Annotated in this window: 100 protein-coding genes, 6 pseudogenes and 1 CRISPR repeat array (2 of these 107 cut by a window edge); of the genes and pseudogenes, 71 read left to right on the forward strand and 35 right to left on the reverse strand. The window is 49.1% G+C overall.

Annotation, left to right across the window (positions count from 1 at the left end):
• Positions 1 to 947: the 5' portion of a tetratricopeptide repeat protein gene (locus tag ACTHTQ_RS02275; protein WP_440362955.1), read on the reverse strand. It extends 916 nt beyond the left edge of the window; only the first 947 of its 1,863 coding nucleotides appear in the window; the start codon lies at positions 945 to 947; its stop codon lies off the left edge, out of view.
• A gap of 175 nt (positions 948 to 1,122) precedes the next feature.
• Between ACTHTQ_RS02275 and ACTHTQ_RS02280 the strand changes: the two genes are divergently transcribed.
• Positions 1,123 to 1,728 carry a CoA pyrophosphatase gene (locus ACTHTQ_RS02280; protein WP_440362956.1) on the forward strand — a complete coding sequence of 202 codons (606 nt, stop codon included), beginning with the start codon at positions 1,123 to 1,125 and terminating at the stop codon, positions 1,726 to 1,728.
• 53 nt (positions 1,729 to 1,781) lie between these two features.
• Here the strand turns inward: ACTHTQ_RS02280 and cysG are convergent, their stop codons facing one another.
• Complete coding sequence (cysG, locus tag ACTHTQ_RS02285) at positions 1,782 to 3,179, reverse strand: siroheme synthase CysG (protein ID WP_440362957.1); 1,398 nt, start codon at positions 3,177 to 3,179, stop codon at positions 1,782 to 1,784.
• A 300-nt stretch (positions 3,180 to 3,479) separates the two neighbouring features.
• Here cysG and aroA point away from each other — a divergent pair, with 300 nt between their 5' ends.
• Positions 3,480 to 4,772 carry a 3-phosphoshikimate 1-carboxyvinyltransferase gene (gene aroA, locus ACTHTQ_RS02290; RefSeq protein ID WP_440362958.1) on the forward strand — a complete coding sequence of 431 codons (1,293 nt, stop codon included), beginning with the start codon at positions 3,480 to 3,482 and terminating at the stop codon, positions 4,770 to 4,772.
• A gap of 147 nt (positions 4,773 to 4,919) precedes the next feature.
• On the forward strand, positions 4,920 to 5,966 hold the full coding sequence (gene recA, locus ACTHTQ_RS02295) for a recombinase RecA (protein WP_154953340.1): 1,047 nt from the start codon (positions 4,920 to 4,922) through the stop codon (positions 5,964 to 5,966).
• 95 nt (positions 5,967 to 6,061) lie between these two features.
• Here recA and fghA (ACTHTQ_RS02300) read toward each other — a convergent pair whose 3' ends face one another.
• Positions 6,062 to 6,910 carry an S-formylglutathione hydrolase gene (fghA, locus tag ACTHTQ_RS02300; protein WP_440362959.1) on the reverse strand — a complete coding sequence of 283 codons (849 nt, stop codon included), beginning with the start codon at positions 6,908 to 6,910 and terminating at the stop codon, positions 6,062 to 6,064.
• A 496-nt stretch (positions 6,911 to 7,406) separates the two neighbouring features.
• Between fghA (ACTHTQ_RS02300) and ACTHTQ_RS02305 the strand changes: the two genes are divergently transcribed.
• A complete protein-coding gene (locus ACTHTQ_RS02305) occupies positions 7,407 to 9,119 on the forward strand; it encodes a proline--tRNA ligase (protein WP_440362960.1) in 1,713 nt (570 codons plus the stop codon).
• A 66-nt stretch (positions 9,120 to 9,185) separates the two neighbouring features.
• On the opposite strand, the gene pflA is transcribed toward ACTHTQ_RS02305, so the two are convergent.
• From pflA to ACTHTQ_RS02330, 5 genes are all read right to left on the reverse strand, one after another.
• Positions 9,186 to 9,992, reverse strand: coding sequence for a pyruvate formate lyase 1-activating protein (gene pflA / locus ACTHTQ_RS02310; RefSeq protein WP_440362961.1), 807 nt, complete (start codon positions 9,990 to 9,992; stop codon positions 9,186 to 9,188).
• A 138-nt stretch (positions 9,993 to 10,130) separates the two neighbouring features.
• Complete coding sequence (pflB, locus tag ACTHTQ_RS02315) at positions 10,131 to 12,416, reverse strand: formate C-acetyltransferase (RefSeq protein WP_440362962.1); 2,286 nt, start codon at positions 12,414 to 12,416, stop codon at positions 10,131 to 10,133.
• Positions 12,417 to 12,718: 302 nt separating this feature from the next.
• The gene (locus tag ACTHTQ_RS02320) at positions 12,719 to 14,017 is read right to left on the reverse strand and encodes an adenylosuccinate synthase (RefSeq protein WP_308111715.1); all 1,299 of its coding nucleotides are present in this window, start codon (positions 14,015 to 14,017) and stop codon (positions 12,719 to 12,721) included.
• Positions 14,018 to 14,060: 43 nt separating this feature from the next.
• Positions 14,061 to 15,218 carry an ATP phosphoribosyltransferase regulatory subunit gene (locus ACTHTQ_RS02325; protein ID WP_440362963.1) on the reverse strand — a complete coding sequence of 386 codons (1,158 nt, stop codon included), beginning with the start codon at positions 15,216 to 15,218 and terminating at the stop codon, positions 14,061 to 14,063.
• A gap of 321 nt (positions 15,219 to 15,539) precedes the next feature.
• Positions 15,540 to 16,343: an outer membrane protein assembly factor BamD gene (locus tag ACTHTQ_RS02330; RefSeq protein ID WP_004519923.1), complete on the reverse strand. Its 804-nt coding sequence runs from the start codon at positions 16,341 to 16,343 to the stop codon at positions 15,540 to 15,542.
• On the opposite strand from ACTHTQ_RS02330, the gene rluD reads away from it, so the two are divergent.
• The 6 genes from rluD (at position 16,342) to ACTHTQ_RS02360 (ending at position 21,101) form a co-directional block, all read left to right on the forward strand.
• Positions 16,342 to 17,466, forward strand: a complete 1,125-nt coding sequence (rluD, locus tag ACTHTQ_RS02335; protein WP_440362964.1) for a 23S rRNA pseudouridine(1911/1915/1917) synthase RluD — start codon at positions 16,342 to 16,344, stop codon at positions 17,464 to 17,466. The two genes, ACTHTQ_RS02330 and rluD, sit on opposite strands and share 2 nt — an antisense overlap.
• 81 nt (positions 17,467 to 17,547) lie before the next feature.
• Positions 17,548 to 18,318: a peptidoglycan editing factor PgeF gene (gene pgeF, locus ACTHTQ_RS02340; RefSeq protein ID WP_440362965.1), complete on the forward strand. Its 771-nt coding sequence runs from the start codon at positions 17,548 to 17,550 to the stop codon at positions 18,316 to 18,318.
• Between the two features lie 120 nt (positions 18,319 to 18,438).
• Positions 18,439 to 18,918 carry an LPS-assembly lipoprotein LptE gene (locus ACTHTQ_RS02345; RefSeq protein WP_003680809.1) on the forward strand — a complete coding sequence of 160 codons (480 nt, stop codon included), beginning with the start codon at positions 18,439 to 18,441 and terminating at the stop codon, positions 18,916 to 18,918.
• Positions 18,918 to 19,919, forward strand: a complete 1,002-nt coding sequence (gene holA, locus ACTHTQ_RS02350; protein WP_440362966.1) for a DNA polymerase III subunit delta — start codon at positions 18,918 to 18,920, stop codon at positions 19,917 to 19,919. Before ACTHTQ_RS02345 ends, holA begins: the two co-directional genes overlap by 1 nt.
• Before the next feature lie 146 nt (positions 19,920 to 20,065).
• Positions 20,066 to 20,485, forward strand: coding sequence for a hypothetical protein (locus tag ACTHTQ_RS02355; RefSeq protein ID WP_003746427.1), 420 nt, complete (start codon positions 20,066 to 20,068; stop codon positions 20,483 to 20,485).
• 91 nt (positions 20,486 to 20,576) lie between these two features.
• Complete coding sequence (locus tag ACTHTQ_RS02360; RefSeq protein WP_004519927.1) at positions 20,577 to 21,101, forward strand: RDD family protein; 525 nt, start codon at positions 20,577 to 20,579, stop codon at positions 21,099 to 21,101.
• A 94-nt stretch (positions 21,102 to 21,195) separates the two neighbouring features.
• Here the strand turns inward: ACTHTQ_RS02360 and ACTHTQ_RS02365 are convergent, their stop codons facing one another.
• The 3 genes from ACTHTQ_RS02365 to ACTHTQ_RS02375 form a co-directional block, all read right to left on the reverse strand.
• On the reverse strand, positions 21,196 to 22,431 hold the full coding sequence (locus ACTHTQ_RS02365; protein WP_440362967.1) for a beta-ketoacyl-ACP synthase: 1,236 nt from the start codon (positions 22,429 to 22,431) through the stop codon (positions 21,196 to 21,198).
• Positions 22,425 to 23,153, reverse strand: coding sequence for a 3-oxoacyl-ACP reductase FabG (fabG, locus tag ACTHTQ_RS02370; protein ID WP_440362968.1), 729 nt, complete (start codon positions 23,151 to 23,153; stop codon positions 22,425 to 22,427). The genes ACTHTQ_RS02365 and fabG overlap by 7 nt, the downstream gene beginning before the upstream one ends.
• Positions 23,154 to 23,218: 65 nt before the next feature.
• Positions 23,219 to 23,707: an ApeP family dehydratase gene (locus ACTHTQ_RS02375; RefSeq protein ID WP_440362969.1), complete on the reverse strand. Its 489-nt coding sequence runs from the start codon at positions 23,705 to 23,707 to the stop codon at positions 23,219 to 23,221.
• Between the two features lie 110 nt (positions 23,708 to 23,817).
• Here ACTHTQ_RS02375 and ACTHTQ_RS02380 point away from each other — a divergent pair, with 110 nt between their 5' ends.
• From ACTHTQ_RS02380 to ACTHTQ_RS02420, 9 genes are all read left to right on the forward strand, one after another.
• On the forward strand, positions 23,818 to 24,579 hold the full coding sequence (locus ACTHTQ_RS02380) for a beta-ketoacyl synthase chain length factor (RefSeq protein WP_049328478.1): 762 nt from the start codon (positions 23,818 to 23,820) through the stop codon (positions 24,577 to 24,579).
• Positions 24,576 to 25,334, forward strand: coding sequence for a lysophospholipid acyltransferase family protein (locus ACTHTQ_RS02385; RefSeq protein WP_440345878.1), 759 nt, complete (start codon positions 24,576 to 24,578; stop codon positions 25,332 to 25,334). The genes ACTHTQ_RS02380 and ACTHTQ_RS02385 overlap by 4 nt, the downstream gene beginning before the upstream one ends.
• Entirely contained in the window at positions 25,331 to 25,591 is a 261-nt protein-coding gene (locus tag ACTHTQ_RS02390; RefSeq protein ID WP_003757545.1) for a phosphopantetheine-binding protein, read from the forward strand. Before ACTHTQ_RS02385 ends, ACTHTQ_RS02390 begins: the two co-directional genes overlap by 4 nt.
• Positions 25,592 to 25,603: 12 nt before the next feature.
• A complete protein-coding gene (locus tag ACTHTQ_RS02395) occupies positions 25,604 to 25,855 on the forward strand; it encodes an acyl carrier protein (protein WP_003685738.1) in 252 nt (83 codons plus the stop codon).
• Positions 25,856 to 25,927: 72 nt separating this feature from the next.
• Positions 25,928 to 26,467: a hypothetical protein gene (locus ACTHTQ_RS02400; RefSeq protein WP_440362970.1), complete on the forward strand. Its 540-nt coding sequence runs from the start codon at positions 25,928 to 25,930 to the stop codon at positions 26,465 to 26,467.
• A 96-nt stretch (positions 26,468 to 26,563) separates the two neighbouring features.
• Entirely contained in the window at positions 26,564 to 27,370 is an 807-nt protein-coding gene (locus ACTHTQ_RS02405) for a hypothetical protein (RefSeq protein WP_003764612.1), read from the forward strand.
• The gene (locus tag ACTHTQ_RS02410) at positions 27,367 to 27,861 is read left to right on the forward strand and encodes a hypothetical protein (RefSeq protein WP_440362971.1); all 495 of its coding nucleotides are present in this window, start codon (positions 27,367 to 27,369) and stop codon (positions 27,859 to 27,861) included. Before ACTHTQ_RS02405 ends, ACTHTQ_RS02410 begins: the two co-directional genes overlap by 4 nt.
• Before the next feature lie 20 nt (positions 27,862 to 27,881).
• A complete protein-coding gene (locus ACTHTQ_RS02415) occupies positions 27,882 to 29,636 on the forward strand; it encodes an AMP-binding protein (RefSeq protein WP_440362972.1) in 1,755 nt (584 codons plus the stop codon).
• 36 nt (positions 29,637 to 29,672) lie between these two features.
• Positions 29,673 to 30,761 (forward strand): methyltransferase, encoded by a 1,089-nt coding sequence (locus ACTHTQ_RS02420; protein WP_440362973.1) that lies wholly within the window; start codon positions 29,673 to 29,675, stop codon positions 30,759 to 30,761.
• Positions 30,762 to 30,852: 91 nt separating this feature from the next.
• On the opposite strand, the gene ACTHTQ_RS02425 is transcribed toward ACTHTQ_RS02420, so the two are convergent.
• Entirely contained in the window at positions 30,853 to 31,509 is a 657-nt protein-coding gene (locus ACTHTQ_RS02425; protein ID WP_440362974.1) for a cytochrome b/b6 domain-containing protein, read from the reverse strand.
• A gap of 53 nt (positions 31,510 to 31,562) precedes the next feature.
• Here ACTHTQ_RS02425 and ACTHTQ_RS02430 point away from each other — a divergent pair, with 53 nt between their 5' ends.
• Together ACTHTQ_RS02430 and ACTHTQ_RS02435 are read left to right on the forward strand one after the other, a co-directional pair.
• Positions 31,563 to 32,444, forward strand: coding sequence for an NAD(P)H-hydrate dehydratase (locus ACTHTQ_RS02430; RefSeq protein WP_440362975.1), 882 nt, complete (start codon positions 31,563 to 31,565; stop codon positions 32,442 to 32,444).
• 149 nt (positions 32,445 to 32,593) lie between these two features.
• Positions 32,594 to 33,541, forward strand: coding sequence for a bile acid:sodium symporter family protein (locus ACTHTQ_RS02435; protein ID WP_440362976.1), 948 nt, complete (start codon positions 32,594 to 32,596; stop codon positions 33,539 to 33,541).
• A gap of 97 nt (positions 33,542 to 33,638) precedes the next feature.
• Here the strand turns inward: ACTHTQ_RS02435 and ACTHTQ_RS02440 are convergent, their stop codons facing one another.
• Complete coding sequence (locus tag ACTHTQ_RS02440) at positions 33,639 to 34,202, reverse strand: YceI family protein (RefSeq protein ID WP_440363038.1); 564 nt, start codon at positions 34,200 to 34,202, stop codon at positions 33,639 to 33,641.
• A gap of 278 nt (positions 34,203 to 34,480) precedes the next feature.
• Between ACTHTQ_RS02440 and ilvD the strand changes: the two genes are divergently transcribed.
• The 7 genes from ilvD (at position 34,481) to ubiE (ending at position 39,793) form a co-directional block, all read left to right on the forward strand.
• Positions 34,481 to 36,340: a dihydroxy-acid dehydratase gene (ilvD, locus tag ACTHTQ_RS02445; RefSeq protein WP_049351254.1), complete on the forward strand. Its 1,860-nt coding sequence runs from the start codon at positions 34,481 to 34,483 to the stop codon at positions 36,338 to 36,340.
• A 68-nt stretch (positions 36,341 to 36,408) separates the two neighbouring features.
• On the forward strand, positions 36,409 to 36,540 hold the full coding sequence (locus tag ACTHTQ_RS02450) for a hypothetical protein (RefSeq protein WP_256388404.1): 132 nt from the start codon (positions 36,409 to 36,411) through the stop codon (positions 36,538 to 36,540).
• A 68-nt stretch (positions 36,541 to 36,608) separates the two neighbouring features.
• Positions 36,609 to 37,898 (forward strand): CAP domain-containing protein, encoded by a 1,290-nt coding sequence (locus ACTHTQ_RS02455; RefSeq protein WP_107810354.1) that lies wholly within the window; start codon positions 36,609 to 36,611, stop codon positions 37,896 to 37,898.
• A gap of 76 nt (positions 37,899 to 37,974) precedes the next feature.
• The gene (locus ACTHTQ_RS02460; RefSeq protein ID WP_107810353.1) at positions 37,975 to 38,208 is read left to right on the forward strand and encodes a cytochrome b6; all 234 of its coding nucleotides are present in this window, start codon (positions 37,975 to 37,977) and stop codon (positions 38,206 to 38,208) included.
• A 1-nt stretch (position 38,209) separates the two neighbouring features.
• Entirely contained in the window at positions 38,210 to 38,641 is a 432-nt protein-coding gene (locus ACTHTQ_RS02465; protein ID WP_440362977.1) for a gamma-butyrobetaine hydroxylase-like domain-containing protein, read from the forward strand.
• 19 nt (positions 38,642 to 38,660) lie between these two features.
• Positions 38,661 to 39,026 carry an MBL fold metallo-hydrolase gene (locus ACTHTQ_RS02470; protein WP_440362978.1) on the forward strand — a complete coding sequence of 122 codons (366 nt, stop codon included), beginning with the start codon at positions 38,661 to 38,663 and terminating at the stop codon, positions 39,024 to 39,026.
• A gap of 29 nt (positions 39,027 to 39,055) precedes the next feature.
• Positions 39,056 to 39,793, forward strand: coding sequence for a bifunctional demethylmenaquinone methyltransferase/2-methoxy-6-polyprenyl-1,4-benzoquinol methylase UbiE (ubiE, locus tag ACTHTQ_RS02475; RefSeq protein ID WP_003746386.1), 738 nt, complete (start codon positions 39,056 to 39,058; stop codon positions 39,791 to 39,793).
• Between the two features lie 164 nt (positions 39,794 to 39,957).
• Here the strand turns inward: ubiE and ACTHTQ_RS02480 are convergent, their stop codons facing one another.
• Entirely contained in the window at positions 39,958 to 41,088 is a 1,131-nt protein-coding gene (locus ACTHTQ_RS02480; RefSeq protein ID WP_440362979.1) for a polyamine ABC transporter substrate-binding protein, read from the reverse strand.
• 251 nt (positions 41,089 to 41,339) lie between these two features.
• Between ACTHTQ_RS02480 and alaS the strand changes: the two genes are divergently transcribed.
• Together alaS and ACTHTQ_RS02490 are read left to right on the forward strand one after the other, a co-directional pair.
• Entirely contained in the window at positions 41,340 to 44,231 is a 2,892-nt protein-coding gene (gene alaS / locus ACTHTQ_RS02485) for an alanine--tRNA ligase (protein ID WP_440362980.1), read from the forward strand.
• Positions 44,232 to 44,364: 133 nt separating this feature from the next.
• The gene (locus ACTHTQ_RS02490; RefSeq protein WP_440362981.1) at positions 44,365 to 46,101 is read left to right on the forward strand and encodes a DUF262 domain-containing protein; all 1,737 of its coding nucleotides are present in this window, start codon (positions 44,365 to 44,367) and stop codon (positions 46,099 to 46,101) included.
• A gap of 315 nt (positions 46,102 to 46,416) precedes the next feature.
• Here the strand turns inward: ACTHTQ_RS02490 and ygfZ are convergent, their stop codons facing one another.
• The 3 genes from ygfZ to ACTHTQ_RS02505 all read right to left on the reverse strand — a co-directional run bounded on the left by ygfZ (position 46,417) and on the right by ACTHTQ_RS02505 (position 50,382).
• A complete protein-coding gene (ygfZ, locus tag ACTHTQ_RS02495) occupies positions 46,417 to 47,274 on the reverse strand; it encodes a CAF17-like 4Fe-4S cluster assembly/insertion protein YgfZ (RefSeq protein WP_440362982.1) in 858 nt (285 codons plus the stop codon).
• 122 nt (positions 47,275 to 47,396) lie between these two features.
• Positions 47,397 to 47,960 carry a peptidylprolyl isomerase gene (locus tag ACTHTQ_RS02500; protein WP_440362983.1) on the reverse strand — a complete coding sequence of 188 codons (564 nt, stop codon included), beginning with the start codon at positions 47,958 to 47,960 and terminating at the stop codon, positions 47,397 to 47,399.
• 199 nt (positions 47,961 to 48,159) lie between these two features.
• Positions 48,160 to 50,382 (reverse strand): TonB-dependent receptor, encoded by a 2,223-nt coding sequence (locus tag ACTHTQ_RS02505; protein WP_440362984.1) that lies wholly within the window; start codon positions 50,380 to 50,382, stop codon positions 48,160 to 48,162.
• A 250-nt stretch (positions 50,383 to 50,632) separates the two neighbouring features.
• On the opposite strand from ACTHTQ_RS02505, the gene ACTHTQ_RS02510 reads away from it, so the two are divergent.
• From ACTHTQ_RS02510 to ACTHTQ_RS02565, 12 genes are all read left to right on the forward strand, one after another.
• Complete coding sequence (locus ACTHTQ_RS02510; RefSeq protein WP_440362985.1) at positions 50,633 to 52,399, forward strand: ABC transporter ATP-binding protein/permease; 1,767 nt, start codon at positions 50,633 to 50,635, stop codon at positions 52,397 to 52,399.
• Between the two features lie 145 nt (positions 52,400 to 52,544).
• Positions 52,545 to 53,270, forward strand: a complete 726-nt coding sequence (locus ACTHTQ_RS02515) for a glycosyltransferase family 2 protein (RefSeq protein WP_440362986.1) — start codon at positions 52,545 to 52,547, stop codon at positions 53,268 to 53,270.
• 4 nt (positions 53,271 to 53,274) lie between these two features.
• Positions 53,275 to 54,204 (forward strand): LpxL/LpxP family acyltransferase, encoded by a 930-nt coding sequence (locus ACTHTQ_RS02520; protein WP_440362987.1) that lies wholly within the window; start codon positions 53,275 to 53,277, stop codon positions 54,202 to 54,204.
• Between the two features lie 26 nt (positions 54,205 to 54,230).
• Positions 54,231 to 54,668: an acyl-CoA thioesterase gene (locus ACTHTQ_RS02525; protein WP_440362988.1), complete on the forward strand. Its 438-nt coding sequence runs from the start codon at positions 54,231 to 54,233 to the stop codon at positions 54,666 to 54,668.
• A 103-nt stretch (positions 54,669 to 54,771) separates the two neighbouring features.
• Positions 54,772 to 56,151, forward strand: coding sequence for an MATE family efflux transporter (locus ACTHTQ_RS02530; protein ID WP_440362989.1), 1,380 nt, complete (start codon positions 54,772 to 54,774; stop codon positions 56,149 to 56,151).
• Between the two features lie 70 nt (positions 56,152 to 56,221).
• Positions 56,222 to 57,262 carry a UDP-N-acetylmuramate dehydrogenase gene (gene murB, locus ACTHTQ_RS02535; RefSeq protein WP_440362990.1) on the forward strand — a complete coding sequence of 347 codons (1,041 nt, stop codon included), beginning with the start codon at positions 56,222 to 56,224 and terminating at the stop codon, positions 57,260 to 57,262.
• Between the two features lie 18 nt (positions 57,263 to 57,280).
• Complete coding sequence (locus ACTHTQ_RS02540; RefSeq protein WP_004519965.1) at positions 57,281 to 57,922, forward strand: TetR/AcrR family transcriptional regulator; 642 nt, start codon at positions 57,281 to 57,283, stop codon at positions 57,920 to 57,922.
• 89 nt (positions 57,923 to 58,011) lie between these two features.
• Positions 58,012 to 58,785, forward strand: coding sequence for an SDR family NAD(P)-dependent oxidoreductase (locus ACTHTQ_RS02545; RefSeq protein ID WP_440362991.1), 774 nt, complete (start codon positions 58,012 to 58,014; stop codon positions 58,783 to 58,785).
• Between the two features lie 50 nt (positions 58,786 to 58,835).
• Positions 58,836 to 59,408 carry a ubiquinone biosynthesis accessory factor UbiJ gene (locus ACTHTQ_RS02550; protein WP_440362992.1) on the forward strand — a complete coding sequence of 191 codons (573 nt, stop codon included), beginning with the start codon at positions 58,836 to 58,838 and terminating at the stop codon, positions 59,406 to 59,408.
• A gap of 27 nt (positions 59,409 to 59,435) precedes the next feature.
• Positions 59,436 to 60,326: an NAD(+) kinase gene (locus ACTHTQ_RS02555; RefSeq protein ID WP_440362993.1), complete on the forward strand. Its 891-nt coding sequence runs from the start codon at positions 59,436 to 59,438 to the stop codon at positions 60,324 to 60,326.
• 24 nt (positions 60,327 to 60,350) lie between these two features.
• The gene (locus tag ACTHTQ_RS02560; RefSeq protein ID WP_003685482.1) at positions 60,351 to 60,656 is read left to right on the forward strand and encodes a hypothetical protein; all 306 of its coding nucleotides are present in this window, start codon (positions 60,351 to 60,353) and stop codon (positions 60,654 to 60,656) included.
• A gap of 285 nt (positions 60,657 to 60,941) precedes the next feature.
• Complete coding sequence (locus ACTHTQ_RS02565) at positions 60,942 to 63,386, forward strand: TonB-dependent receptor (protein ID WP_440362994.1); 2,445 nt, start codon at positions 60,942 to 60,944, stop codon at positions 63,384 to 63,386.
• A gap of 172 nt (positions 63,387 to 63,558) precedes the next feature.
• Here ACTHTQ_RS02565 and ACTHTQ_RS02570 read toward each other — a convergent pair whose 3' ends face one another.
• Together ACTHTQ_RS02570 and ACTHTQ_RS02575 are read right to left on the reverse strand one after the other, a co-directional pair.
• Positions 63,559 to 64,860, reverse strand: a complete 1,302-nt coding sequence (locus ACTHTQ_RS02570) for a hemolysin family protein (protein WP_440362995.1) — start codon at positions 64,858 to 64,860, stop codon at positions 63,559 to 63,561.
• Positions 64,861 to 64,961: 101 nt separating this feature from the next.
• Positions 64,962 to 66,269 (reverse strand): replication-associated recombination protein A, encoded by a 1,308-nt coding sequence (locus tag ACTHTQ_RS02575; protein ID WP_440362996.1) that lies wholly within the window; start codon positions 66,267 to 66,269, stop codon positions 64,962 to 64,964.
• A gap of 151 nt (positions 66,270 to 66,420) precedes the next feature.
• Here ACTHTQ_RS02575 and ACTHTQ_RS02580 point away from each other — a divergent pair, with 151 nt between their 5' ends.
• From ACTHTQ_RS02580 to ACTHTQ_RS02635, 12 genes and pseudogenes are all read left to right on the forward strand, one after another.
• Positions 66,421 to 66,795: a hypothetical protein gene (locus ACTHTQ_RS02580; RefSeq protein ID WP_003685778.1), complete on the forward strand. Its 375-nt coding sequence runs from the start codon at positions 66,421 to 66,423 to the stop codon at positions 66,793 to 66,795.
• A gap of 86 nt (positions 66,796 to 66,881) precedes the next feature.
• The gene (gene thrC, locus ACTHTQ_RS02585) at positions 66,882 to 68,291 is read left to right on the forward strand and encodes a threonine synthase (protein ID WP_440362997.1); all 1,410 of its coding nucleotides are present in this window, start codon (positions 66,882 to 66,884) and stop codon (positions 68,289 to 68,291) included.
• Positions 68,292 to 68,519: 228 nt separating this feature from the next.
• On the forward strand, positions 68,520 to 70,286 hold the full coding sequence (gene msbA, locus ACTHTQ_RS02590) for a lipid A export permease/ATP-binding protein MsbA (RefSeq protein ID WP_049328974.1): 1,767 nt from the start codon (positions 68,520 to 68,522) through the stop codon (positions 70,284 to 70,286).
• A gap of 85 nt (positions 70,287 to 70,371) precedes the next feature.
• Positions 70,372 to 71,148, forward strand: a complete 777-nt coding sequence (locus tag ACTHTQ_RS02595) for a ferredoxin--NADP reductase (RefSeq protein ID WP_440362998.1) — start codon at positions 70,372 to 70,374, stop codon at positions 71,146 to 71,148.
• Between the two features lie 71 nt (positions 71,149 to 71,219).
• Positions 71,220 to 71,855, forward strand: a pseudogene (locus ACTHTQ_RS02600) (uroporphyrinogen-III synthase); the annotation flags it as partial.
• A gap of 216 nt (positions 71,856 to 72,071) precedes the next feature.
• Entirely contained in the window at positions 72,072 to 73,343 is a 1,272-nt protein-coding gene (locus ACTHTQ_RS02605; protein ID WP_440363039.1) for a uroporphyrinogen-III C-methyltransferase, read from the forward strand.
• Positions 73,340 to 74,563: a heme biosynthesis protein HemY gene (locus ACTHTQ_RS02610; protein WP_440362999.1), complete on the forward strand. Its 1,224-nt coding sequence runs from the start codon at positions 73,340 to 73,342 to the stop codon at positions 74,561 to 74,563. Before ACTHTQ_RS02605 ends, ACTHTQ_RS02610 begins: the two co-directional genes overlap by 4 nt.
• Positions 74,564 to 74,698: 135 nt before the next feature.
• On the forward strand, positions 74,699 to 75,760 hold the full coding sequence (hemE, locus tag ACTHTQ_RS02615) for a uroporphyrinogen decarboxylase (protein ID WP_440363000.1): 1,062 nt from the start codon (positions 74,699 to 74,701) through the stop codon (positions 75,758 to 75,760).
• Positions 75,761 to 75,905: 145 nt separating this feature from the next.
• The gene (gene cls / locus ACTHTQ_RS02620) at positions 75,906 to 77,399 is read left to right on the forward strand and encodes a cardiolipin synthase (RefSeq protein ID WP_440363001.1); all 1,494 of its coding nucleotides are present in this window, start codon (positions 75,906 to 75,908) and stop codon (positions 77,397 to 77,399) included.
• A gap of 263 nt (positions 77,400 to 77,662) precedes the next feature.
• Positions 77,663 to 77,857, forward strand: a complete 195-nt coding sequence (locus ACTHTQ_RS02625) for a YgaP family membrane protein (RefSeq protein ID WP_003685761.1) — start codon at positions 77,663 to 77,665, stop codon at positions 77,855 to 77,857.
• A 12-nt stretch (positions 77,858 to 77,869) separates the two neighbouring features.
• Complete coding sequence (locus ACTHTQ_RS02630) at positions 77,870 to 78,391, forward strand: rhodanese-like domain-containing protein (protein ID WP_440363002.1); 522 nt, start codon at positions 77,870 to 77,872, stop codon at positions 78,389 to 78,391.
• 79 nt (positions 78,392 to 78,470) lie between these two features.
• Entirely contained in the window at positions 78,471 to 78,773 is a 303-nt protein-coding gene (locus ACTHTQ_RS02635) for an ArsR/SmtB family transcription factor (RefSeq protein ID WP_440363003.1), read from the forward strand.
• Between the two features lie 91 nt (positions 78,774 to 78,864).
• Here the strand turns inward: ACTHTQ_RS02635 and ACTHTQ_RS02640 are convergent, their stop codons facing one another.
• Entirely contained in the window at positions 78,865 to 79,191 is a 327-nt protein-coding gene (locus tag ACTHTQ_RS02640; protein WP_283118985.1) for a hypothetical protein, read from the reverse strand.
• A gap of 165 nt (positions 79,192 to 79,356) precedes the next feature.
• Here ACTHTQ_RS02640 and ACTHTQ_RS02645 point away from each other — a divergent pair.
• Positions 79,357 to 79,545, forward strand: a pseudogene (locus ACTHTQ_RS02645) (contact-dependent growth inhibition system immunity protein); the annotation flags it as partial.
• A 132-nt stretch (positions 79,546 to 79,677) separates the two neighbouring features.
• Here the strand turns inward: ACTHTQ_RS02645 and ACTHTQ_RS02650 are convergent.
• The 3 genes from ACTHTQ_RS02650 to ACTHTQ_RS02660 all read right to left on the reverse strand — a co-directional run bounded on the left by ACTHTQ_RS02650 (position 79,678) and on the right by ACTHTQ_RS02660 (position 85,183).
• Positions 79,678 to 80,607, reverse strand: coding sequence for a hypothetical protein (locus ACTHTQ_RS02650; RefSeq protein ID WP_295861993.1), 930 nt, complete (start codon positions 80,605 to 80,607; stop codon positions 79,678 to 79,680).
• 84 nt (positions 80,608 to 80,691) lie between these two features.
• Entirely contained in the window at positions 80,692 to 84,360 is a 3,669-nt protein-coding gene (gene mfd / locus ACTHTQ_RS02655) for a transcription-repair coupling factor (protein WP_440363004.1), read from the reverse strand.
• A 130-nt stretch (positions 84,361 to 84,490) separates the two neighbouring features.
• A complete protein-coding gene (locus ACTHTQ_RS02660; protein ID WP_440363005.1) occupies positions 84,491 to 85,183 on the reverse strand; it encodes a VIT1/CCC1 transporter family protein in 693 nt (230 codons plus the stop codon).
• 298 nt (positions 85,184 to 85,481) lie between these two features.
• On the opposite strand from ACTHTQ_RS02660, the gene ACTHTQ_RS02665 reads away from it, so the two are divergent.
• The 4 genes from ACTHTQ_RS02665 to ACTHTQ_RS02680 all read left to right on the forward strand — a co-directional run bounded on the left by ACTHTQ_RS02665 (position 85,482) and on the right by ACTHTQ_RS02680 (position 88,424).
• Entirely contained in the window at positions 85,482 to 85,628 is a 147-nt protein-coding gene (locus ACTHTQ_RS02665) for a hypothetical protein (RefSeq protein WP_003685706.1), read from the forward strand.
• A 191-nt stretch (positions 85,629 to 85,819) separates the two neighbouring features.
• Positions 85,820 to 86,020, forward strand: a complete 201-nt coding sequence (locus ACTHTQ_RS02670) for a hypothetical protein (RefSeq protein ID WP_003685538.1) — start codon at positions 85,820 to 85,822, stop codon at positions 86,018 to 86,020.
• Positions 86,021 to 86,109: 89 nt separating this feature from the next.
• A complete protein-coding gene (gene aspA, locus ACTHTQ_RS02675) occupies positions 86,110 to 87,507 on the forward strand; it encodes an aspartate ammonia-lyase (protein ID WP_440363006.1) in 1,398 nt (465 codons plus the stop codon).
• A gap of 254 nt (positions 87,508 to 87,761) precedes the next feature.
• Positions 87,762 to 88,424, forward strand: a complete 663-nt coding sequence (locus ACTHTQ_RS02680) for an NAD(P)H-dependent oxidoreductase (protein ID WP_440363007.1) — start codon at positions 87,762 to 87,764, stop codon at positions 88,422 to 88,424.
• A gap of 181 nt (positions 88,425 to 88,605) precedes the next feature.
• Here ACTHTQ_RS02680 and ACTHTQ_RS02685 read toward each other — a convergent pair whose 3' ends face one another.
• Positions 88,606 to 90,807, reverse strand: a complete 2,202-nt coding sequence (locus ACTHTQ_RS02685; RefSeq protein WP_440363008.1) for a FepA family TonB-dependent siderophore receptor — start codon at positions 90,805 to 90,807, stop codon at positions 88,606 to 88,608.
• Positions 90,808 to 91,038: 231 nt separating this feature from the next.
• Positions 91,039 to 91,257 (reverse strand): YdcH family protein, encoded by a 219-nt coding sequence (locus ACTHTQ_RS02690; RefSeq protein WP_049328987.1) that lies wholly within the window; start codon positions 91,255 to 91,257, stop codon positions 91,039 to 91,041.
• Between the two features lie 221 nt (positions 91,258 to 91,478).
• Between ACTHTQ_RS02690 and ACTHTQ_RS02695 the strand changes: the two genes are divergently transcribed.
• Both ACTHTQ_RS02695 and glyA read left to right on the forward strand, forming a co-directional pair.
• Entirely contained in the window at positions 91,479 to 91,850 is a 372-nt protein-coding gene (locus tag ACTHTQ_RS02695; protein WP_440363009.1) for a hypothetical protein, read from the forward strand.
• Between the two features lie 133 nt (positions 91,851 to 91,983).
• On the forward strand, positions 91,984 to 93,234 hold the full coding sequence (glyA, locus tag ACTHTQ_RS02700; protein WP_070585599.1) for a serine hydroxymethyltransferase: 1,251 nt from the start codon (positions 91,984 to 91,986) through the stop codon (positions 93,232 to 93,234).
• 72 nt (positions 93,235 to 93,306) lie between these two features.
• On the opposite strand, the pseudogene ACTHTQ_RS02705 reads toward glyA, so the two are convergent.
• Positions 93,307 to 93,525: pseudogene (locus ACTHTQ_RS02705) on the reverse strand (elongation factor 1-alpha C-terminal domain-related protein); the annotation flags it as partial.
• A 112-nt stretch (positions 93,526 to 93,637) separates the two neighbouring features.
• Positions 93,638 to 94,552 (reverse strand): aromatic amino acid DMT transporter YddG, encoded by a 915-nt coding sequence (gene yddG, locus ACTHTQ_RS02710; protein WP_440363010.1) that lies wholly within the window; start codon positions 94,550 to 94,552, stop codon positions 93,638 to 93,640.
• Positions 94,553 to 94,734: 182 nt separating this feature from the next.
• On the opposite strand from yddG, the gene ACTHTQ_RS02715 reads away from it, so the two are divergent.
• From ACTHTQ_RS02715 to ACTHTQ_RS02735, 5 genes are all read left to right on the forward strand, one after another.
• Positions 94,735 to 95,160: a MarR family winged helix-turn-helix transcriptional regulator gene (locus ACTHTQ_RS02715; protein ID WP_070826889.1), complete on the forward strand. Its 426-nt coding sequence runs from the start codon at positions 94,735 to 94,737 to the stop codon at positions 95,158 to 95,160.
• Between the two features lie 11 nt (positions 95,161 to 95,171).
• Positions 95,172 to 96,041 carry an ABC transporter six-transmembrane domain-containing protein gene (locus ACTHTQ_RS02720; RefSeq protein ID WP_440363011.1) on the forward strand — a complete coding sequence of 290 codons (870 nt, stop codon included), beginning with the start codon at positions 95,172 to 95,174 and terminating at the stop codon, positions 96,039 to 96,041.
• A 27-nt stretch (positions 96,042 to 96,068) separates the two neighbouring features.
• Entirely contained in the window at positions 96,069 to 96,392 is a 324-nt protein-coding gene (locus ACTHTQ_RS02725) for a DMT family transporter (RefSeq protein WP_440363012.1), read from the forward strand.
• Between the two features lie 525 nt (positions 96,393 to 96,917).
• Positions 96,918 to 97,424, forward strand: a complete 507-nt coding sequence (locus ACTHTQ_RS02730) for a hypothetical protein (RefSeq protein ID WP_003685697.1) — start codon at positions 96,918 to 96,920, stop codon at positions 97,422 to 97,424.
• 90 nt (positions 97,425 to 97,514) lie between these two features.
• Positions 97,515 to 98,102: a hypothetical protein gene (locus ACTHTQ_RS02735; protein ID WP_440363013.1), complete on the forward strand. Its 588-nt coding sequence runs from the start codon at positions 97,515 to 97,517 to the stop codon at positions 98,100 to 98,102.
• 127 nt (positions 98,103 to 98,229) lie between these two features.
• Here the strand turns inward: ACTHTQ_RS02735 and ACTHTQ_RS02740 are convergent.
• The 4 genes and pseudogenes from ACTHTQ_RS02740 to ACTHTQ_RS02755 all read right to left on the reverse strand — a co-directional run.
• Positions 98,230 to 98,529 (reverse strand): annotated as a pseudogene (locus ACTHTQ_RS02740) (sulfite reductase subunit beta); the annotation flags it as partial.
• A 94-nt stretch (positions 98,530 to 98,623) separates the two neighbouring features.
• Positions 98,624 to 99,157, reverse strand: a complete 534-nt coding sequence (locus ACTHTQ_RS02745) for an inorganic diphosphatase (RefSeq protein ID WP_003678634.1) — start codon at positions 99,155 to 99,157, stop codon at positions 98,624 to 98,626.
• Positions 99,158 to 99,241: 84 nt separating this feature from the next.
• Positions 99,242 to 99,706, reverse strand: a complete 465-nt coding sequence (nudB, locus tag ACTHTQ_RS02750) for a dihydroneopterin triphosphate diphosphatase (RefSeq protein WP_440363014.1) — start codon at positions 99,704 to 99,706, stop codon at positions 99,242 to 99,244.
• Positions 99,707 to 99,843: 137 nt separating this feature from the next.
• On the reverse strand, positions 99,844 to 100,497 hold the full coding sequence (locus ACTHTQ_RS02755) for a phosphoesterase (RefSeq protein WP_440363015.1): 654 nt from the start codon (positions 100,495 to 100,497) through the stop codon (positions 99,844 to 99,846).
• 86 nt (positions 100,498 to 100,583) lie between these two features.
• Between ACTHTQ_RS02755 and ACTHTQ_RS02760 the strand changes: the two genes are divergently transcribed.
• Positions 100,584 to 101,027: an RpiB/LacA/LacB family sugar-phosphate isomerase gene (locus tag ACTHTQ_RS02760; RefSeq protein ID WP_440363016.1), complete on the forward strand. Its 444-nt coding sequence runs from the start codon at positions 100,584 to 100,586 to the stop codon at positions 101,025 to 101,027.
• A gap of 207 nt (positions 101,028 to 101,234) precedes the next feature.
• On the forward strand, positions 101,235 to 102,869 hold the full coding sequence (locus ACTHTQ_RS02765) for an exonuclease domain-containing protein (RefSeq protein ID WP_440363017.1): 1,635 nt from the start codon (positions 101,235 to 101,237) through the stop codon (positions 102,867 to 102,869).
• Between the two features lie 170 nt (positions 102,870 to 103,039).
• Here the strand turns inward: ACTHTQ_RS02765 and ACTHTQ_RS02770 are convergent.
• A pseudogene (locus tag ACTHTQ_RS02770) lies at positions 103,040 to 103,603 on the reverse strand (RNA ligase); the annotation flags it as partial.
• Here ACTHTQ_RS02770 and ACTHTQ_RS02775 point away from each other — a divergent pair.
• From ACTHTQ_RS02775 to ACTHTQ_RS02785, 3 genes and pseudogenes are all read left to right on the forward strand, one after another.
• On the forward strand, positions 103,547 to 104,341 hold the full coding sequence (locus ACTHTQ_RS02775) for a UvrD-helicase domain-containing protein (RefSeq protein ID WP_440363040.1): 795 nt from the start codon (positions 103,547 to 103,549) through the stop codon (positions 104,339 to 104,341). The pseudogene ACTHTQ_RS02770 and the gene ACTHTQ_RS02775 sit on opposite strands and share 57 nt — an antisense overlap.
• Positions 104,342 to 104,580: 239 nt before the next feature.
• The gene (locus ACTHTQ_RS02780; protein WP_440363018.1) at positions 104,581 to 105,186 is read left to right on the forward strand and encodes a hypothetical protein; all 606 of its coding nucleotides are present in this window, start codon (positions 104,581 to 104,583) and stop codon (positions 105,184 to 105,186) included.
• Positions 105,187 to 105,265: 79 nt separating this feature from the next.
• Positions 105,266 to 105,940, forward strand: a pseudogene (locus ACTHTQ_RS02785) (RNA repair transcriptional activator RtcR family protein); the annotation flags it as partial.
• Between the two features lie 149 nt (positions 105,941 to 106,089).
• On the opposite strand, the gene ACTHTQ_RS02790 reads toward ACTHTQ_RS02785, so the two are convergent.
• From ACTHTQ_RS02790 to ACTHTQ_RS02800, 3 genes are all read right to left on the reverse strand, one after another.
• Entirely contained in the window at positions 106,090 to 107,097 is a 1,008-nt protein-coding gene (locus ACTHTQ_RS02790; RefSeq protein WP_440363019.1) for an IS5 family transposase, read from the reverse strand.
• Positions 107,098 to 107,306: 209 nt separating this feature from the next.
• Positions 107,307 to 108,134 carry an S-formylglutathione hydrolase gene (gene fghA / locus ACTHTQ_RS02795; RefSeq protein WP_440363020.1) on the reverse strand — a complete coding sequence of 276 codons (828 nt, stop codon included), beginning with the start codon at positions 108,132 to 108,134 and terminating at the stop codon, positions 107,307 to 107,309.
• A gap of 8 nt (positions 108,135 to 108,142) precedes the next feature.
• The gene (locus ACTHTQ_RS02800) at positions 108,143 to 109,279 is read right to left on the reverse strand and encodes an S-(hydroxymethyl)glutathione dehydrogenase/class III alcohol dehydrogenase (RefSeq protein WP_440363021.1); all 1,137 of its coding nucleotides are present in this window, start codon (positions 109,277 to 109,279) and stop codon (positions 108,143 to 108,145) included.
• Between the two features lie 245 nt (positions 109,280 to 109,524).
• A CRISPR array of direct repeats spans positions 109,525 to 115,343; the repeat unit is 32 nt; unit sequence GTTTCAACACACAGCCGCCCGAAGGCGGCTGG; it runs 381 nt beyond the window's last position.

The following is a 115,343-nucleotide window of genomic DNA, read 5'->3' on the forward strand; positions in this document are numbered from 1 at the left end:
AAGGCGGCCTGAATATACAAATCAGGGTTTGGATTTTCTTCCAACAAAGTCTGCAAACGCTTAAAGGCCTGATCATTTTGACCATGGGCGATCAAATTGGCGATGTCCAACTCCTGCCAAATCGGAGATAAGGTTTTGGTGTCTGTATCTTTGAAGAAGCCGTCCAGAATATCAGGATGCCGTTGCGCCATCAGTCGCAACGTAACAAAAGTCGGCGGCAGAATTTCGTTATCCAACTTGGCCAATCGCTGCAATGCCGCAATGGCGTGTTTCTTTTGACCGTCTTTTGCACTAAAAATTGCATCCGCAATCGCCGCTTCTGGAAAGTCTTTATAATTCAGTGCCGTTTTATGCACTTGTTTGACCGCATCGCTGGTCAGATTCGGCTGTTGTGCTGCGGTTTGTGCCAAAAGCAGGAACACGCGCTTTTGCTCGTCTTCACTACCGCCGACAATCACCTTGTCCAATCCGCTCAAATTCTTATCGGCTTTGCCCAGCAGCAAATTGCGCAACCAAGTCATACGCTTTTGTGTTTCACCAGGCTCCGGCTCGATTTCGCGCCATTTTTGGTAAATGGCTTCAGCCTGTTCAAAGGCATTTAAAGAAACTGCCATCTCCAAAGCGCGTTCGGCCACTTCGGGAGATTTGGTGCGATGCAACGTCAAAATATAAGTAAACAGAGCAGAAGCCGCATCACCCTTTTGCAGAGCCAGTTCTGAATTTAACAAAGTGAAAACCTGCGAGGTACGGTTTTGTATACCCAACAGACGTATCCGCTCCTGCTCGCGCTCTTCGGGAGAAAAACGGTCGGCACGGCTTTTCTTTTTAATAATCTTAGCCGATTCAAAAACTGCATTTGAATCGCCGGGCGCGGCAAAAGTTTGTGTAGCAAACAACATCATTACAGCCGCAGCTGCTACTCGAATACGGGATGGGAAAAACAACATAACTATCCTTTTTGAGAACCTGCCGACATTTTCAGACGGCCTAAGCACTTGCAAAACAGATGCAAAGCTTTATTTATCATTCAGGCATAACTGTAACACACGCACCCTATTTTGTTGACACGGTAACCGTAAACCTTGTGTAATCCTCATCTGCATAAAACGATCAGCGCCAAAAATGAATACCGACCACCTTATCCATTTCCTAACTCAAGCTTCACGCTTCAGCAGCCGTATGCAAGCAGAGCGCAATCAATTAGTTACCGCCCAAACGGTCAAAGATGCAGCCGTTTTGGTCGGCATTATCTTGCATGAAGGAGCGTGGCAAATTTTACTGACCAAAAGGGCCGAGACCTTAAGGCAGCACACCGGACAAATCGCCTTTGCCGGCGGCCGCAAAGATGCCCAAGACGACAGCCTAACGGCAACGGCGTTAAGAGAAGCTTATGAAGAAACCGCCATTCCGATTGCCGCATGGCAGACTTTTGCGCCGCTACCCTTTTATGACACGCCCTCCGGCTACCGTGTTACGCCTGTTCCGGCAATTTGCGTCCAGCCCGTCAACCCCAAAGCCAACCCCGACGAAGTAGCAGAAATTTTTTATCTGCCTTTGAGCTTCGCCTTAAACCTGAGAAACTACACATTCCGCCAGCTTCATCACAATAATCAAACCCTCGCCCTCCCCACCCTACCTTTTCGGCACTACGACATTTGGGGACTGACAGCAATCATCCTATATGGACTGGCTGAACGTTATCAGCAATATTGCCAAGCTTTTAAATAAGGCAAGGCCGTCTGAAAACCAATATTCAGACGGCCTTATTTAATCAATCCTCTTTACGCAGCTTCTTCATAGCATTCGACAAATTCTCCAAACCATTTCATCTCATTGCGCAGGGAAACCACTTCGCCAATCACCATTAAAGCTGGACGCTCTGCTTCGGCAGCCAACACGCCCAAATCTTTCAGACGGCCTGTCCGCACGGTCTGATTCGGTAAAGTCCCATTTGAAATCACGGCAACAGGTGTAGAAGGCTGCCTGCCATAAGCCATCAGCTTTTCCGCAATTTCAGCCGCTTTAAGCGTCCCCATATAGATTACCAGCGTTTGACGGCTTAAAGCCAAAGTCTGCCAATCAGGCTGATTGCCATCGTGTTTGCTGTGGCCGGTTACAAATAAAGTACTTTGGGCGCAATTGCGATGGGTTAACGGAATACCGGCATAAGCAGTAGCACCCAAGGCGGCAGTAATTCCCGGCACAATACGGTAGGCAATCCCGGCCTGATGCAGGGTTTGCACTTCCTCCCCGCCGCGCCCGAATACAAAAGGATCGCCGCCTTTCAACCTCACTACGCGCTCACCTTTTTGAGCGTGTTCAACCAATAGACGGTTGGTTTCTTCCTGCTGGACATGATGCGCACCGGCGCGTTTGCTTACGCTAATTTTCACCGCATCTTTGCGCACCATCGCCAAAATCTCATCCGACACTAAAGCATCGTAAAACACCGTATCCGCAGCATGTATGGCCTGCAAAGCATGTATGGTCAGCAAGCACGGATCGCCCGGCCCTGCGCCTACCAAAACCACTTCGCCGCCAAACGGCGTTTCCCGATTCAACTGCGTTATCAATTCACGCTCTGCCGCTTCGATATTGTTTTGAGCCGCATAAATACTGAAACGGCTGTCGAACAATTTTTCCCAAAAATAACGGCGGCGTTCAACATGATGAATAGTCTGTTTAACCTTTTCTCGCCATTTTCCGGCAATACGCGCCATTATGCCCGTATGCAGCGGAATCAATGTCTCAATAATCTGCCGCCATTTCCGCGCTAATACAGGCGCAGTACCGCCGCTGGATATGGCTATCTTCAACGGCCCCCTATCCACCACGGCAGGCACGATAAACGAACACAAATCCGCCGTATCCACCGTATTGCACAATTTCGCCCGTCGCTCTGCCGCTTCAAAAATACGCCGGTTAAACCCATCATCATCCGTCGCCGCAATAACGAAATACACCTCGTCCAGCATGGCTTCTTCAAACAAGCCGCCCAGCCAAACTATTTTTTCTTCAGCCGCCCATTGCTGAAACTGCGGATTCAAAGTTTCCGCAACAACGCGCACACGCGCTCCGGCAGACAACAGACTTTCTGCCTTGCGTTCGGCAACCTTGCCCGCACCAGCCAGTAAAACAGGACGGTCTCTCAAATCGGCAAACAAAGGATAATGGCTCATGGTCGTGCTCTTACTTTATCAATGATTGTCCGCCGATATTAAAGGCCGTCTGAAAAAATAGGAAAGAATGGTTTCTGATTTTCTTATGGTGTTTGGTTATATACCTGCCACAACAAAATAAGTTATAGCGGCAAACACAAAACAGAAGCAGAAAATTTCAAAATAAACGATTGGAAAATGGTGTAACGATATAAAAATTTATTTTTTCACAAATAAATTGCGCCCTCTTCATTTTTCAGACGGCCTTTGCCTGCGTATAATATCGGTCTAATTTACAATTCAAACGAGCTTAGTCCAGCCATGACCGAATCCATCCGCCTGCCCGCTTCTACACTCAAGTCTTCCACCGTTGCCCTGCCCGGTTCCAAAAGCATCAGCAACCGCACGCTGCTCTTGGCCGCACTCTCCGACAACGTTTGCGAAATCCATTCTTTGCTCAAATCCGACGATACCGACCGAATGCTTGAAGCACTCGACAAACTCGGCGTACAAATTGAATCTTTACCTGAAGGCCGTCTGAAAGTTCATGGCACCGGTGGCCGCTTTCCCAACCCAACCGCCGATTTGTTTTTAGGCAACGCCGGTACGGCATTCCGCCCCTTGACTGCCGCGCTTGCCGTTTTGGGCGGCGACTATCATCTGCATGGCGTGCCGCGTATGCACGAACGCCCCATCGGCGATTTAGTGGATGCGCTGCGCATTGTAGGTGCGGACGTACAATATCTGGGCAATGAAAACTACCCTCCGCTTCAGATCGGTAAACGCCAAGACAACGGCGAGCGCGTTATTCCGATTAAAGGCAATGTTTCCAGCCAATTCCTGACCGCCCTGCTGATGGCTTTGCCCTTGACCGGACAAGCATTTGAAATCCACATGGTAGGCGAGTTGATTTCCAAACCTTATATCGACATCACGCTCAAGCTGATGGCGCAGTTCGGTGTGAACATCATTAATGAAGACTACCGTGTATTTAAAATCCCGGCCGGTGCCAAATATCATGCGCCCGAACATTTATATGTGGAAGGCGATGCCTCCAGCGCGTCTTATTTCTTAGGTGCAGGCCTGATTGCAGGTACACCCATCCGCGTAACCGGTATCGGCGCACACAGCATTCAAGGCGACGTCGCCTTTGCGCGTGAATTGGAGAAAATCGGTGCAGATGTCATTTGGGGCGAAAATTTTGTTGAAATTTCCCGCCCTGCCGAGCGCAAGATTCAGGCTTTTGATTTGGATGCCAACCATATCCCAGACGCGGCCATGACTCTGGCTATCGTCGCACTGGCCACCAAACAGCCCTGCACCCTGCGTAATATCGGCTCATGGCGCGTCAAAGAAACCGACCGTATCACCGCTATGGCAACCGAACTGCGCAAACTGGGTGCAGAAGTCGTTGAAGAAGCCGAAGCTATTCATATTACGCCTCCCGAAACACTTACCCCTGATGCCGTCATCGATACTTACGACGACCACCGCATGGCCATGTGTTTCTCGCTGGCTTCGCTTTTGGGCATCCCCGTCATCATCCACGACCCGAAATGTACGCATAAAACTTTCCCCGACTATTTCCAAGTTTTTACATCATTGACCAACTGATTGATTATTCAAATTTTCAGACGGCTTGTTGCATACAAAAAACACAGGCCGTCTGAAAAATAAAAATAAAACTATACTTTTTCTTAATTTATGCGATAATAGCTAAATAAATTCTTAGCGATTCATATTTCCTTTCGGAGAGAAAACATGTCAGACGAAAAAAGCAAAGCCTTAGCCGCCGCCCTTGCCCAAATCGAAAAAAACTTCGGCAAAGGCTCCATCATGAAAATGGACGGCAGCCAACAGGAAGAAAACCTTGATGTTATTTCCACCGGCTCCCTCGGCGTAGACTTGGCACTCGGCGTTGGCGGTCTGCCCCGCGGCCGCGTGGTTGAAATTTTCGGCCCGGAATCCTCCGGTAAAACCACACTCTGTCTCGAAGCCATTGCCCAATGCCAAAAAAATGGCGGTATCTGCGCATTCATCGATGCCGAGCATGCTTTTGACCCGATTTACGCCCGTAAACTCGGTGTAAAAGTCGAAGAACTCTATCTCTCCCAACCGGATACCGGCGAGCAGGCATTGGAAATCTGCGATACATTGGTGCGCTCAGGCGGTATCGATATGGTCGTTGTCGACTCCGTAGCCGCACTTGTGCCTAAAGCCGAGATCGAAGGCGAAATGGGCGACAGCCACGTCGGCCTGCAAGCCCGCCTGATGAGCCAAGCCCTGCGCAAACTGACCGGCCACATCAAACGCACCAATACATTGGTTGTTTTCATTAACCAAATCCGTATGAAAATCGGCGTGATGTTCGGTAGCCCTGAAACTACAACCGGCGGTAACGCACTCAAATTCTATGCCTCCGTCCGCCTCGACATCCGCCGTACCGGTCAGATTAAAAAAGGCGATGACGTTATTGGTAACGAAACCAAAGTCAAAGTCATCAAAAACAAAGTTGCGCCTCCATTCCGTCAAGCCGAATTCGATATTCTTTACGGCGAAGGCATCAGCTGGGAAGGCGAATTGATCGACTTGGGTGTCAAACATGACATCGTTGAGAAATCCGGTGCATGGTACAGCTACAACGGCGCAAAAATCGGCCAAGGTAAAGACAATGCACGTGTTTGGTTGAAAGAAAACCCTGATATCGCCAACGAAATCGATGCCAAAATCCGTGCAGCAGTCGGTATCAATGTCGATATTACCGAAGGCAAATTGGACGATACCGACGGCGAACGTCCTGAGGAATAAGCCTGTTTGAAGTAAAAGGTTAAAAAAGACCAAATAAAGGCCGTCTGAAATCCGACTGTTAATCGGATTTCAGACGGCCTTTTATTCAATACTGCTCAAAGCCCCAATGCTTGGGCGTGAAACTCAATATGCGAATCGATAAAGCTGGCAATAAAGAAATAGTCATGCCCATAGCCCGGACGCACTTTATATTGGATATTGAAACCTTTTTCGCGTGCTGAGCGGACAAACGCTTCCGGTTGCAGGACTTCAGGATACAAAGCATCTTCACTGCCGACATCAATCAAAACAGGCAATTTATGCGAGGCCGTCTGAAGCAGCTCTGTACTGTCATAGCGTTTCCATGTTTCCACGTTTTGACCCAAATAAGCTGAAAACGCCTGCCTGCCGCCTTCCGTATCGATAGGATGACATAAAGGTGCAAAAGCGGAAACCGCGGCATATCGGCCGGGATAGTTCAAAGCCAAATGCAGCGCACCATGCCCGCCCATGCTGAAACCTGCAATGCTGCGCTCTTTTGTTACTGGGAAATTATGCTCGATCAAATCAGGCAATTCTTGGCTGATATAGCTTTCCATTTGGTAATGCTGCGCCCAAGGTGCTTCAGTTGCGTTAACATAAAATCCGGCACCCTGTCCAAGATAATATTCCTCGCTGTCGGCAACATGCTGACCGCGTGGCGAGGTATCCGGAAAAACCACGATAATATTCCATTGCGCCGCAAAACGCTGGATTCCGCTTTGCCGAACCAATTCAGAACCATCACTATTTAAGCCGGAAAGAAAATATAAAACAGGCGCAGGATAACCTTTTAAGACTTGTGGCGGCAGATAGACATCAAATACCATATCCGTCCGGCAGGTTTGAGAAAAGTGGCGGTAGCGTTCCTGATGCCCGTTAAACATCTTTCTGCGTTCCAGCAAATGCAATTCTGAATTTTTCATTTTATTCCTTGTAAGGAAACAACAATAAGCAGAATGTTAGCGCAAAACCTGCCCATCGTGTTGTTGCCCCTTCTTTTTAAAGCAACCAAATCTGCTTTAAACAAGGCTTGCCAATCATGCGAAATCATTACGCTGACAGCATTTAAAATCTATACACAATCTCTGTGGATAAATCTGTTGATAAGCTTTGGGTAATCGTAAAATTTTCTTTAGGAACAAACCAAGTCTTAAATTGACTAAAATTTAATCAAATAAAATATAATAAAATCAAGTAGTTATATTTATAGAATTTTACTATAATCATACAGTGAAAATTTATAGGTAAAACAAGGTTATGCGGCTTTGTGCATAAATTAGGGTTGACATCCCTAAAAATCGCCCCGAATCAAAAGCTCTGTGAAACAACGGCCAATTTCATCAGATGCCATTCAAAAGACGCGCGGCCACACATTTTGCGTTACAATACGCACTTATTTTTAAGAAAGAAAAATACGCCATGAAAGCCTCCCAGTTCTTCATTTCTACCCTTAAAGAAGCCCCTGCCGAAGCTGCACTTGCCAGCCACAAGCTGATGATTCGTGCCGGTTTGATCAAAGCAAACGCATCCGGTCTTTATACTTGGATGCCGATGGGCCTGCGCGTATTGCGCAAAGTTGAAAATATCGTGCGTGAAGAAATGGCCCGTGCAGGTAGCGTGGAGCTGCTGATGCCGGTGGTACAACCTGCCGAACTGTGGCAGGAATCCGGCCGCTGGGAGTTTTACGGTAAAGAACTGCTGCGCCTGAAAGACCGTCATGACCGCGATTTCTGCATGGGTCCGACTTGTGAAGAAGTGATTGCCGACATCGTGCGCAAAGAAGTCAACAGCTACAAACAACTGCCAAAAAACTTTTACCACATCCAAACCAAATTCCGCGATGAAGTGCGTCCGCGCTTTGGTGTGATGCGCGCGCGCGAGTTTGTCATGAAAGACGCTTATTCCTTCCATGCCGACTATGCCTCGCTTCAGACGACCTATCAAGATATGTATGACGCTTACTGCCGTATCTTCACCCGTTTGGGTTTGGAATTCCGTCCTGTTGCCGCGGATACCGGCAGCATCGGCGGTACCGGCTCTCACGAATTCCAAGTATTGGCTGAAAGCGGCGAAGATGTGATTGCATATAGCGACACTTCCGATTACGCCGCCAATATCGAGTTGGCACCGACTTTGCCGCTTAAAGGCGAACGCGCCGCTGCTCAGACCGAGTTGACCAAAGTACATACACCAAATGTCAAAACCATTGAGTCTTTGGTTGAATTCCTCAATATTCCGGTTGAACAAACCCTCAAATCCATCGTGGTTGAAGGTGAAAACGAAGGCGAACTCGTCCTGCTTCTGTTACGCGGCGACCATGAATTTAACGATATCAAGGCAGAAAAACTGGCCGGCGTGAAATCGCCACTGACAATGGCAAGCCCTGCCGCGATTGTTGAACAGTTCGGTGCAAACGGCGGCTCTCTCGGCCCTGTCAACTTCAAAGGTAAAGTCTATGCCGATTTCGCCACCGAAAAAGGCGCAGACTGGGTGATTGGCGCGAACGAAGACGACTACCACTATACCGGCTTCAACTTCGGCCGAGATGCTGCCGAGCCTGAATTTGTCGATTTGCGCAATGTCATCGAAGGCGACATCAGCCCCGACGAACAAGGCCGTCTGAAACTGGCGCGCGGTATTGAAGTCGGTCACGTTTTCCAATTGCGCGACAAATATACCCAAGCCATGAATGTCAGCTTCTTGGACAATAACGGCAAATCCCAAATCATGGAAATGGGCTGCTACGGTATCGGTATTACCCGCGTTGTGGCCGCCGCCATCGAGCAGAACAACGACGAAAAAGGCATTGTTTGGACCAAAGCAATGGCGCCGTTTGAAGTCGTTATCGTGCCGATGAACTACAAAAAATCTGAAGCTGTACGCGAAGCCGCCGACAAAATCTATGCCGAGCTTTTGGCTGCCGGTGCGGATGTTTTGTTGGATGACCGCGACGAACGTGCGGGCGTATTGCTGAATGACTCCGAGCTGTTGGGTATTCCTCACCGCATCGTAATCGGCGATCGCGCCTTAAAAGAAGGCAATGTTGAATATGCCGAACGCCGTGACAATCAGGCTCAAGCCGTTGCAGTATCAGAAGTTGTCGCTAAGGTTTTGGCCGCATTGAACGCTTAAGTCTTTTTCAATCATGAAAAGGCTGTCTGAAACTGATTATTTCGTTTCAGACGGCCTTTTTCTGTTTTAATAAATGATGTTTTTTCCGTAGCTCTCTAATATTTCTTTGATTTTCAAAATGGTTTCTTTAGGCGGCGGATGTACGCCTTTTAATTTGTATTCATCGCCGCACAAAGCCCATTTATGTGCGCCCAATTCGTGATACGGCAAAAGCTCGACCATTTCGACATTCTCCATATCACCGATAAACTCGCCCAATAAATGCGCTGAACGCTCATCATCGGTATAACCGGGAACAACCACATAACGTACCCGCGTCGGCTGGTTGCGTTCGGCAAGATAGCGCGCGAATTTCAGCGTTTTGGTATTTGGGATACCGACAAGCACTTTATGGATTTCAGGATCGATTTGTTTTAAGTCGAGCATAACCAAATTGGTATGATCGAGCAAATCATCTAAAATAGAGTCATAGTGCAAAGTATAGCCATTGCTGTCGAGACAGGTATGGATATCGTGTTCCCGACAGGCCGTAAACCAATCGCGTACAAACTCATATTGCAATAACGGCTCGCCACCGGTTGCCGTTACGCCTCCGCCTGTTGCACGCAGATAATGACGATAGGTCATGACCTGCTTCATCACAGTTGCCACATCCAATTCCTGCGCCTGCTCGGTATGAAAATCCCAAGTATCGCGATTATGGCAATACAGGCAGCGCATCAGGCAACCTTGCAAAAAGAGCACGTAGCGCAAACCCGGACCATCGACAGCACCGCAAGATTCAATCGAATGAATAATGCCTTTGCCGTTATAGTGACGGTGGCCAAGGTCTTTCAGTTCCGGCTCGGGGGTAATAGCAAAAGTCGTGGACATAGTGTTCGGCTCAAAAATATTTTTGCTTATATGGATTGTACGATAATAAAGGCCGTCTGAACATTTCAGACGGCCTTGGAGCTTTGTTTCAAAACAAACCAAATGCAAATTTAGCTTCCGGTTTGTTTTTCCCCCGAATTACATGGTTTCTGTGAACGTACGGGTAATCACGTCAAGCTGTTGTTCACGGGTCAACGAGTTGAAGCGAACCGCATAACCGGACACACGAATGGTCAACTGCGGATATTTCTCCGGATTGTGCATTGCATCTTCCAAAGTCTCGCGATTCAATACGTTGACGTTCAAATGTTGACCGCCTTCCAAAATACCGTCTTCATGGTGGAAATAACCATCCATCAAACCGGCAAGGTTGCGCTCGCGAGAATGCTCGTCTTTACCCAACGCGCCAGGAATAATGGAGAAGGTATAGGAAATACCGTCTTTGGCAAACTCAAATGGCAGTTTGGCTACGGAAGTCAATGAAGCGACTGCACCGTTGACGTCACGGCCGTGCATTGGGTTTGCACCCGGACCAAACGGAGCACCTGCACGGCGGCCGTCTGGAGTATTACCGGTTTTCTTACCGTAAACAACGTTGGAAGTAATGGTCAGTACGGACTGAGTCGGAGTGGCGTTGCGGTAAGTTTTGTGGGTTGCCACTTTTTTCATGAAGCGTTCAACCAAATCACAGGCGATATCGTCAACGCGGTCGTCGTTGTTACCAAATTGTGGGTATTCGCCTTCGATTGCAAAGTCAACGGCAATGCCGTTTTCGTCGCGAATCGGTTTCACTTTGGCGTATTTAATGGCAGACAGAGAGTCGGCAGCCACAGACAGACCGGCAATACCGCAAGCCATCGTACGGATCACATCACGGTCATGCAGCGCCATCAACGCGGCTTCGTAGCTGTATTTGTCATGCATGTAGTGAATGATGTTCAACGCGGTAACGTATTGGGTTGCCAACCAATCCATGAATTTGTCCATGCGCTCAAAGACAGTGTCGTAGTCCAAAACTTCGTCCATAATCGGCTCGGTTTTCGGACCAACTTGCTCTTTAGATTTTTCATCCACGCCGCCGTTGATTGCGTACAACAGGGTTTTTGCCAAGTTGGCGCGTGCGCCGAAGAATTGCATTTGTTTGCCGACCACCATCGGGCTGACGCAGCAGGCAATGGCGTAGTCGTCGCTGTTGAAGTCAGGGCGCATCAAATCGTCGTTTTCGTATTGGATGGACGAAGTATCGATGGATACTTTGGCACAGAATTCTTTAAAGCCTTGCGGCAGTTGTTCTGACCACAATACAGTGATGTTTGGCTCAGGAGACGGACCCATGTTGTACAGGGTGTGCAGCACGCGGAAGTTGGTGCGGGTTACCAAGGTACGGCCGTCCAAACCCATACCGCCGATGGACTCGGTTGCCCAAATCGGGTCGCCGGAGAAGAGTTGGTCGTATTCGGGCGTACGCAGGAAACGAACCATACGCAGTTTCATCACCAAGTGGTCAATAAATTCTTGCGCTTGGGTTTCGGTAATCACACCGTTTTTCAGGTCGCGTTCGATGTAGATATCCAAGAATGAAGATACACGGCCGAAAGACATTGCCGCACCGTTTTGAGATTTAACGGCAGCGAGGTAGGCGAAGTAAGTCCATTGGATCGCTTCTTGTGCATTTTTTGCAGGGCCGGAAATATCGTAGCCGTAAGAAGCCGCCATTTCTTTCATTTGGTTCAATGCTTTATATTGCTCATTGATTTCTTCGCGGCGGCGGATCACTTCTTCCAAGTCCACACCGTTTTCCAAATCGGCTTGCAGTGAGTTGAACTGGTTGAGTTTGTCTTTCATCAAGAAGTCGATACCGTACAATGCAACACGACGGTAGTCACCGATAATACGGCCACGGCCATAAGCATCCGGCAGACCGGTAATCACGCCTGATTTACGGCAGCGGCGGATGTCGGGCGTATAAACGTCAAATACGCCTTGGTTGTGGGTTTTGCGGTATTTGGTGAAAATTTCGCTGACTTCGGGATTCAATTCAACGTTGTACACTTTGCACGCGTCTTGCACCATTTTTAAACCGCCAAACGGCATGATAGAGCGTTTCAAAGGCTCGTCTGTTTGCAGGCCGACGATGGTTTCCAAATCTTTGTCGATATAGCCTGGAGCATGGCTGGTAATGCCGGAGACGATTTGCGCGTCGATTTTATACGGCTCGTGCGTACGGTTTTCAACCTTAATGCCTTCCATCACTTCCGCCCACAGCTTGGTTGTAGCTTCGGTTGCTGGTGCCAAGAAAGAGGCATCGCCTTCATAAGGCGTGTAGTTTTTTTGAATAAAATCGCGGACATCTACGTTGGTTTCCCAGTTGCCACCGACAAAACCTTCCCAAGCGGCTGGACGTTGCTGAACATCATTTGACATATCAAGCTCCTAATTTTATTGAAAATATAGACTGTAAATTTTCTGAAAGGATAGCACTAATACCCTACCATTTACAGGGGTTTCCTTGAAATAAAATTACAGACTAGCCTTTTTTTGACTTACATCAATGAGAATAATTGTTACTTGGCACTACATCTCGGTTTCTAAACACTCGCGTCAAAAAACAGCGTAAAATACAAAATTCAGCCCTAAAGACAGACATCCTTCAGGGCTGAATTTTTATTGCATTTCACATAAAAGGCCGTCTGAAAATTCAGACGGCCTTTTATCCACTTAATCAATTAAGCAAACGGATGATGTAAAACAATGGTTTCTTCGCGGTCAGGACCGGTTGAAACAATAGCCACAGGCGCACCGCAAACTTCTTCAATACGTTTCAGATAAGCTTTAGCGTTTTCAGGCAGCTTGTCATATTCTTTCACGCCGAAAGTCGACTCGCTCCAACCCGGCATGGTTTCGTAAATCGGTTTGCAGGTTTCTACCGCATCAGAGCCGCAAGGCAGAATGTCGGTTTTGCTGCCATCAGGCAATTCATAACCTACACAGATATTGATGTTCTCAATACCGTCCATCACGTCCAGCTTGGTAATGCACATGCCGGAAATGCCGTTAACTTGAATAGAGCGTTTCAGAGCAGCCGCGTCAAACCAGCCACAACGACGCGCACGACCGGTTACGGAGCCGAACTCATGGCCGCGTTCAGCCAAGCCTGCGCCCACTTCGTCAAACAATTCAGTCGGGAATGGACCGGAACCCACGCGGGTGGTATAGGCTTTAACGATACCCAAAACGTAATCCAGCATTTGCGGACCTACACCTGCACCGGCAGAAGCGGCACCAGCCAAGCAGTTGGAGGAAGTCACAAACGGATAAGTACCGTAGTCGATGTCCAGCAACGTACCTTGTGCACCTTCAAACAACAGGCTTTCGCCTTTTCGGTTTTTCTCGTTCAAAACACGGGAAACATCGGTAATCATCGGCGTAATGCGCGGTGCAACTTTTTCAATGACCGCCATCACATCTTCAATTTTGACCGGCTCTGCATTGTGCAGGTGTTGCAACTGAACATTGTAATAAGCCAAAACGGCTTCCAGTTTCTCAACCAGTTTTTCAGGGTGCAACAAGTCCACCGCGCGAATCGCGCGACGGGCAACTTTATCTTCATAGGCTGGGCCGATGCCGCGACCGGTTGTACCAATTTTGCCTTTACCCCGGGAAGCTTCGCGAGCTTGATCAAGCGCGATGTGGTAAGGCAGAATCAATGGGCAGGTTGGCGCAATTTTCAGACGGCCTTCGACGTTTTTCACACCGGCAGCGTTCAATTCATCGATTTCGCCCAACAATGCTTCAGGAGAAACGACAACACCTGAGCCGATGAAGCAGTCCAAAGTCTCATGCAAAATGCCGCTTGGAATCAGGCGCAAAATGGTTTTTTTGCCACCGACGACCAAAGTATGGCCGGCATTGTGGCCGCCTTGGAAACGTACTACACCGCTGGTTTCTTCCGCCAGCCAGTCAACAATCTTACCTTTGCCTTCATCACCCCATTGGGCACCGATTACGACAACATTTTTAGCCATAGCCATCTAACCTTATTTCAGATACAAAATTTCAAAATAAAACTCAATCGTTCAAAGAGATTACTTTCCAAACGCCGTCTACCTGTTTCAGACGGCCTGTAACCTCTTCCGAACCGTTATAGCCGATACCGTAATCGATAACGACACATTGTCCTTGTTCGCGCAAAGCATCTACCGCTTCTTGAGCCGCAGGCATGTCTTTTACATCGACAGCCACTACGGATTCCCGTCCGATAGCAGGAAGGCGGCCGATAAAGCTGCGCAAATCAAAACTGAATCCGGCTGCAGGACGCGCGCGTCCGAAGTATCCGCCCAATCCGTCATAACGGCCGCCGCGTGCCACGGCATCATGACGGTTTGAGCCATAAGCCGCGTAAAGCAAACCGGTATGGTAATTGTCAACGCGCAGTTCCGACAAATCGATATGCACTTTTTTATTTGGGAACGCATCGCATACTGCCTGCAATTCATCCAAGGCCGCACTGACTGCAGACAATTCCGGTAATTTCTCTCTAGCCAAAGTCAGCACTTCACGACCGCCGTACAGTCGGGGCAACAATGAAAACGCTTTTGCCCACATACCGTCGAGTTTCCACTCTTTGACCAACTGGCTGACGACCTCGGCATCTTTGTCCTGCATTGATGAAAGCAGGGTTGCCGATTGCTGCTCATTCAAATGCGCGGCATTTGCCAAAGCACGGAATACGCCGATATGGCCCAATGAAAGCAAGACCTCGCCCATGTCGGCGATTTTCATGCTTTTCAGCATCAAATCGATCAATTCAATATCCGCTTCAATGCCTTCCAAGCCGTACATTTCCGCACCCGCCTGCAAAGGCTCGCGCATATTGAGCAATCCGTCAGGCCGCGCATGAAGCACCGAACCGGCATAGCATAAACGGTTGATACCTTGGTTGGCAGAAAGCAAGTGGGCATCAATACGTGCCACCTGCGGCGTAATATCCGCGCGGATACCGAGTTGACGGCCGCTGAGCTGATCGACGACCAAAATGGTTTTCAACGACAAACCGGCATCGATATGTGTCAATAAGGAATGGCTGTATTCCATCAATGGCGGTTGCACCAATTCATAACCATGCACGCGGAACAAAGCCAACAGCCGCTCACGGGCGCTTTCCAGTTGTCGGGCATTGGTCGGTAACACGTCGGCAACGTGTTCAGGAAGCTGCCAAGACTTCATGAGAATCTACCTCTGTTTTTTTGTAAACATAAAGGGCTGCTTAAATTTAAAACCAAACCAGCCTGACGACTGAAATTTTCCTGAATGCATCAACGACAAATCCGATGCGGCTTCAACAAAACTGATTTTAAATTTAAACAGCCCCTGAGTAACGGCTTCAAACCGTCGAGTTATTAAAATCAGACTTTACCATATTAAAACGAATTTTGCACCCTGTTTACAGAGAGCGTAAAAAACATTAAAAACAAAGGCCGTCTGAAAACCAAATGCATAGCTGCATCGTTTTCAGACGGCCTTATTCATGCCTGAACAACCCGACGATTAACGCCAGTAACGCCACCAAGGCATATCGTCAGATCGCCATTCGTGTTGCAAGAACGGGCTTTGCGGGAAGTTGGTTTCCAAAACACGGCGTGTATCGGCAGCCAGTTGCGGCTTATCCAGTTTTTTGTACGCCAATTCCATCATCGCCAAAGCTTCTTCAACGTAACGGGTATTTTGGTAACGGCTGACGATTTTTTGCGCACGGTTGGCCGCTGCAACATAAGCACCGCGTTTCATGTAATAACGCGCCACAGACATCTCGTTACCGCCCAAAGCGTCCACCAGCTTGGCCATACGCTCGGTTGCATCGGCAGCGTATTTGCTGTTTGGATAACGTTGCACCAACTCGGCAAACGCCTGATAAGCATCGCGGTTGGCTTTCGGATCGCGGTCGGACCAGTCTTGGGAAGCCAGCTTGTTCAAGAAAGACTGGTCTTCGTTAAACAGAACCAAACCTTTCAAGTACAGCGCGTAATCCATATTCGGATGTTGCGGATGATGGCGTTGGAAGCGCGCAATGGCAGCCAAGGCTTTTTCCGGTTCATCGTCTTTGTAATAGGCATACGCCGTATCCAACTGGGACTGCTGGGCATAGCGGCCGTTTGGAAAACGGGATTCTAAAATTTCGTATAACTTGACAGCTCGCGTATAATTGTTGCTGTTCAATTCGTCTTGCGCTTCGGCATAAAGCTTTTCCACACTCCAATCTTGAGTAATTTGGGCGTCTTTATCGATTGTGCCTTTATTTGCGCAGGCACTCAGTGCCAAACCTAAAGAAACTACTAAAAGAATTTTTTTCATGCAGAATACTTCCTTTGATAACGAAGCCGATTATAGCGATGATTTAGACTTTCCGTCATCCCCTGAAACAGAAAGTTGTGTTAATTTGACCGTTCCGCTCGAAATGGCGGGCGGAAGGCTGGATGCCGTATTGGCCAAACTCATGCCCGACTACTCGCGCAGCCGCCTGAGTTCGTGGATTAAAGAGGGTGCAGTCATTGTAAACGATAAGCCCGCGCAACCCAAAGATAAAATGATAGGCGGTGAATTGATTGCCGTTACGGTACGTCCGAGCGAAGAAAACCTCGCGTTCACGCCCGAACCGATGGATTTGGACATCATTTATGAAGACGATACCGTCATCGTCATCAACAAACCGGCCGGATTGGTCGTCCATCCTGCCGCAGGCAACTGGAGCGGAACCCTGCTCAACGGCCTGTTGGCGTACTGTCCTGAATTAAGCCAAGTGCCGCGTGCGGGCATCGTACACCGTTTGGACAAAGAAACCAGCGGTCTGATGGTGGTCGCCAAAACCTTGCCGGCGCAAAACTCACTGGTTCAACAGCTTCAAGAGCGCACAGTCAAACGCATTTACCGTGCAGTCGCCAACGGCATTGTTCCTTTCGACGGCAAAATCGAAACCCAAATCGGCCGCGATCCGCACAACCGCCTGAAAATGGCAGTCGTCAAATTCGGCGGCAAACCTGCCATTACCCATGTCAAAGTGTTGGAACGTTATCTGGCGCACAGCTACATCGAATGCTCGCTCGAAACCGGCCGCACACACCAAATCCGCGTTCATATGCGCGAAGCCAACCATCCGCTGGCCGCCGACCCTGTTTACGGCAACCTGCGCCATCCATGCAGCGACGCGGTTAAAGAAGCCATCAAAACCCTCGGCGCACGCCAAGCCCTGCATGCCTACCGTTTGAGCTTTGTGCACCCGAAAACCGGCGAAACCGTTTCCTTTGAAGCGCCTATGCCTGACGATATGTACCACCTGCTTTCCGTCCTGCGTCTGGAAGCCGGTTTAGATTCGTCCCTAAGCAACGAGGAAGAATGGCAAGAGAAATTCGGCATGGACGATGACGACGATTGGAATGAAGACGACTACGATATCGAAGTCGTTTATGTAAGGGATTAAACCCATTTTTCAGACGGCCTAAAATATTATCTGAGGCCGTCTGAAATCAATCCGTTCCAATATCTCAGCGATTCAAAGATTATGAAAACCATCACAGATACCCTAAACCTCGCTCCCCAAGGCAAGAATTTTTTGACTGCCGACTGGCCTGCCCCTGCCAATGTCAAAACGCTTATTACCACACGCAACGGCGGTGTCAGCGAAGGTGTGTACTGCAGCCTAAATGTCGGTTCGCACGTCGGCGACAATCTGGAAGCCGTGCTCCGCAACCGCGAAATCGTACAGGAACAAGTCGGCCTGCCCGTTGCCTACCTTAATCAAATCCACAGCACCATTGTTGTAAATGCCGCCAAAGCGTTAGGCAATACGCCCGACGCCGATGCCTCGGTTGATACGACGGGTACGGTTGCCTGCGCTTCAATGACTGCCGATTGCCTGCCTGTCTTGTTTTGCGACAAAGCAGGGACGGTGGTTGCAGCAGCCCATGCAGGTTGGCGCGGTTTGGCCGGTGGCGTTTTGCAAAACACCATTGCAACAATGAATGTCGAGCCGCTGGAAATCATGGCCTATCTCGCCCCTGCCATCGGCCCTGATGCGTTTGAGGTGGGGCAAGATGTATTTGATGCGTTTTGCACACCCATGCCGGAAGCTGCCGATGCGTTTGAAGACATCGGCGGCGGCAAATACCTTGCCGACATTTACGCTTTGGCGCGCATGGTTCTGCACCGCGAGGGCGTGAACATGATTTATGGCGGCACCCATTGCACTGTTTTGGAACGCGATACTTTCTTCTCCTACCGCCGCGACGGACAAACCGGCCGCATGGTCAGCCTGATTTGGTTGGAAAAATAAGATTTGCGCCATCAAAGACAAGGCCGTCTGAAATACTTTCCGTTTACGGTTTCAGACGGCCTAAACATTATTCGTTATAATCCGACGATACCGTAACCGGTTTCAACGAAGGAATATCCAATGAAAAAAATCCTATTGCCTGCACTTGCCCTATTGCTTGCCTCTTGCGGTTTCCACCTGAAAGGCACAGGCGTGACTTCGCAGCCGCTGCCTTATCAAAACTGGCATGTAGAAGGCGGAGCCGTCATGCAAAAAGCGCTGGAAAATGCCTTACGCCGTGCCGACGGTCATCCGGTTAGCGAAGCCGAATCACAAATCACCCTGCGCGTTGTCGACTTTCAAAAACGCCGCGATATCTACACCATCACCCGCGCCGCTGCAATCAACGAATACCTGCTGGCCATGACCGTCAAAGCCCAAGCCTTCCGTAACGGTGAGCCGGTTGGCGAACCGATGGAAGTTAAGGTTCACCGCACCATGGACTACGCCGACAGCGAAGTTTTGGGCAAACAGGAAGAGGAAGAAACCATTTGGTCTGAAATGCGCATCGACGCGGCAGATCAAATTGTCCGCCGCCTGACTTTCCTGAAGGCGCAATAATGGCTGCCGCGCCCATTGAGAGCCTGCGCCCCGATACGTCGCTCAAACCGTTGTACATTATTCACGGCGAAGAGGATTTATTGCGCATCGAGGCGTTGGATACCCTGCGCGCAGCCGCAAAAAAACAAGGTTATCTCAACCGCGAAGTCTATACCGCCGAAAACAATTTTGACTGGAACGAGCTGTTGCAAAGTGCCGGCAGCGCAGGTTTGTTTGCCGATTTAAAACTGCTGGAAATCCACATCCCCAACGGCAAGCCCGGCAAAAACGGAGGCGATGCCCTGCAAACCTTCGCCGAACGCCTGCCCGAAGATACGGTTACGCTCATCCTCCTGCCTAAGCTTGAAAAAGCGCAAATCCAGTCCAAATGGTTTTCCGCATTGGCAGACAAAGGCATCGTCTTAGAAGCCAAAGCCGTTGCACCACATGCTTTGCCGCAATGGATACAGGGCCGCCTGAAACAGCAGGGTTTGGATATCGAACCTGAAGCACTCGCCCTTTTTGCCGAGCGCGTCGAAGGCAATCTTTTGGCCGCCCGTCAGGAAATCGAAAAACTCGCCCTGCTCCATCCCCAAGGCCATTTAATCAATATTGCCGACGCAGAAGCCGCAGTTGCCACTGTCGCCCGCTTCGACGTATTCCAACTGGCAGGCGCATGGATGAAAGGCGATGCCCTGCGCGTTTCCCGTTTGCTGGACGGTTTGGAAGAAGAAGGCGAAGAGCCGGTTTTGCTGTTGTGGGCGGTTGCCGAAGACATCCGCACCCTAATCCGCCTCACTGCCGCACTCAAGCAAGGCCAAAACATCCAAAGCCTGCGCAACAGCCTGCGCTTATGGGGTGACAAGCAGACCCTTGCACCGATGGCTGCCAAACGCATTTCCATCAACCGCCTGCTCGACGCGCTCAAAACCTGCGCCAAAATCGACCGCATCATCAAAGGCGCGGAAGATGGCGATGCATGGACCGAGTTCAAACAGCTCGTTACCTCGCTGGCCGCCTGAAACCGTTGCCACGCGTCAAGAAACTTGCACGCAATACGCCCCAAAAACAGAAAATACTGTAAAATAGCGTAAACTTAAATTCAGGCCGTCTGAACCTCGCATTTCAGACGGCCTCTTCCAGCAAAAAACAAGGAAACACCAACCATATGGATAATAAAACCAAACTTCGCATCGGCGGTCTGGCCCTGCTGACCACTGCCGTATTAAGCCTCATCATCGTTCTGATCGTCGACTCATGGCCGCTGGCTATTCTGTTGGCCGTCATCATTGTGGCCGCTGCCGCAGGCGGTTTCGTTTGGACTTCACGCCGTCAGCAACGCCAATTCCTCGAGCGCCTGAAAAAATTCGACATCGATCCGGAAAAAGGCCGTATCAACGAAGCCAACCTGCGCCGCATGTACCACAGCGGCGGTCAACATCAAAAAGACGCGATTACCTTGGTTTGCCTGTCACAAAAATGTTCCGTTGACGAAGCGCACGCCATCTTCAAAAAACGTCCAACCCGTCAGGAAATGAACCAAATGGCTGCCCAACAGGCACGCGGTCAAAAACGTCCACATCGCTAATCCCGACAGTAACAGGCCGTCTGAACATCCTATCCCGTTTCAGACGGCCTGTTTTTATTTCCATCAAACCCATTTCCGTTTCCATCGCATTATGACCCGTCTTCCCACCGCTCCACTCAAACGCCGCCTCGCCGCACTGGTTTACGAGCTTCTACTGACCGGCGCAGTTACCAGCATTGCCGCCCTTGCAGCCGGTATTGTCGCCATCTTTCTCAATCCCATTTCCACGCGCCTGTCCATGCTGACAACCTGTCTGATTCTGTTCTACGCATGGTGGCTCTACTTCCGCGCTAACTGGCACAAAAAAGGCCAAACCCTCGCCATGCAGACATGGAAAATCGGCTTAGCCGATAAAAACGATACCCAGCCGCCCCTTCCGCAGCTGCGCCTGCGCTTTATTTGGGCCAGCATTTTTATTGTTTTCATTCCCCTGTTTGCCTACGCCGGATTGCGCCATCTGCTCAATATCCCGCCCAAAGGCGCATTCGGCGCCGCGCTCATTTGGCTCATCCTGCCATGGGGCTTTGCCCTGTTCCATCCCGACCGCCAGTTCCTCTATGACTTCTTGGCCGGAACAAGGCTGGTGGATTTGAATCAGAAGAAAACAAACGAATAAAATCCAAAAGCGGCTCAAGCTCTAAATAAAATAAAGGCCGTCTGAAACTCAAGATAAGTTTCAGACGGCCTTTAATCATAACATCAAGCAATGATTATTCTTGCCAACGTTTGAACACCAGCGAAGTATTGACGCCGCCAAAAGCAAAGTTATTGCTGACCACATAATCGGTTTGAATCTCGCGTCCGCCTGTTTGGATGTAATCCACCTTGCCGCAACGAGGATCAATGTTTTCCAAATTGATGGTCGGCGCAAACCAGCCGTTATTCATCATTTCGATGGTAAACCAGGCTTCCAATGCACCGCATGCGCCGAGCGTATGGCCGAGATAGCTCTTTTGCGAACTCATGGGAACGAATCCGAACACGGCTTCAGTCGCTAATGTTTCGGCAATATCGCCTTTTTCGGTCGCCGTACCGTGACCGCTGACATAGCCGACTTTGTCGGGCGTAATGCCCGCGTCTTGCAGCGCGAGTTCCATACATTTCTGCATGGTTTCTTTTTGCGGCTGGGTAACGTGGCTGCCGTCGCTGTTGGCGCCGTAGCCGACGAGTTCGGCATAGATTTTCGCACCACGCCGTTTGGCGTGTTCCAATTCTTCCAACACGAAAATCCCTGCGCCTTCGCCGATGACCAGGCCGTCTCGAGCGTTGTCGTAAGGGCGCGGTGTCAGCTCAGGTTCGCCGTTACGGCGGCTAGCGGCATAAAGCGAGTCGAATACATACACTTCAGACGGACAAAACTCTTCGCCGCCGCCAGCCAGCATCATATCAATCAGGCCGTATTTAATCGCTTCATAGGCATAACCAATGCCTTGGCTGCCCGAAGAACACGCGCTTGAAGTCGGAATAATGCGGCCTTTCAAGCCGAAGAAAATACCGATATTGGCGGCAGTCGTATGCGGCATCATGCGCACATAAGTATTGGCGTTGAAATTGCGCGATGTGCCCGTAGTCAGAAGTTCGCCCATGTCGCCGATGTCTTTGGTACTGCCGACAGACGAGCCGCACGCCACACCCATGCGTCCGTCGGTAATGCTTTCGTCTCCAAGCAAACCAGCGTCCGTCAGGGCCTGCTCCGCCGCATCGACACACAGATGCGACACGCGTCCCATGCTTCTGAGCTGCTTGCGCGTCCAATGTTGGGGCGGAGTGTAGCCTTCAATCGGCGCACCCAGTTGCGCTTCCAATTCGGGGAAACGTTCGCGCCAATCCATGTATTTGACGGCATTTTTTTCAGCTTTAAACGCCGCCTGTATGCTTTGCCAATCGCGGCCGAAGGCGGTAATGCCGCCTATGCCCGTTACTACGACTCTTCTGGTATTCAACACAAACCTCCGTTCACCGCAATCACTTGGCGCGTGATGTACGCCGCTTTTTCATCCATCAGGAAGCGCACCGCATGCGCCACTTCTTCCGGCAGCCCCATACGCGCGGCGGGGACGGCTTTCAAAATTTCTTCGACGGGTACATTTTCATCGACAATCTCCGTATCGATTAAACCCGGCGCCACGCAGTTGACAGTGATTTTGCGTTTCGCCAGTTCGACCGCCAAGGCTTTCGCCGCGCCGATCAAGCCCGCCTTGGACGCGCTGTAATTGACCTGCCCGCGGTTGCCCGTCAAGCCGGACACCGACGCCATGCACACAATCCGTCCGGCTTTGCGGCGGCGTATCATCGGCATGGTCAACGGGTGCAATACATTATAAAAACCGTCCAAATTAGTACGCAGCACCAAATCCCAATCGTCGTCTGAAAACGCGGGGAAGGCATTGTCGCGCGTCAGTCCGGCGTTCAATACCACGCCGTAATACGCGCCGTTTGCTTCGATGTCGGCAGTCAAAATATCGCGGCAGGCTGCACGGTCGGACACATCAAACTGCAACACCCTCGCCTGTCTGCCCAAAGCGCGGATTTCTTCCGCTACGGCTTCGGCTTCATCGCGGCGGCTGCGGCAATGAAGGACGATATCAAAGCCGTCCTCAGCCAAACCGAGTGCGACGGCTTTGCCTATGCCACGGTTGGAGCCTGTGATTAAAATAGTTTCACTCATACGTTTTCTCACTATATCGACAGGCCGTCTGAATCTTTGTCTTTTCAGACGGCCTTGTAAACGGTTTAAATGATTTGACCGTCTTTCGGACTGTACACATTCAAAGAAGCTTTTGCCAGTAAACCGTCCGGCGGCAACAGATGCTTCACATCCTCCGGCGCATCCGTCCAGCGCAACTCGCAATCAAATACACCCATGCCGCCCAAATCCTGAATGGACACATGCGCCTTGACTTCCAACTCAGTACCGACAGGCACGGAATCGGCAAACAAATCCAGCTTGCGCGTTCCCAATAAAAAACCCAAGCGGACAGGTTCTCCGGCCTTTAAAGCCTCAATGCCTGCAAACGCGCCTATGCCCTGCGCCATCAATTCCATATAAGCCATAGACGGCAACACGCCGTCCTGCAGCAAAATATGCTTGTCGCCAACCGGCGCACGGCAAACCGTGTAGTCATCGCCAAATTCTTTCACACAATCGATTAGCACCATATGTCCGCTGTGCGGAAGCAGCGAAGCTACATCATAAATCGGGGCACTCGGTATTGAAGGCATAAAATGTCATCCGGGAATAAATTACGTTACAATATGCATTATAACAGAGCCTAGCTTTTACTAACCCATTTCATTACAATGTATGAAAATGTAAAACATTGAAAGACATCATGCCTCAAAACGTTTGCCGTTTCAGCTTCAATATCGCCGCATGGCAGGCCTCCTCCAGCAAAATCAGTACGCCGGAGCAATGGCAGGACTGGGCGCAGGGAAAACTCGATACCGCCTCCCTGCCGGAGTACAAACCTGCGCTCTCCTTTTTGCCGCCTATGCAACGCCGCCGCTTGGGGAAAGCGGCGCGCTTGGTTTGTGATGCAGCATGGAATCTGGCCGACCAATATCCTGAAAGCGTACCGGTGTACGTTTCGCACGACGGCGAAAGCAACCGCAGCTTTGAATTGTGGCAAGAGCTTTTGAACACGCATACCGTGTCGCCGACCTCATTCGGCCTATCCGTTCACAACGCGACGATTGGGCAATGGTCGATGTTGCGCAAAGACATGAGCGAGCATACCGCATTGGCCGTTGCCGCCGATTCCTTTGAAACCGCGCTGACCGAGGCATTTGCGCTTTTGCAAGACGGCGCGCCATCCGTTTTAATAATTGTCGCCGATGATCCTTTGTCTGAAGACTATCCCGTCTTGGCTACACGTGCGCCGTTTGCCTATGCATTGGCACTGGTCATCACCAAAGGCGAAGACTATACCTTAAGCTTGGAAACCACATCCGAGAGACCGTCTGAAAACCCTAACGATACAACAGTCGAGCCCTATTGGAGCAGCTTGGAGTGGGTACGCTTCCTGCTTTCAGACGGCCGACAACACACGCAACACTATGCCGGTAGAAACTGGCACTGGCAGAAAAACGCATGAAGACTTTAGACTATTTCCGTCGCTTTTTTGCCACACTCTTCGGCTTCATCCTCTTCGGCGTTGCGGGCGTATTGTTCAAAATCGCACTTTTGCCCTACACACTTAAATCCACCAAAGGCGACATCCCGCGCCAGCTTGCCGCCCGCCGCATGATAGGCCGCGTGTGGCGGTTTTTCGTCGGCTATCTGCAATGGTCGGGCGTATTGAGCGTCCGTTTCAACGGCTTGGAAAAACTCGGCCGGCCGGGGCAGCTCGTCCTCGCCAACCATCCCTCGTTGCTGGATGTCGTCTTGATGGTCAGCCACTTCCCCGACCCGAACGTACTGGTCAAAAAAGACTTGTTGAACAACCCCAGCATGAAAAGCCAGATTATCGCTTCCGGCTACATCCCCAACGACGAAAGCATGGAAATGTTGGAAGAAATCGACGCCGTGTTCAAAAGCGGGCAAAGTATGCTGATTTTCCCCGAAGGCACGCGCACAGGCTGGGACGGACAGGTTAAAATGCACCGTGGCGCGGTATCGCTCGGTTTGCGCAGCGCATCGGTCATCACCCCCGTGTGCATCAAAATGACGCCGCCCAATTTCAAAAAAGGCCAGCCTTGGTACAAAATACCGCCGCACAAAATCCATTATGAAATCACCGTCGGCGACGACATCCTGCCCGAAGAATGGCTGGCGGAAAAACCCCTACCCATCGCCGCAAGGCGTTTAAACGAATACCTTCAAGACTATTTCACAAGGAAAACCACATGAATAACTTAGAAAACCAAATCAAAGAATTAATCATCGACAGCTTGGGACTGGAAGACATCACCCCTGCCGACATCGGCAGCGAAGACCCGCTCTTCGGCGATGAAGGCTTGGGTCTGGATTCCGTCGACGCGCTGGAACTCGGTTTAGCGGTGCAAAAAACCTTCGGCTTCCAGCTCGACGGCGAAAACGACAACCTGCGCGAAAACTTCGCCAACGTCAAAACACTGGCAGAATTCGTCAAAAGCCGTCAGGCATAAAGGAGAAGCGATATGACCGAACAAGAAGTACGCACCCTTCTGACCGATGCACTGGTCAACCTGTTTGAAATCGAACCCGAGCGCATCAAACCCGAAACCAACCTCTACGAAGATTTGGAAATCGACAGCATCGACGCCATCGACCTCATCGACCACATCAAACGCGAAACCGGCCGCAAACTGCAAGCCGAAGACTTCCGCAACGTGCGCACCGTAGAAGACGTGGTTCAGGCGGTTTTGAAAGTACAGGCGCAAGATTCCTGATTCTGATTTAAACCGGCATATTTTCAGACGGCCTTGTCAATCCGCAAGGCCGTCTGAAAATCAATCATAACCATGAAAATATTAGGAAAACTCCTACTGACCCTCGCCAGCCTCGCCTATCCGCTCCTATGGTATTACGGCAGGGAAAACGGCGCGTTCGTCTGGCTTGCCGCCGCCATGTGCATCCTGTGGCTGATACGCGCCGCCATGCCGCAAACCACAGCCCAACGCATTACGGCGATTATCCTTGCCGCCTTTTTCGCCGCCGTACTGATTTTCAGACGACCCGACTCGATGTATTGGTATCCCGTCGCCGTCAACGCGCTGATGCTTGCCGTTTTCGGCGGTAGCCTGTTTGCCAAACAAACCGTCATCGAACGCCTCGCCCGACTGCAACACCCCGACCTGCCGCCCGAAGGCGTGCGCCACACCCGCCGCGTTACGCAAATCTGGTGCGGCTTCTTCATCCTCAACGGCGCAACCGCCGCCATTCTGGCAGGCTTGCAATATTACGACTGGTGGACGGCCTATACCGGCATCGTGTCGTATGTGTTGATGGGGCTTTTGTTTGCCGGAGAGTGGGTGTATCGGAAAGCCGTATTGAAGGTGTAGGTCGTCTGGAAAATCTTGTCGCGCTACCATCCATGATTTTAATATTTCAAGTAGTGCATTACATAAAAAATTTTAATTTCAAAGGATTATTCGAAAATGGGCACTCCAACTAATATTATTTTATTCAACTACCAAGTTATTATTGGAGAAAAAAACTTATCTAAATCTCTTTTGATTCCAATGATTGAAAAAGGATTTCAAAGAAGCCCATCTGAAACCGAGATGCAAAAAATATCGGCAACTATAGACAAAGAGAATGAACGCTTTATCCGGCTTATATTTAGTACAGGAAGTGTATATCCCCTACCTCCTAATGTAATTAGTATAGAAAATGGAAAAACCTCTAGAAACCGCCGAAAAAATACAGAAATTGAACCTAAATTTTCCTATGGGATTATGGATACAAAAACCGGAGAAGTCTGGCTTCAATACAACAAAAATAGTATCTTTAAAGAAGCTCTAACTCATTTCTATTCAAATGAACATATAGAAATAAAGCAAATATTAGATGAAAAACAATTCCAAGAATCTATAAATGAAATTAGAGAAATTAAATTAAGTGTATTACCTGACACCCTTCCTTATCTAGGTTCGCTGACAGAAAGCCTGCAACAAGATATTTATCAGTATGGAGCATCTAGTGCTGAAATTATATTTAGATACAAAGAAAAACTTACAGTAAAAAACGTTAAGAGAACTGTAAAAAAACTTATTACAAATAAGTTTGAGTTTAAGAAATTAGTTATTGCTGGTAGAAACACTGATAATTTAGAGATGGTTTTTAATACCAATACAGTATCTAGCAAGATTAGAGTGGTCTGCTCTACTGATGAAAATGGACTCCCACAAGAAGACGAGCTATTTAAACAAGCTGTTTTAAAGATACTGGAAATTTCACCATGAGTAAAAATATTATAAAGTGGTTGATATATTCGATCTGCACTTACTTATTATATCTTGGCATCAGTAAATATGACTTAGGATACTCTGGAAAACTTTCAGATTTATTATCTTTTCTTTCAATCGCAATAGGATTTTGTATTACTTCATTATCATTAATAGCAACAACTAAATTTTCTAAAAATTTGCATTCTAGGCAAAGCAAAAATAGCAATGACAAAACTTTATTGCATGAATTAGTACAGATATTTCAATCAGCAAATAGCTTTTTTTTAACAACAATATGTCTAATTATTTGCTATCTATTCATAGAAAACATTTTTGAATTTAAGAAAAATTTAATATGTACGACATACACTGAAGAACAGCATATTGAAATCAAAAATATATTTCAATCTTGCATTACCTCCTTTATTTTTATTAGCCTATATAAATTCCAAAAACTTATTCAAATCCTTGGTAAATATGTAATACAAGCCGCTAAAGAACAGTAACAAGCTATCAAATCAAAATTATGTACCTAACCCAAATCCTATCCCCCGACCTGCCCCAACAAGACCTTATCGCCACCCATCCGAATTGGACGCGCGCTGATTTCAACCGTGATGTTTTCCGGCTGTCAGGTCGTCTGAAAACGGCAAACGTGCAAACTGCCGCGTTGTGGTTTGACGATGCCGCGCTGTTTGCCTGCGCCGTACTGGCGGTATGGCATTCGGGCGGGCGGGTGTTGCTGCTGCCGAATCTGGCGCGGGACAATTTGGACTGGGGGCGGACGGCGGATGTGTTTTTGACGGATTCCGAAGATTTGCAAAGCAAGTTGGGCAGTCAAACCGAACAACGCGATGACTCCGGACAGCCGTTGAATGTGCAAGCCAGCCCACCCGTATGGCACCTGCCCGATTTGCTTGCACACACGTCGCCTGAAAACCCGACGCCCGCCCCTGAAAACCATCTGATTCCCGACCATGCCGAAGCATGGCTGAAAACATCGGGCTCCAGCGGCGAAGCTCAGATTATTGTGAAAACCGCTGCGCAAATGCAGGCAGAAGCCCTGACTTTGGCAAATACGCTGCCATTTGGACAACACGGTGAAACCGTGATCGGCAGCGTGATTCCGCAACACCTTTACGGCTTCACTTTCCGCTTCGCACTCGCACTGACAATGGGTTGGACTATGGAACGACAGCAGGCGGTTTATCCGGAAAACCTGCTTTCCAGCACAGCCGCACATGATAAAGTAGTTTGGATTGCCAGCCCAGCCGTACTCAACCGCTTGGGCGAAAACCGCAACTGGCAGAGTATCGGCCATAAAATTGCAGGCATTGCCTCGGCCGGAGGCGCGCTTCCTTCAGCCACAGCGAATTTGCTGCAACAGGCTGCCGTCCGCCCGTTTGAAGTCTATGGCAGTACCGAAACCGGCGTGATTGCCTCACGTTGCGAACGCCAAGAATGGCAGCCTTTCAAAGGCGTGGAAATCGGGCAAAACGAAGAAGGCGCACTTTGGGCTTCTTCGCCTTGGTCGTCCGAACGCCGTCAAACAGCCGATTTGATCGAGCCGCAAGATGACGGTTTTCTGTTACTCGGTCGCCAAGACCGCATTATTAAATTTGAGGACAAACGCGTGTCGCTGACCCAAATCGAACACGAACTTTTACAACACCCTTGGATTGCGGATGCACACTGCGGCCGCCATCCGCAACATCAACGCATTGCCATATGGGCGGCATTAAATGCAAACGGTATCGCCGCCTTTCGCGAGAAAGGCCGTGCTGCAGTTGCCGATACGCTCAAACGCCATCTAACTACCACGCAGGACACCATCGCCCTGCCGCGCTACTGGCGTTTTACCGACAGCCTGCCGCGCAACGCCCAAGCCAAAATCGCCGCGGCAGATTTTCAGACGGCCTTTACCGTTGCCCAAACTTCGCCCGTTTGGTCGAAAACATCATCTGACGATGAAACCAATACTGAAACTTTTATCGGGCGCGTGCCTTTGGATTTGGTTTATTTCGGCGGTCATTTTGCCACCTTCCCGCTGGTTCCCGGCGTGGTCGAGCTGCAATGGGTGCGCAACCTGATCGCGCCCAAGCCATGGAGTAAACAGCGCATCATCCGCATCGAAAATCTAAAATATCAGCAGTTTATCCGTCCTCACGATGAAGTGTCGGTAGAGCTGAAATACGATGAAGGTAAAAACAAACTGAGCTTTAAAATCAACAACGGAGAGCATCCGTGTGCATCAGGACGGATTGTGTTTGAGGCCGTCTGAATATACTTATTAACTTTTTAGTGGAAAACCAACAATATGCAACTCTTCCCTGCCCTAGAACAACGCTATTCCCACGAACACCAGTCCGCAGGCGAGGCTCAACGTCTGGCTCAAGAAATCGCTTTTGCACCGATTGTGTTCCAAGTTTCCCGCCTGATGGTGAAATTTGGCATTCTGGACCTGCTGAACGACCATCCAGACGGCCTCACTCAAGCCGAAATCGCCGAAAAAGCGAAAATCAGCAACTACGCGGCACAAGTCCTGCTGGAAGCCTCGCTGTCTATCGGCACTGTCTTGACTCGCGACAACCGCTATTTCATCAGCAAGGCCGGTTGGTTTGTCCTCAAAGACAAAATGGCCCGCGTCAATATGGATTTCACGCAGGAAATCTGCTACCAAGGCATGTTTGATCTGGAAAAAACCCTGCAAACCGGCAAGCCCGAAGGCCTGAAAGTATTCGGCGACTGGCCGACCATTTACGAAGGCTTGTCTTCATTGCCAAGCATCGCGCAGGAAAAATGGTTTGCATTCGACCATTATTATTCCGACAACTCCTTCGCAGAAGCACTCAACACCGTGTTCGCCAAACCGGTTAAAAAACTGCTCGATGTCGGCGGTAATACCGGTCGCTGGGCGGAACAATGCGTCAACCACAATGCCGAAGTCGAAGTAACCATCATGGATCTGCCGCAACAAATCGGCTTGATGCGTGAAGCGACCAAAGGCAAAAACGGCGCGGACCGTATCCACGCCCATCCGGCCAACCTGCTTGATCCTGAAATTCCGTTCCCAACCGGTTTTGACGCGATCTGGATGAGCCAATTCCTAGACTGTTTCACCGAGGAACAAGCCACCAGCATTCTTCAACGCGCCGCTGCATCTATGAGCGAAAACACCAGCCTCTATATCATGGAGCCTTTCTGGGACAGACAACGCTACGAGACCGCCGCCTACTGTCTGACCATGACCAGCCTGTATTTCACTGCCATGGCCAACGGCAACAGTAAAATCTTCCACTCTGAAGACCTAATCCGTTGCGTTGAAAAAGCCGGATTGAAAGTAGCGGAAATTTCAGACGGCATCGGCCGCGGCCACAGCATCTTGCGCTGCGTTAAGGCCATCTGAACATCATCTTTTAAACCCTAAAAAGAGACCGACCCCAACAGCCATTTCGGCTATCGGGGTCGGTTTGTTTTTGGGTATCAGCCTTAAAACATCAACCGCGCAACATCCATACTGCGCACACTAAAGCAATCGCTACCGACAAAGCGGCAAGCAGTTGTCCCACTCCGGCCAATTTAGGCTGCTTGGCATCAATGGTTTTAAAGCCGTTAATCATCGGCGTAATCAAATCCTGTTTTTTCACAAAGCGATACAGCAAAACAGCCGCGATATGTACGCCCGCCAAAACAGCTAAGACATTAAAGAAATTGACATGGATTTTTCGCGCCAGCGTACCGGCGTGTTCGCTGACCAAATGATTCAAAAAGCCGGAATTGGTAAATGTATTTTCATCAGCGACAAATAAGCCTGTGGCCGTCTGAAAAAACAACACGGCCAATAAAGCGATCACCATCAGCGCGCCCAAAGGATTGTGACCGACCAATTCGTCTTCAGACATTTGACCTTGCGTGTAGCGGCGGATTTCGGAAAACGGGCGCACAAATCGGCTGAATTTTGTCGTATCGCTGCCCCAAATTCCCCAACACAAGCGGAAAACCATCAAAGCCAGCATCAACAAGCCGCCGCGTAAGTGCCATACCAGCATCTCGCCGCCTTGGGTCGCGCTGTACCACATGAATCCCATCAATAACACCAAGAGCCAATGGAACAGGCGCGTAGGTGCGTCCCAAACTTTTATTTTTTGCTTCATTACCTTTTACTTTCTGATTTAAAATTAAATTTCTTATCTTGGAAGGTTACGCCATGCAGCCCATCTACACGCTTCCCGAATCGCTTCAAGCTTTTCAGACGGCCTTAGCATTTCCCGACGTATTCCGCCCCCGCGCCCAAGAATCACACAAAGGCACATACGGCACGCTTGCCATTATCGGCGGCGCAACAGGAATGAGCGGTGCAATAGTTTTGGCAGCCACAGCCGCGATGTATCAAGGGTGCGGCAAGGTTTGGGCTGGCTTCAACCAAGCCACGCTGCCTTTTGCCATCATTCCCGAACGCCCTGAAATTATGCTCGCCACTGCGATCCAACTGATGAAGCGCGACGATGTCAGCGCACGCGTAATCGGCTGCGGCTTTGGTTTGGACGGATTATCAGAGCAGCTGCTGCCCCAAATCCTGTCTACACACCATGACCAGCCTTTATTGCTCGATGCAGATGCTTTGACACTGCTTGCTCGCTCTTCCGAATTAGCCGAACGCCTCAAATTGTACAAACATATCGTCCTGACACCTCATCCGGCCGAAGCCGCCCGCCTACTCTGCACCGATACCCAATCAATTCAAGCCGACAGGCAAAAAGCCGTGACCGAAATCAGCCGTAAATATGGCGCGACCGTTGTATTGAAAGGCCATCATACATTGGTGGCCACGGCAGACGGCATAGTCTATACCAACACCAGCGGCAATGCCGGTTTGGCCACCGCGGGCAGCGGCGATGTCTTAAGCGGCATTATCGGCAGCCTGCTGGCACAAGGCATTCCGGCATTCCAAGCCGCCTGCGCCGGCGTATGGCTGCATGGTGCAGCGGCCGATGTCATCAAACACAGCGACCAAATCGAAACCGGTATACTTGCCGGAGAAATCGCACCTGCCGCCCGATGGCTGCGCAATATTTTATCAAAAGAATAATGCCGTCTATATAGCAAATACAAATCACAGGCCGTCTGAAAATCAATTCTTATCTTCAGACGGCCTTATTTATTTTAATCCATTTTGCAAATTAAGGTTAAGGCGTGTATCCTTGATTTCCCTTAAAAACAACTTCACAACATATCATCATGAATACCCTCAACAAAATCAGTGATTTTATCGGAAAGACCTTTTCCCTTTGGGCCGCGCTCTTTGCCGGCATCGCTTTTTTCGCACCCGACACCTTCAAATGGGTCGGCCCTTACATTCCTTGGCTACTGGGCGTCATCATGTTCGGCATGGGCTTGACCCTCAAGCCCTCCGACTTTGACATTTTGTTCAAACACCCCAAAGCCGTCATTATCGGCGTGATTGCCCAATTCGCCATCATGCCTGCGACTGCCTATCTGCTGGCGAAACTGTTGAACCTGCCTGCCGAAATCGCGGTCGGTGTGATTTTGGTCGGTTGCTGTCCGGGCGGTACGGCTTCCAATGTGATAACCTATTTAGCACGCGGCAATGTGGCTTTGTCGGTTGCCGTTACATCGGTTTCTACCCTGATTTCCCCATTGCTGACTCCTGCCATCTTCCTGATGCTTGCCGGTGAAATGCTGGAAATCCAAGCGGGCGGTATGTTGATGTCCATCGTCAAAATGGTTTTGCTCCCCATCGTTTTGGGGTTGATTGTCCATAAGGTTTTAGGCAACAAAACTGAAAAACTGACCGATGCGCTGCCGCTGGTTTCCGTTGCCGCCATCGTGCTGATTATCGGCGCGGTAGTCGGCGCCAGCAAAGGCAAGATTATTGAAAGCGGCCTGCTGATTTTTTCAGTTGTCGTACTCCACAACGGTATCGGCTATCTGCTCGGCTTCTTTGCCGCCAAATGGACCGGCCTGCCTTATGATGCACAAAAAACGCTGGCCATCGAAGTCGGTATGCAAAACTCAGGCTTAGGCGCCGCCCTTGCCGCCGCACACTTTGCCGCCGCGCCGGTTGTTGCCGTTCCCAGCGCATTGTTCAGCGTGTGGCACAATATCTCCGGCTCGCTTCTGGCAACTTATTGGGCAGCCAAAGCAGATAAAAATAAAGAATCCTAAACGTATTTAATCATAAGGCCGTCTGAACAGGGATAAACGAAATCAACGATTTCTGCCTTACCTGTTCAGACGGCCTTTATTTTGAAATCAAGCAGGATTATTGTTTCACGGCTTCGATTTGGATATTGATGTTTACTTTTTTACTCATACCGGCGCTTACCAAATAATCCAAGCCCCATTTGGTACGGTCGATGGTGGTGCTGAAGTCGCCGCCGCACACTTCTGCTTTTGCCATCGGGCTTTGGTAGCAGTTGAATTTATCGGCTTTGAGTTTCACCGGCGCAGTTTTGCCGTTCATGGTCAGGTTGCCGTCAACAGACAGCAGTTTTTTGCCGTTGAAATTGAATTTGGTGGATACAAAACGGATTTCAGGGTATTTGTCTGCATTGAAAATATCGGCAGATTTCAAGTGTTGGGTAAAGTGGTCCGAACTGGTTTGCAGTTTGGACAAAGGCAATACGATATCGATAGAGCCTTGGTGTTTGGCACGGTCAAATTCCAAATTGCCGGTCAAACCATAAATACCGCCAACGTTGGTGCTGGTGTTGAAATGGTCGATGGCAAAGCGGGCATTGGCATGGAATTCGTCCACTTTATAAACAGCGGCAGACGCAGCAGAAGCCAACATGGCCGAACACAATGCAAACATGATTTTTTTCATCATCTTATCCTTAGAAATGTGAGAAGTTCCCTATCATATCACTTTTTGATGCCAACATCTTTTGCAACTGAGAAAGACAGCGTTTCGTCTTAGGAAATCTTCAGGCCGTCTGAAACAATGAGCAGCAAATTCAGGTGAAGCAAATACAGTTTAGTTTTATTACAAAATAGCGTGCTTCATCGCTCGTAATTGGTATAAAATACCGAGTTATTTCTACAACGGGCCGCCAACCAACCAGCCTATTTCAGACGGCCTCAGCATAAAACAAAGGAACAAAAATGCCTGAATACCGCTCCAAAACCTCTACCCACGGCCGCAATATGGCAGGTGCGCGCGCATTGTGGCGTGCGACCGGCGTAATGGAAACCGACTTCGGCAAACCGATTATCGCAATTGCCAACTCTTTCACCCAATTCGTCCCGGGCCATGTGCACCTGCACAATATGGGTCAACTGGTTGCCCGTGAAATCGAAAAAGCCGGCGGCATTGCCAAAGAATTCAACACCATCGCCATTGACGACGGTATCGCCATGGGCCACAGCGGTATGCTCTACTCCCTGCCCAGCCGCGACCTGATTGCCGACTCCATCGAATACATGGTCAATGCCCACTGCGCCGACGCGCTGGTGTGCATTTCCAACTGCGACAAAATCACCCCGGGCATGCTGATTGCCGCCATGCGTCTGAACATTCCGACCATCTTCGTTTCCGGCGGTCCGATGGAAGCCGGTAAAGTTATCGGCGTGGCCAATATTCAACCCGAACGCCGTTTGGACTTGATTGACGCCATGATCGAATCGGCAGACGACAATATCAGCGACAAACAAGTCGAAGAAGTCGAACAAAACGCCTGCCCGACTTGCGGCTCCTGCTCCGGCATGTTTACCGCCAACTCCATGAACTGTCTGACCGAAGCACTCGGCCTTTCCCTGCCGGGCAACGGTTCATACTTGGCTACCCACGCAGGCCGCAAAGAATTGTTCCTCGAAGCAGGCCGCATGATTGTCGAAATCACCAAACGCTATTACGAGCAAGACGACGAAACCGTATTGCCACGCAGTATTGCCACTAAAAAAGCGTTTGAAAACGCCATGACCATGGACATCGCCATGGGCGGATCCACCAACACCATCCTGCATTTGCTCGCCGTCGCCAACGAAGCAGGCGTGGATTTCAAAATGGCCGACATCGACCGCTTAAGCCGCGTCGTCCCCTGCATCTGCAAAACCGCGCCCAACAATCACGACTACTACATGGAAGACGTGCACCGCGCCGGCGGCATCTTCGCTATCCTGAAAGAACTGGACAAAGCAGGCAAACTGCACACTGACGTGTACACCATCCACGCGCCGACGCTGAAAGACGCGATTGAAAAATGGGACGTGACCAATCCCGAAAACACCCACGCCATCGAACGCTTCAAAGCCGCGCCCGGCGGCGTGCGCACCACCCAAGCGTTCTCGCAAAACCGCATGTGGAAAACCCTCGACCTCGACCGCGAAAAAGGCTGTATCCGCAACGTCGAACACGCCTACTCGCAGGACGGCGGTTTGGCGGTCTTGTTCGGCAACATCGCCGAACGCGGCTGCGTGGTGAAAACCGCAGGCGTGGACGAGAGCATCCTCAAATTCACCGGCCGCGCCCGCGTGTTTGAAAGCCAAGAAGCCGCCGTCGAAGGCATTTTGGGCAACCAAATCGTTGCCGGCGACATCGTCATCATCCGCTACGAAGGCCCGAAAGGCGGCCCGGGCATGCAGGAAATGCTGTATCCGACCAGCTACCTAAAATCCAAAGGCCTCGGCAAAGCCTGCGCCTTGCTGACTGACGGACGCTTCTCCGGCGGTACATCAGGCCTCTCCATCGGCCACGCTTCGCCTGAAGCGGCAGAAGGCGGCGCAATCGGTTTGGTACACGAAGGCGACACCATCGAAATCGACATTCCAAACCGCAGCATCCACCTTGTCATTTCCGATGAAGAGCTTGCCGCACGCCGTGCCGAAATGGAAGCGCGCGGCAGCAAAGCGTGGAAACCGGAAAACCGCGACCGCTACGTCTCCGCAGCCCTGCGTGCCTACGGCGCGATGGCGACTTCCGCCGACAAAGGCGCAGTACGCGACGTATCGCAAATCGAACGTTAATTAACCTGACTTAAGGCCGTCTGAACGCTTTCAAGTGTTTCAGACGGCCTTCATTCAAACGGACAAATATGGACAAATTCATTTTAGCGATGATCGGCATGGCCATTGCCCTGTTGATTATTATTGGCGGCGGATTTATCGCTGTCGAATATTTCAAATCCCATCCTGAAGCATTCCAAGTCAAGCCACTATCAAAATAATCATTTAACGGCATGAGTTTCAAGGGGAAAGAGCCGTAGCTCAAGGCCGTCTGAACGCAGTACATATAATGAAACACATTCTTTACTGGCTGGGTGGTTTTGCCGTCGCCCTCGGCATATTCCAATACTACGAAACCCATCGCTATTCCGAAGACCAGCTCATCTACGCCCAACCGCCGCAAAATCGTTCTGCCGTTGCCGATTTTGACGCCTTGGCGTATTTAAACTTCCTCCGCTCCTCAGCCAATCTGCCCGCACTGGCGCACTCAGACACACTCGAACGCGCCGCGCGCAATCATGCCCGCTATCTACTGCAAAACCCTGACGACGGACATGACGAACACAATACGCGCAATCCCTTTTATACAGGCCCACGCCCATCAGACCGCACGCGCAAAGCCGGTTATGCCTATAAAGGCGTGCACGAAAACGTCAGTACCGGCCAGCATCCGCCAAACGAAAAAATCAACGACCATCTACCTGCCCAACATCAGCTGGACAATCTGATGACGGCGATTTACCACCGCCTCTCCTTACTCGACCAAAATATCGACGAGGCCGGAGCCGCATTTGAATCGCAAGGTAAACAAATCGCGTTGAGCATCAATCAAGGCGACAGCAGATTCAACAACCTCTGCCAAAAAAACCGCCCCCTCTCCGACCTCAGCCGCTCGTTTTATCAAGATGCCTGTCATGGCCACGCTATTATTTATGCGGATGAAATTTCCAACCGCAAACTCCGGCCTTACATCACCTATCCGCAAGGCAACTTTGCCTCGCCGGTTTTCCATGGCGAACGTCCCGACCCTATGCCGCATTATGAAATGACCGGCAATCCGGTCAGCATCGCGTTCTCAGAACAATCGCCTCCGGTCAAAATGCGTTCATTCAAACTGTATCGGGATACAAAAGAAATCAGAGACGTCAAAATCTTAGATAAAGATAATGACCCAAACCGCCTCCTGACCGAACGCCAATTTGCGCTGTTTCCTTTACAGCCATTGGAATACGACACCGACTACCGTGCCGTGTTCGCATACCGTCAAAACGGAAAAGACAGAACGGCCGAATGGACATTCAGCACGCAAAAACCCGATTATCCTTACTTCATCGTCAAAGGCGGCGAAACGCTGGCCATTGAATCCGGACAAAAATATTTTATCCATTGGCAGGGTTTTTGGTGCTTGAAGCAATGCGAACGCTACAACTACCGCATGAACCGCGACACCCAACTCAACATTATCGAGCGGCAGGCCGGCGGCATCATTATCCGTGTCAACGGAAGCAAAGGCAGCAGCATCCGCTTAATGCCCGAAGGCGAAGACAGGCGTGCCATTACACTTTATTTATGGAAATAAAGCCGTTTTCAGACGGCATGAAGCACCAAAAAGCTGATAAAATACCGCCTCACCACCTTACGGCAAGCTATCCAATATGACCAAACATCCGCAAACAGCAGCCAATACCCGCTATGCCTTTGCCAGCATTGTCGCCATGTTGGCCGCGTTTTTACTGTTCGTTGCCGTGATGTTGCTGCCTTTGGGGCTGACGGCGGATACGCAAGTGAGCCTGATACGGTTTTCACTCTACGCAATCGTGCTGTTTGCCGTACTTGGCGGTATTTTTTCTGTACGCGTTGCCTATTTGCGTAAAAAGAACGGAGCATGACATGACCCAAGCCGATAAAATTCCACAAGAAATCCGTCTCCAGCAAGAGCGGCGCGTACTGACTTTGGTCTATGTTGACGGTGCCAAAAGCCTTCCTGCCGAATACCTGCGCGTGTACTCGCCCAGCGCGGAAGTGCGCGGACACGGTCCAGGCCAAGATGTTTTGCAAACAGGCAAAGCCGAAGTCAGTATTACCGATTTAGACCCCGTCGGCCAATACGCACTGAAAATTACTTTTTCAGACGGCCACGACAGCGGCCTTTATGATTGGGACTATCTCTACCGACTGGCGCACAATCAAGACGCGCTTTGGCAAGACTATCTCGACCGCCTCGAAAAGGCCGGTGCGTCCAGAACGCCAAGTGCCGAAGATTTGAAACCCAAGCACACACATTCCTGCGGTAGCGGTGGTTGCGGCGGAAAGTCCGTCTGAAAAAAGCGAGACCGTAAGTTTGGATGACGGAAGGACGATTGACGGCAAAGCGTCCCTCTCCCCGCCCAAAAAAGGCCGAGAAGTGGCCATCTTCGGCGATACCAAAGCCTGTCCTCAGGCAGTACGCACCGCGCAAAATACAGACGTTTTGGCGCATGAAGCAACCTTTGCGGCAGGTGATGAAGAAACAGCGGAACGAATATTCCATTCGACCATATTCGATGCCGCCAAACTGGCTTTGCAGGCCAATGTGCAACAACTTTACCTGACCCACATCAGCGCACGTTATACCGAAGAAGAACAATGCCTGATGCTGGAACAACAGGCACAAACTATATTTCCCGCGTCGAAAGTGGTTGGCGATTTCGACGTATTCGATACCTGAATCCGTATTATTTTAAGAAGGCAGACACTATGAGCGACCACAAAACCCATTTCGGCTTCACTACCGTTGACGAAGACGAAAAAGCAGGCAAAGTTGCCGAAGTCTTCCACTCCGTGGCAAAAAACTACGACATTATGAATGACGTAATGTCCGGCGGTCTGCACCGCGTTTGGAAACATTTCACCATCAATACCGCCCGCCTGAAAAAAGGCGACAAAGTATTGGACATCGCCGGCGGTACAGGCGATTTGTCCCGAGGCTGGGCAAAACGTGTGGGCAAAGAAGGCGAAGTTTGGCTGACAGACATCAACTCCTCCATGCTGACGGTCGGCCGCGACCGCCTGCTCAACGAAGGCATGATTCTGCCCGTATCGTTGGCAGACGCTGAAAAATTGCCGTTCCCCGACAACTATTTCAATCTGGTTTCCGTCGCATTCGGCCTGCGCAACATGACACACAAAGATGCCGCGCTGAAAGAAATGTACCGCGTATTGAAACCGGGCGGCACCCTGCTGGTGTTGGAATTCTCCAAAGTGTACAAACCTTTGGAAGGCGTGTACGACCTCTACTCTTTCAAACTGTTGCCGATTATGGGCAAACTGATTGCAAAAGATGCCGACAGCTACCAATACCTCGCCGAGTCCATCCGTATGCACCCCGACCAAGAAACCTTAAAACAAATGATGCTGGATGCAGGTTTCGACAGCGTGGATTACCACAACATGAGCGCAGGCATTGTTGCCCTGCATAAAGGCGTGAAATTCTAAGGCCGTCTGAAACAAACACAAAGGGCGTGATTGATAGACACGCCCTTTGTTTTTAAATCTTCCAAGCCAATCTGACACAAAACAAAGGCCGTCTGAACAGCCGTAAAACGAAATCAAATATCTCGATTACACTATTCAGACGGCCTTAATACGTTTAAATCAGCTTATGTCCCTGCTTTCACGCTTTGCCATTGACGGACCATAAATTTCAACGCCGCCGGTTGAATAGGCACCATGATAAAGCTGTTTTTCAAATCCTCGTCAGTCGGGAAAATCGTATTGTCGTTTCTAAACTCTTCATCCATCAGCTCCTGAGCCGGTTTACTGGATGGCGCATAAGTAACAAAATTGCCGTTTTTCGCCGCAACTTCGGGATCTAAGAAATCATTGATATACGCATGGGCATTGGCCACATGTTTGGCATCTTTCGGAATCACAAACGAATCCACCCAAATCCCCACGCCTTCTTTCGGCATCATCACACGGATTTTTTCTTTGCCGCCGGCTTCTTCGGCACGACGTTTGGCAATGTTCAAATCGCCGCCAAAACCAATCGTTACGCAAGTATCGCCGCGCGCCAAATCATCGATAAAACCGGACGAGGTAAAACGCTTGATGTACGGACGGTTTTTCTTCAAGACTTCCGTAGCCGCCTTAATATCCGCCGTTTCACTGCTGTTTGGATTTTTACCCATATAATTCAATACCATAGGATAAATCTCTGCCGCGCTGTCCAAATAGCTGATGCCGCATTGCTTGAGTTTGGACGTGTATTCGGGGTTAAACACCAAATCCCATTGATTGTCCGGCAGTTTGTCCGTACCCAAAGCCTTTTTCACACGCTCGGTATTGATGGCAAAAGTATTAGTCCCCCAATAAAATGGAACGGCGTATTCGTGATTCGGATCAACGCCTTCCATCAGCTTCATCAATTGTGGATTGAGGTTTTTATAGTTGGGAATCAGGGATTTGTCGATTTTCTGATACGCACCTGCCTTAATCTGCCTACCGACAAACGCATTGGAAGGACCCACGATGTCGTAACCCGACTTACCGGTCAATACCTTGCTCTCCAGCGTTTCATCGCTATCATATACATCATAAGTTACTGCGATACCGTGTTTTTTCTCAAACGCAGCAACCGTCTCGGGATCGACATATTCCGACCAGTTGTAAATGCTCAATACCTTTTGATTATCGGTTTGCGCCGCCTTGTCGGCAGAAGTTTTGTCCGAGCCGCCGCAGCCGGCCAATGCCAGCGCAGTCAGTACGATGAGGGGCAGATGTTTGGCCATTATCATTCCTTGCGTATCCGGTTGAAAAGAGAAAGACATTATAAAGCAGGCAAGCCGGGGCGGATAGGCTTCATTGCTAAAAGATATCGACCTGCTTGAGGCCGTCTGAAAGACAGCTTGCCGCCAACTTAAAACCTTTCTGCCGATAGCTTGAAATATGGTTTTGCGGTAAGATAACACCCATTCGTTTTTAATCTCAACGCGCCGTCCGGGCCGTCTGAAATCTTTGTACAAAATTTTATCGAGACATTATGAAAACCACCGAACTACGCCAAAAATTCCTGAAATTTTTCGAATCTAAAGGCCACACCATCGTCCGCTCTTCCTCGCTCGTGCCACACGACGACCCGACCCTGCTGTTTACCAACGCAGGCATGAACCAATTTAAAGACGTATTCCTCGGCTTTGACAAACGCCCCTACAACCGCGCCACTACCGCGCAAAAATGCGTACGCGCAGGCGGCAAACACAACGACTTGGAAAACGTCGGCTACACTGCCCGTCACCATACCTTCTTTGAAATGATGGGCAACTTCTCCTTCGGCGACTACTTCAAACGCGACGCGATCCACTTCGCTTGGGAATTCCTGACTTCCCCCGAATGGTTGAACATCCCTAAAGACAAACTGTTGGCGACCGTTTACGCAGAAGACGACGAAGCCTACAACATCTGGTTGAACGAAATCGGCATGCCTGCCGAGCGTATCGTCCGCATCGGCGACAACAAAGGCGCGAAATACGCGTCTGACAACTTCTGGCAAATGGGCGACACCGGCCCTTGCGGCCCTTGCTCCGAAATTTTCTACGACCACGGCGAAGAAATCTGGGGTGGCATTCCGGGCAGCCCTGAAGAAGACGGCGACCGCTGGATCGAAATTTGGAACTGCGTATTTATGCAGTTCAACCGCGACGAACAAGGCAATATGAATCCGCTGCCTAAACCATCCGTTGATACCGGCATGGGCTTGGAACGTATGGCCGCCGTCATGCAGCATGTCCACAGCAACTACGAAATCGACCTGTTCCAAGACCTGCTCAAAGCCGTTGCCCGCGAAACCGGCGCGCCGTTCAGCATGGAAGAACCAAGCCTGAAAGTCATCGCCGACCACATCCGCTCCTGCTCCTTCCTGATTGCAGACGGCGTGATGCCGTCCAACGAAGGCCGCGGCTATGTACTGCGTCGCATCGTCCGCCGCGCCGTACGCCACGGTTACAAACTCGGTCAGAAACAAGCGTTTTTCTACAAACTCGTGCCCGACTTGGTGAAAGTAATGGGTGATGCTTATCCTGAGTTGAAAGAGAAGCAGACGCAGATTATGGAAGCCCTGCGCGCGGAAGAGAGCCGTTTCGGCGAAACGCTGGAAAAAGGCATGGGCTTGTTCAATCAAGTGTTCAACGGCATGAAATTCTTGAAACTGGAAAGCCTGCTGCCGCAAGATGGTGCGGGCAAACCACTGGCATTGAAAACCGCAGAGGGTGTGGAATTCACCGCCGCCTCCCGTGCCGCTTCAGGCAAAAAGCAAATCGTTATCCGTCCCCAAGTTTCAGGTAGCCTGAACGAAGGCATGTATATCGATTTGCAGGCTGCTTTGGAAACCGCCCATATTCCCGACGCGGAAAAACCGTTTGCCGAAGCCTTAAATGCCTATTTGATGGACAACATCGCCAACAGCAAACTCGTTATCGGTGGTGAACACATCTTCAAACTCTACGACACCTACGGCTTCCCTTACGACCTGACTGCCGACATGGCGCGCGAATTGGGCATCGATTTGGATGAAGAAGGCTTCAACCGCGAAATGGATGCACAACGCGCACGCGCACGCGCCGCACAAAGCTTCAAAGCCAACGCCCAACTGCCTTACGAAGGTCAAGACACCGAGTTTAAAGGTTATAGCGAACGCCAAACCGAATCTAAAATCCTCGCCCTCTACAAAGACGGCGAGCAAGTCAACGAATTGAACGAAGGCGACGAAGGTGCCATCGTTATCGACTTTACCCCGTTCTATGCAGAATCCGGCGGCCAAGTCGGCGACGTCGGCTATATCTTTGCAGGCGAAAACCGCTTTGAAGTACGCGATACCCAAAAAATCAAAGCGGCTGTATTCGGCCAATTCGGCGTACAAACTTCAGGCCGTCTGAAAGTCGGCGACAGCGTTACCGCCAAAGTGGATGACGAAATCCGCAATGCCAATATGCGCAACCACAGCGCGACCCACTTGATGCACAAAGCCCTGCGCGATGTATTGGGTGAACACGTTGAACAAAAAGGCTCTTTGGTTACCGCCGAATCCACCCGTTTCGACATTTCCCATCCTCAAGCGGTCACTGCCGAAGAAATCGCCGAAGTAGAACGCCGCGTCAACGAAGCCATTTTGGCCAACGTTGCCGTCAATGCCGCCATTATGAGCATGGAAGATGCCCAAAAAACCGGCGCCATGATGCTCTTCGGCGAAAAATACGGCGACGAAGTACGCGTACTGCAAATGGGCGGTTTCTCAACCGAATTGTGCGGCGGTACACACGTTTCACGCACCGGCGACATCGGCCTCTTCAAAATCATCAGCGAAGGCGGTATTGCTGCAGGCGTGCGCCGTATCGAAGCCATCACCGGCCTGAACGCACTCAAATGGGCGCAAGAGCAAGAGCGTTTGGTTAAAGACATCATTGCCGAAACCAAAGCCCAAACCGAAAAAGACGTACTGGCGAAAATCCAAGCAGGCGCGGCACACGCCAAAGCATTGGAAAAAGAATTGGCACGCGCCAAAGCCGAACTCGCCGTCCATGCAGGCGCCAAACTCTTGGACGATGCAAAAGACTTGGGTTCAGCCAAACTCGTTGCCGCACAAATCGAAGCCGATGCCGCAGCCCTACGCGAAATCGTGACCGACTTGACCGGCAAATCCGAACAAGCCATCGTATTGCTCGCCGCAGTCAACGACGGCAAAGTCTCCCTGTGCGCCGGCGTATCCAAAGCCCTGACCGGAAAAGTGAAAGCAGGCGATTTGGTCAAATTCGCAGCCGAACAAGTCGGCGGTAAAGGCGGCGGCCGTCCTGACTTGGCGCAAGCCGGCGGCACGGATGCTGATAAATTGCCTGAAACATTGTCAAGCATTGAAAATTGGGTTAAAGAGAAACTGTAATATAGAAAAGTGCAGGCTGCCTGAAAGTGGGTTTCAGGCAGCCTGCACTATAACTTGCCATGTTCAAAACCAAATTAAATTTGATAAACCACAATAACTACTGTTTTCTATTTATGAAATGAAGGATGTAACTATGATTCAAACTGCAGCTCAAACTACCGTAAAAGCTTTGTTAAGTGAAAACAACGGCGCGAAATATCATTATGTTATTCCGCCCTATCAACGCGAATATGCATGGACAAAAAACCAATGGGATAACCTATTTGATGATTTAACCGATAACGATAAAGGTTATTTTCTCGGTTCGCTGATTTGTATTTTAGACGGCAACGTAGGAGATAGCATAGAAGCCACCGTTATTGACGGGCAACAGCGTTTAACCACTTTGAATTTATTACTACTTGCATTGTATGAAAAAATAAAACCATTGAATGAAAATCGCAAAGTAATAGAAAACGATGATTATCAGGAAGCGCGCCTTGCATTTAAAAAATATTTTCTCAACCATTCCGACAATAAATTAACACGCCTCACCCCATCTATCCAAAACAACAATCAGGCTGATTATACGTATTTGGTACGTGAAATCGTGCACGGCAATAAGAGCAACGAACCGCAATATCGTGGCAACCGCCGCATCACCAAAGCATTCAATCATTTTAAAGAGCGCATTGAAAACTATGCTGGCGATGATGTGGATACTTTGTTTAAGCTACTGGATAAAATTACGGCTGCCTGTGTGGTGCGGATTGATACGCAAGATGCGGCATCTGCATTTATCCTGTTTGAAAGCATCAACAACCGGGGCGTGCCGCTTACACCGATGGATTTGATTAAAAACAGCATGATTAGCAGCCTGAAAAACCAATCAGCCGAACAGACCAACGAAGAATGGCAGCAAATCATCAATAATCTGAACGACTATGACGTGCAAGTCCGCTATTTGCGGCATTTCTATCAAGCGTTCAAACCTATCGGTTTGATTTGGGATAAAGACAAAGGTAAAGACAAAATTACCAAAAATGACCTAATCCAAACTTATACAGCAGCCATCAAACAACAACCCGAAAACGTACTTCGAGAACTAATCTCAAAATCAAAAATTTATCATGCTCTATCATTCCCAGAAGATATTGCAGCGAACAGTGCATTTGTTCGTTATCAAAACAAGTTAGTTGATTTGAAAAAACTTGGCATCGCACCTGCCTATACATTACTGCTGCTTTTGTTTGACCAATATCCGCAACAAGATTTTTCTGGTTTATTAAATTATATAGAACAATGGTTTATGGTGCGCCATTTAACCAATATTCCCGCAACCTCCCGTACAGATGATATTTTTATTACTGCCGCAAAGACCCAGCATGAAAAATATGATGAAGCTGCACTGATTGCCCAATTACAACAAGCTTTGCCTGATGCCAAATATATAAAACAATCTTTGGAAAACAAATATTTATATGAAGATAACGTCCATTTAACACGTTATATCTTGGTATATTTGGAACAAAAACAGCGAACGGACGAAAATGCGGTAGATTTTTGGGCAAACACCGATAAAGGCAAACCTGTTTGGTCAGTGGAACACATTTATCCGCAAAAACCCAAAACGGGGGAATGGCCGGATGATTGCAAAGAATGGCTGCATTCGTTGGGCAACCTAACTTTATCTGCATATAACAGCAATCTGCATAACCGCTCATTTGTTGGAAAATCGCAAGTAATTGATGAAAATGGCAACGATATCGGCCTGAAAAGTGGTAACGTCAAAATTAACGATTACCTGTGTGATAAAACCGAATGGAATGCAGAACATATTAAAAAACGTGGTGATGAATTGATTAAAGCATTTCTAAGCTCGTTAAAATAAGATAATGTGAATATTTGTAGCAAGCCGCAGCCTGCATTCCCACCAACCGCGTGCGTGGCTACGCCACACACCCTACCTGCGGGCGACGCAAACCTTAAGATTAAGGTGTAGGGTGTGTGCGGTACGCACGCACGCGGTTTTTGTTGCTACCGAATGATTCCAAACCATGCCGTAATCCAGTCAGCAGCAAACGCAGCTTGGGTCATGTATCAACAAAACTCAATATCAAAGGCCGTCTGAATTTCAGACGGCCTTTCTGTTTTCATTTAAAGCTGATTAATGCTTAAATTTAAGCTTTTGTTCAATCATCTAACATCAATCTTTCTCTACCGTAAAAAACAGTTCTTCCTGTTTCAAAGCATTACCGTCTGCATCGGTCAATGCTGCTTCTGCTGCGGAAAACTTGATAACGGCAAGGCTTAGGCTGCCTTGTTCAGTCAGTGCTGTGTTGAGGATGACGCCTGCTTCTTCTTCGCCAACTTTGACGGCAATACCGGCGGCTTCTAAAGAATCGCCGCTTAATACGGCCAGACCGCGTTTGACTTGGCCTCGGTATTGGGCGCGGGCGATGATTTCTTGGCCGGGGTAGCAGCCTTTACGGAAATGGACTGCGCCGATGATGTGTTGGTTCAGCATTTGGGCAACAGCCGCTTCTTTGGTTGCGGCGCAAATCCACGGATAGCCGCTGCGGATTTCGTGCAGGTTCCACGTGTTTTCGGCTCCTGCTTGATATTCGGCTGCGTTTTCGGCTGCTGAAATTTTCAGACGACCTGTGTGCGGCAAGACAATTTCTACGGTGTTTTCTTGAATTTGGGCAGGGAAAGACAGTTGCGGTTCGGTAGCAGGATGAGGCTCTGCATTTTCTGCCAACTCGCCGCTGACTGCTAAATCAGGCATAAGCTCGAAGACGACTTTTGCACGCAAGACAAACATTCTTAGGCGTTTGACGATGGCTTCGGTCAAATCTTGAGCCATGACCAACAGTAAATCTTCTCCGCGATTGATGACCAGCATATTCGCCAACACACGGCCTTTAGGCGTATTGTATGTGGCGTAACATGCCTGACCGGAAGCTAAATTATTAATATCATTGGATAATTGACCATGAAGAAATGAAGCTCTGTCTTCGCCGCTGACACGGACAACGCCGAAAAAAGGCAGGCGGGTTTGCATAATCGACTCCTTAAATTGTAGATGCTGAATTATCGCCCAAATTGCTGCTTATTATCAAATAAATAAATTCAGGCCGTCTGAATGTTTCAGACGGCCTGTTGTTTGGGTTCAAACAATCAAAATTATTTGATGCTGACTTTGCGGATAATCACTGCTTCGGTTGGAACATCTTGATGGAAGCCGCGTGTCGCTGTTTTTACTTTGCTGATTTTACGGACCACGTCCATGCCGGAAGTAACTTTACCGAAAACGGCATAGCCGTAGCCTTGAGGGGTTTTGCTTTTGAAATTCAAAAAGTCATTGTCTGCTGTATTGATAAAGAACTGGCTGGTTGCTGAATTTGGATCGCCGGTGCGCGCCATGGCGATGGTGCCGACATTATTTTTCAAGCCGTTGTATGCTTCATTGGTGATGGCTTTATCGGTGGTTTTTTGTACCATATTCTCGGTAAATCCGCCGCCTTGAATCATAAAATTGTCGATAACGCGGTGGAAAATCGTGTTGTCGTAAAAACCTTTTTTGGCGTAATTGACAAAGTTTGCCACGGTTTTCGGCGCTTTGACTTCATCCAGCTCCAGTTGGATGTTGCCCATATTGGTTTCAATCACGGCATGGGTAACCGCTTGCGCTTGCACGGAAAGTGAGAGTGCGAGGGCGCACAGGGTCAGTTTGATGGATTTTTTCATATGTCTTCTCGAATGATGTATTGTGAAAATGGAATATTAACCTTATTTCGCGTGAAATCAATAAAAAACATGTAAGATTTTTCAAGCGAAAAACATAAGGCAATCAAATCAGGCCGTCTGAAAAGGGATAAAAACCAAATTCTTGCTCTTTATTATTCCCTTTCAGACGGCCTGTTATTACGATCAAACCGAAATCAGATTAGAAATCCAATTCCGCTTTCAGCCAGTAAGTGCGCGGCATGCCGACGACGGCGAAGCTGCGGTCGTATTGGCCGCGCTGTACCTGCCAGTAGTTTTTGTTGAACAGGTTTTCTACCGAGCTGCTGACGGTCAGTGTATTTTTGCCCAGCTTGGTTTTGTAGCGCGCGCCTACGTCAACCAAGGTATAGGACGGGAAGGCGTATTGTTTTTGCGTGTCTTGGTAAGACTTGCCGAAATACGAAACATTGCCGTTCAAGGTCAAGCCTTTGGCAAACGGGGTATCCCATTCCACGCCCGCTTTGGCAATCACGCGCGGATTGGCGACTTGTACGCCGCTAACAAGATTGTCGGCGAAATTCGGATAATCTTTTACAGTCGATTGCAGATACATCAAACCGAAAGTCGGACGCAGGGTTTTGTTCAACAAGTTGGCATAGGTATTGAACTCGATACCGCGGCTGCGTTCTATGCCTTGCTCCGAACCGCTATAAGCCAAGCCTGCATTTTTGCGCGCTGCGAAATCAGTTCCTGAAGTCGTGTTGCCGCGCCAGTAGCCCGGGCGTTTGATTTGGAACGCGTTTAAAGTGGTGACAAAGTCGCCCCAGTTTTTGCGTACGCCGACTTCAAGTTGACGGCTGACGCGCGGATCTGCCATCGTTACATGACCGTCATCATCGGTACGGATGTCGGACGGCTCCAAATCTTCCATATAGTTGCCATAAACCACCAAATCAGGCTGCGGAACCCATGCCGCCATCAACATCGGGCTAAAACGGCTCGCATCCGCTTTACGGCCGTTTAATTTGTTTTTCTGCTCGACGGCTTGGAAACGTCCGCCCAAAGTGAGGCGGTATTTGTTGTCGGCAAAACCAAGCGTGTCAGATACCGCCAAACTGTTTACTTTGATCACGGTATCCAATGAAGGTGTTGTATTCCATGCGCTGCCTAAGTTGGAATCCAATTTTGCCAATTGAGTAGGAATGTCGATGCTCGGATCGATAACGCTGCTTCTTGTTTGACGTGCGCCTTGATAAGTAGTGCGTTTGCGGTCGATGCGGTCAAATGCGGTACTCCAGTTGTGGCTTACCGGACCGGTTTCAAATTCGCCGCGTGCAGTCAGATTCATACTGAGCGTTTTAAAACGCTGGTCGGTCAAACGCGCGCGACCAGAATTGTAGGTTAAACCACTGTCTGTAACGGTAGGAGAGGCGAAATTACCGTAATAACGTGCATTGTTGTAGCCGATGCCACCTGTAATTTGGGCATTTTCAAATGCATCCCATTCGAAGGTCAGCATATTCGTTTGACCGCGCGTGTTTTGAGCCTGCCAGCTCGGCGCCAAATTCACTTTGCCTTCAGGTGCGTCAAACAAGCGGCCGTTGGCGTTTTGAATGTCCTGCATACGCGCGCGACCGCCGTTGGTTTTGCGTTTTGCGTAGATGGAATCGAACGCCACGCGCAGTTTTTCGCCGCGATAATCGGCATTTAAGGCAAATTCTTTGTTGTCCTCGCTGTAACCGTGGCGCGGGGTGTCGCCGTGGCGCAGTTTGCCGTTGGCGCGCACGCCGAATTCTTTGTTTTCGCCAAAGCGTTGGCCCAAGTCGAACGTACCTTGGGCGCGGTTGTTGCTGAACCAGCCCAAACCGATTTTGCGGTTGCCTTCATCGGCGGCTTTTTTGGTTTCGATATTGACGGAACCGGATACCGCGCCTTCGGGGTCCATGCCGTTTACGGCGGTGGACGCGCCTTTAATCAGTTGCGCAGAGCCAACTTGCACGCTGGCCGTGCCTTGTGTGCCATACATACCGGCCAAACCGTTGACGCTGAATTGACGCGCATCAAGCTGATAACCGCGGAAATACAGGCCGGTCAATGTGTTGCTTTCGCCGCCGAACTGCCAAACGGACGCGTCTTTTTTGGCTACGGCATCCACCAAAGTACGCGCTTCGGTGTTGTTAAGGGCTTGTTCGTCGTAGTTGACGACGGTAATCGGCGCGGTAAAGGCGTTGGCTTTGCCCAATACGCCCAAGTTCACGCGGTCGCGCAAGTCGCCGTCGCTGGCGATGGAGTAAGAACGGGCGGCTTTGACGCGTTTGGCGTCGGCGCGGACATTGACTTCCTGTAACTGCTGTTGCACAGGGGTTTCGGGTGTCGCTTCATCGGCGGCATAAGAAAACGCGCTCATAATCAAAAGCGGCATCAGGGCTAATTTGCTATTCATAGATTCCTTCTGTCTTTGAGGTGGGTTATTTTTGTTGCAATAAGCGTTAAAAATCACAAAGTAATTTTGCTGCGGAATTATATTTGATAACATTCTGGTTTTCTATAAAAAGTGATGATAACTATTTGTAAAAACAAAAATACAACATCAATCAAAACTTTATCCATAGTAATTGTAAATTATTTTATTAAGCGGAGAATCAGGGTTTCAGACGACCCCTGCCCGCTGCCTGCCTCAAGAGACAACGCACATGCAAAAATGGCAAATCGAGCTTTATTCCACGCCGTCTTGGCTGTTACAAACCTTATTGATGGTCGCCGCCGCCTCGGCGGTGATTCTGTTTTTGGCACGTAAAACGCGCTTCGGGCGTGAGTTTGCCTATATCCTGCGGCTGTGCCTGACACCGAAAAGCGCGGTCAAAGTATTGCTGCTGATTACGGCGATGATTGCGCTGCTGTTAACCGAAGTGCGGCTGAATGTATTGAGTACCTTTATGTCCAAAGGGCTTTACGACTCGATGCAGGATTTAAACGCCTCCGCGTTTTGGATGTTTGCAGCGATGAATGCGGGCGTGGTGTTGATACGGGCGTTTAACAACGTCGTCAACGACTTTCTCGATCAAGGCTTGGCGATTAAATGGTCGGAGCGGCTCAATGAAGTTTTGACTTCGCGCTGGCTTACCGACAAAAACTACTACCGCCTGCAAATGCGCCGCCACGCGCCGGACAACATCGACCAGCGTATCCAACAGGACGCACAGGATTTCATCGCCTCGACCATAGAATTTGTGCGCGGCATGGTCAATTCAGTCGTTACCTCGCTGGAATTTGCCGTTGTTTTGTGGGGCTTGGCAGGCATCCTGACCGTGTTCGGCTTCGACATTCCGCACGGCATCGTTTGGTTTGTCTATATGTTTGTGATTTTGGCGACCTTTATCGCCATGTGGATAGGTAACCCGTTGATTCGTTACAACTATGAAAACGAAAAGCTCAACGGCGACTACCGTTATTCCCTCATCCGCGTGCGCGACCACGCCGAAAGCGTGGCGTTTTACAGCGGCGAAAAACATGAACACGACCAGCTTTCCAACCGTTTTAAAGCCATTATCCGCAACCGTTGGCGCATTGCGCGACAAAGCGTCTGCCTAAGCGGCTTTAATGACATGTTTACCAACGGCATCAAGCTTTTTCCCATTATTTTGCAAGCCCCGCGCCTGTTTGCCGGACAAATCAAAATTGGTGACATTCAGCAGACTGTCCAAGCCTTTGCACGACTTCAAAACGCGCTGTCTTTCTTCCGGATGTTCTACAACAAGTTCACCGCCTACCGCGCCCGACTGGAGCGTCTGTACGGCTTTTTGCTGAGTACGGAAGAAAAACACACCGCACGACAACCCGACCTTACCGAAGTTTCAGACGGCCTGATCTTAGAAAACGTTGCCCTATACCGCCACAACGGCGAAGTTTTATTAGACGGTATCAATATCAACCTCAAAAACGGCAATTCCCTACTGATACGCGGCCCAAGCGGTTGCGGCAAAACTTCGTTGCTGCGCGCGCTGGCAGGGCTTTGGCCTTTCGGCAGCAGCGGTAAAGTCAGCCATCCGCCGCATCAAGACATCCTCTTCCTGCCGCAACGCCCATACACGGCACAAGGCAGCCTGCGCGATGCGATTTGTTACCCCAACATCGACAAACAGCATCCCGAACTAGCCGAAGCCATGAACACCTGCCGTTTAGGTTATCTAATTGATAAATTGGATAAAACCGACGACTGGCAACACAAACTCTCCCCCGGCGAACTGCAACGCGTCGCCTTCGTCCGCGCCCTGCTCTCGCAGCCCAAAGTCATCCTGCTCGATGAAGCCACCGCCGCTTTGGACGAACCGACCGAAGCCATGCTCTACCGTGCCCTAAAGCAAAAACTGCCCGACAGCATCATCATCAGCATCGGACACCGCAGCACGCTCAACGAATTCCATGATTTATGCCTCGATGTCGGTCATGTACAATGCTGAATTAATGGCATATAAAAGGCCGTCTGAAACAGTGAGAAACAAAATCCAACGATTTTGTCATCGCCGTTTCAGACGGCCTTTTCAAACGCCATGACATGTTTATTTGCTATACTCTGCATTGTGTTAACGTTGTCTAAGAATATTTATGAAAACCCTGGCCCTTATTCCACATTACAACCATCCGACCACCATCAGCCACGTTGCCCAAACCATGCGCGGCTTCGGTTTAAACGTTTTAATTGTGGACGACGGTTCACGCGAAGAATGCAAACCTGTATTGCAGGCTTTGGTTTCAGACGGCATTGATGTCCTTTACCGTCCCATCAACGGCGGCAAAGGCGCAGCGGTCAAAACCGGCTTGGAATACGCTCAAGAACATGGCTATACCCACGTCTTGCAGGTTGATGCAGACGGCCAACACTGTTTGAGCGACACACCCAAACTTCTCGCTGCAGCAGAACAAAACCCCAAAGCCGTTGTTTGCGGCTGGCCGCAATACGGCGATGACGCGCCCAAAGCACGGCTTTACGGACGCAAAATTACCGATTTCTGGAATATGCTGCACACTTGGTCATGCGACATCAAAGACGGCATGTGCGGCTTCCGCCTCTATCCGCTTGCACCCGCGCTATCCGTCGTCCGCGAAGAAACCGTAGGCGACCGCATGGACTTCGATACGGAAATCCTTATCCGCCTCTACTGGCGCGACGTCAAACCGGTTTGGATTAAAACGCCCGTCCAATATGCCGCCGACGGCGTGTCTCACTTTGATGCCTTTGCCGACAATGTCCGCATCAGCAAAATGCACACACGGCTGTTTTTCGGTATGTTGAAACACCGATTGGGTAAAGTTTTCGGAAAGGCCGTCTGAAACCATGACCGACAATAAACAAACCCATTGGGCGGCGCAGCCCGAACGCGGCAGCCGCCTGTTTCTTACTCTGACCACATTGATGGTGCGCTATCTGCCGGCTTTTTTCATGAGGCCGTGCATTTGGTTTGTGGTGCTTTATTTTTATGCAACCGCGCCCAAACCGCGCCGTCATGTCTTACGCTATCAAACCCGTCTTCAGACGACCTTTCCCCATATCGTCCTGCCGAAACACAGCGTATTCAAACAATTCGTCGCATTTGGCGAAGCGGTTTGCGACCGTTTTGCCGTGTGGCAACGCAAAATCCGTTATGAAGATTTGGTGATTGAAGATCCGGACGACATCTATTCGCAAATCAAGCGCAACGAACGCGGCCAGATTTTTGCCTGTTCGCACTTGGGCAATACCGAAGTTTGCCGTGCGCTGGTGTCGCACCATAAAGATTTCAGACTCAACGTATTGGTGCACAGCAAACACGCGCAGGCATTTAACGAGGCATTGCAAAAAGCCGGTGCAGATCATATCCGTCTGATTCAAGTAACAGATTTGGACACCACCCTGATGATGGAATTGAACAGCCGTATCGAAAACGGCGAATGGATTGCCATCGCAGCCGACCGCGTGCCTGTACGCGGCGAGAAAACCGCCGACATTAATTTCTTAGGCCATACCGCCCCTATGCCGCAAGGCGCATGGCTATTGGCTTCGCTTTTAAAAACGCAGGTAAACACGCTGTTTTGCGTCAAACAAAACGGCCGCTATCATTTGAAACTGCGCCGCTTTACCGATACTTCCAGCTGGAAACGCGGCAGCCGCGAGGCTTCCGTCAAAGACGCAATGCAGGGTTTTGCCGACATTTTGGCGCAAGAATGTGCGCAAAATCCGCTACAATGGTTCAATTTTTATGATTTTTGGGGCGAAGACGCCGTCTGAAACCATCACACTCACTTTTTTAAGCCATGAAAAAACACATCTACTGCCAACACAGCTTTGAAACCGAAGTTCCTTTTTTTGACGTAGATGCCATGCACATCGTGTGGCACGGCAACTATGTCAAATACCTTGAAACCGCACGTTGCGCTTTTTTGTCTTCCATCGGTTACGACTACAACGAAATGGGACGGCAGGGGTACAGCTGGCCGATTGTGCAGATGAACCTCAAATACATCCACCCTGCCCGTTTCGGCCAAAAAATCCGCGTTGATATGGACATTGTCGAGATCGAAAGCTGCCTGCGTATCGATTACACCATTTACGATGCCGAAACCAATGAAAAGCTGACCCGCGCTTCGACTACCCAAGCCGCAGTTTCGCTTTCAGACGGCCTGATGCAGTTTCAAACGCCGGATAGCTGGTTGGAAGCCGTCAAAAGACATCCGACATTTAAGGCCGTCTGAAAAATTCATCGATTAAACAACATATTGCCTGCTTATCAGCATTACCCTTTATAATTTTAAATTTCCGTTTCAGACGGCCTTTATCCTCAATCCACACACAATTATGCTACTAAACCTCAACCGCTTTGCCTTTCCTGTTTTCTTAAAAGAAACCCGCCTGCTTACCGCCCTCGCACTGCCTATGCTGTTGGCGCAAGTGGCGCAAGTGGGCATTGGTTTTGTCGATACGGTAATGGCCGGTGGCGCAGGTAAGGAAGATTTGGCCGCGGTGGCTTTGGGCAGCAGCGCTTTTTCCACGATTTACATTACCTTTATGGGCGTGATGGCGGCTTTGAACCCGATGATTGCCCAGCTGTACGGCGCAGGTAAAACCGAAGAAGTCGGCAAAACAGGAATGCAGGGCATTTGGTTTGGCCTATGTTTGGGCGTATTCGGCATGCTGTTGATGTGGGCGATGATTATGCCTTTCCGTCATTGGCTGACATTGAGCGATTATGTCGAAGACACGATGGCGCAATATATGTTCTTTACCAGCTTGGCAATGCCAGCAGCCATGATACACCGCGCCCTGCATGCTTATGCCTCCAGCTTGAACCGTCCGCGCGTGATTATGTTGGTCAGCTTTGCGGCATTTGTGTTGAATGTGCCGCTAAACTATGTGTTCGTTTACGGCAAATTCGGTATGCCTGCTTTGGGTGGCGCAGGTTGCGGCATGGCAACGGCGGCGGTATTTTGGTTCAGCGCATTGGCTTTGTGGCTTTATATCGCCAAAGAAAAATTCTTCCGTCAGTTTGGTTTGACGGCAAAAATCGGCAAACCTGATTTGGCGGCTTTCAAACAGATTTGGAAAATCGGCGCGCCCATCGGCTTGTCTTATTTTTTAGAAGCCAGCGCGTTTTCGTTTATCGTCTTTTTGGTGGCGCCATTCGGCGAGGATTATGTCGCCGCCCAACAAGTCGTCATCAGCCTGTCGGGCATTTTGTATATGGTTCCGCAAAGCGTCGGCTCTGCAAGCACGGTACGCGTAGGCTTTTCTCTCGGGAGACGAGAATTTCTGCGGACGCGTTATATTTCAGGCGTTTCGCTGGTGTTAGGCTGGGTACTTGCCACCTGCACCGCGCTGCTCTTGGTCATCTTTCGCTTTCAGTTGGCCGGTATGTACACCAACGATGCGGCAGTATTAGGCATTGCCGCGACTGTTTTATTTTTCGCCTCCCTATTCCAACTGGCAGATGCCACCCAATGTATCGCTTCATATGCGCTGCGTGGCTATAAAGTGACCAAAATGCCGATGTTCATCCATGCCGCCGCTTTCTGGGGCTGCGGCCTGTTGCCCGGCTACCTGCTCGCCTATCATGTCGATATGGGCATTTACGGCTTTTGGACCGCGCTGACCGTTTCACTGACAATTGCCGCCATCGCATTGGTATGGTGCTTGGAGCTTTGTAGTAAAGAGATGGTCAAATCGCATCAGGCCGTCTGAAAAATACAAGCAGTCTTTCTCCAATGATTACGCTATTTAATCAACGAATTCCTATTTTAAAGTTAAACCCATGCAACCCATCCAATACCAAACCGACCTTACCCCTTACAACACTTTCGGCCTGAAAGCCCAAGCCCAAGCCTTTATCGCGCTCAAACATGCCGACGAGTTGCGCGACATCGTCCGACTGCCCGAGTTCAACCGAGATACTGTGTTATGGCTCGGCGGCGGCAGCAATATCCTTTTGATGGAGGACTACGCCGGTCTGGTTGTTCATATGGAAAACAAGGGAATTCGTGAAATTGAGCGTTCAGACGACCTGGTTTATATCGAAGCGCAAGCCGGGGAAATTTGGCATGATTTTGTTTTGCATACGGTTGGGCTGGGTTTAAGCGGGCTGGAAAACCTGAGCCTGATTCCGGGTACGGTCGGCGCGTCTCCGGTACAAAATATCGGTGCATATGGTGTTGAAGCAAAAGATGTTATCCATAGCGTACGCTGCTTTGATTTGGATACGGAAACCTTTGTCGAGCTTTCCAATGCCGACTGTGACTTTGCCTATCGTGAAAGCCTGTTCAAACAGGAAGGCAAAGGCCGTTATGTGATTGTTTCGGTTGTATTTGCGTTGAAAGAGCATTTTGTGCCGAACTTGGGCTATGGCGATTTGGCGGCAGCGGTTGCCGAACTGAGCCAAGGCCGAGAGGCAACGGCCAAAGATGTTTCCAATGCAGTGTGTGCAATCCGCAACAGTAAACTGCCTAATCCTAACGTACTTGGTAATGTCGGAAGTTTCTTTAAAAACCCTGTTGTCAGCGCTGAAAAAGCGGCCGATTTGTTGCAGCAATACCCCAATATGCCACGCTATCCGCAGCCTGACGGTTCGGTCAAACTCGCGGCCGGCTGGCTGATTGACCAATGCCGTCTGAAAGGCCATCAGATCGGCGGTGCGGCAGTGCATGACAGGCAGGCTTTGGTTTTGGTAAATAAAAACAATGCATCCGCGCAAGATGTCCACCAGCTGGCACAATATGTTTGTAATACAGTATTTACTCAATTTCAGGTAGAATTACACGCAGAACCCAACTGGCTGCCTACTTCATACAGCCTATAAAACAAAGGAGTGTATCCCATGCCGCGCATTGCTAAAGTCAACACTTACACACGAATCATCAATGCCAGCCTCGCCTTGTTCAACGAAGAAGGCGAGCGCAATATCAGCACCAACCACATTGCCGCCCATTTAGGTATCAGCCCGGGCAACCTCTACTACCATTTCCGCAACAAAGACGAAATCATCGTCCAATTGTTTAAGCGTTACAGCGAGGCCCTGCTTGTCTACCTTAACGAAGCCGTGTTGCCGTCTAATGTGGAAGACTCCATCAACTACATGGCCGGTATTTATGATGTGATGTGGGAATACCGTTTCCTTTTCAGCGATGTAAATACCCTGCTTGCCCGCAGTGCCGAATTATTGGGCGAACACAATACCTTTACCCAAGCCAAAGTTTCCCCGCTGTTGGTCAACCTGCTGACCCAGCTCAACGGTCTGAACATCATCAGCGCAGACCAAACCGCCATGAACGACCTTGCCGTCAATATGTGGATGGTGACAAAATACTGGTTCGACTTCGACAGCTCCCTGCGCGGCCGCGCCAAGTTGACCGAAGATTCCAAAGTACGGGGCATCAGCCGCACACTCAGCCTGTTGCGCCCTTACCTCCTGCCGGAACACCGTGCCGAATTCGACCAAAAAATCGGCAGCAACCATTAATTCTTCCATACAAAGGCCGTCTGAAAACATGGCTTTAACCAAGTTAAAGCTATTTTCAGACGGCCTGTTAATTTTCGGATACTTTATTTATGCACCTTCCCGATATTTCCATTCTCGGCTTAGGCTATCTCGGCCTGCCGCTGGCGCAGAAATTTTATGAGCAAGGCAGTCAGGTAGCCGCCATCAAACGCAATCTGACCTCCGACGACATCAATCTGCCGATTGAACTCAACATCATCGATTTGAATCAAGACGATATTTTTCACAGTTCGACCTTGTGGCAAAACTATATCAACAAGCCGACATGGTTTTGCCTGCTTCCGCCTTCGTCATTAAACCATTACGCCGATACCCTGAAAAAATGGATTCAACTTGCCGAGCAATCTAAGGTAAAACACATCATCTTCACCAGCAGCACCAGCGTGTATGGCGACCAAGCACGCATATGCGATGAAACCACGTCTCCCGATCCGCAAACCGAATCCGCCCGTCAAATCCTCGCAGTCGAGCAAGCTTTGTTTGAAAGCGCCGTCCCCCATATCGACATACTGCGACTGGGCGGACTTTATTCTGCCGACCGTCATCCTGTTACCAAGCTGGTTCAAAAAACACGCATTCAAGGCGGCAATCAACCCGTCAATATTCTTCATAAAGACCTTGCCGTCCAAGTTCTCTTTCAGACGTCCTGCCAAGCTGACGGCAAGCGTATCCGCAATATTGTCGAACCCCGCCACCCAAGCCGGGCCGAATTTTATACTGCCGAAGCGGCCAAACTCGGACTGCCGACTCCTGATTTCATCGTTGATGACAAAAGCAACGGCAAAATTGTAAATACCGTTTGCGCAGACGGTCTAAGCCTGTAAAATTGCGACTCAATCCATTAATCCGTTTCAGACGGCATTTAGAGTAAACCATGTCCGCCCTATTTCCCCTTATCAACCACCTGATACAGCAAAATCCAGAGCAACAGCGTGAGCTGTCTGAATTTGCAGGCAGCATCATCTGCATCAGCCTGGCCGGTTTCCGACTGACCGGACGCATCAGCGAACAAGGTTTTCTTGAAACCGCAAACGAAACCGCCGACACCAACATCACATTCCACAACAGCGCCATCCAAAAAATCCTCCAAGGCGGCCAGCCCGGCGTGGGCGACATCAGCCTCGAAGGCGACTTGGTATTAGGTATGTCCGTCCTTCCTATTTTGGGTGGTCTGCGCTATTATCCGAGCGAAGATTTAGCGCGTGTATTCGGTCATGTAGCCGCAGAAAGCATCAGCTCGCGCGCCGGCGATATCGGCCGCACCATGAAAAAAATCGGCAAAAGCATTGCCGAACAAATCAGCGACTTTTCACGCGAACCCGAATCCCCTGTTATCGACCAAGCCACGCTTGCCGAATGGTTGGAAGAAGTGGACAAACTGCGTGACGACGTTGCCCGCCTAAACGAACGCCTCGACCGGCTCGAGCGCGATATCTGGATAGATTAGACACTTAATTTCAGACGGCCTACTACCATGAAAAGCCCATTTAAAAACATCGGTATCGTTACACGTCCCAATACGCCCGAAATTCAAGATACCGTACACACATTGGTTTCTTTTCTGCGCGAAAACGGCTTCACCATCTATCTGGATGAATTGAGCGTAGAAGAACACTGTGTCTATATCCAAGACTCCGCCTACTGCGAAACCGTAAACAAAGCCCAGCTGGGCAAATATTGCGACCTCGTCATTGTGCTCGGCGGCGACGGCACCTTCCTCTCCGCCGCCCGCGAAGTCGCCCCGCGCGCCGTCCCCATCATCGGTATCAATCAAGGCCACTTGGGCTTCCTCACCCAAATCTCACGCGATACCATGGTTGAGGGCATCCGCCCCGTACTGGAAGGCAAATATCTGCCCGAAGAGCGCATCCTCATCGAAGCCAGCATCATTCGTGACGGCGAAACCATCGAACGCGCCCTCGCCCTCAACGACACCGTACTGTCTCGTGGCGGTGCAGGACAAATGATTGAATTTGAAGTATTTATCAATCAAGAATTCGTCTATACCCAACGTTCGGACGGCCTGATTATTTCCACGCCGACAGGTTCGACCGCCTACGCGCTTGCCGCCGGCGGCCCCATCATGCAGGCCGGTCTGCACGCCTTCACACTTGTGCCTATCTGCCCGCAATCCATGACCAACCGTCCGATTGCCATCCCCGACACCAGCGTGATTGAAATTCTCATTACAAAAAGTGGCGACGCACGCGCACATTTTGACGGACAATCCCATATCGACGTGCAAAACTTCGACCGCATCCTCATCCGCCGCTATCACAATCCCTTGCGCGTCCTCCATCCCACCAATTACCAATACTTCAAAACCCTGCGCCAAAAGCTGCACTGGGGCGAACAATTGATTTAAACAACTTCCATAAACAGGCTTACCATGAAAAACATTTCAAAAACCTTAATCATCGCACTGTGTGCCCTTTCCTCCCTATCCGTCTCCGCGCACGGCATGCACAAAAGCAAACCTTTATCCTTTGAAGAATTGCCGAAAATCTGCCAGCAATACTTTACCCGAGCGGATGCGTGTTACCAAAAAGCAGGCGATAAAGCATCGTTCCAACGCGACAACACAAAATACCTGCGCCAAATCCTGCCCGCCGCCGACGTAGGCCAACGTGAACGCATGTGCCAAATTGCCATGGATACATTCGCTGAAAAAACAAAAAACTTGAGTTGCGAATAAAGGTCTCAGTCTTAGCTCTAGCAATTTCTGATTCCATAAAAAGGCCGTCTGAAACATTGGATTGTTTCAGACGGCCTTTTTAAAATTTTATAACTAATTATTAATAATTAGTAAATACTAAATTATACCAATATTTATAATTATTGATAATAATCAAAAATAATTAAAATATAAATGTTTATTCATGATAATCACCGTAGAAAAGATATATTATGACGCCTTTCGTAATGTGATATCAATAAAGGATAAGCGGTGAAACAACAATTTTTATGTAACAAAAATAAAATGTTATGCGCCATTTTGGTTGTTTTCTCAGGCCAGTCATTTGCAGAAGAACTTCCTCAAGTAGATATACCTGAAGTCAAAGTTGTCGGTAATGCGCCTTCAAGTAACTGGCGTTTGCAGCCTGGCGCAAAAGACTATCTAAGAGATGGAGAAGTTTTAACTACAAACGATTTAAAAACAAAACGTGCCGTATCGCTCGGACAGACTGTGGAACAAGTCTCCGGAGTTCAAAATAATGCTTACGGCCCTAATACCGGCGTACCGCAAATCCGCAGCTTGAGCGGCTCGCGCGTATATGTTAGTGAAAATGGTTTGGGTATTTCGGATGCTGCTTCAATCAGCCCCGATTTGCCGCTGATGGTCAATCCGTTCATGGCGGAAAAGATTACCGTTTTAAAATCATCGGCAGCAGTCTTGTATGGTGGTAATGCGATTGGCGGCGCAGTTGATGTCGATACCGGCGTGATTGCCACAGAACTGCCTGAAAAAGATTTAAACGGCAAAGTCGAAGTCAGCAGCGGCTACAATACGCCGCGTGTCGCAGCGTTCAAATTAAACGGCAAGGTCGGCAATTTGGCTTGGCATTTGTCGGGGACAGACACTCATGCCAATGATTACCGTATCCCCGGCGATTCCAAACCGGCCGCCTGTTACGATCATGCCAATATTTATAGCTCTCGCCTGATGTGGGCATGTCAGGTTACGCCCGACATTACCGAAACCTTAAACAAAGGCTATTACCGTTATGTCGCGAAAGACATTCCGGCTTTCATTGAACAATGGAAACGTTATAACGACGGCTCGGAACCTGATGAATCTGAATTGTACAAATTAAACAAACCATCCTGGGGCGATTGGGTAGAAAATCCGCTTTATGACGGCAGCCCAAACTTTAGAAATAAAGTCATCAATGCCATGAAAGACGATATGCCTGTTGAAAAAGGCCGTCTGAAAAACAGCCATTTGAGCAATCAAAACTTTGCTTTTGGCCTGAGCCATATCGGTGAACGCAGCTATGCAGGCGTATCCGTCAGTCGCTTCTTGAGCAAATCCGGTATCGCAGGCTTTGGCTATTATAATTTTGCCGAATCAGGCCACCACCACGGCGGTACCCGCAAAGCACCGGTACGCGAATACGCTTCCGTACGCGCCCAACAAACCCGTTGGCAGGCAGAAGCCATGTACCGGCCATTGACGCCATGGATTGAAAACATCAAATTTCAAGCCGCCTATACGCAAAATCCAACATCCGAATACTTGGGCGACACTAAAATGCAAACTTTGGACAGCAAAACTTTCCAAAGCCGTTTGGAGTTCAACCACAAAGCAGATTCTTGGTTGAAAGGTACATTGGGCGCAGATTGGAAACAGCGCAGCACCGAATCTTCAGGCATCAACGGCAAACGCACCGGAAACTATGCCTACCTGCCCGATACCGACAGCAAAGAATACGGCATTTTCGCTTTGGAAAACTTCAAGTGGAAAAACTGGAATGCATCTTTGGGTTGGCGACATGGCGAAGTCCGCCACTCGGTCGACATCGGTGATTACAAACCTGGACGCAATAGCTCGACCGTTAAAGGATTGGAAGAGAGGGGCCGTCTGAAATACAGCTTGAACCACTATCATACAGGCTTAGGCGTAGATTTGTTTGACTTCTTAAAACTAGGCGCACGATACAGCCGTTCACAACGCGCCCCTGAAATCAACGAGTTGTATGCAGGTGGCGATCACTATGCCCTGATGGCTTCCGAATCACACTGGGGAGCCGATGTCCTGCGTCCGGAAACAGCAGGCACTTGGGAGGTAAACGGAGAAATCGGTTGGAAAGACGGCCGCTTCCGTGCAAGCTGGTATAAAACCCAATTTAAAGACTATACCTTCCTAGTAGATGCCGCACATGACGGCGGCCAACGCCTGCCAACCAAATACTGGCGCTCCGGCGACACCCAGCTTCACGGCGTGGAATTGGAGGTAAACCAATGGTTTGACCTGAATAAATACGGCACATTGGAAGCCCGCCTGTTTGGCGACTTCGTACACAACCGCGCCGATTTGGACGACGAGCGCAACAGCACATTAGGCAATGGCAACCGTGTCCGCAACAACGGCTATTACATGCCCAATATGCCCGTATCCCGCTACGGCGCAGGCCTGACATGGAATAAAGGCAACTGGCAATTGGGCACCAGCCTGACACGCTACCGCCCTGCCAAACATACAGGCCACATGGCTGCCAACTACAAAGAGCCTGTTTTGGGCGGCTATACCATATGGGATATGTACATGAACCATACCACCAAACATGGAAAATCGACAGCCGAATGGTTCCTCGATGCACGCAACCTTGCCAATCGTACTGCAAGACCGCAAAACTCCATGCTCAAATATATCGCACCATTGCCGGGCCGCTCCGTCCGCGCCGGTGTAAGGCTGACGTTCTAAGTTGAAAATAAAACAAACCGGATTCCCAGTTGATAGAAATCCGGTTTTCTTTTTTGATTATTTGATTTTCAGACGGCCTTTTATACAACTTAAGAAAAGACATAAATCATAAGCAACTTATTTCAAGATTGTCCGTTTTCATCTGATACTACAAATATTCCTTTAAAACCTATTATATTTTCCCCACCATATTTCCTTGTTTGGAAACCAAAAGCTGGTCGATTTTCAAATTTTCAGTATCGATGATTTCAAACTTATAACCGGCATAAACCAGAAAATCCGTACGCTTCGGGATTTTTCGCAGGGAATACATCATAAAGCCGGCGATGGTTTCGTAGTTTTCCGAATTGGGAAACTCTTCAATATCCAGTGCGCGCATAATATCGGTAAGCGGCGTGGCGCCATCTACCAACCATGTGTCTTCAGTGCGGCGGATGATTTGCGGCTCTTCTTCGGTATTAACCAGCTCGCCCATGACGATGCTCATCACATCTTTCAGCGTTACCACCCCAACCACCAGCGCGTATTCGTTCACCACTACGGCAAAGTCTTCGCCGGAAGTCTTGAAGGTCTCCAATACATCATAAAGCGACAGCGTGTCGGGAATAAACAAGGCTTTGCGCAACACGCGCTTGTCGGTCAGGCGGACATCTTTTTCTTTTAAAAACAAGGTCAGCAGCGTATGCGATTCGATATAGCCGATAACGCGTTCCAAGTCGCCGTCGCATACGAGAAATTTATTGTGCGGTTTGTCGGACATCATTTCCAACACAGTATCGCTGTCGTCATGTTTATCAAAATAGACGATATATTCGCGCGTGCTCATGGTGGAAGTAACCGTACGCTCCTGCATATCGAAAATATTTTCAATCAGATAGTGTTCTTGTTCTTTCAATACACCAGCCTGCGCACCGGCATCAACGACGGCATAAATATCTTCCGAGGTCAGCTGCTCCTGACGGACGGTTGAGATTTTGAAGAGTTTGAATATTGCATTTGCCAACCCGTCAAAAACCCAGACAAGGGGCTTTAAGATAAAAATCAAAAACATCATCGGACGGACAATGCGTACCGCCACCGCTTCGGGATGGGTCATTGCCATGCGCTTGGGCATCAGGTCGGCAATTAAAATAAAGCTGCCTGTAACCAGCGAGAAAGTCAGCAAAGAGGCAACTGTGCTACCCCAACTGCCTACATTCTCCAACAGCTTGCCAAAATACGGACGTATTGCCGCCTCGCCGACGATACCGGCAAGAATGGCGACGGCGTTCAAACCAATTTGGACAACAGTAATAAAACTGCCCGGCTGCTGCTGCATATTGATTACGTCAAGCGCACGCGTATCACCGCCGTCTTTCGCCATGACCTGCAATTTGATTTTACGTGCCGAGGCAAGCGCGAGTTCGGAACAGGATACAAACGCGCTAATGACAATCAGCAGGCACAATAATAGTAAGGCTTCAAAAATATTCATGAAAATTTGTGTGTATGGTATAGGTTAAAAATATTCAAACAGCAAAGGCCGTCTGAAAAACTCAATTTGATCTTAGATTTGTATTATGTTCATTTACTGTTTTAATCATCCAGCGCATCTTCATCCAAGGATTTCAACCATTTCAGCTTTTCGCCAATTTTGATTTCCAATCCACGCGGGACGGGTTGGTAGAAATCGGGTTCGTCCAAGCCATCGGGCATATAGCTCTCACCGGCGGCGTAGGCGTTCGGTTCGTCGTGGGCGTAGCGGTATTCGCGTCCGTAGCCCAATTCCTTCATCAATTTGGTCGGGGCGTTACGCAGGTGGACGGGTACTTCGTCGCTGGCGTTTTCTTTGACGAAACGGCGCATTTGGTTGTATGCCTTGTAACCCGCGTTGGATTTCGCGGCGGCGGCAAGGTACAGCACGGCTTGTGCCAACGCGAGTTCGCCTTCGGGCGAGCCTAAGCGTTCGAAGGTGGCGGCTGCATCGTTGGCGATTTGGAAGGCGCGCGGGTCGGCAAGCCCGATGTCCTCCCACGCCATGCGCACGATGCGACGGGCGAGGTAGCGCGGGTCGGTGCCGCCGTCGAGCATACGGCAGAACCAATACAGCGCGGCATTCGGATGCGAACCGCGCACGGATTTGTGCAGGGCGGAGATTTGGTTGTAGAAACTCTCGCCGCCTTTGTCGAAACGGCGGATTTGCGCACCCAAACTGTCAGCAAGAAATTCGGCGGTTAAGGTTTTCAGACGGCGTGTGTCTGCGGCGCGTAACAGTTGTTCTAATAAATTCAACAATCTGCGCGCATCGCCGTCGGCGGTATTGACGAGCAGCTCCTGCGCATCGGCTTCAATCGTGAAATCTCGGTATTCGGGCAACGCCAACACTTTGGCAATCAGCTTTTTGAGGTCGTCTGAAGACAAGGATTGCAAAACATATACCTGCGCGCGGCTCAACAGCGCAGGATTGACTTCGAACGACGGATTTTCCGTAGTCGCGCCGATAAAGGTCAGCAAACCGCTTTCGACATGCGGCAAAAACGCGTCCTGCTGCGCCTTGTTGAAGCGGTGGACTTCATCGACAAACAAAATCGTCGTGCGTCCCTGTTGCAAAGCGATTTCGGCTTTATCGATTGCCTCGCGTATGTCTTTCACGCCGGAGAATACGGCGGAAACAGGCAAAAACTGGGCGTTGAAACTCTGCGCCAAAATCCGCGCCAACGTCGTCTTGCCCACGCCCGGCGGCCCCCATAGCAACATAGAATGCGGCTTTCCTCCCTCGACCGCCACGCGCAAAGGTTTGCCTTCACCGATTAAGTGCTGCTGCCCAATGACATCATCTAAAGAATGCGGACGCAGGCGTTCGGCTAAAGGGGCATCGGGTTGTCGGGCGAAAAGGTCGGACATAGCGGCTTTCGTGCTGGCTGATTGAAAAGAAAACTCGCTAGCATTATACGGCAGTTTCGCAAACACACATATCGGGCCGCATTACGGTATAATACATGCTATTTTGAGAACTCTTCGGGCGTTTCAGACGGCCTTGCTTACAGGAAACATCATGACTTCAAAAACTCTTTTGGCAGCTATTACATCAGTTTTTTTATTGGGTGCATGCGCTACCGGCGGCGAATCTTTCGGCGGTTTGGGCAGCGGTACAGGTATCGGCAGCAGCGTAGTGAAAATGGCGGTAGACAGCCAATGCCGTACCGAATTGAACAAACGTAACGAATGGCGCGTCATTGCTTTGGCCATGAGCGCGGAAAAACAAGCCGAATGGGAAAATAAAATCTGCGGCTGCGCCAGCGAGGAAGCGCCAAATCAATTGACTGCAACCGAAATGATGCAGGTATTGAGTCCGGCGACCCGCGAGCAAGCTATTGCTTCCGTTACCGCGAAAACGGTTACCGCCTGCTTCAAACGACTCTACAAATAATCGTTCAGACGGCCTTTTTTAATATCGAGGCCGTCTGAATTCGTTTTGACTTTCTATTTGAATTTTAAATATATAGAGAAGAAACCATGAAATACATCAGCACCCGCGGTGCAACCGCACGCAAGCAATTCAGCGAAGTTTTATTGATGGGTTTAGCTCCTGACGGCGGTTTGATGCTGCCTGAGCAATACCCTCAAATCGACTGTGCTACTTTAGACCAATGGCGCACACTCAGCTATCCTGAGCTGGCGTTTGAAGTCATGAGCCTGTTTGCCACCGACATCCCTGCTGATGATTTACGCGACATCATCAACCGCACCTACACCGAAAAAGTATTCGGTACCCAAACCATTACTCCGGTGCGCACACTTTCAGACGGCATCAAAATCCAAGCCCTGTCCAACGGCCCGACTTTGGCATTCAAAGACATGGCCATGCAATTCTTGGGCAATGCGTTTGAATATGTATTAAACAAAGAAGGCAAAGAACTCAATATCTTGGGCGCCACCAGCGGCGACACCGGCTCTGCCGCCGAATATGCCCTGCGCGGTAAAAAAGGCGTTAATGTCTTCATGCTGTCTCCGGAAGGCAAAATGAGCGCATTCCAACGTGCGCAAATGTTCAGCCTGCAAGATGCTAATATCCACAACATCGCCGTTGAAGGCATGTTTGACGACTGCCAAGACATCGTCAAAGCCGTACAAAACGATGCCGAATTCAAAGCCAAATACCACATCGGCACAGTTAACTCCATCAACTGGGGACGGATTGTCGCCCAAGTCGTGTATTACTTTGCCGGTTATTTCAATGCCACTTCGAGCAATGATGAAAAAGTCAGCTTCTGCGTGCCAAGCGGCAACTTCGGCAATGTCTGCGCCGGTCATATCGCCCGTCAAATGGGCCTGCCTATCCACCGCTTGATTGTTGCCACCAATGAAAACGACGTATTGGACGAATTTTTCAAAACCGGCGCATACCGCCCGCGCAACAGCGAACACACCCACGTTACTTCCAGCCCGTCTATGGATATTTCCAAAGCCTCCAACTTCGAGCGTTTTGTGTTCGATCTGATGGACCGCGATGCAGACGAAATCAAAACCTTATGGGCTGAAGTAGGCTCCGGCAAAGGTTTCAATTTGGAATTTATGTTAACCAAAGTCCATCAACAATATGGCTTTGTTTCCGGCAAATCGACCCATGCCAACCGCCTTGCCACCATCAAACAGGTTTACGAACAAGACTGTGAATTGATTGATCCGCATACTGCTGATGGCATCAAAGTAGCGCGTGAAGTACGCGAAGCCGGCGAAACGATTGTCTGCCTTGAAACCGCATTGGCCGCCAAATTTGAAGCCACCATCCATGAAGCGGTCGGCGAAGTTGCCATCCCCCGTCCGGCCGCATTGGAAGGCTTGGAAAACCTGCCGCAACGTGTCCGTGTTGTCCCTAATAACGCAACGACAGTAAAAGACATCATTAAGGAAGCTTTGGCTTAACCGGCTGTCTTTGACGACTGAAGAGGCCGTCTGAAACTTTTTCAGACGGCCGCAACTGGTGTTTGAGAAGTGGGCAGCGTTATTAACGACCCCACCGCATCACAGTCGTTCTCATTATAAAATCAAGGCGTTAAAATAATACCAACTCCTTTTGACTTTCAATTGCAAACATTGTAATGACAGATATTTTCGTTTAGAATTGCATGTTTGCTCTAAATCTGGATTGATATGCAGACAACACAAGCCACATCCAACTGGGAGCTGTACAAGCGTTTGCTTGGATATTTAAAAAGCTATTGGAAGATGTTTATCGTCTCCGTAGTAGCCATGCTGATTGTCGCCGGTACGATGCCGGCTTTCGGTTACTTGCTCAAACCTTTGATTAATGAAGGTTTTGTCGATAAAAACATGAAAAGCATGTCATGGTTGCCGCTGGCAATTGTGGCGCTGTTTTTCGTTCGCGGCCTGTTCAACTTCATTAACGAATATTGCACGACTTATCTGTCCAGCCACTTGGTGCAGCGTTTGCGCGGTGAAATGTTCAATAAAATGATGCACCTGCCGACTTCGTATTTCAGCAGCAATACCGGCGGCCGTCTGATGTCGCGCATTTTAAACGACGTCAACCAAATTACCGATGCAGGATTCAACGTCATTACCGTGATCGCCAAAGACGGCGTGAGCGTGGTCGGTCTGTTGGGCTTGTTGACTTATCTAAACTGGCGTTTGACCCTGATTACTTTTATTATTTTGCCGGTCGTTGCCGTATGTATCCAAACGGTCAGCAAACGCTTGCGCAAATTGTCTGCCAACAATCAAATTTACATCGGTCAGCTGATGCAGGTTTTGGGAGAAAGCATCAATGGTGAACGTGTTGTGAAAATCTATGGCGGTCAAGATTATGAAAATCGCCGCTTCAACCGTATTGCCGACGATGTGCGCCGCAACCTGCTCAAACAGGTTTCCGCCAGCTCTGCCGGTACCGGCATTACGCAATTAATGGCTTCGGTTGCACTGGCTGCGATTATTTACGCAGCGGCACGCCAAGCAGGGCTTTCAGGATTTAGTGCAGGCGATTTTATGTCGTTTTTGTCCAGCATGATCATGATGTTTGACCCCATCAAACGTATGACCGGCGTGATGCAATCCCTGCAACGCGGTTTGGCGGCGGCAGAAAGTGTCTTTACCTTTTTGGATCAACCCGAAGAGAGCAACGAAGGCAAACAAATCCTCAGCCCAAACCCTGGAGATATTGAATTTTGCGATGTTGTACACCGCTATCCTGAAGCCGAACGCAACAGCTTGAACCACATCAACCTGCTTGTACCGCAAGGCAAAGTGACTGCATTGGTCGGCGCATCAGGCTGCGGTAAAACCACTCTGGCCAATATGTTGCCGCGCTTCCTCAATCCGGATGAAGGCAAGGTTTTGATTGGCGGCGTCAACATCAAGGAATATACACTCGAAAGCCTGCGCAGCCGCATGGCATTTGTCGGCCAAAACGTTATCCTGTTTAATGGTACGATTGCTGAAAACATTGCCTATGCTCAAGCTGACAAATTCAGTGAAGAAGAAATTATCAATGCTGCAAAAGCCGCGAATGCTTGGGAATTTATCCAAAAAATGCCGCAAGGTTTGCACACTGAAGTTGGCGAAAACGGTTTAAAACTGTCCGGCGGCCAACGTCAACGCCTCGCCATTGCGCGTGCGCTTTTGAAAAATGCGCCGATTTTGATTTTGGACGAAGCCACCAGCGCATTAGATAATGAATCCGAACGTTTGGTACAAACCGCATTGGAAAACCTGATGCAAAACCGTACCACATTGGTGATTGCCCACCGACTTTCAACCATCGAAAAAGCCGACAATATCGTTGTCATGCACGAAGGCAATGTAGTCGAACAAGGCACTCATCATGAATTGATCAACGCAGGCGGACGCTATTCCGACCTGCACAGCCTCAGCGAAAAATCAGCCAAACCGGCAAGCAAGTAGCTGAACACCATATTCCATTCTTTTTATTAACCTCGGCCGCCCCTACCTATTCTTTTCAGACGGCCTTATCCGACAGGAAATATCAATGGCAGCATTCAACACCCAGAAAGTCTTGTCCGTACACCACTGGACCGACGCTTACTTCACTTTCACCTGTACCCGTGACGAGTCTTTGCGCTTTGAAAACGGCCAATTCGTCATGGTCGGCCTGATGGTAGACGGCAAACCGCTGATGCGCGCATACAGCGTGGCTTCTGCCAACTGGGAAGAGCATCTGGAATTTTTCAGTATCAAAGTACAAGACGGCCCATTGACCAGCCGCCTGCAACACCTTAAAGTCGGCGACGATGTCCTCATCAGTAAAAAACCGACCGGTACACTGGTTGCCGGCGACCTGAATCCGGGCAAACATCTCTACCTCTTGAGCACCGGTACCGGTATCGCCCCTTTCTTGAGCATTACCAAAGACCCTGATGTTTATGAGCAATTCGAAAAAATTATCTTGGTTCACGGCGTACGCTACAAAAAAGACTTGGCATACTACGACCGCTTCACCAAAGAATTGCCCGAACACGAATACTTGGGCGACTTGGTTAAAGAAAAACTGATTTACTACCCGATCGTTTCACGCGAAGAATATGTACATCAAGGCCGTCTGACCGATTTAATGCGCAGCGGCAAACTCTTTGAAGACATCGGCCTGCCTAAAATCAATCCGCAAAACGACCGCGCTATGCTGTGCGGCAGCCCAGCCATGTTGAAAGACACCTGCAGCGTCTTGGACGAATTCGGCCTGACCGTTTCTCCGAAAACCGGCGTTCGCGGCGACTACCTGATTGAGCGCGCATTCGTCGATCAATAACGTACGTCAGCAACAGGCCGTCTGAAACCCTTCTTTCAGACGGCCTAAACCTTAATAATTTATCCCACATTATGCCTACTCTACTCATCATCCGTCCGTCCAACCGTCCACAGCAAGATATCCAAACCTGCCATACAGCCGGTTGGCAGGCTCAGGTATTGAGTCCGATTGAAATAGAGGTGGATCGTTCGGCGCAAAAAAAACTCCCCGAACAATTCAAGCAAGCCGACGTCGTGTTTTGGGTCAGCCCGACCGCTATTGAAACCGCAGCGCCGCATCTGAACTTTTCAGACGGCCACAAAGCACACATTACCGTCGGCCAAACCAGCCAACATACTTTGGCGCAATTCTCCCCCTATCCCGTATTCTCTCCCGAAGACGGCAACGACAGCGAAGCCGTCTTGAGAATGCCTATTTGGAAAAACCTGCCACCCAACGCCCGAGTTCTAATCATTCGAGGTCATGGCGGCCGTGATTTTTTAGCAGACAAACTGACCGAACTGGGTTTCCAAATCGACATCGCCGAAATCTATTTCAGACGGCCACACGCCATCGATTGGCAGAACTTTAAAACTGAAGACATCGCTGCCGCCTACGTCACATCCGGCGAGCTCGCGCGCGAATTTTTCCATCAGATTCCGCCGCAATTTTCCCGATTCTTCGAATCCTTGCTATACTTTACCCACCATCCGCGTATTGCCGATGCACTTCGCATCGTCGGCGCCAAACATGTAGAAACCGTCACTTCTTTATCCGCTGCACTTTCATCCATGCCACAAAGGAGCCAAGCAGTGAACCCAGTCGAAGACAATAAAGATACCCAACAAGTTGCCAATACGGCAGCTCCGGTGCCTGAACGTTCTGAAAACACAAAGCCGTCTGAACAAATCAAACCTACCCAACCTCAGCGAGTGGAGGCGAGCATGCCCGAGTCCAACAATCTCCCACAAAACAACGCCCCTGTTATCATCAAACAATCTGGCGGCAAAGCCTTGGCCGCAGGTGCAACCGTCTTGGCACTGCTTAGCTTGGGCGCGAGCGGATTCCTGTTTGTACAGGGCCAAAATGTTTTAAAAAACCAAGAGCTCGAATTCAACCAAAAAATCGACAAAGCTGCATTGGGCGAGTCTGAAAACGCTAGCCTTCTAAAAGACAACCTCAACCGCCAAACCGCTATTCAAGCCGAGTTAGACCGCCTGAACAACGGTCAAAAAAACAATAGCGATCAAATCCTGCAAACGCAGAAAGCTTATCAAGAGCTGCTCAAAGGCCGTATCAACTGGCTGGTCGACGAAGCCGAATCGATGTTGAACACTGCTTCGCAACAATTGATGCTGTCAGGCAACCTCCAAGGCGCAGTCAGCGTATTGGAACACATCGACAGCCGCTTAAGCCGTTTTGAACAACCTGAACTTATCCCCATCAAACAAGCCATCAGCAATGATTTGGCCGCGCTGAAAAACCGTCCTTATGTCGATATTTCCGCTACTGCCTTGCGTCTCGACCGTTTGGAAAGCGGTATTTCAGGCCTGCCTTTGGTTTTGGACGGCGTATTAAAACCAGGTGCTGCGCCTGTCGAAGCCGCCAATTCAGGAACTTGGTGGGAAAACACATGGGAAAAATCCCTCAATGCCCTCAAAGGCTTGGTTGAAGTCCGTCATCTGGACAGCAACGACGCCATGTTGATTTCACCCGATCAAACCTACTTTATCCGTGAAAACCTGCGCCTGCGCCTTTTGGATGCGCGCATTGCCCTGTTGCAACACAACGGTGAAGTGTATCAAAGCGATTTGAACAACGTTGAAGCAACCGTGAAGCAATACTTCGACAGCAAATCCCCTGCTACCCAGTCATGGTTGAAAGAGTTGGCCGAACTCAAAGCCCTTGATGTCCGCATGATTTCAGACGACAGCCTGAAAGCCAGCTTGAGCGCCGTTCGCGCTTATCAAGAAGGTTCGCGTATACAAATGACGACCGTAGAAGCTGCACAAACCCAAGCTGCCGAGAAAACCGCTTCCGCTCCGGCTGCAACTACCGAGCAAGCCACAACTGCCGCACCGGCAGCCGCTTCCGCTCCTCAGTCTTTAGAAGCACCTGCATTGCCGTCTGAAAACAAAAAAGAACCGGCCGCCGAAGCTGCCAAACCACAAAACCAAACCAAGCCTGCTACCAAAATTAAAGGAGAGCAAGCATGAAAACCGTCGTTTGGATTGTCATTCTGTTTGCCGCCGCCGTCGGTTTAGCGTTGGCTTCCGGCATTTATACCGGCAACGTGTACGTCGTGGTTGAACAAACCATGCTGCGTATCAATCTGCATGCCTTTGTTCTAGGCCTGCTGTTGAGCGTATTCGTCTTGTATTTCCTGATTAAATTCGTGTTCGGCCTCTTGAACATTCCGGCGCGTATGCAACGCTTCGGCATTGCCCGCAAAGGCCGCCAGGCTTCTGCCTCTTTGAACAGCGCGGGTCTGGCATATTTTGAAGGCCGTTTTGAAAAAGCCGAACAAGAAGCCGCCAAAGTCTTGCAAAACAAAGAAGCAGGCGACAACCGCACCCTGGCTTTGATGTTGGGCGCGCATGCGGCCGACCAAATGGAAAACTTCGAATTGCGCGACCGCTACCTGCATGAAATCGAACACCTGCCACAAAAACAACAGCTTTCCCGTCATCTTTTGCTGGCCGAATCTGCACTGAGCCGCCGCGATTATCCGACTGCCGCACAAAACCTTGAAGCCGCAGCAAAAATCAATAGCAACTTAAGCCGCCTGGTCCGCCTGCAATTGCGTTATGCCTTTGATCATGGCGATGCTGCAGATGTCTTGGCAAAAGCGGAAAAACTGGTTAAAGCCGGCGCCATCAACGATTACGAAGCCGAACAGTATCAAAATTGGGCATATCGCCGCCTCTTAAGCGAAGCAACTGATGCAGGCAGTCTGAAAGCTTGTTTGAAACACATTCCTGAAAGCATAAAATCAGGCGAATTGTGTGTCGCGATTGCCGAAAAATACGAGCGTTTGGGTTTGTATGCCGATGCGGTCAAATGGGTTAAAACCTATTATCCGCAAACCCGTCAGCCTGAGCTCTTGGAAGCATTTGTCGAATCCGTGCGTTTCCTAAGCGAGCGCGAGCAACAAAAAGCCATCGACTTGGCAGACTCTTGGCTTCAAGAACAACCCGACAATGCACCGCTGTTGATGTATCTTGGCCAACTGGCTTACGGACGAAAACTTTGGGGCAAAGCCCAAGGCTACCTCGAAGCCAGTATCGCCCTGCAACCCAGCGTATCCGCACATTTGGTCTTGGCCCGCGTGTTTGATGAAACAGACCAACCACAAAAAGCGCAAGAACAACGCAATCTGGTTTTGGAAAGCGTGGCCGAAGAAGAACATCCGGCAGCCCTTCCTCAACCAAATTGATGTGCTGATTTCGCATTAAGCAACAATATGAAATCTACAACAAAACCAACCATTTAATCATTTCAGACGGCCTCAATACATATCTAAGGCCGTCTGAACTTTGTCCAACACACCAAATCAGAAAGCCTCTCTACCATGACTGCTCTGAAAAACGACACTTTCCTCCGCGCCCTGCTCAAACAGCCTGTCGAATACACTCCTATCTGGATGATGCGCCAAGCCGGACGCTATCTGCCTGAATACAAAGCCACGCGCGCACGCGCAGGCAGCTTTCTCGATTTGTGCAAAAACACCGAGTTGGCAACCGAAGTTACTATCCAACCTTTAGAACGTTTTGATCTAGACGCGGCAATTCTGTTTTCCGATATTCTGACCGTTCCCGATGCCATGGGTTTGGGCCTGTATTTTGCCGAAGGCGAAGGCCCAAAATTTGAACGCGCCTTGCAACACGAAGTCGACATTGCAAAACTGCAAGTTCCTGACATGGAAAAACTGCAATACGTCTTTGATGCCGTAACTTCCATCCGTAAAGCACTAGACGGCCGAGTTCCGCTGATCGGCTTCTCAGGCAGCCCATTCACACTTGCCTGCTACATGGTTGAAGGCGGCAGCAGCAAAGAATTCCGCACCATCAAAACCATGATGTATTCGCGTCCTGATTTGCTGCATAAGGTCCTTGACACCAATGCTCAAGCCGTTACCGCCTACCTCAACGCCCAAATCGATGCCGGCGCACAAGCTGTACAAATTTTCGACACTTGGGGCGGCGTGTTGAGCGATGCCACATTTAAAGAATTCAGCCTGAAGTACATCCGACAAATCGTTGCCGGACTCAAACGCGAAAGCGAAGGCCGCCGCGTGCCTGTTATCGTATTTGCCAAAGGCGGCGGCTTATGGCTGGAAAGCATGGCAGAAATCGGCGCAGATGCATTGGGCTTGGACTGGACCTGCAACATCGGCGAAGCCCGCCGTCGCGTCGGCGAACAAGTTGCCCTGCAAGGCAACTTCGACCCGTTTGCCCTCTTCGGTACACCGGAATCTATCCGCACCGAGGTCGCACGCATTCTTGCCGACTATGGCAACGGCAGCGGCCATGTATTCAACCTCGGCCACGGCATCAACCAACACGCCGATCCGGAACACGCCAAAATCTTGGTCGATACCGTGCACGAATTATCCCGTCAGTATCACCGTTAATTAAAACAACTCAAAGGCCGTCTGAAAACAGAAACACGATTATCGTGTAAATTTGTTTTCAGACGGTTTTTCTATATACTTAATATCTGAAGCTTATCAGCTGACACCTTCAAACTTAAAAACACATCCACTCCCGCTACCGAATATGAATTTTTTTAAAGACATCACCTGGACCGAAATTTTCATCTTCGCCCACACCTGCGCCGCACTCGTCTGTATGCTGCGCGTGTTGTACAAACAAAAAAACATCGGCTCAACCTTTGCCTGGCTGATTATCCTATTCCTTTTCCCCGTATTCGGAATCATCGCCTACATCCTTATTGGAGAGCCTCGTCTAGGCACCGCCCGCGCCAAACGTACCGGCGAAATGAACCGCTTCTACCGCAACTTTGCCGCCACCCATCTGGCCGATATCTATCTCGACATTGCCGACCAAGTCAAATCACGATACCACGGCATCAGTAAAGTTGCCGAAAAAGGAACGGGGCTGGGTGCAACCAAAGGCAACGCCATGAGCCTGCTCTCTACCACAGATGCCATCATCGACAGCATGCTTGCGGACATACGCGCCGCAACCCATTCCTGCCTGCTGGCCTTTTACATTATCGAACCCAGAGGCCGCATTGAAGAAATTTTAAATGAAATTCTTGCCGCCGCAGATCGAGGCGTTGACTGCGCCATTCTGGCCGATGCCGTCGGCAGCAGGAGTTTTTTTGAAAGCGATTGGGTAGAGATACTGCGCCAAGCAGGCATTGAAGTACATACCTCATTGCCTGTCGGCATTTGGCGTACATTATTTACGCGTACCGACCTGCGCAACCACCGCAAAATCCTCGTTATCGACAGCAAAATCGGTTACACCGGCAGCTTCAACCTCGTCGACCCGCGCTATTTCAAACAAAACTCCGGCGTCGGAGAATGGGTCGATGTCATGATGCGCTGCACAGGGCCTATGGTTTTGGAACTGTCTGCCGTCTTCTTCGCCGACCTTGCCGTCGAAACCGATAAAAACCTCCAAAACGTACAAACATACCTCAACCAAGCCCAAAGCCTGCTGCCCCAAATCCTTCCTGAAAAAATGCAGCAAGGCGATATCGTTGCCCAAATCATTCCATCCGCCCCCGAGCAAGGCAGCTTCGTTATTTACGAAACCATCATCAGCGCCATCTATGCCGCCACCAAACAAATCACGATTACCACCCCCTACTTTGTCCCCGACGAGCCGCTTCTCATGGCATTAACCGTTGCCGCCAAACGCGGCGTCAAAGTGACCCTGATACTGCCTGCCAAAGTCGATTCACTGATGGTTCGCTACGCCTCACGCGCCTACTACCCTATGTTGCTGGAAGCCGGCGTCAAAATCGCCATGTTTGAAGGCGGTCTTCTACATGCCAAAACCATGACTATTGACGAAGACTACTCCCTCTTCGGTACGGTCAACATGGACATGCGCAGTTTCTTCCTCAACCTAGAAATCAGCCTCGCCATCTACGATCGTGATACCACCAAACAAATCTGCAACCTCCAACGCAGCTACCTTAAAAACAGCAGCTACATTGCCATCAAATCATGGCAACAACGCTCCAAACTCCGCGACCTCGTGGAAAATGTCGTCCGCCTGATGAGTCCTTTACTGTAAAACATAAATATTTAAGCCGTCTGAAAAATACTTTTCAGACGGCCTTTTTTATATATAAAAATTATATCGTTCTTTTATTTTAAATCAGATGCTTAAGCGATCATTTACACCAACCAAACAAACCAATACCTATCCCTATTCCAAACTGCATGGTTACAAATAATTTGACAAAATCATTTTTAGGGATATAATATTTCTCATATATGATTTTTGTTATATATGTTTATTTATAGACAATCCATTCTTAAACAAGGAGCAATAAAATGAAACGAAACTTGGGTACTTTGGATCGCGTAATCCGTATTGTTATCGGTGTCGCACTGATTGCTGCAGCCGCTACCGGACAAATTGGCTGGTGGGGTTGGCTGGGCATCATCCCCCTGGGTACAGCACTGATTGGCAACTGCGCGCTGTACAGCTTATTGGGCATCAACACCTGCCGCATCAACAAAAAATAACGAAGGCAAAACATGAGTACGGTCGGACAACTCCTGCGAATTACGCCTTCCGAAGCAATGGCAAAAATCCGTGAGGGCGCGTTGGCAGTGGATATCCGAAGCCAAGCCGAATATCGGGGCGGGCATATTGGCGGTGCATTATCCCTTCCACCTGAACAGCAGCGAGACAAACTGCCCGATGATACAACCCCATGCCTGATTTTTTATTGCCTGAGCGGAAAACGTACAACACGGGCAGAAACAATATTGTCAGCGCTTGGCCAAGGTCGCGAATGTTATATTCTAGAAGGCGGCTTATTGGCATGGAAAGCTGCAGGGCTTCCTATTGTTGCCGACCGTGCCGCACCGGATATCATGCGGCAGGTGCAAACCATAGCGGGCAGTTTGATTCTGTTGGGCGTGCTGGCAGGTTGGCTGGTATCACCTTGGTTTTATCTGATAGACGTGATGGTCGGCGCAGGCCTGTTAATTTCCGGACTAACCGGATTCTGCGGCATGGCACGCCTACTGGCCAAAATGCCATGGAACCATTAAGCAAATGCCGTCTGAAAGTTGCTGCTGAGGCCATTATGACTGATAATTCGACCTCCTCATTTGCCGAAAAGCGTGAAAAATGACCATTGCCGACAATCAACCGCCCTACGAAGAAGCCAGCGCTTTTCTCAAACTACTGGCCAATTCCAACCGTCTCGCCGTATTGTGCAAACTACATGAAAGGCCGCACAATGTAACCGAGTTGGCTGAATCATCCGGACTGCCGCAAGCGGCAATGTCCAGTCAATTAGCCCTATTACGTGAAGCCGGTTTGGTATCATTTGAAGTGAACCATCGGGAACGGCAATATTACATTGCCGACCCGAGGGTAACCGAGATGATACAGTTGCTGTATTCCTTTTTCTGCGCAGAAAAATCTTGAAATGTTGCCGAAATAGGATAGCCAAAAAATCTATCTATTTATAATTTTAAAGGCCGTCTGAATCTTTTTCAGACGACCTCTACTATAATTTTTAGTCTTGCCATATCATCTCGTGTTTAGAACCATAAGTAATCTTCTTGATATTGCTTTCAAGAGCAATTTCTTTATCTAATGTTCCTGAGTATTCCGAACCTGCTAATTTTTGAAATAAAGTAATATTCAGCTCATCGTTGCGGCTAGTTGTTTTGATATCTGAAATACCCATTGCACTATTGCCTAATAAGCCTGTCAAATGAACCCGCCTATAACCCTTAGCTTCATTGACTGTAATTTTGAAATTCCCAATATCGTCCAACTTGATTTCATCATTGGCAAAAAAGCAGCCGGATAATATCAAGCCTGTTACTCCCAGCATCATTACCCTCATTTTCATAATAACTCCCTGATCGATTTAGCAGCCTTAGACTCAATTTTCAATCGCCGACAGTTTCAGTATTTTCAGACGGCCTTTTTATACTGCTTCTGTATTCACACTTAAAGCATGCATGCGTGCCGCACACTCCCCTGTATGTAGGTTTGAAGTGCACTATTTAAAAACATGATGAGCGAGGATATTTGGCTGCACAACGGCTGCCTGAAAATCAGCCCGAGCCGCCATGTCAAGCTGGAAGCGTGGGATGCCATTGATGCAGACGATGTAATTTTATCATTGGATAACAGCCCTGAAGAAATCGGAGCAGGTTTAAAGTTGGCATTGAGCCCCTGCCGATAATATTTGGGAAAAGGTCGTCTGAAAGCCGGAAAACCGTTTCAGACGACCTTTGTTTAATATGGTATCTGTGATTGATAATTAGCCTGAATGTGTACCACGCAGCCTAAGTTTTCTGTTTTGTATAAATTTATGTTATTCAATATTTAACCCATTAAATTGACGCCAGCGGTAAAACTCAATCTTTGTATTGTTTATATTTGCATCTTTTAAGGCTGGTAATGCAATAACCTCATTAATGCTGGGCACACAACCAGTATTATTGTAGTACTCTTGGCAGGCATCCCATATGGCTTTACATTTACCTGCTTTCATGGGAGCTTGAATACCATTTTGTATTATGGGTAGAGTTTTAGCAGATTTAGCTTGTGATTGGTTTGTCTCAATTAGTTGATCCAAGCCAGTATCTACAGTAGTAGAAGGGGTTTGGCAGTCTATTAATTCAACAACTTCTGAATCTTCCCGTTCAATATATTTTATAGCTAATAGCCCACTCAACATCTCATTTGACCATACTATTCTATCTCTTACAAATTTGTAAAAATTTTCATTCCTCCATAAGATTAAATCATCTATTATTTTTTCTAAAGTAAGAATATCGTCAATTTCGTATTCTAATTTAATATCATTAATTCCTTTTGGCGTTGCAGCTCCCCAAATTAGGATAGTCCCATCTATTTTTATTTCTTGTTTGCCAATAGATGCAGAAATAATATTTTTCTTAGCAGCTTCAAGAAATGCCATAAAAGCTTTTTTAGCTTTAATATGGTGAGATAATTGTTCTTTTTTATTTAAAATAAAGAATTTATAATTCTGAAACTCTATTTCACATTTTTGCTCTACGATATAGACTTTCCTGCTTTGCTTATGCTGGAAAGTAAAATCTAGGGTATAGGTTTTATCTTCAAATCTAATGGATGGTCTACCTAAGTCTTCGTAATGACACTTTTCATCCGCCGCCCAAATTCTGACAATATCTTCAGAAAAAATTCCAAATAGGCGTGATAAATATTTCCCTCGTTTTCTATCAGCTTTATCTTGCTTGAATAAAGACACGAAATCCATTTTGTTAGCTCCTAACATAGTTGTTAATAATTAGAATATTAAAAAACAGATACAAAAGAATTTTAGCTGTCTATCTAAATACTTTTAGGTAGCCTTCCCTGCTCCCAACCTACGAAGCAGATTCTTCACCGTCTTAATTCTCATCTCCACATCCTCCATCTGAGCCGTAAACTTCAACTTATCCGCCCCTGCCAGCCGATAGTTTCTATCGTTCTGAATCAGCAGGATGATTTCGGTTGGATCGACATTATTGTTTTTGCCAAAGGTTACCGTTACCGCTTCGCTAGTCGCATCAATGGCATCGATGCCCAGTTCTTTTGCCGCAAGCCGTAAGTGGTGGCTTTCGATAAGGGTTTTGACGGGTTGTTCGGGCAGACCGAAGCGGTCGACGAGTTCTTCGTGTATGGCGTTGATTTGCTGCACGGTTTCGCAGACGGCGAGGCGTTTGTAGAGGACGAGCCGTTCGTGGATGTCGGGGCAGTAGCTTTCGGGCAGCAGGGCGGGGCTGTGCAGTTTGATTTCGGTGGTGATGCCCAGCGGTGCGTCGAGGTCGGGCTGGCGGCCTTTTTTGAGGTCGCGCACGGCTTGTTTGAGCATTTCGGTGTAGAGCGTGAAGCCGACCTGTATCATTTCGCCGGATTGTCCTTCGCCAAGGATTTCGCCTGCGCCGCGGATTTCCAAATCCTGCATGGCGAGGGTGAAACCTGCGCCGAGTTCGTCTGCCGCCGCGATGGCGTCGAGGCGTTTTTCTGCGTCTTTGGTGATGTATTCGGGCGTGAGCAGGTAGGCGTAGGCTTGGTGGTGGCTGCGACCGACGCGACCACGAAGCTGGTGCAGTTGCGCCAGCCCGAATTTGTCGGCGCGGTTGATGATGATGGTGTTGGCGTTGGGAATGTCGATGCCGGTTTCGATGATGGTGGAACAGAGCAACACGTTGAATCGTTGCTGCAAAAAGTCACGCATCACTTGCTCCAGCTCGCGCTCGCGCAGTTGTCCGTGCGCCACGCCGATGCGGGCTTCGGGCAACAGGGTTTCCAGCCGCTCACGCATATTCTCAATCGTATCTACTTCATTGTGCAGGAAAAACACTTGCCCGCCGCGTTTGAGTTCGCGCAACACGGCTTCGCGTACGCTGCCTTCGCTAAACGGTTTGACAAAGGTTTTGACGGCGAGGCGGCGGCTGGGCGCGGTGGTAATCAGCGAGAAGTCGCGCAGACCTTCGAGCGCCATGCTAAGGGTGCGCGGAATCGGCGTGGCGGTCATGGTAAGGATGTCGACATTGGCGCGCAGGCGTTTGAGCTGCTCTTTCTGGCGCACGCCGAAGCGGTGTTCTTCATCGATAATCACTAAGCCTAAGTTTTTGAATTTTATATCGTCCTGCACCAGTTTGTGCGTGCCGATAACAATATCGACTGTGCCGTCCGCCATGCCTTCCAGTGCGGCTTTGGTGGCTTTGCTGTTGTTAAAACGCGAAAGGCTGGCGACTTTCACGGGGAAATCGGCGAAGCGGTCGGCGAAGTTTTGCGCGTGCTGCTCGACCAGAAGCGTGGTCGGTGCGAGGACGGCAACCTGTTTGCCGCCCATCACCGCCACAAATGCGGCGCGTAGGGCGACTTCGGTTTTGCCGAAACCGACATCGCCGCACACAAGGCGGTCCATCGGCTTCGCCTGCGTCAAATCTTTAATCACGGCGGCGATGGCGGCAGCCTGGTCTTCAGTTTCCTCATAGCCGAAGCCGTCGGCAAACGCCTGATAGTCCAACTCGTTGATTTCAAACTTGTGTCCCGATTGGGCGGCACGTTGGGCGTAGAGGTTGAGCAATTCGGCGGCGGTATCGCGAGCTTTTTCGGCGGCTTTGCGTTTCGCTTTGTTCCATGCGCCGCTGCCGAGCTTGTGCAGGGCGACGTTTTCATGCGCCTGGCCGGAGTAGCGGCTGATTAAATGCAGTTGCGAAACGGGCACATAAAGCTGCGCTTCGCCCGCGTATTCGAGCAACATCATTTCGTTGGTTTCGCCGCCCAAATCCATCGTTACCAAGCCCATATACCGCCCGATGCCGTGTTCTTCGTGCACAACGGGGTCGCCGATGTTGATTTCGGCTAGGTCGCGCAACAGGCCGTCTGAAACGGCGGCGTGTTTCTTGCGGCGGTTGTGGACGCGAGAACGGGCGACGTATTGGTAGAGGTCAGATTCGGTGATGACGGCGATGGCACTTTGGGCTGCAACCGCTTTGCCCTCTCCCCAACCCTCCCCCACGGGGGAGGGGGCAGGCTGCTGTCGGATTTGCCCGTGCAGACTACTTTCGCTGGGGTACAGGCTGCTTTCGGTTTTCAGGTCGTCTGAAACGGCTGCTGCATTCTGTTCCCTCTCCTGTGGGAGAGGGTTTGTTGCGGCTGTGGAAAATTTGGTTTGGTCGGTAACCGTTTTGCCTTCTCTCTTGGAGGCAGGAGTGGGTTGCTGTTGGCTCGGAGATTGCAGCCCGCCCAGTTTGAACCCGTATGCCAACGGCGCAACTGTAATCATCAGCGGCTCGTGCGCCGATAAAAAGCCCTGCCAGTCGGACACAGGTTTGGCCTTCAAACCGTTTTGCTGCAAGAAGCCGAGCATGGTTTCGCGCCGTCCCAAACTTTCGGCACACAGCAAAATCCGTCCTTCAAAGGTCGTCTGAAAATCCTTCAATGCCTGCAAAGGCTCGTCGGATTGGCGGTTGACGGCAAGGTCGGGCAGGGTATGTTCCTTGCCGGAAACATCGGGCAGCACCTGTCCGTAGTTTTTCAGACGACCTGCGAATACATTGGCAGAGAGATACAAATGCTGTGGAAGCAAAGGCGGATAGGTTTCATCGCCCTGCGCCATGGCGTAACGCGATTTGACGTCGCTCCAAAAGCGGTTTGCCTCGGCGTGAACATCGCCCAAAGAGACAAACAGCGCATCTTCGCCGATATAGTCAAACAACGTTTCCAGCTCGTTTTCAAAAAACAGCGGCAGATAATATTCCACGCCCGCGCCGAAGTGGCCGTTGCTGACGGCTTTATATACGGCGGCATCGTTTGGATTACCATCGACTTCCTCGCGGAAGCGGCTGCGGAAGATTTTTTGCGCCTCGCTGTCGGTGGGGAACTCGTGCGCCGGCAGCAGGCGGATTTCGGAAACGGGGGAGATGGTGCGCTGCGTGTCGGTGTCAAAGGTTTTGATGCTGTCGATTTCATCGTCGAACAAATCGATGCGATAAGGCATTTCGCTGCCCATCGGGAACAAATCGACAATGCCGCCGCGCACGGCAAACTCACCCGCCGCGACAACATGGGAAACATGGTTGTAACCCGCATCCACCAAATCGGTTTTCAGACGACCTATATCCAAAGTCTGCCCGGTTTTCAGCCAAAACGTGCGCCCCGCCAGAAACGGCACGGGCGGCAGCTTCTGCATCGCCGTGGCAACCGGCACGAACAACACATCCGCCGCGCCGCTCTTAATCTGCCACAACGCCGACAGCCGCTCCGACACCAAATCCTGATGCGGCGAAAAACGCTCGTAAGGCAGCGTTTCCCAGTCCGGCAGGAACACAGCCGTATCGTGCGGACGGAAAAACAGCCAGGCCGTCTGAAGGCGTAGTGCCTGTTCCGCATCTTGGGTCAAGACAACCTTGAGCTGCTTATGCGGCAGATAACGCGCCAAAGCCAAGGGCAGCGAGCCTTGAGACAGATTGAGCCAACGGGATTTTTCACAGGGTTTGGGAATCGGATAAGTCATGACAAAACAGTTTGTAATAAGTAAATACAAGCACCATAGGCCGTCTGAAAAATTTTCAGACGGCCTTTAGCGATCAAATAGATTTTCAATTTTACTGGATACAGGTTTAAAAGAATATAAGGCCTTACATTCAGACGGCCACGCCTGCCAGTTTTCCAATAAATCCGGTTATCACCAATGCCGCAATGCCCCATAAGCACACGCGCAAAACGGCGGGAACGACAGGTGCGCCGCCGAGTTTGGCGGAGACATAGCCCAATCCTGCCAGTCCGCATAAAGTGGAAACTGCCAAGGCCGGAACAATGGCACTAGAAGCTGTCAATGCGACCAGTAAAGGTAAAATCGCGCCGGCACAAAATGAAGCGGCAGAAGCCAGAGCGGCCTGCATGGGTTGGGCGGCAGATGTTTCGGTAATGCCGATTTCGTCGCGCGCGTGGGCGGCGAGTGCATCGTGTTCCATCAATGCTTTGGCCACCTCTGCGGCGAGCGGGTCGGACAAACCGCGACGGCGGTAAATTTCCGTCAGCTCTTCCAACTCCGCATCAGGATTATTTGCCAATTCGTAGCGTTCTTTGTGCAAATCGGCTTTTTCCGTATCCGATTGGCTGGACACGGAAACATACTCCCCCGCCGCCATTGACACCGCGCCCCCGATAAGCGCCGAAACGCCCGTCAACAGCAGGGTTTGGAAATCTGGCACGGCTGCGGCTACGCCCGTTAACAGTGAGGCAGTGGAAATCAGGCCGTCATTGGCACCCAATACGCTTGCCCGAAGCCAGCTGTTGCGGTCGCTGAAATGGCGTTCGCTGTGGTATGAATACATATATACTCCGATAAATTGGCTGTTTCCAGATGATGATAACATTGTATTGTTTTTTGAATTCAATGTCAGTTTATCCCTTCAAATCAAGCATTCTTAAATCTTTCTGTTGCCATTTCAAACCATAAAAACCAACACTCCTCTTTGGATTTTTTCAGACGGCCTGAACGCTTTTACAAGCAAATTTATTGTTCCAAGTCATGGCATTATCACAAGGCAGATTTGTACCGCTTGGTTTATCCGTTTAAAGATGCTATCTTTATAAATCTTTCCACTCCTCAATCCATTGAAAGGATGTATCATGGCCGAAGAAAACAAAATCAAAGTAAACGATTTGCCTGAAGATAAAAAAGAGCAAACCGAAGAAACCGAGCTGCCCGTTATCAACAATGAAGAAAAACGCGGCGGTCACAGCGAAGGCGGTTGCTGCGGCGCATGCGGCGGCTAATCTTCCCGACAAAGCCTCCGAGGCCGTCTGAAAAGTAAGACTTTTCAGACGGCCTTTTCCTTTCTAAACACTTACAGGTAAATCAATGAAAGGATGCGGGAGAAGAATTTAAACCCAACCGCGTTTGTGCTACATTCACATCTTTACAAACCACAACAATCTGCACCCGCAGACACACAAGGAAGAAAAAAATGTTTTGGTATATCGTCGGCTTTTTCGCCATTATCGTTTCCCTACTCGCCCTCTGGGTCAATGCCAGCGCGTTCGGTATGCAGGAAGACGGCACGCCGCAATCCGAATACGAAAAAATGTTGGGTCTGGGCGCGAAGCTGAAAGACAAAGATACAGTTGCCAAGGAACGCGAAGCGGCGCGCTTTCATCCTGACGATTAAGCCTTATAGACTGGACAATCTTGCCGAACTGGGCTAATGTTCCAAACGCATAATGCACACCAACACAACTATACGAGAAGGTAAGAGAAATGACTGTACGAATCGAACACGATTTATTGGGCGACCGCGAGATCCCTGCTGAGGTATATTGGGGCATCCATACTTTGCGCGCCATTGAAAATTTTAAAATTTCCACACAAAAAATTTCCGACGTGCCGCAATTTGTCCGCAGCATGGTCATGGTTAAAAAAGCCACTGCGCAAGCCAACGGCGCATTGGGTGCCATCAAGCCGGAAATCGCGGCCGCCATCGAAAAAGCCTGCGATGAAGTATTGGTCAAAGGCCGCTGCCTCGACCAATTCCCGTCCGACGTTTATCAAGGCGGCGCCGGTACTTCGGTCAACATGAATACCAACGAAGTCATTGCCAACCTCGCATTGGAAGTCTTGGGTCACGAAAAAGGCAGCTACGACATCGTCAATCCGATGGACCATGTTAACGCCAGCCAATCCACTAACGACGCCTACCCTACCGGCTTCCGCCTTGCCGTGTATTACAGCATCGGCGAATTGCTCGACAAACTGGCCATCCTGAAAAACGCCTTTGCCGCCAAAGCCGAAGAATTTAAAGACGTTTTGAAAATGGGCCGTACCCAGCTTCAAGATGCCGTACCAATGACTGCCGGCCAAGAGTTTCAATCTTTCCAAGTGTTGTTGGAAGAAGAAATCCTCAACCTCGACCGCACCCGCTCCCTGCTGCTTGAAGTCAACCTCGGCGCCACCGCCATCGGTACGGGCGTGAATACGCCTAAAGGCTATGCGGCTTTGGTTGTTGAGAAACTTTCCGAAGTCAGCGGCCTGCCTTGCAAACTGACTGAAAACCTAATCGAAGCGACCTCCGACTGCGGCGCATATGTGATGGTACACGGCGCATTGAAACGCACAGCCGTCAAACTGTCCAAAATCTGTAACGACTTGCGCCTGCTCTCTTCCGGTCCGCGCGCCGGTTTGAAAGAAATTAACCTTCCTGAATTGCAGGCCGGTTCTTCCATCATGCCTGCCAAAGTTAATCCCGTAATTCCCGAAGTCGTCAACCAAGTCTGCTTCAAAGTCATCGGCAACGACACCACCATCACTTTCGCAGCCGAAGCAGGTCAGTTGCAGCTGAACGTTATGGAGCCGGTAATCGCCCAATGTATGTTTGAAACCATTTCCCTCTTGGGCAATGCCGCGGTCAACCTGTCCGACAAATGCGTCAAAGGCATTACGGTCAACCGCGAAATCTGCGAACACTACGTCTTCAACTCCATCGGTTTGGTCACTTATCTGAACCCATACATTGGCCACCGCAATGGCGACTTGGTCGGCAAAATCTGCGCCCAAACCGGCAAAGGCGTGCGCGAAGTCGTACTGGAGCGCGGTTTATTGAGCGAAGAAGAGCTCAACCGCATCCTCTCTCCAGAAAACCTGATGAATCCTCATCTGTAATCAGGATTTGAAATCAAAGGCCGTCTGAAACTTTAACGTTTAAAGTTTCAGACGGCCTTTTCGTATTGATATTGATATTTATCGATTTTTTGCGAAATTCAGAATTAAAAGATAGCCTAGAGACTGGGTTTGATTTAACATGGTGTTGCCCCGGCCTGTTTCTTCCTTAAGGTTATGCCGGTAATGATGACTCAAAAGGAACCGAATATTGGCAAAACGGTCAAAATAACATCTTCATTTATTAGGAAAACCAGATGAATCAAATTACACGCGAACAAATGCTGCAAGTATTCGAAAATCGCTGTTCCACCCGTTATTACGATCCCAACAAAAAAATCAGCCAAGAAGATTTTGCAGCGATTTTAGAATTTGCCCGCCTCTCCCCAAGCTCTGTCGGCTCTGAGCCATGGAAATTCTTGGTGATTCAAAACAAAGCCCTGCGTGAGAAAATCAAGCCTTTCAGCTGGGGGATGCAATTCCAACTGGACGACTGCAGCCATCTGGTAATTATCCTTGCCAAGAAAAATGCCCGTTACGATACCCCGTTCTTCCGCAGTGTTGCCGAACGCAGGGGCTTGCAAGGAGAGCAACTGGAAAAAGCATTGGTAAGATACAAAAGCTTCCAAGAAACCGACATTAAAATTGCCGACGACCAACGCGCACTCTTTGACTGGAGCGGCAAGCAGACCTATATCGCTTTGGCCAATATGCTCACAGGCGCAGCGGCCATCGGCATCGATTCCTGCCCAATCGAAGGCTTCAACTACGATAAAATGAACGAAGTATTAGCAGCAGAAGGCCTGTTTGATGCCAACAAATGGGGTGTATCCGTAGCGGCAACATTCGGCTATCGAGCCAAAGAAATCACCAAAAAATCACGCAAACCGATTGAAGAAATGGTGACTTGGGTCGAATAAATCTTTTAGATTCATAGGGCGGCGAGTGTCGCCCTTTTTACTTTTCTAAAAAAGTGAAGCAAATTCCGTAACAACAAATACTTCTAAATTTAAAATCAAAAAGGCCGTCTGAAACCATGTGTCAGAAATCCTAGATTTCATTTCACACCGTTTCAGACGGCCTGATTTAATACGTTTTTACTTAAAACGATACTTTCAAACTGCCGTAGAAAGCACGGCCATGCTCGTTATAAGTTTGTGCGCCGGCAGTTGTGCGGTACAGTTTTTTGTCAAACAGATTGCTGATACCGCCACGGACGGCCACGCGTTTGTTCCAGTTGTAGCCTGCATTGATGCCCCAAATGCCGTAAGAGCCGACTTGAGTTTGGCTGTGTTCGGAAGACAACGCTGCCACGCCTGCACGAGGATTGCCGTCTCGTTCCAATCTATTAATCGCCACGCCGCGCGGTTTGGTGCGGCCGTAGTGGGTAAAGGTCAGGTTGGCATCGAAGCGTTCGTTCGGCGTCCAAGACAGTGTGCTGTTGATGGTGTGTTTCGGCACCAAAGACAATGGATTGCCTTGATAATCTTCGGATTTGTGCATGTAAGTGAAGTTGTTGCTCCACTTGAGTGTGTCATGCAACGGAATCACCAAGTTGCCTTCGATACCCGAAATAGTCGCTTTCGGCGTATTTTCCCATTGCAAGAGCCAGTTGCCGATATTGCTGGTGGCAATAAGCTGGTCTCCGATCACGATTTTATTGCGATACGCATTATGGAAATAAGTAGCCGAAGCCTGCCAGCCGTTTTTGTTGAACTCAAGGCCAATCTCTTTATTGATACTGGTTTCAGGTTTCAAATTGCTGTTGCCCATGTAATAGCAGCGGACACTGTTCGGCGCATTGAGCGGACAGCCCTGACCGCGTGTGTACAGAATAAAGTCAGGATTGGTTTGATACAGGTTTGGCGCTTTGTACGCACGGGCAATACCTCCTTTGACCAACCAGTTTTCGCCGATTTGATGCGAGAAGTTCAAAGCCGGACTCCAGTTGCTACCGCTGTCGCTGTTATGGTCGAAACGGATGGCCGGAATCAGATGGGTTTTGTCGGTCAATGAAATATTGTCTTCAACGTATGCCGCCCAGTTGCGTTGCGATGCCTTACCGCCGCGCGTTGCGGAGATACCGTTAAACGCATCGGTTTTGCCTTGGTCTTTAAATCCCTGAGTATTGGAGGCAGGATCGTCCAATTTGCTGTCAGTAAATTCCGCACCGACCGTCAATACATTATCGACACCAAGTTTGAACGGAATATTCGCTTCGCTGCTGAAGCGCAGGTTTTTCAGACGGCTTTGAACAAAATCCAAGCCTGTATAGCTGCCTTCCGGACCACCGGCCAAACCTTCAGGCAAGTGGCTGTTAATTGTGCGCTCATAACTGATCACGTTTTTGGTATCGCCCCATTCCCATGCGCCATCATGCGTTAAAGAATAAGCGGAACGGTATAAGCGGGCAGTTTCGGCTTTGCTGTCGGCCAAAGAATTAACCAAAGCGGAACGCGGATTGCTGTTTTGCGTATCGCCGTTGTAGATATTGCCCTGACGGCTGTAACTGCTGTCCAAAATCAGCGTTTGCGCTGGGCTGATTTTCCATTGCAGACGGCCTGCAATATCTTTATTGCGTACGCCTTCGACACCGGCCGCGCTGTCATTGCCGTGTCCGGCATTAATATCGGCAGCATCTGCATCTGTTTTATTCAGGTTGCCGTAAATGCGGAAGCCCAAAGTATCTTGGATAATCGGACCGCTCAAATTGAAGCCGATACGGTGGGTTGCGCCCTCTTTGCTGTCTTGCGGCTGATTGGCGTAAAGATTGACTTGGCCTTTAAATTCTTTAGACACTTTTTTGGTGACAATATTGACCACGCCGCCCATCGCGCCGGAGCCGTAACGTGTTGCCGCCGGACCGCGCAAGACGGTAATGGATTCAATCTCTTCAATCGGCACCCAGTTGCTGTCGCCACGCGTATTGCGTTCACCACGCATACTGATACGCTCGGACTGGCGCGAATTAACCGGCTTGCCGTCAATCAAAATCAAAGTGTTTTCAGGACCCATACCGCGCAAGTCGATTTGGCGTTTGTTGCCACGCTGACCTGTTGCCGTATTGCCGGTCAGGTTGACTCCGGGCATGGTTCGGACAAATTCGGAAATATCATTGGCTACAGGGCGTTTGTCGATGTCGTCTTTAGAAATACGCGATACGCCGAGCGACTGTTGCAACTGCTTCTCGGCAGTAACGTAAACGGTATCGACTTCAGCCTGCTCAATGGCTTTCTCTTCAGCTGCGTGTGAGAATGCACTAATTAACGCCAAAGGCAAAATGGCGAGTTTGAATGTTTTCATTGCATTGTTTCTCTTGGTTTTGTTTGTTTAAAATTAAAATGAAAATTATTTTAGATTTTAAATAAACTTAACAGAGTTTTCAATGCAATTAAGAGTGGTTTACAATTAATATTTAAATTTTGTTAATAGAATTAACAAAATACCAAACAACTAAAAAGGCCGTCTGAACCAGTATGAACCGAAATCTGAGATTTCTATCATACCGTTCAGACGGCCTTATTCAATTTTTAATTATTTGCCTGCTGCTTTTTGCAGAATAGCATACAATTCGTCTTTGAGTTTGAGTTTGGCTTTTTTCAGCTCTTCAATCTCTTCGGCACCGCTGGTAACAGGATTGTTAACCAAACCGGTGATTTTATCGTCCAGCTCATTGTGCTCGTCAAACAAACGGGCAAAGTGTGCATCCTCTTGTTTCAGTTTAGAAATCAAATCGCGATATTCTGGAAACATTTTGTTTTCCTCTCTTGTTAATTAAATAAAAAAGTACTGCTGTCAAAAACTAGGACGAATCAATCTTTAGCTTCATTATAACAAACACGGGCGTTTTATCCAGTCTTTTTTAAGTCGAAACTGTTTTACATCAAAATTAATAATATCAACATAAGTTAGTGCCAAAATAGAAAGAAACGGCTTTATAGACGGCTTGCCGACTTGGGCATACAATCGGGCTTATGCATTTACATAATGGCCGAACCACCCTATTCCGTCATATCAACGGCATGGACGGACAATTTATCCTGCTTGAGAACCATCCTTCATGGATGCCGATCAATGATGCCGATTTCAACCATGCGGCGCCCCTGCCCGACGGTTTGGCAGTACACGAAGAATCGTTTTATCCATTTGAAAAAATAGATGCCGAGTCGGCAGACAATATCAAAATCTTCAGCGAAGAAGCCCTACGGCTGGAGAAAGAACGATTAAATGCGGTAGCCTTGGTAGAACTGGCAAAAAATCTTAAAGCCGCCCAAGCAGAAGCCGATTTAGCCGCGCTTCTGGAAAAAATGGATTTTCATTTAAAACAAGATGATATTTTCAAATAAATCCTTCAATCTCAGGCCGTCTGAAACCCAACATCCGACACAATTGTTGACAATGCAAGAAAAATAGTTCATCTTGAACCAATTCGTAGCACTCCATCCCATATTTTCAGCCCATCACAAAGGAATCGAGAACATGTTTTCAAAAAGCGTTACCCTCGCACAATATGACCCCGATTTGGCAGCAGCCATCGCCCAAGAAGACAAGCGCCAGCAAGACCACGTCGAGCTGATCGCCTCTGAAAACTACGTCAGCTGTGCCGTTATGGAAGCCCAAGGTTCGCAATTGACCAACAAATACGCTGAAGGCTATCCTGGCAAACGCTACTACGGCGGCTGTGAATACGTTGATATTGTTGAACAATTAGCGATTGACCGCGTAAAAGAACTGTTTGGCGCCGCCTATGCCAACGTTCAACCGCACTCCGGCTCCCAAGCCAACCAAGCCGTGTACGCTTCTGTTTTGAAACCTGGCGACACCATTTTAGGCATGTCTCTGGCACACGGCGGCCACTTGACCCACGGCGCAAGCGTTAATATCTCCGGCAAACTCTACAACGCCATTACTTATGGTTTGGATGAAAACGAAGTTCTCGATTATGCCGAAGTAGAACGCTTGGCTCTTGAACACAAACCCAAAATGATTGTGGCCGGTGCATCTGCCTATGCGTTGCAAATCGACTGGGCAAAATTCCGCGAAATCGCCGATAAAGTCGGCGCATACCTCTTTGTCGACATGGCGCACTATGCCGGCTTGATTGCCGGCGGTGAATATCCTAACCCAGTGCCATTCTGCGACTTCGTCACCACCACCACCCACAAAACCCTGCGCGGCCCTCGCGGCGGTGTGATTTTGTGCCGTGACAATACTCACGAAAAAGCGCTGAACTCTTCCATCTTCCCAAGCCTACAAGGCGGCCCGTTGATGCACGTTATCGCTGCCAAAGCCGTAGCGTTTAAAGAAGCGTTGCAACCTGAGTTCAAACAATACGCAAAACAAGTGAAAATCAATGCTGCCGCCATGGCGGAAGAGCTGGTTAAACGCGGTTTGCGCATCGTATCCGGCCGTACTGAAAGCCACGTTTTCCTCGTTGACCTGCAACCGATGAAAATCACCGGTAAAGCCGCTGAAGCCGCTTTGGGCAAAGCACACATCACCGTCAACAAAAACGCTATTCCGAATGATCCGGAAAAACCATTCGTTACCTCCGGCATCCGCATCGGCTCCGCCGCCATGACCACACGCGGCTTTAACGAAGCCGACGCGCGCGTATTGGCGAACTTGGTTGCAGACGTCTTGGCAAACCCTGAAGACGAAGCCAACCTCGCCAAAGTCCGCGAACAAGTGACTGCTTTGTGCAATAAATATCCGGTTTACGGCGCATAAGCATTTCCGACTTGGATAAAATATTAGGCCGTCTGAATATTCAGACGGCCTTCTTTTATTTCAACTTTTCTTTTAAATTTCAAAACTGTTTGTTTCGCTGACTTTGCGTATCATGCCTGCCGCGACAGTATGGTTGGTGGCTTCGTCAATCAAAATAAACGCGCCTTGTGCATGGTTATCTTCGTATGCGGCAGAGGCGAGTGGCTGCTGGGTTTTGAAGCTGACGCTGCCGATATCATTGAGCTTGAGCGTTTCTGCGGATTCGGCAGCGCGATTAAGTTTGTCCACTTCTCGTGATTTCTCAAACTGACTGCTACTTTAAACAGGCCGTCTGAAAATGGGGAAGAATGTTTGGTTGTTAAAAAGCTGTTTGCGTTATATCGCAAAGCTATAGGATATTGCCTCACGCCATCCGCTTTCTCCGGGTCGGCAACCAACACACAATCGACCCTAAGCACACCATACCTGCCCCCTGCCAAAACGTCATGGACAAAGGCGCGCTAATCAAAAACGAGGACACTACCGCAGACAATACCGGAATGAAATAAGATGCGCCGGCCAATACGGTCAGGTTGCCACGCGAAATACCGATATTCCACACCGCATAGCCCAAACCCATACAAGCTGCAGCGGCAACGGCATAGCCGAGCGATACAGTATCAAAATTCAACGTATTCGCGCCGCTGAGAAAGTATTCGATCCACAACAGTATCGACACCAGCGCAAAGAAGAAACCGACGCTGCTGCCCTCTGCTTTCACCCTTGCCGTAAGCGTGCAATACGCCGCCCAAAGTACGGCATCTACAAATGCCATGATATAGCCGCCGGGATTGATGCGGACATTTTGGTAAATACCGGAAACCGACAAGCCGACATCGCCGCCCAGTACAGTGGCAATCCCCAAAAACGACAGCACAAAGCCGATGACTATCCACCATTCTGACGGCTGTTTGTTGAAATATACCGCCCCGACGATGGTAAACGTCGGCCACAAATAATTCACCATGCCGATTTCCACCGCCTGTCTTGCGTTTTGTGCAAAGCCAACCGACAACGACAAACACAATTCGCAGCCGACAAAAAACACGCTTGCCCAAAACAAATAGCTGCGGTTGTAATTGCGCAAATGCGGCCGTCCGAAAATCAGCCAAATCAATACAGTGGACAGGGTGTACATCATTGCCGCGCCGCCCACTGCCCCCATATGCAGACTCAAAGAGCGTATCAGAGAAATGACGAAGCTCCACAAAGCAACAGCAAGCAGCCCGATGGCAGTGGCTTGTTTGGATGAAATATTTTGAGATAAGAAATGAATCATGGCGTATGTGTTGAAGATGGTTTTATTAGGTTTATCGTAGTTTGAATATATCGTTTCTACATTAATTATTTTAACGGTTTCAAGGCCGTCTGAAAATGATTGTTTCAGACGGCCTTCTATTTGCAATTAGTCCTAAACATGACTATAATCCGTATCCAATTAGTCAATATAGAGACCAATTTATGAATCAGCTCGACCAACTCGGTATGCGCATCAGCCACATAGACAGCGCATTCGACCAATGGATTAAACAGCAAAACACCAACTACAACACTTTAGCCGTTCTCTACACTTTGGCTACCGAAGGCAGCCGCACTCAAAAATACATAGGCGAAGAATGGAGCCTGCCCAAGCAAACCGTTTCCGGCACATGCAAAACGCTGGCGGAACAAGGCTTGCTGACATTTCACGAAAGCGAACAAGACAAACGCGAACGCTTATTGTCGCTGACCGAGCAAGGCAAGGAATCTGCCACACCATTGGTGCAAAACATGCAGGAATTCAGCAAACGAATTTTTACCGCCTTCGGTGAAAAACGTGCAGCCCGACTGTTTGCCGATTTGGACGCGTTGGCCGAATTAATGGCGCAAACCCTCAATACTAAATAAGGAGGGCATCCATGTGGAAAATGCTGAAACACATCGGCAAAACACACCGCCGCAAACTCATCACAACCTTCTCTCTCGTCGGCTTGGATAATCTGCTCTTGCTGGTATATCCCGTATTTGGCGGCTGGGCGATTAATGCCGTTATGGAAGGCAACGTCTGGCAGGCAATGTTGTATGGCGTGGTGGTTTTATTAATGTGGCTGGTCGGCGCCGCCCGCCGAGCAGCAGATACGCGTACGTTTACCCAAATCTATACCGAAATCGCCGTCCCGGTCGTTTTGGAACAGCGCAAACGAGAAGTACCGCATTCCGCTATTACCGCACGCGTCGCCCTATCGCGTGAGTTTGTCAGTTTCTTTGAAGAACACCTGCCCATCGCTGCTACTTCGCTGGTCTCCATCTTCGGTGCATGTATGATGCTGCTGATATTGGAATTTTGGGTGGGCGTATTGGCTGTCGCGCTACTTGCCCTGTTTTTATGGTTGCTGTCGCGTTTTGCCGCCATCAGCGAAAATCTATATTTCCGTTTAAACAACCGGCTTGAACGCGATAACCACCTTATCCGCGACGGCAACAAGCATCAGCTCTACCGCCACTATGGCTGGGCTGCCAAACTACGCGTGCTGATTTCCAACCGCGAAGCCTTAGGCTATCTCAGTATCGGCATAGCGATGAGCGTATTGTTCGGCTTCGCCTTTATACACATGACACTTAAAGGCTATGGCAGCGTCGGCCATATCTATTCCGTCAGCACTTATTTATGGATGTTTGCAATGAGCTTGGACGATGTACCGCGCTTGGTCGAACAATACTCCAATCTAAAAGATATCGGACAACGCGTTGAACTCTCAGAAGAAAACAATCTTTCCAAGGCCGTCTGAAACCTTAACACACTATCAGGACATATTATGAGTTGGTTTTATTTAATCTTAGCCGGTATGATGGAAATCGGCTGGCCATTGGGCTTAAAGCTGGCACCACAGGAAGGCTACCGCTGGCATGGCTTTGCCGCCGCGCTTGCCTGCATCGTCGGCTGCGGATACCTCCTTTACCTTGCCCAAAAAAGTATTCCGATGGGTACAGCCTACGCCGTCTGGACAGGCATAGGCGCGGCAGGGGCATTTTTGGTAGGCGTTGTATTTTTCAACGATGCCGCCAACTTCGGCTGCTTGCTCGGCGCATTTCTCATCATCTCCGGCGTCGTAGTGATGAAACTCTCCAGCGGAAACTGAAAATCTCGTTTCTATTAAATCTAAGGCCGTCTGAACGAGCATGTTCAGACGGCCTAATACCTTCCCGAATATAACGAAATCATCTTAAATTAAAACCAAGCATTCTTTCCTTTTTTCAGACGACCTGTTTAAAGAGCCTGCTCGGATTGTTATCAATTCACCCGGTTTTGCATTATAATTGTGCAAATTTGACTCACTCGAAAGAAAATAAATTGGAAGGATTACAACAACTTGTAGATTTATTAGTGGGTTTTGTCGATTGGATATTGAAATTACTGGCATTCTTGTTTTAAACTACGTTCCATTCTTTTATACATTAAAGACGTATTTTCATCATGCAAACCGCGCAACGCTCTGCTACTTTCTTCTATTGGTACCACACAAACGTGCGGTACTTTTTTGCGCTTGTCTGAAACAGACCAAGTTGAAAATACGCAAATTAGAGCCGCCTCATTTGAGCGGCTTTTTTTATACCCATCATGGCCGCTTAAATCCACCCATTTTTAAGAAACAAGGAATACAGCCATGACTGCCTCAACTAAAATCCACAGCCAAACCCAAATGTTACACACCTGCCGCATGGTCGTTGACAGCAACAGCCACCACAGCATGCTCAACATGCACACTTTGCCTGATTCGCCTGACAGCCTCATCAGCGAAGCCCTGATTCCGCAAGTGCGCACCATCGCGACTTTGATTGCCGCAGAGCGCCACGACTTCAATCAAAGCAGCCCTAACGTTTTTACTGATGAAGCGGATTTCTTCGCAGCACGTATTTTGGTTCTAGGCGTACGCCGTTTCCATTTGGATATTACCCTGCTGCCTATGCTCAAAACCGCCAACAAACGCGCCGAAGCTTTCGCCAAACGTCATCACATGCCCTTCTCTCCCGCTGAAATGCAAATGTCTCTGCACACCCGCCGCCCTGCCAACCTGTTGATTATCGAAACCGAACACGAAATGCCTGCACTGGGCAATCTGGCTGCCAACAGCCGTGCATTTGCAGCGCAACTTTCCAATATTATTTTGTAAAACCACTTGAAAAACAGGGGAATGGTTTAATATTAGGCAAACACACTCCGCCGAAATCTCGGCAAAGACAAACCTCTCTCAGGAAAAACAATGAAAAAACTGATTGCCTTAGCCGCCCTTTCCACTTTTGCCCTCGCTGCCTGCAAAGACAATACCCAGGCGCAACTTGAACAGCAACAAAAACAAATCGAAGCATTGCAACAACAGTTGGCACAACAAAACGGCCAACAAGAAGACAATACGGTTTACCAGCTCATGCCCGAAGCCGTGAAAGACACCATTCCTGCCGAAGCACAAGCCAACGGCAACAACGGCCAACCGGTAACCGGTACAGACGGCCAACAATACATCTATGACCAATCCACCGGCAGCTGGCTGCTGCAAAGCTTGGTGGGCGCGGCAGCCGGTGCATTTATCGGCAACGCATTGGCGAACAAATTCACACAGGCACGCAATCAAAACAGCCCGATTGCCCGTCAAGCCCGTGCCAACTATTATCAAACCGCACGTCCAAACGGACGCACCAGCCAACAACTGAATACGCGCACCCTGCGTGCCCAACAGCAAAATGCGCAACAACAAAATGCTCAACAGCAACAGCGTTACCGCGAAACCGCGCGTCAGCCTTCCAACTACCGCCGCCCAAGCATGGGTCGGGGCTTTGGCCGCCGTCGCTGATTCGGTTTATATCCCATCTTTGATATAAATACGCACAATATAAAAGGCCGTCTGAAAATCAGATTTTCAGACGGCCTTTAGTTTTCTCTATTTTCTCATTGCAGACTTGTGGGTCTGTCTGTATGCGTTATGCCCAAAAGTCTCGCGGAGCATCCAATACGGGTTTAACGATGCCGGTACGGATGGCGAAATCGCCAAAACCTTCAGCATCCAAACGGTTTCGAGACCACTCTACCACCCAGCCTTCGACAATTTCAAGGATTTCAGGTTCGGTAATGTTTTCTTTAAACAGGCGCGGAATGCGGGGGCCTTCGCAGTTGCCGCCTGCGTAAAGGTTGTAGCGGCCGATGGCTTTGCCGACCAAACCTATTTCCGCCAGCATGACGCGGCCGCAACCGTTGGGGCAACCGGTTACGCACAAAACGATTATTCGTCTTCCAAGCCTGTCCTTCGGTTGATATATAAAAAGGCCGTCTGAACTTTGCTTTCAGACGGCCTTGATATTGGACGGGACAAACCGATTAGGCTTGTTTGTTCCAACGTTCGATAGATTCTTTGATGACTTGTTTCGCTTCTTCTACATCGCCCCAGGATTCAACTTTAGTGGTACCTGCTTTTTTCAGGTCTTTGTAGTGGTTGAAGTGGAACTCGATTTGTTTGATCAGTTGTTGCGGCAAATCAGCCAAAGTTTTGTAAGCGTTGCCGTTGTTGCGGTCGTCGGCTGGAACGCAGACAATTTTGTCGTCCACTTCGCCGTCGTCAACGAATTTCATCACGCCGATAACGCGTGCTTCCAGGAAAATACCGGTTGCCAAAGGCTGCTCGGTAACCAGCAATACGTCCAATTCGTCGCCGTCTTCGTCCAAAGTTTGCGGAATGAAGCCGTAGTTGGTCGGTTTGGCGAAAATTGCCGGTTCAACGCGGTCGAGTTGGAACGCGGCCAGTTTGCGGTTCCATTCGATTTTGTGGTTGCTGCCCGCAGGGATTTCGTTGACAACGTTGATGATGCCGCCGTCCACATCGCCCGGGGTCAGGATTTTGTTGAAGTCTGCCATGATGTTTTCCTTTGATTTTAAAGAGAGTCAAACGGCGAAAGTATAACAAACCCAAGGCCGTCTGAAAATGTGAAACTGTCGTATTCAGACGGCCTTTTTGGCATTCAGCCTTTTGACCAGTTCTAAAATTGCGCGTTTATTGGAAGGGGAAAACACTTTTTCCGCCGCTTCTTCCGCACTAAACCAACCGTAGGCAACGTGTTCGTCCGGTTGCAGCATGATGGGCGTATCACGCGGAATTTGGGCGGAGAAGATGTGTTCGCGGTTTTCAAAAACGCCTTTGGGATAGCGATGGCGCCAGTGATGATAGATTTCATAAACGGTGCTGTCGTGCCAGTTTTCCAGCTGGCCGTCTGCAAGGCGGATACCGGTTTCTTCCCACACTTCGCGCCATGCGGTTTCTTCGATACGCTCGCCCTCTTCCAAGCTGCCGGTAACCGACTGCCAAAAACCTTGCGGCGCCGTGCGTTCAATCAGCAGGATATTGCCGTCTTCATCATGCAAAACAACCAAAGCGGAAACGGGATACTTCAAAGGCTTGCCGCTCATGACTTATCCTTGCCGGATTGATTGGGGAGGCTGATTTTTTGTAGTAAGTAAGCCAAAAGGTTTTCCATGTATCACTCAAAAATGGGAAATTGATATTCAGACGGCCTTTGCCGGAAATCCGCAAAGGCCGTCTGAAATTATACCTGATTTAACTGCGCCAGTTTCCGAGACACCAGCTCTGCCGCTTCTTCCGGCGAGTTGGCCTTCAACCCTACTTCGCCAAAATACGAAATTTTAGGCAAATCACACAAAAACTTATCGACGTCTTGCGCCGTCAAAAAACGGCCGTGCAAATCGAAGCCGACATTTAAAGCACGCCCTTTGATTGCCGCCACCCTGTCATGCAAATGGCCGTACAAGTGATACCAGCCCTGATAGCAGCCGTCCCACTCCTGAATCGGGTAGTGAAAGAGAACCAGTGTATTCTTAATTTCCGGCGATTTGAGTTTCAAATACGGCCGTATGGACGACAGCAGCGGATGCCCATCATGCTTGGTTTGGCTGCGGAAAAAATCGGCATGCTGCCGAATCACATGATCATGATTGCCGTAAATCAAGTGATGTTGTCCGTTCAAACGCGACAAAACGCGCTCTATCTGCTTGTAGTCTTGGGCAAAGGAAAAATCGCCCAAGTTATACACCGTATCTTCAGGCATAACGGTTTCATTCCACGTTTGGATTAAAAATTCATCCATCTGCTCCACCTTATCGAACGGTCGAAATTGCGGGCAGAATTTGGCGATGTTTTTATGTGAAAAATGTAGGTCTGATGTGAAGTAGGTTTTGCTCATGCCGTGCTTTCTGCGTTGCAAGCTTGAATCGTATCACGCGCAGGCGTATGCTGAATAATGTTTATTGTATGCTTCAAGGAGTTTTTATGCGTTTGGTTATTGCCGCGCCGGCCAACGGCGCGATATTGAAAGACGCGCTCAAAGCGCATTTGCAAAACGACCCGCGTGTCGGCAGTTTGGTTGATTTGTCTTCACCCGAAGGAACGTATCCGCAGCTTTCGTTTGTGGCGGCGCAGGAAGTGGCGGCAGGGCGTGCCGATCGCGCGCTGCTGATTTGCGGTACCGGCGTGGGTACGGCGATTGCCGCCAATAAAGTGCGCGGCATACGGGCGGCGACAGCGCACGATTTGCTCACCCTCCGCGGCTCAGTGGAAAACTATGATGCGCAGGTTTTATGTATGGGGCAAAACGTCATCGCAGCTCCGGCCGCTTGGGCATTGGTCGATATTTGGTTGGACTTGCGCCACGACACAAACAGCGGCTATGCGCCTAAAGTCGACGAAATCGAAGCGTACGAGCGCGGAAAATAAATGATAAATTTTCTATACATTTTCTTACAGATTCTGGACCAGAATATTTACAAAATTCCTAGAAATGGAAAAATTTATATTAACCACCCAATTTATAGTTTAGCTTTTATTATTTATACCATACTAGGAGAATAGACATTTCTTTTTATTTGGGATATTATTATTTTATATAACTTACTAAACTCTTTTACAAAAAGAAAGATATCGATGGAAACCTTCTCACAATATATAGTTATTGATACAGAGACAACTGGATTATATAAAGGATCAAGGCTTGTCCAACTTGGATGGATTGTATTTGATAAAAATGGTAATAAATTATCAGAAAATGAATACTTGATAAAACCTGTTAATTATAAAATTCCAGAATCAGCAATAGCTATCCATAAAATTACAACCGAACAAGCAATAGAAAAGGGATTCTTACCGCAAGAAGTTTTAAGTTATTTTATGAATGATATTTTCAAACCAGATACTTTATTAATTGGACATAATATTGAGTTTGATATAAGAGTCCTTGAAACAGAATTAAAGCTTTTAAATATTTTTCCTAAAAACCTTCCTATTTCAACTTATTGCACAATGCGCTCTACAAAAAATATTTGCAAAATTCCAAGTGCTAACTATAGAGACTACAAAATACCAAAGCTCATTGAATTATATAGGCATTTATTTAAAAAGGGGTTTGCAAACGCTCATAATGCACTAGCAGACTGTCGAGCAACTGCAGAATGTTTTTTCGAATTAAAAAGATTAAATTTAATTCAAAATAGTTACATTCATACTTCCATATTCAACAAAAAACAACCTCAAATTATTATTATTGAAAAAGAATACTCAAAAAAAGAAATAAAAACTAATCAATATAAATTTGAGAATACCAATACCAATACCAATACCAATACCAATACCAATACCAATACCAATACCAATACCAATACCAATACCAATTACAATTGGATATGGTGGGTTATTGTTATTTTAATCTACTTTTTACTACCTAATACTTGCTCCAATAAAAAAGATAAATTATCAAGTTATAGTACATCGACATCAAATCCAACAACACCCCTAATAATAGAAAAAAAACGTGATAGTTTACCTCCACCAGTAGAAGACCCAATAGCTCATGCACAGATACTCATTAACAATCAAGATTATAAAAGTGCTTTACCTATTTATACTAAATTAGCCTACCAAGGTAATGCCACAGCGCAAGATCAATTGGCTAGAATGTATCTTATGGGGCTTGGAGTAAAAATAAATCTTAGTAAAGCAGTTTACTGGTTTGAAAAAGCTGCCAATCAAGGGTTTGATAATTCACAATATGAATTAGGCCTAATGTATGCTACTGGCAAAGGAGTTACACAAAATTATCAAAATGCAATATTTTACTGGCAACAAGCAGCTACTCAAGGAAATGAAAACGCAAAAAAAGCTTTACAGTTATTAGCAGAAATGGAGCAAAAGGAAAACGCAGATTATAGAAAAAAACAGGAGGAACAACAAAGATTATTAGAAGAAAGACAACAAGCAGAACAGCAAAGATTGTTAGAAGAAAAACAAATGTTAAATAGACAACAGGAGCAGTTGCGTTTAGAGAAACAACAGGAAAACGAATTAACAGCTGCTGTTCAACAATCACAATACCTTTTACAAAGTACATGGAATAAAATTCCGAATAATATTCAAACTAGCTTACTTAATGAACAAAACAATTGGGAAGCTTACCGTAACCGAAATTGTGAAAGTTATCGTAACAATAACACAACCAAACTGAATTGTTATATCCAGTTAAATCAAGAGAGAACTCAATATTTACAAGGATTTATTATTCAATAGTGGGTAGGAATTGCTCTAAATAATAGAGTGATTCCTACTTACCAAACTAGTATTATATTTAGAATTAAATGAACACTGTCTTGTTAGTATGAGATTTTATGAGTTGATTATGTATCAGCACTATATAATTAAGAAATAATTCAAACTATTGTTTTTTTTTAATATATTTTTTAAAACTGTCTCAAAAACACCTGAATGAACGCAATCTTATCCAATTCCGGCATAGCGTTGAACGCTTCCTGATACTCGTGGATGTAGTCGATTAAAGGATAAAATTCTTCATCAATATGGCGTTTGTCGAGTTTGCGGCCAATATTTCCCTCGTTGCTTCGTCCTAAAAATTTGGAAATCAGGTAATACGGCGATTTGAGTTTGAACAACATTTCGCCGTTTTGCGCATCAAATACCATAAAGCCTTCGTGTTCCACATTTTTCAGACGGCCTTTCAGCTCGCCAAACGTGATGTTTTTCAGCGTTTCGGGGCGGCGGATGCCGTATTGTTTGCCGATTTCGTCCAATTCGGTTTCGCTAAACTGACGGCCGGTCGCCACATCAATGTAGCCGATTAAGGTTTCGCCCAATTCTTCGCGGATGATGTGCACGTCTTTCGCGTCTGTGATTTCAAACAAAAAAGTGTGGTTCGGATATGCGCGGAACAAGGTTTCGTATTGCGCGCAGTGTGCGGCGGTCATGTCTGCAAACGCGCTATCAAGCGAACCGGTAGTCGAATAGATGAATACCAAGACATCAGTGAAAAACACTACCGGCTTGTTTCTGCGCTTGCGGGTAGGAAGCGGGCTAAAGAAGACAAGCTGACCATTCTGGCGGTCAGCGACGATGACCAAAACATCTACGCCTTCAATGGCACGAGCAACGAGTACATACACCGTTTCCAAAAAGACTACGACGTTGCCCAACCCGACTATTTGACCTACAACTACCGCAGTACACAATACATCATCAGCGCTGCTAACAGCGTAATAAACGGCATGACAGGTCGTCTGAAAACACTGCATCCGATTGTTATCAACCCTGAACGTCAAACACAGCCCAACGGTGGTGTATGGGCTGCAACAGACAGCGAAAGGCAGGGGCGTGTGCGCCACATCAGCCTGCCGTTCGGTAGCAACAGCAACATACAGGCACAAGCTGTTATCACCGAAATAGGTCGTCTGAAAACCTTGAGCGAAGTCGCATGGAATGAGATTGCAGTTTTATCCCATCATAATGCCAGTCTCAAACCTATGCAGGCATGGTGTGAACAAAACGGCATACCTTATTTTTTGAGTGCCGACAAAAGCAGCAAAATCAAATTGCGCCACACCCGTGAGTTTGTCCGCCTGATTGATGGTGTGGAAAAACAAACCGAAGGCTTTACATCACAAGCTTTTGCAGAACTTATTAGTGAACAAGTGAAAAAAGTGGTGGCAGTTGGTGCGTTTGGTTTAGGCAATTACAAACTGATTTCTTAAACGAATATCCACTGCAAGATGAGAAGCTACCTGAAAAGTCGGATAACCTTGCAGAGAGTCGTGAGGCAGAAATCCAAGCGTCGCCCATAGAAGACAACGGGTCGTCTGAAAACGGTAGTGGCAGTGTTAATCGATATTCGTCCGCCTTTCTGAAAAACTGGCTCTACGAGTATGTAGGTGATGAAGATGAAACCCGTTCGGAAGGTATATTTTTAGGCACGGCACACGCAGTTAAAGGGTTGGAGTTTAAGCACGTTTTCATTTTAGACGGCGGTTGGCAGGGAGTTGACGAAGCCGAACAGAGGCTTTATTACGTCGCTATGACTCGTGCCATAGAAACACTGACCCTACTGCAAACTACCCCAGAGCATCCTTGGATGGCAAAGCTACCTGATGATATTGAAAGCGTGGCTCAAATCTTTACCGAATTGCCTGAGTTGAATACCGAATACAGGCGTTTGGCAGCTTATCGAAACACGGCAGTCGAGGGAGAAACTGATAGCAAAAGTGATTTGGATATCGACTTCATCGTTTGTCACAACAATGTCGAAACTGTGAAACAACGTCTGTTTGCTGCTGCGAAGCTGAAAAAAGACGATCCACTGGAAATGAAACGGACGGAGGATGGCAGATATATTTTCCTTTCTGATGATATTGAGGTTGCCCGTACCGTCAAATTACCACCGTTGCCGGCAAAAACTACCGCCTATGCCAACACTTTCAGAGTACGTTATTTAGACGAAGTCGGAGAATCATTTCGTCAACGTATCCCAGAAAAAATCGGCACTAAAAAGCTGGAAAAATGGACGCTTGTTATTCCTATGTTAGTGATACCGCCTGAGTAAAAAGAGTTTTTCAGGCTATCTCAAACATGAAGAAGGCAGCTTGAATACAAGACTGTCTGAGACTCAAACGGAATAAAAGATGAGTAACAAAAAACAAGTCGCCGTCAGTTTTCTCGGCACGGTATTGGACAGCGGTTTCGGTCAAGGGCGTTGGCAGAAGTGGCGGCCGAATGTCGCCATGAATCAACGTCAGGATTTTCAACTTGACCGTATTGAGCTGTTTTATGCGGAGAAATACCGCGAACTGGCGGATCATGTAAAAGCCGATATTCAGCAGGTATCGCCGCACACAGTTGTCAATCTCGTGCCTATGGAGCTGGCAAACCCGTGGGATTTCTCCGAGGTTTATACTAAACTGCACGACTGGGCAGCAGGCTATCCATTTGATACAGACGAAGAAACCTATCTCACCCACATCACCACAGGTACACACGTTGCCCAAATCTGCCTGTTCTTATTAGTGGAATCGCGTCAAATCCCCGGCGTACTGTTACAAACCGCTCCTCCCAAAAATCAAAGACGCAGTATGGAGAACGGCAATGTAGGCAGTTATGAAATCATCGATTTAGACTTGGCTCGTTACGACGTACTGGCTGAACGCCTTGCCGCCGTACGCGATGACACAGTGCGCTACCTGAAAAGCGGCATTTCCACCCAAAACGCCGCCTTCAACCGCATGATTGCGGAAATCGAACAAGTCGCACTCAACTCCCCTTCCCCCATTCTGCTTTCCGGCCCGACAGGCGCAGGCAAATAGAGACCTTTGCAAAAAGCCTTTCCCCCGACAGCCGAAACCTAAACAAAGGTTTTCGACTATTTCCCTCCCCCAATACCTCCTAATTTTACCCAAATGCCCCCTTAATCCTCCCCAGATACCTGATAATCAGGCATCCGGGCCGCCTTTTAGGCAGCAACAGGCACACTTAGCCTGTTAGCCGCTTTCAACAGGTTCAAACACATCGCCTTCAGATGGCTTTGCGCACTCACTTTAAATAGATCAAAATAGGTGGCCCGCGCATAGCGGAATTTACGGTGCAGCGTACCGAAGCTTTGTTCGATCACATAACGGGTTTTCGACAAATACCGGTTACGCTTCGTTTGATTTTCCGTCAGCGGACGGCTGCGGTGGGCTTTGCGCATAATGCCGTCTAACAACTGATGCTCTTCCAGATGTTGCCGGTTTTCCGCACTGTCGTAGCCTTTGTCGGCATAGACGGTCGTACCTTCGGCAATGCCCTCCAACAAAGGCGACAGGTGGTTGCACTCATGGGTATTGGCGGGAGTGATGTGCAGTTTCTCGATATAGCCTTCCTCATCGGTACGGGTATGTTGTTTGTAACCGAGTTTGTAGAGGCCGTTTTTCTTTATCCAACGGGCATCTTTGTCCTTACTCGGTGTGGTTTGTCCGCTGACTTGTCCTTCTTCATCGACTTCTATGGCCTGACGCTGTTTGCTGCCGGCGGTCTGAATAATGGTGGCGTCAATGACGGCGGCGGATGCTTTCTCTACTTTTAGGTTTTTTTCGGTCAGTTGGCGGTTAATCAGTTTTAGCAATTCGGACAGGGTGTCGTCTTGCGCCAGCCAATTGCGGTAGCGGCATAAGGTGCTGTAATCGGGGTTACTCAGTTCGTCGAAACGGCAAAACAGGTTGAAATCGACGCGGGTGATGAGGCTGTGTTCGAGTTCGGGATCGGAGAGGCTGTGCCATTGTCCGAGCAGGACGGCTTTGAACATGGACAACAGGGGATAGGCGGGACGGCCGCGGTGGTCTCTAAGGTAACGGGTTCTTTGACGATTCAGGTATTGCTCGATCGGTTGCCAATCAATCACTTGATCTAACTTCAATAGTGGGAAGCGGTCGATGTGTTTGGCAATCATGGCTTGTGCGGTTTGCTGGAAGAAAGTGCTCATGAGAAATCCCCTAAATGTCTTGGGTGGGAATTTAGGGGATTTGGGGGGAATTTTGCAAATTGAGGAAATATTTACAGCGATTCGGATTAGAATGGGGAGATATTTAAGTAGAGTAGGCAAGCTAGCTCATTTTGATAGCATTATTTTCGTTAACATAAAAATTAACGCTCACTCCAACGTTTGGTCGATTCACCAATCATTTCTTCGACTTACTTCAAAAATGCCGCATGATAGGCAATATGCTCACCAATAAAACTGGCGATGAAGTAATAGCTATGATCATAGCCTTTGTGGAAGCGCACATCAGCCGGTTGATTTGCCGCACGACAGGTTTCGATAAAATCTTCGGTACGCAATTGTGTTGGCAAAAACTCATCTTCCAAGCCCTGATCAATGCGCATACCTTGCACCTTATAGCCTTGTTGAATGAGTGAGCTGGCATCATATTGCTGCCATTTTTCGCGATCTTTTCCTAAATAGGCAAAAAAGGCTTTCGCCCCCCAAGGCACGAGGCTAGGCGATAAAATAGGCGAAAAGGCAGAAACACTTTGATAACGTTCTCGGTTTCGCAGTGCCAATACCAATGCGCCGTGTCCGCCCATTGAATGCCCCATAATGGAACGTTTACCGTTGGTAGGGAATTTTTCCTCAATCAGGCCAGGCAACTCATTCAAAATATAATCATACATTTGATAATTCGTCGCCCAAGGCTGCTCGGTCGCATTCAGATAAAAGCCCGCACCCTGCCCTAAATCGTAAGCATCATCGTTCGGCACTTGCTCTCCGCGAGGGCTGGTATCAGGTGCAACCACAATCACTTGATGTTCTGCCGCATAACGCTGAAAGCCCGATTTGGTAATGAAATTTTGTTCCGTACACGTTAAGCCGGAAAGCCAATAAATCACACCAAGCGGTCGATTCTCCTGATTATCCGGCAAATAGACGGCAAATTTCATTTCGCATTGAAGCGTTTGGGCATGATGTGCCCAAACTTGTTGCGAACCGCCGAAAATTTGATGTTGTTCAATCAGTTTCATCTCGGACCTTAGTAATGAATAACAGCGCGGATCGATTTGCCTTCGTGCATTAAATCAAAGGCTTCATTGATTTGATCGAGTGTCAGTGTGTGGGTCACAAATGGTTCTAACTCGATGTCGCCTTTCATTGAATCTTCCACCATTTTCGGAAGTTCAGAGCGACCTTTCACACCGCCAAATGCCGTGCCTTTCCAAACACGACCAGTGACCAACTGGAACGGACGAGTTGAAATTTCTTGTCCTGCACCTGCTACGCCGATGATAATGGATTGTCCCCAACCACGGTGTGCACTTTCTAATGCCTGGCGCATTACGTTTACATTGCCGATACATTCAAAGGTATGGTCAATGCCCCATTTATTGATGTCTAACAACACATCTTTGATTGGTTTATCGTAATCGTTCGGATTCAAACAATCAGTTGCACCAAACTGTTTCGCCAGCTCGAATTTTGAAGGATTGGTATCAATAGCAATAATGCGACCCGCTTTGGCTTGACGCGCACCTTGCACGACAGCCAAACCAATCGCCCCCAAGCCAAACACGGCAACAGAGTCGCCTTCTTGCACTTTTGCCGTATTATGTACCGCACCAATACCTGTGGTAACGCCGCAGCCGAGTAAGCATACTTGTTCGTGGTTTGCTTCTGGGTTGATTTTTGCCAGTGAAACTTCTGCAACAACAGAGTATTCACTGAAAGTCGAACAGCCCATATAGTGATAGATCGGCTGACCTTGATAAGAAAAACGCGTCGTGCCGTCCGGCATTAAGCCTTTACCTTGTGTATCACGCACTGAGACACATAAGTTGGTTTTACCTGAACGGCAAAACTCACATTCGCCACATTCAGCGGTATAAAGAGGAATGACGTGATCACCTGGTTTTACGCTCGACACACCTTCACCCACAGCAACGACTACACCCGCACCTTCATGTCCAAGCACCACAGGGAATACACCTTCAGGATCGCTTCCTGATAACGTAAATGCATCTGTATGGCACACGCCCGTGTGCGTGTTACGAATTAACACCTCGCCTTTGCGTGGCATTTCTACATCGATTTCCACAATTTGTAAGGGTTGATTTGGTGCAAATGCCACCGCCGCACGAGATTTGATGGTTGAATTGGTTTGTTTATTTTCCATTATTTTTTCCTTTTAATTCATTAATTAAAGTTATCTAGCCTAAGTAAGATAACAACAGGTTATACTTTGACCTCCACTCTAACGCAAGCGTTTTTGCAATTTTGGCTCCAACAGTAGCATGATCAACTGACAGTCCGCCGTGTAATTGGCGGTTAAAGGCTTCTGAATATTTCCCTAAATCATGCAACTTTCCCGTCTGGCAGGCAATTTCCTGCGCACCAAGAAGAGTAGCCTGCTTGGACGATATTTGAACATACAGCCACCCAAAGGCGGCTGACGGAATAGGTCGTCATAGAGTTCGTAGTTACTAGAGTTTCAGCACACAGCCGCCTGAAGGCGGCTGGAAAATTATTCCTAACCTGCCTATTCCAGAAGGCGTTTCAACACATAGCCGCCTGAAGGCGGCTGATCGACCATCGTATTCAATACTATTGGTTGTATTAGTTTCAACACACAGCCGCCCGAAGGCGGCTGGCATAGCTCAAGACCGTTTTATGCGCTCATACGATGTTTCAACACACAGCCGCCCGAAGGCGGCTGGTTTTGGCAATGCCGGTACACAGGGGCTATCTGTTATCGTTTCAACACACAGCCGCCCGAAGGCGGCTGGCTTCCAATTTGCTCACGGCAGTGGTGCGTATGCTTTGTTTCAACACACAGCCGCCCGAAGGCGGCTGGGTCCGGCGTGGATGGATTGCCGCCGGAAAAACATTTGTTTCAACACACAGCCGCCCGAAGGCGGCTGGCTACCTGAAGGGCGGTTACTACGTTTCCTGATTTTTGTTTCAACACACAGCCGCCCGAAGGCGGCTGGAAATGCCTTCAGCCATTACAGGTGCAGACATTGCAGTTTCAACACACAGCCGCCCGAAGGCGGCTGGAATTAACCATCTTTCCAACCTGATTACGCGCATGTTTCAACACACAGCCGCCCGAAGGCGGCTGGCGGTTATGGTTACAAAAAACCAAACATGATTCTGTTTCAACACACAGCCGCCCGAAGGCGGCTGGCTTAATAATCAGTAATTTATAATTTGTAAGGAATTGTTTCAACACACAGCCGCCCGAAGGCGGCTGGGATAAACGAAAATTCAATGCCCACGAACTCACGGTTTCAACACACAGCCGCCCGAAGGCGGCTGGGTTAAGTTCATGGCTGATTTAAATAGATCTATAGTTTCAACACACAGCCGCCCGAAGGCGGCTGGGTTCTGCTACTGAGCCGTTGAAATTTGGAACATCTGTTTCAACACACAGCCGCCCGAAGGCGGCTGGGAGCCATTCGACAAGCTCAGGCGTTTTAGAACCCGTTTCAACACACAGCCGCCCGAAGGCGGCTGGGAACGGCCGAAACCGTATTTATCCATGTTTTCACGTTTCAACACACAGCCGCCCGAAGGCGGCTGGGCCCATCTTGAGACGGCCTAAGTCATCAGACTGTAGTTTCAACACACAGCCGCCCGAAGGCGGCTGGAATCCGCGCCCACTCTCGCAATGTGAAACTGCCTGTTTCAACACACAGCCGCCCGAAGGCGGCTGGTTCGGGAAAGATGAGGGTTCGGGATTGACGGTATAGTTTCAACACACAGCCGCCCGAAGGCGGCTGGAGCGGTAGCAGCAGCATTTATCATGTTTTCAAGTAGTTTCAACACACAGCCGCCCGAAGGCGGCTGGATCAATTCAAAAAGTTCATCTTTTTTAAGATCAGGTTTCAACACACAGCCGCCCGAAGGCGGCTGGAAACTGAAGCTTCAATCGTTAAAGGTACTTTAGCAGTTTCAACACACAGCCGCCCGAAGGCGGCTGGGCCGTTAAAGCGTTTAACGCCCATAATTTGGCCTGTTTCAACACACAGCCGCCCGAAGGCGGCTGGACATGATTTCTTCTTCCGTGAGTTCGTGGGCATTGTTTCAACACACAGCCGCCCGAAGGCGGCTGGAAGCACGACCAAAGCAACAGCTTGGAAAAAAGATAGTTTCAACACACAGCCGCCCGAAGGCGGCTGGGGCAAAACCAGTTTAGGCGTGCGCCGTATGATTGTTTCAACACACAGCCGCCCGAAGGCGGCTGGCAATGCGATCCAAACGAATACACAAACGCAGGCAGGGTTTCAACACACAGCCGCCCGAAAGCGGCTGGCAAGTCAGTATGAAAACCGTAAAGCGGACACGCTGTTTCAACACACAGCCGCCCGAAGGCGGCTGGGATTTTGGTTCAGCCAATCGTTATTTGTCGTCTGTTTCAACACACAGCCGCCCGAAGGCGGCTGGAAAGGCTTAGTACCCAAGCTGCTTGATTTTGAAGTGTTTCAACACACAGCCGCCCGAAGGCGGCTGGAATTATCAAACCTGAGTACAACGGCACAGTATGGTTTCAACACACAGCCGCCCGAAGGCGGCTGGGACATCCGGCGATTTTTACCAATGTGTCTTCATGGTTTCAACACACAGCCGCCCGAAGGCGGCTGGGACATCCGGCGATTTTTACCAATGTGTCTTCATGGTTTCAACACACAGCCGCCCGAAGGCGGCTGGTTTTGTTTTAAGTTGGTAGCTAAATTTATATCAGGTTTCAACACACAGCCGCCCGAAGGCGGCTGGTTTTGTTTTAAGTTGGTAGCTAAATTTATATCAGGTTTCAACACACAGCCGCCCGAAGGCGGCTGGAAAAGAAATGTTAGACATCTTAAAACGCATGCTTGTTTCAACACACAGCCGCCCGAAGGCGGCTGGGATTGCTGGGATACCATCAAAAACAGGTCGGCATAGTTTCAACACACAGCCGCCCGAAGGCGGCTGGTTCAACATTTGGGGCAGGCCGGTACAAATAAGTTATGTTTCAACACACAGCCGCCCGAAGGCGGCTGGCTTGTTCCGTACTTGTCAAAAAATGTACGCTCATGTTTCAACACACAGCCGCCCGAAGGCGGCTGGAATCGAAAGCCCTTGAGGATGGTTTTGCCGACGGTGTTTCAACACACAGCCGCCCGAAGGCGGCTGGAGCCCCAAAAGGCCGACCAAATCAGCAGGCATGCTGTTTCAACACACAGCCGCCCGAAGGCGGCTGGCTGCATCACTTTTTTATCAACCCTTATTGAAAGGTTTCAACACACAGCCGCCCGAAGGCGGCTGGCAAACTGGCAGCAGGCATATCCAAAAAATAAAGAGGTTTCAACACACAGCCGCCCGAAGGCGGCTGGTAAGCAATACTCGACGATTTAAAGTCATATAAATGTTTCAACACACAGCCGCCCGAAGGCGGCTGGTGTCCGTAATCTTGTATCAAGACACACCCATCTTGTTTCAACACACAGCCGCCCGAAGGCGGCTGGCCCCGGAAAGGGGCTTATCATGGCAACACAATCTGTTTCAACACACAGCCGCCCGAAGGCGGCTGGGTTTCCTATGAGGGATTAACTTTTGCGGTTGAGGGTTTCAACACACAGCCGCCCGAAGGCGGCTGGTTATTGCCCTAGATAGTGTACAAACTTGGGTAGGGTTTCAACACACAGCCGCCCGAAGGCGGCTGGTTATTAATTGGTTTTGCCGTTTATACCATTAATGGTTTCAACACACAGCCGCCCGAAGGCGGCTGGAATCGTGCTTCTTCCATCACCTCCATATATCACAGTTTCAACACACAGCCGCCCGAAGGCGGCTGGATTAGGGCTTGTTGAATCGCTATCTTGATTTGTGGTTTCAACACACAGCCGCCCGAAGGCGGCTGGTCGAGAGGAATCAGACAGTTTTTACCCATGAACTGTTTCAACACACAGCCGCCCGAAGGCGGCTGGCCCATCTTGAAACGGCCTAAGTCATCAGACTGTAGTTTCAACACACAGCCGCCCGAAGGCGGCTGGGAAGAGATAGGAAAATTGACGGTTCGAAGACAAAGGTTTCAACACACAGCCGCCCGAAGGCGGCTGGAGTACATCAGCAAACACATCAACAGCCGTCTGCCAGTTTCAACACACAGCCGCCCGAAGGCGGCTGGTTCCACTTCTTACAAAAAATCCACTACTGCCCTAGTTTCAACACACAGCCGCCCGAAGGCGGCTGGCCGTCATCCCTTCCACGTCTTAACGGTATTTCAATGTTTCAACACACAGCCGCCCGAAGGCGGCTGGGATGTTTTGTTTTAAGTTGGTAGCTAAATTTATATCGGGTTTCAACACACAGCCGCCCGAAGGCGGCTGGCGTAGCGAGAACACGGTTCAGAAAAAAACTTGCAAGTTTCAACACACAGCCGCCCGAAGGCGGCTGGGTTAATGCTAATGACTTTATGTTAACGCAAAAAGTTTCAACACACAGCCGCCCGAAGGCGGCTGGTCCCCTCACCTGTAACTGATTTTGATGTGATGAAGTTTCAACACACAGCCGCCCGAAGGCGGCTGGCTCTTTTTGGATTTTGTAGTCGGGATTGTCTTTGTGTTTCAACACACAGCCGCCCGAAGGCGGCTGGCCAAGCAAGGCTATTGCGATGGGTATCAGGTAAAGTTTCAACACACAGCCGCCCGAAGGCGGCTGGATGCAAAAATAAAAATCCCCTTTATACCTTTTTTGTTTCAACACACAGCCGCCCGAAGGCGGCTGGCAAAGCGAATATCAAAACGCGTTTCTTTCAACACTGTTTCAACACACAGCCGCCCGAAGGCGGCTGGCGGCACCGGCTGCACCGCAGCTAAACCCGGTTGGTTTCAACACACAGCCGCCCGAAGGCGGCTGGGATTATTTCAATCCGTCCACACAATACAATTAAGGTTTCAACACACAGCCGCCCGAAGGCGGCTGGACATCTCCAACCTTTGCATTTTCGGCAAACGCATGTTTCAACACACAGCCGCCCGAAGGCGGCTGGAACATACCCATCTTGAACGCAAAGCTGTGGGCATGTTTCAACACACAGCCGCCCGAAGGCGGCTGGGTACATGTTACAGTGACCAAGGCACGGCTCTGAAAGTTTCAACACACAGCCGCCCGAAGGCGGCTGGGGGCTTTAATAGGTATATTTGCTTTCATGGCTTGGTTTCAACACACAGCCGCCCGAAGGCGGCTGGAAACGGCTTCCGTACAGCGAGGCGGAATTAATTGGTTTCAACACACAGCCGCCCGAAGGCGGCTGGACACAACACCCACGGCTTATAGATGCCAACGTCAGTTTCAACACACAGCCGCCCGAAGGCGGCTGGTCAGTTAGACGACTGGAAATATCTATAAAACCAAAGTTTCAACACACAGCCGCCCGAAGGCGGCTGGTTGCCCCCTTTAATTATTTACCGCCCATGAAGCTGGTTTCAACACACAGCCGCCCGAAGGCGGCTGGCGGCACCGGCTGCACCGCAGCTAAACCCGGTTGGTTTCAACACACAGCCGCCCGAAGGCGGCTGGGATTATTTCAATCCGTCCACACAATACAATTAAGGTTTCAACACACAGCCGCCCGAAGGCGGCTGGACATCTCCAACCTTTGCATTTTCGGCAAACGCATGTTTCAACACACAGCCGCCCGAAGGCGGCTGGAACATACCCATCTTGAACGCAAAGCTGTGGGCATGTTTCAACACACAGCCGCCCGAAGGCGGCTGGGTACATGTTACAGTGACCAAGGCACGGCTCTGAAAGTTTCAACACACAGCCGCCCGAAGGCGGCTGGGGGCTTTAATAGGTATATTTGCTTTCATGGCTTGGTTTCAACACACAGCCGCCCGAAGGCGGCTGGCGGAGGGTCGCCGAAGGCAATCTAAAATTGGACGGTTTCAACACACAGCCGCCCGAAGGCGGCTGGCCGTATCCGTTCAAATGTCGGAGGTTTTATCATGTTTCAACACACAGCCGCCCGAAGGCGGCTGGTCAACCTAATCTATAAATTCATATTATCCATGAGAGTTTCAACACACAGCCGCCCGAAGGCGGCTGGGAGTCCGCAAAATCTGATGTATGAAGGGTACAATGTTTCAACACACAGCCGCCCGAAGGCGGCTGGGTTAGTAAATAATCCATCACAGCAACAATTTAGAGTTTCAACACACAGCCGCCCGAAGGCGGCTGGGTTCGAAACGATTGTA

Origin of the sequence: Neisseria sp. P0020.S003 (assembly GCF_051957095.1) — a bacterium.
Lineage (GTDB): Bacteria > Pseudomonadota > Gammaproteobacteria > Burkholderiales > Neisseriaceae > Neisseria > Neisseria subflava.

Bases quoted from the DNA above. Each gene is read 5' to 3' on its own strand.
- ACTHTQ_RS02355 (WP_003746427.1), top strand. From the start codon at position 20,066: ATGGATAATAAAACCAAACTTCGCATCGGCGGTCTGGCCCTGCTGACC.
- ygfZ (WP_440362982.1), bottom strand. From the start codon at position 47,274: ATGCAAACCCGCCTGCCTTTTTTCGGCGTTGTCCGTGTCAGCGGCGAA.
- ACTHTQ_RS02625 (WP_003685761.1), top strand. From the start codon at position 77,663: ATGAAACGAAACTTGGGTACTTTGGATCGCGTAATCCGTATTGTTATC.
- ACTHTQ_RS02490 (WP_440362981.1), top strand. From the start codon at position 44,365: ATGATTCAAACTGCAGCTCAAACTACCGTAAAAGCTTTGTTAAGTGAA.
- pgeF (WP_440362965.1), top strand. From the start codon at position 17,548: ATGAAAACCATCACAGATACCCTAAACCTCGCTCCCCAAGGCAAGAAT.
- ACTHTQ_RS02525 (WP_440362988.1), top strand. From the start codon at position 54,231: ATGAAAAAACACATCTACTGCCAACACAGCTTTGAAACCGAAGTTCCT.
- ACTHTQ_RS02530 (WP_440362989.1), top strand. From the start codon at position 54,772: ATGCTACTAAACCTCAACCGCTTTGCCTTTCCTGTTTTCTTAAAAGAA.
- ACTHTQ_RS02560 (WP_003685482.1), top strand. From the start codon at position 60,351: ATGAAAAACATTTCAAAAACCTTAATCATCGCACTGTGTGCCCTTTCC.
- nudB (WP_440363014.1), bottom strand. From the start codon at position 99,706: ATGAGCGGCAAGCCTTTGAAGTATCCCGTTTCCGCTTTGGTTGTTTTG.
- ACTHTQ_RS02610 (WP_440362999.1), top strand. From the start codon at position 73,340: ATGAAAACCGTCGTTTGGATTGTCATTCTGTTTGCCGCCGCCGTCGGT.
- yddG (WP_440363010.1), bottom strand. From the start codon at position 94,552: ATGATTCATTTCTTATCTCAAAATATTTCATCCAAACAAGCCACTGCC.
- fabG (WP_440362968.1), bottom strand. From the start codon at position 23,153: ATGAGTGAAACTATTTTAATCACAGGCTCCAACCGTGGCATAGGCAAA.
- ACTHTQ_RS02640 (WP_283118985.1), bottom strand. From the start codon at position 79,191: ATGATGCTGGGAGTAACAGGCTTGATATTATCCGGCTGCTTTTTTGCC.
- ACTHTQ_RS02330 (WP_004519923.1), bottom strand. From the start codon at position 16,343: ATGAAAAAAATTCTTTTAGTAGTTTCTTTAGGTTTGGCACTGAGTGCC.
- ACTHTQ_RS02305 (WP_440362960.1), top strand. From the start codon at position 7,407: ATGAAAGCCTCCCAGTTCTTCATTTCTACCCTTAAAGAAGCCCCTGCC.
- ACTHTQ_RS02505 (WP_440362984.1), bottom strand. From the start codon at position 50,382: ATGAATAGCAAATTAGCCCTGATGCCGCTTTTGATTATGAGCGCGTTT.
- ACTHTQ_RS02415 (WP_440362972.1), top strand. From the start codon at position 27,882: ATGTACCTAACCCAAATCCTATCCCCCGACCTGCCCCAACAAGACCTT.
- ACTHTQ_RS02680 (WP_440363007.1), top strand. From the start codon at position 87,762: ATGAATCAAATTACACGCGAACAAATGCTGCAAGTATTCGAAAATCGC.
- ACTHTQ_RS02695 (WP_440363009.1), top strand. From the start codon at position 91,479: ATGCATTTACATAATGGCCGAACCACCCTATTCCGTCATATCAACGGC.
- recA (WP_154953340.1), top strand. From the start codon at position 4,920: ATGTCAGACGAAAAAAGCAAAGCCTTAGCCGCCGCCCTTGCCCAAATC.
- ACTHTQ_RS02510 (WP_440362985.1), top strand. From the start codon at position 50,633: ATGCAAAAATGGCAAATCGAGCTTTATTCCACGCCGTCTTGGCTGTTA.
- fghA (WP_440363020.1), bottom strand. From the start codon at position 108,134: ATGAAACTGATTGAACAACATCAAATTTTCGGCGGTTCGCAACAAGTT.
- ACTHTQ_RS02435 (WP_440362976.1), top strand. From the start codon at position 32,594: ATGAATACCCTCAACAAAATCAGTGATTTTATCGGAAAGACCTTTTCC.
- aroA (WP_440362958.1), top strand. From the start codon at position 3,480: ATGACCGAATCCATCCGCCTGCCCGCTTCTACACTCAAGTCTTCCACC.
- ACTHTQ_RS02385 (WP_440345878.1), top strand. From the start codon at position 24,576: ATGAAGACTTTAGACTATTTCCGTCGCTTTTTTGCCACACTCTTCGGC.
- cls (WP_440363001.1), top strand. From the start codon at position 75,906: ATGAATTTTTTTAAAGACATCACCTGGACCGAAATTTTCATCTTCGCC.
- ACTHTQ_RS02410 (WP_440362971.1), top strand. From the start codon at position 27,367: ATGAGTAAAAATATTATAAAGTGGTTGATATATTCGATCTGCACTTAC.
- ACTHTQ_RS02395 (WP_003685738.1), top strand. From the start codon at position 25,604: ATGACCGAACAAGAAGTACGCACCCTTCTGACCGATGCACTGGTCAAC.
- ilvD (WP_049351254.1), top strand. From the start codon at position 34,481: ATGCCTGAATACCGCTCCAAAACCTCTACCCACGGCCGCAATATGGCA.
- ACTHTQ_RS02665 (WP_003685706.1), top strand. From the start codon at position 85,482: ATGGCCGAAGAAAACAAAATCAAAGTAAACGATTTGCCTGAAGATAAA.
- ACTHTQ_RS02760 (WP_440363016.1), top strand. From the start codon at position 100,584: ATGCGTTTGGTTATTGCCGCGCCGGCCAACGGCGCGATATTGAAAGAC.
- ACTHTQ_RS02550 (WP_440362992.1), top strand. From the start codon at position 58,836: ATGTCCGCCCTATTTCCCCTTATCAACCACCTGATACAGCAAAATCCA.
- ACTHTQ_RS02755 (WP_440363015.1), bottom strand. From the start codon at position 100,497: ATGAGCAAAACCTACTTCACATCAGACCTACATTTTTCACATAAAAAC.
- hemE (WP_440363000.1), top strand. From the start codon at position 74,699: ATGACTGCTCTGAAAAACGACACTTTCCTCCGCGCCCTGCTCAAACAG.
- ACTHTQ_RS02565 (WP_440362994.1), top strand. From the start codon at position 60,942: ATGTTATGCGCCATTTTGGTTGTTTTCTCAGGCCAGTCATTTGCAGAA.
- ACTHTQ_RS02580 (WP_003685778.1), top strand. From the start codon at position 66,421: ATGACTTCAAAAACTCTTTTGGCAGCTATTACATCAGTTTTTTTATTG.
- ACTHTQ_RS02390 (WP_003757545.1), top strand. From the start codon at position 25,331: ATGAATAACTTAGAAAACCAAATCAAAGAATTAATCATCGACAGCTTG.
- ACTHTQ_RS02540 (WP_004519965.1), top strand. From the start codon at position 57,281: ATGCCGCGCATTGCTAAAGTCAACACTTACACACGAATCATCAATGCC.
- ACTHTQ_RS02545 (WP_440362991.1), top strand. From the start codon at position 58,012: ATGCACCTTCCCGATATTTCCATTCTCGGCTTAGGCTATCTCGGCCTG.
- aspA (WP_440363006.1), top strand. From the start codon at position 86,110: ATGACTGTACGAATCGAACACGATTTATTGGGCGACCGCGAGATCCCT.
- ACTHTQ_RS02500 (WP_440362983.1), bottom strand. From the start codon at position 47,960: ATGAAAAAATCCATCAAACTGACCCTGTGCGCCCTCGCACTCTCACTT.
- ACTHTQ_RS02595 (WP_440362998.1), top strand. From the start codon at position 70,372: ATGGCAGCATTCAACACCCAGAAAGTCTTGTCCGTACACCACTGGACC.
- glyA (WP_070585599.1), top strand. From the start codon at position 91,984: ATGTTTTCAAAAAGCGTTACCCTCGCACAATATGACCCCGATTTGGCA.
- ACTHTQ_RS02630 (WP_440363002.1), top strand. From the start codon at position 77,870: ATGAGTACGGTCGGACAACTCCTGCGAATTACGCCTTCCGAAGCAATG.
- ACTHTQ_RS02520 (WP_440362987.1), top strand. From the start codon at position 53,275: ATGACCGACAATAAACAAACCCATTGGGCGGCGCAGCCCGAACGCGGC.
- holA (WP_440362966.1), top strand. From the start codon at position 18,918: ATGGCTGCCGCGCCCATTGAGAGCCTGCGCCCCGATACGTCGCTCAAA.
- msbA (WP_049328974.1), top strand. From the start codon at position 68,520: ATGCAGACAACACAAGCCACATCCAACTGGGAGCTGTACAAGCGTTTG.
- ACTHTQ_RS02420 (WP_440362973.1), top strand. From the start codon at position 29,673: ATGCAACTCTTCCCTGCCCTAGAACAACGCTATTCCCACGAACACCAG.
- ACTHTQ_RS02455 (WP_107810354.1), top strand. From the start codon at position 36,609: ATGAAACACATTCTTTACTGGCTGGGTGGTTTTGCCGTCGCCCTCGGC.
- ubiE (WP_003746386.1), top strand. From the start codon at position 39,056: ATGAGCGACCACAAAACCCATTTCGGCTTCACTACCGTTGACGAAGAC.
- ACTHTQ_RS02660 (WP_440363005.1), bottom strand. From the start codon at position 85,183: ATGTATTCATACCACAGCGAACGCCATTTCAGCGACCGCAACAGCTGG.
- ACTHTQ_RS02715 (WP_070826889.1), top strand. From the start codon at position 94,735: ATGAATCAGCTCGACCAACTCGGTATGCGCATCAGCCACATAGACAGC.
- fghA (WP_440362959.1), bottom strand. From the start codon at position 6,910: ATGAAAAATTCAGAATTGCATTTGCTGGAACGCAGAAAGATGTTTAAC.
- ACTHTQ_RS02745 (WP_003678634.1), bottom strand. From the start codon at position 99,157: ATGGCAGACTTCAACAAAATCCTGACCCCGGGCGATGTGGACGGCGGC.
- ACTHTQ_RS02440 (WP_440363038.1), bottom strand. From the start codon at position 34,202: ATGAAAAAAATCATGTTTGCATTGTGTTCGGCCATGTTGGCTTCTGCT.
- thrC (WP_440362997.1), top strand. From the start codon at position 66,882: ATGAAATACATCAGCACCCGCGGTGCAACCGCACGCAAGCAATTCAGC.
- ACTHTQ_RS02735 (WP_440363013.1), top strand. From the start codon at position 97,515: ATGAAAAAACTGATTGCCTTAGCCGCCCTTTCCACTTTTGCCCTCGCT.
- ACTHTQ_RS02635 (WP_440363003.1), top strand. From the start codon at position 78,471: ATGACCATTGCCGACAATCAACCGCCCTACGAAGAAGCCAGCGCTTTT.
- ACTHTQ_RS02765 (WP_440363017.1), top strand. From the start codon at position 101,235: ATGGAAACCTTCTCACAATATATAGTTATTGATACAGAGACAACTGGA.
- cysG (WP_440362957.1), bottom strand. From the start codon at position 3,179: ATGAGCCATTATCCTTTGTTTGCCGATTTGAGAGACCGTCCTGTTTTA.
- ACTHTQ_RS02800 (WP_440363021.1), bottom strand. From the start codon at position 109,279: ATGGAAAATAAACAAACCAATTCAACCATCAAATCTCGTGCGGCGGTG.
- murB (WP_440362990.1), top strand. From the start codon at position 56,222: ATGCAACCCATCCAATACCAAACCGACCTTACCCCTTACAACACTTTC.
- ACTHTQ_RS02325 (WP_440362963.1), bottom strand. From the start codon at position 15,218: ATGAAGTCTTGGCAGCTTCCTGAACACGTTGCCGACGTGTTACCGACC.
- ACTHTQ_RS02650 (WP_295861993.1), bottom strand. From the start codon at position 80,607: ATGGATTTCGTGTCTTTATTCAAGCAAGATAAAGCTGATAGAAAACGA.
- ACTHTQ_RS02515 (WP_440362986.1), top strand. From the start codon at position 52,545: ATGAAAACCCTGGCCCTTATTCCACATTACAACCATCCGACCACCATC.
- ACTHTQ_RS02320 (WP_308111715.1), bottom strand. From the start codon at position 14,017: ATGGCTAAAAATGTTGTCGTAATCGGTGCCCAATGGGGTGATGAAGGC.
- ACTHTQ_RS02380 (WP_049328478.1), top strand. From the start codon at position 23,818: ATGCCTCAAAACGTTTGCCGTTTCAGCTTCAATATCGCCGCATGGCAG.
- rluD (WP_440362964.1), top strand. From the start codon at position 16,342: ATGCAGAATACTTCCTTTGATAACGAAGCCGATTATAGCGATGATTTA.
- ACTHTQ_RS02450 (WP_256388404.1), top strand. From the start codon at position 36,409: ATGGACAAATTCATTTTAGCGATGATCGGCATGGCCATTGCCCTGTTG.
- ACTHTQ_RS02690 (WP_049328987.1), bottom strand. From the start codon at position 91,257: ATGTTTCCAGAATATCGCGATTTGATTTCTAAACTGAAACAAGAGGAT.
- mfd (WP_440363004.1), bottom strand. From the start codon at position 84,360: ATGACTTATCCGATTCCCAAACCCTGTGAAAAATCCCGTTGGCTCAAT.
- ACTHTQ_RS02555 (WP_440362993.1), top strand. From the start codon at position 59,436: ATGAAAAGCCCATTTAAAAACATCGGTATCGTTACACGTCCCAATACG.
- alaS (WP_440362980.1), top strand. From the start codon at position 41,340: ATGAAAACCACCGAACTACGCCAAAAATTCCTGAAATTTTTCGAATCT.
- ACTHTQ_RS02570 (WP_440362995.1), bottom strand. From the start codon at position 64,860: ATGAATATTTTTGAAGCCTTACTATTATTGTGCCTGCTGATTGTCATT.
- ACTHTQ_RS02400 (WP_440362970.1), top strand. From the start codon at position 25,928: ATGAAAATATTAGGAAAACTCCTACTGACCCTCGCCAGCCTCGCCTAT.
- ACTHTQ_RS02720 (WP_440363011.1), top strand. From the start codon at position 95,172: ATGTGGAAAATGCTGAAACACATCGGCAAAACACACCGCCGCAAACTC.
- ACTHTQ_RS02730 (WP_003685697.1), top strand. From the start codon at position 96,918: ATGACTGCCTCAACTAAAATCCACAGCCAAACCCAAATGTTACACACC.
- ACTHTQ_RS02465 (WP_440362977.1), top strand. From the start codon at position 38,210: ATGACCCAAGCCGATAAAATTCCACAAGAAATCCGTCTCCAGCAAGAG.
- ACTHTQ_RS02360 (WP_004519927.1), top strand. From the start codon at position 20,577: ATGACCCGTCTTCCCACCGCTCCACTCAAACGCCGCCTCGCCGCACTG.
- ACTHTQ_RS02375 (WP_440362969.1), bottom strand. From the start codon at position 23,707: ATGCCTTCAATACCGAGTGCCCCGATTTATGATGTAGCTTCGCTGCTT.
- ACTHTQ_RS02280 (WP_440362956.1), top strand. From the start codon at position 1,123: ATGAATACCGACCACCTTATCCATTTCCTAACTCAAGCTTCACGCTTC.
- ACTHTQ_RS02605 (WP_440363039.1), top strand. From the start codon at position 72,072: ATGCCCGAGTCCAACAATCTCCCACAAAACAACGCCCCTGTTATCATC.
- ACTHTQ_RS02405 (WP_003764612.1), top strand. From the start codon at position 26,564: ATGGGCACTCCAACTAATATTATTTTATTCAACTACCAAGTTATTATT.
- ACTHTQ_RS02430 (WP_440362975.1), top strand. From the start codon at position 31,563: ATGCAGCCCATCTACACGCTTCCCGAATCGCTTCAAGCTTTTCAGACG.
- ACTHTQ_RS02670 (WP_003685538.1), top strand. From the start codon at position 85,820: ATGTTTTGGTATATCGTCGGCTTTTTCGCCATTATCGTTTCCCTACTC.
- ACTHTQ_RS02480 (WP_440362979.1), bottom strand. From the start codon at position 41,088: ATGGCCAAACATCTGCCCCTCATCGTACTGACTGCGCTGGCATTGGCC.
- ACTHTQ_RS02790 (WP_440363019.1), bottom strand. From the start codon at position 107,097: ATGAGCACTTTCTTCCAGCAAACCGCACAAGCCATGATTGCCAAACAC.
- ACTHTQ_RS02725 (WP_440363012.1), top strand. From the start codon at position 96,069: ATGAGTTGGTTTTATTTAATCTTAGCCGGTATGATGGAAATCGGCTGG.
- ACTHTQ_RS02685 (WP_440363008.1), bottom strand. From the start codon at position 90,807: ATGAAAACATTCAAACTCGCCATTTTGCCTTTGGCGTTAATTAGTGCA.
- ACTHTQ_RS02575 (WP_440362996.1), bottom strand. From the start codon at position 66,269: ATGTCCGACCTTTTCGCCCGACAACCCGATGCCCCTTTAGCCGAACGC.
- ACTHTQ_RS02425 (WP_440362974.1), bottom strand. From the start codon at position 31,509: ATGAAGCAAAAAATAAAAGTTTGGGACGCACCTACGCGCCTGTTCCAT.
- pflA (WP_440362961.1), bottom strand. From the start codon at position 9,992: ATGTCCACGACTTTTGCTATTACCCCCGAGCCGGAACTGAAAGACCTT.
- pflB (WP_440362962.1), bottom strand. From the start codon at position 12,416: ATGTCAAATGATGTTCAGCAACGTCCAGCCGCTTGGGAAGGTTTTGTC.
- ACTHTQ_RS02345 (WP_003680809.1), top strand. From the start codon at position 18,439: ATGAAAAAAATCCTATTGCCTGCACTTGCCCTATTGCTTGCCTCTTGC.
- ACTHTQ_RS02460 (WP_107810353.1), top strand. From the start codon at position 37,975: ATGACCAAACATCCGCAAACAGCAGCCAATACCCGCTATGCCTTTGCC.